Annotated in this window: 107 protein-coding genes; 60 read left to right on the top strand and 47 right to left on the bottom strand. The window is 43.9% G+C overall.

The window, feature by feature from the left end; translation table 11 throughout:
- The first annotated feature begins 279 nt into the window (after window positions 1-279).
- Window positions 280-408, top strand: a complete 129-nt coding sequence (locus GWO68_RS17945) for a hypothetical protein (RefSeq protein ID WP_262887487.1) — start codon at window positions 280-282, stop codon at window positions 406-408.
- 165 nt (window positions 409-573) lie between these two features.
- Here the strand turns inward: GWO68_RS17945 and pyrE are convergent, their stop codons facing one another.
- Window positions 574-1,212 (bottom strand): orotate phosphoribosyltransferase, encoded by a 639-nt coding sequence (pyrE, locus tag GWO68_RS10840; RefSeq protein WP_162346467.1) that lies wholly within the window; start codon window positions 1,210-1,212, stop codon window positions 574-576.
- 105 nt (window positions 1,213-1,317) lie between these two features.
- Here pyrE and GWO68_RS10835 point away from each other — a divergent pair, with 105 nt between their 5' ends.
- A complete protein-coding gene (locus GWO68_RS10835) occupies window positions 1,318-1,998 on the top strand; it encodes an NUDIX hydrolase (protein WP_162346466.1) in 681 nt (226 codons plus the stop codon).
- Here the strand turns inward: GWO68_RS10835 and coaD are convergent.
- The 3 genes from coaD to GWO68_RS10820 form a co-directional block, all read right to left on the bottom strand.
- The gene (gene coaD / locus GWO68_RS10830) at window positions 1,952-2,434 is read right to left on the bottom strand and encodes a pantetheine-phosphate adenylyltransferase (protein WP_162346465.1); all 483 of its coding nucleotides are present in this window, start codon (window positions 2,432-2,434) and stop codon (window positions 1,952-1,954) included. The two genes, GWO68_RS10835 and coaD, sit on opposite strands and share 47 nt — an antisense overlap.
- Before the next feature lie 114 nt (window positions 2,435-2,548).
- Window positions 2,549-3,436 (bottom strand): DUF3822 family protein, encoded by an 888-nt coding sequence (locus GWO68_RS10825; RefSeq protein ID WP_162346464.1) that lies wholly within the window; start codon window positions 3,434-3,436, stop codon window positions 2,549-2,551.
- 65 nt (window positions 3,437-3,501) lie between these two features.
- On the bottom strand, window positions 3,502-3,987 hold the full coding sequence (locus GWO68_RS10820; RefSeq protein WP_162346463.1) for an NUDIX domain-containing protein: 486 nt from the start codon (window positions 3,985-3,987) through the stop codon (window positions 3,502-3,504).
- Window positions 3,988-4,026: 39 nt separating this feature from the next.
- On the opposite strand from GWO68_RS10820, the gene GWO68_RS10815 reads away from it, so the two are divergent.
- From GWO68_RS10815 to GWO68_RS10805, 3 genes are all read left to right on the top strand, one after another.
- On the top strand, window positions 4,027-4,491 hold the full coding sequence (locus GWO68_RS10815) for a PaaI family thioesterase (protein WP_162346462.1): 465 nt from the start codon (window positions 4,027-4,029) through the stop codon (window positions 4,489-4,491).
- Between the two features lie 223 nt (window positions 4,492-4,714).
- Window positions 4,715-6,121 carry an ATP-dependent DNA helicase gene (locus GWO68_RS10810; protein WP_162346461.1) on the top strand — a complete coding sequence of 469 codons (1,407 nt, stop codon included), beginning with the start codon at window positions 4,715-4,717 and terminating at the stop codon, window positions 6,119-6,121.
- An 80-nt stretch (window positions 6,122-6,201) separates the two neighbouring features.
- Window positions 6,202-6,645 carry a DUF1573 domain-containing protein gene (locus tag GWO68_RS10805; RefSeq protein ID WP_162346460.1) on the top strand — a complete coding sequence of 148 codons (444 nt, stop codon included), beginning with the start codon at window positions 6,202-6,204 and terminating at the stop codon, window positions 6,643-6,645.
- 81 nt (window positions 6,646-6,726) lie between these two features.
- Here the strand turns inward: GWO68_RS10805 and GWO68_RS10800 are convergent, their stop codons facing one another.
- The 6 genes from GWO68_RS10800 to GWO68_RS10775 form a co-directional block, all read right to left on the bottom strand.
- On the bottom strand, window positions 6,727-7,104 hold the full coding sequence (locus tag GWO68_RS10800) for a DUF423 domain-containing protein (RefSeq protein ID WP_202923727.1): 378 nt from the start codon (window positions 7,102-7,104) through the stop codon (window positions 6,727-6,729).
- 15 nt (window positions 7,105-7,119) lie between these two features.
- The gene (locus GWO68_RS10795; protein WP_162346459.1) at window positions 7,120-7,572 is read right to left on the bottom strand and encodes a DUF2750 domain-containing protein; all 453 of its coding nucleotides are present in this window, start codon (window positions 7,570-7,572) and stop codon (window positions 7,120-7,122) included.
- Window positions 7,573-7,593: 21 nt separating this feature from the next.
- Window positions 7,594-8,280 carry a YggS family pyridoxal phosphate-dependent enzyme gene (locus tag GWO68_RS10790; RefSeq protein WP_162346458.1) on the bottom strand — a complete coding sequence of 229 codons (687 nt, stop codon included), beginning with the start codon at window positions 8,278-8,280 and terminating at the stop codon, window positions 7,594-7,596.
- Between the two features lie 273 nt (window positions 8,281-8,553).
- On the bottom strand, window positions 8,554-9,606 hold the full coding sequence (locus GWO68_RS10785; protein WP_162346457.1) for a vWA domain-containing protein: 1,053 nt from the start codon (window positions 9,604-9,606) through the stop codon (window positions 8,554-8,556).
- Window positions 9,548-10,501, bottom strand: coding sequence for a hypothetical protein (locus GWO68_RS10780; RefSeq protein ID WP_162346456.1), 954 nt, complete (start codon window positions 10,499-10,501; stop codon window positions 9,548-9,550). Before GWO68_RS10780 ends, GWO68_RS10785 begins: the two co-directional genes overlap by 59 nt.
- Window positions 10,494-11,375 carry a DUF58 domain-containing protein gene (locus GWO68_RS10775; protein WP_162346455.1) on the bottom strand — a complete coding sequence of 294 codons (882 nt, stop codon included), beginning with the start codon at window positions 11,373-11,375 and terminating at the stop codon, window positions 10,494-10,496. Before GWO68_RS10775 ends, GWO68_RS10780 begins: the two co-directional genes overlap by 8 nt.
- Window positions 11,376-11,434: 59 nt before the next feature.
- Here GWO68_RS10775 and GWO68_RS10770 point away from each other — a divergent pair, with 59 nt between their 5' ends.
- Complete coding sequence (locus tag GWO68_RS10770; protein WP_317164517.1) at window positions 11,435-11,926, top strand: DUF4296 domain-containing protein; 492 nt, start codon at window positions 11,435-11,437, stop codon at window positions 11,924-11,926.
- A gap of 6 nt (window positions 11,927-11,932) precedes the next feature.
- On the opposite strand, the gene GWO68_RS10765 is transcribed toward GWO68_RS10770, so the two are convergent.
- A complete protein-coding gene (locus GWO68_RS10765) occupies window positions 11,933-12,289 on the bottom strand; it encodes a tRNA-binding protein (protein WP_162346454.1) in 357 nt (118 codons plus the stop codon).
- Between the two features lie 221 nt (window positions 12,290-12,510).
- Between GWO68_RS10765 and GWO68_RS10760 the strand changes: the two genes are divergently transcribed.
- On the top strand, window positions 12,511-14,052 hold the full coding sequence (locus GWO68_RS10760) for an FAD-dependent oxidoreductase (protein ID WP_162346453.1): 1,542 nt from the start codon (window positions 12,511-12,513) through the stop codon (window positions 14,050-14,052).
- A gap of 373 nt (window positions 14,053-14,425) precedes the next feature.
- Here the strand turns inward: GWO68_RS10760 and GWO68_RS10755 are convergent, their stop codons facing one another.
- From GWO68_RS10755 to egtB, 5 genes are all read right to left on the bottom strand, one after another.
- Entirely contained in the window at window positions 14,426-14,983 is a 558-nt protein-coding gene (locus GWO68_RS10755) for a DUF922 domain-containing protein (protein ID WP_162346452.1), read from the bottom strand.
- Window positions 14,984-15,051: 68 nt separating this feature from the next.
- Window positions 15,052-16,395 carry an MATE family efflux transporter gene (locus GWO68_RS10750; protein ID WP_162346451.1) on the bottom strand — a complete coding sequence of 448 codons (1,344 nt, stop codon included), beginning with the start codon at window positions 16,393-16,395 and terminating at the stop codon, window positions 15,052-15,054.
- A gap of 77 nt (window positions 16,396-16,472) precedes the next feature.
- Entirely contained in the window at window positions 16,473-17,585 is a 1,113-nt protein-coding gene (locus tag GWO68_RS10745; protein ID WP_162346450.1) for a pyridoxal phosphate-dependent aminotransferase, read from the bottom strand.
- A 1-nt stretch (window position 17,586) separates the two neighbouring features.
- Complete coding sequence (gene egtD / locus GWO68_RS10740) at window positions 17,587-18,594, bottom strand: L-histidine N(alpha)-methyltransferase (RefSeq protein ID WP_162346449.1); 1,008 nt, start codon at window positions 18,592-18,594, stop codon at window positions 17,587-17,589.
- A 6-nt stretch (window positions 18,595-18,600) separates the two neighbouring features.
- Entirely contained in the window at window positions 18,601-19,866 is a 1,266-nt protein-coding gene (gene egtB, locus GWO68_RS10735; RefSeq protein WP_162346448.1) for an ergothioneine biosynthesis protein EgtB, read from the bottom strand.
- A gap of 117 nt (window positions 19,867-19,983) precedes the next feature.
- Here egtB and GWO68_RS10730 point away from each other — a divergent pair, with 117 nt between their 5' ends.
- The gene (locus GWO68_RS10730; RefSeq protein WP_317164516.1) at window positions 19,984-21,081 is read left to right on the top strand and encodes an o-succinylbenzoate synthase; all 1,098 of its coding nucleotides are present in this window, start codon (window positions 19,984-19,986) and stop codon (window positions 21,079-21,081) included.
- A gap of 1 nt (window position 21,082) precedes the next feature.
- On the opposite strand, the gene GWO68_RS10725 is transcribed toward GWO68_RS10730, so the two are convergent.
- Window positions 21,083-21,778, bottom strand: coding sequence for an SIR2 family NAD-dependent protein deacylase (locus GWO68_RS10725; protein ID WP_162346446.1), 696 nt, complete (start codon window positions 21,776-21,778; stop codon window positions 21,083-21,085).
- Window positions 21,779-22,134: 356 nt separating this feature from the next.
- Between GWO68_RS10725 and GWO68_RS10720 the strand changes: the two genes are divergently transcribed.
- Complete coding sequence (locus GWO68_RS10720; RefSeq protein WP_162346445.1) at window positions 22,135-22,380, top strand: hypothetical protein; 246 nt, start codon at window positions 22,135-22,137, stop codon at window positions 22,378-22,380.
- A gap of 224 nt (window positions 22,381-22,604) precedes the next feature.
- Here GWO68_RS10720 and GWO68_RS10715 read toward each other — a convergent pair whose 3' ends face one another.
- Window positions 22,605-23,483, bottom strand: a complete 879-nt coding sequence (locus tag GWO68_RS10715; protein WP_162346444.1) for an OmpA family protein — start codon at window positions 23,481-23,483, stop codon at window positions 22,605-22,607.
- A 152-nt stretch (window positions 23,484-23,635) separates the two neighbouring features.
- Window positions 23,636-24,352 carry a tetratricopeptide repeat protein gene (locus GWO68_RS10710; RefSeq protein ID WP_162346443.1) on the bottom strand — a complete coding sequence of 239 codons (717 nt, stop codon included), beginning with the start codon at window positions 24,350-24,352 and terminating at the stop codon, window positions 23,636-23,638.
- 187 nt (window positions 24,353-24,539) lie between these two features.
- On the opposite strand from GWO68_RS10710, the gene parS reads away from it, so the two are divergent.
- Together parS and GWO68_RS10700 are read left to right on the top strand one after the other, a co-directional pair.
- Window positions 24,540-24,959: a type II RES/Xre toxin-antitoxin system antitoxin gene (gene parS / locus GWO68_RS10705; RefSeq protein ID WP_162346442.1), complete on the top strand. Its 420-nt coding sequence runs from the start codon at window positions 24,540-24,542 to the stop codon at window positions 24,957-24,959.
- Window positions 24,956-25,417: an RES family NAD+ phosphorylase gene (locus tag GWO68_RS10700; protein WP_162346441.1), complete on the top strand. Its 462-nt coding sequence runs from the start codon at window positions 24,956-24,958 to the stop codon at window positions 25,415-25,417. Before parS ends, GWO68_RS10700 begins: the two co-directional genes overlap by 4 nt.
- 41 nt (window positions 25,418-25,458) lie before the next feature.
- Here GWO68_RS10700 and GWO68_RS10695 read toward each other — a convergent pair whose 3' ends face one another.
- The 8 genes from GWO68_RS10695 to GWO68_RS10660 form a co-directional block, all read right to left on the bottom strand.
- Window positions 25,459-26,835: an MBL fold metallo-hydrolase RNA specificity domain-containing protein gene (locus GWO68_RS10695; RefSeq protein WP_162346440.1), complete on the bottom strand. Its 1,377-nt coding sequence runs from the start codon at window positions 26,833-26,835 to the stop codon at window positions 25,459-25,461.
- 219 nt (window positions 26,836-27,054) lie between these two features.
- On the bottom strand, window positions 27,055-27,660 hold the full coding sequence (locus GWO68_RS10690; RefSeq protein WP_162346439.1) for a hypothetical protein: 606 nt from the start codon (window positions 27,658-27,660) through the stop codon (window positions 27,055-27,057).
- A gap of 240 nt (window positions 27,661-27,900) precedes the next feature.
- A complete protein-coding gene (locus GWO68_RS10685; protein WP_202923726.1) occupies window positions 27,901-28,293 on the bottom strand; it encodes a DUF983 domain-containing protein in 393 nt (130 codons plus the stop codon).
- A 98-nt stretch (window positions 28,294-28,391) separates the two neighbouring features.
- Window positions 28,392-29,270 (bottom strand): helix-turn-helix domain-containing protein, encoded by an 879-nt coding sequence (locus GWO68_RS10680; RefSeq protein WP_162346438.1) that lies wholly within the window; start codon window positions 29,268-29,270, stop codon window positions 28,392-28,394.
- 17 nt (window positions 29,271-29,287) lie between these two features.
- Window positions 29,288-32,188, bottom strand: a complete 2,901-nt coding sequence (locus GWO68_RS10675; RefSeq protein ID WP_162346437.1) for a PD-(D/E)XK nuclease family protein — start codon at window positions 32,186-32,188, stop codon at window positions 29,288-29,290.
- Between the two features lie 55 nt (window positions 32,189-32,243).
- A complete protein-coding gene (locus tag GWO68_RS10670) occupies window positions 32,244-32,672 on the bottom strand; it encodes a VOC family protein (RefSeq protein WP_162346436.1) in 429 nt (142 codons plus the stop codon).
- A 236-nt stretch (window positions 32,673-32,908) separates the two neighbouring features.
- Window positions 32,909-36,313 carry a UvrD-helicase domain-containing protein gene (locus GWO68_RS10665; RefSeq protein WP_235942022.1) on the bottom strand — a complete coding sequence of 1,135 codons (3,405 nt, stop codon included), beginning with the start codon at window positions 36,311-36,313 and terminating at the stop codon, window positions 32,909-32,911.
- A gap of 169 nt (window positions 36,314-36,482) precedes the next feature.
- Window positions 36,483-37,022 carry a hypothetical protein gene (locus GWO68_RS10660; protein WP_162346434.1) on the bottom strand — a complete coding sequence of 180 codons (540 nt, stop codon included), beginning with the start codon at window positions 37,020-37,022 and terminating at the stop codon, window positions 36,483-36,485.
- Window positions 37,023-37,650: 628 nt separating this feature from the next.
- Between GWO68_RS10660 and GWO68_RS10655 the strand changes: the two genes are divergently transcribed.
- The 4 genes from GWO68_RS10655 (at window position 37,651) to GWO68_RS10640 (ending at window position 41,691) form a co-directional block, all read left to right on the top strand.
- Window positions 37,651-39,510 carry a DEAD/DEAH box helicase gene (locus GWO68_RS10655; RefSeq protein WP_162346433.1) on the top strand — a complete coding sequence of 620 codons (1,860 nt, stop codon included), beginning with the start codon at window positions 37,651-37,653 and terminating at the stop codon, window positions 39,508-39,510.
- A 459-nt stretch (window positions 39,511-39,969) separates the two neighbouring features.
- Window positions 39,970-40,407, top strand: coding sequence for a DUF4279 domain-containing protein (locus GWO68_RS10650; RefSeq protein ID WP_162346432.1), 438 nt, complete (start codon window positions 39,970-39,972; stop codon window positions 40,405-40,407).
- A gap of 82 nt (window positions 40,408-40,489) precedes the next feature.
- On the top strand, window positions 40,490-41,074 hold the full coding sequence (locus GWO68_RS10645) for a DUF6252 family protein (RefSeq protein WP_162346431.1): 585 nt from the start codon (window positions 40,490-40,492) through the stop codon (window positions 41,072-41,074).
- Window positions 41,075-41,139: 65 nt separating this feature from the next.
- On the top strand, window positions 41,140-41,691 hold the full coding sequence (locus tag GWO68_RS10640) for a DUF1697 domain-containing protein (protein ID WP_162346430.1): 552 nt from the start codon (window positions 41,140-41,142) through the stop codon (window positions 41,689-41,691).
- 110 nt (window positions 41,692-41,801) lie between these two features.
- On the opposite strand, the gene GWO68_RS10635 is transcribed toward GWO68_RS10640, so the two are convergent.
- The 3 genes from GWO68_RS10635 to GWO68_RS10625 form a co-directional block, all read right to left on the bottom strand.
- The gene (locus GWO68_RS10635; protein ID WP_162346429.1) at window positions 41,802-42,257 is read right to left on the bottom strand and encodes a ferritin-like domain-containing protein; all 456 of its coding nucleotides are present in this window, start codon (window positions 42,255-42,257) and stop codon (window positions 41,802-41,804) included.
- A 68-nt stretch (window positions 42,258-42,325) separates the two neighbouring features.
- On the bottom strand, window positions 42,326-43,558 hold the full coding sequence (locus GWO68_RS10630) for a BaiN/RdsA family NAD(P)/FAD-dependent oxidoreductase (RefSeq protein WP_162346428.1): 1,233 nt from the start codon (window positions 43,556-43,558) through the stop codon (window positions 42,326-42,328).
- Window positions 43,559-43,643: 85 nt separating this feature from the next.
- Window positions 43,644-44,471: an SDR family oxidoreductase gene (locus tag GWO68_RS10625; protein ID WP_162346427.1), complete on the bottom strand. Its 828-nt coding sequence runs from the start codon at window positions 44,469-44,471 to the stop codon at window positions 43,644-43,646.
- 102 nt (window positions 44,472-44,573) lie between these two features.
- Here GWO68_RS10625 and GWO68_RS10620 point away from each other — a divergent pair, with 102 nt between their 5' ends.
- The gene (locus GWO68_RS10620; protein ID WP_162346426.1) at window positions 44,574-46,031 is read left to right on the top strand and encodes a phytoene desaturase family protein; all 1,458 of its coding nucleotides are present in this window, start codon (window positions 44,574-44,576) and stop codon (window positions 46,029-46,031) included.
- A 328-nt stretch (window positions 46,032-46,359) separates the two neighbouring features.
- Window positions 46,360-47,247, top strand: a complete 888-nt coding sequence (locus tag GWO68_RS10615; RefSeq protein ID WP_162346425.1) for a DNA/RNA non-specific endonuclease — start codon at window positions 46,360-46,362, stop codon at window positions 47,245-47,247.
- A 61-nt stretch (window positions 47,248-47,308) separates the two neighbouring features.
- On the opposite strand, the gene GWO68_RS10610 is transcribed toward GWO68_RS10615, so the two are convergent.
- Window positions 47,309-47,713 (bottom strand): nuclease A inhibitor family protein, encoded by a 405-nt coding sequence (locus GWO68_RS10610; protein WP_162346424.1) that lies wholly within the window; start codon window positions 47,711-47,713, stop codon window positions 47,309-47,311.
- Between the two features lie 122 nt (window positions 47,714-47,835).
- On the opposite strand from GWO68_RS10610, the gene GWO68_RS10605 reads away from it, so the two are divergent.
- Complete coding sequence (locus tag GWO68_RS10605) at window positions 47,836-48,711, top strand: SDR family oxidoreductase (RefSeq protein WP_202923725.1); 876 nt, start codon at window positions 47,836-47,838, stop codon at window positions 48,709-48,711.
- Between the two features lie 122 nt (window positions 48,712-48,833).
- Here GWO68_RS10605 and GWO68_RS10600 read toward each other — a convergent pair whose 3' ends face one another.
- Window positions 48,834-50,003 (bottom strand): acyltransferase family protein, encoded by a 1,170-nt coding sequence (locus GWO68_RS10600; RefSeq protein ID WP_162346423.1) that lies wholly within the window; start codon window positions 50,001-50,003, stop codon window positions 48,834-48,836.
- A gap of 280 nt (window positions 50,004-50,283) precedes the next feature.
- Here GWO68_RS10600 and GWO68_RS10595 point away from each other — a divergent pair, with 280 nt between their 5' ends.
- Window positions 50,284-51,426, top strand: coding sequence for a DEAD/DEAH box helicase (locus GWO68_RS10595; RefSeq protein WP_162346422.1), 1,143 nt, complete (start codon window positions 50,284-50,286; stop codon window positions 51,424-51,426).
- Between the two features lie 22 nt (window positions 51,427-51,448).
- Here GWO68_RS10595 and GWO68_RS10590 read toward each other — a convergent pair whose 3' ends face one another.
- The 3 genes from GWO68_RS10590 to GWO68_RS10580 form a co-directional block, all read right to left on the bottom strand.
- The gene (locus GWO68_RS10590; protein ID WP_317164514.1) at window positions 51,449-52,432 is read right to left on the bottom strand and encodes an alpha/beta fold hydrolase; all 984 of its coding nucleotides are present in this window, start codon (window positions 52,430-52,432) and stop codon (window positions 51,449-51,451) included.
- 144 nt (window positions 52,433-52,576) lie between these two features.
- Window positions 52,577-54,880: a S46 family peptidase gene (locus GWO68_RS10585; protein WP_162346421.1), complete on the bottom strand. Its 2,304-nt coding sequence runs from the start codon at window positions 54,878-54,880 to the stop codon at window positions 52,577-52,579.
- A gap of 266 nt (window positions 54,881-55,146) precedes the next feature.
- Window positions 55,147-55,596, bottom strand: coding sequence for a YkvA family protein (locus tag GWO68_RS10580; RefSeq protein ID WP_162346420.1), 450 nt, complete (start codon window positions 55,594-55,596; stop codon window positions 55,147-55,149).
- A 203-nt stretch (window positions 55,597-55,799) separates the two neighbouring features.
- On the opposite strand from GWO68_RS10580, the gene GWO68_RS10575 reads away from it, so the two are divergent.
- Both GWO68_RS10575 and GWO68_RS10570 read left to right on the top strand, forming a co-directional pair.
- Window positions 55,800-56,354 (top strand): SRPBCC family protein, encoded by a 555-nt coding sequence (locus GWO68_RS10575; RefSeq protein WP_162346419.1) that lies wholly within the window; start codon window positions 55,800-55,802, stop codon window positions 56,352-56,354.
- A gap of 4 nt (window positions 56,355-56,358) precedes the next feature.
- Entirely contained in the window at window positions 56,359-56,889 is a 531-nt protein-coding gene (locus GWO68_RS10570; protein WP_162346418.1) for a DinB family protein, read from the top strand.
- 178 nt (window positions 56,890-57,067) lie between these two features.
- Here the strand turns inward: GWO68_RS10570 and GWO68_RS10565 are convergent, their stop codons facing one another.
- Window positions 57,068-58,501, bottom strand: a complete 1,434-nt coding sequence (locus GWO68_RS10565) for a PhoH family protein (RefSeq protein ID WP_162346417.1) — start codon at window positions 58,499-58,501, stop codon at window positions 57,068-57,070.
- A gap of 289 nt (window positions 58,502-58,790) precedes the next feature.
- Between GWO68_RS10565 and GWO68_RS10560 the strand changes: the two genes are divergently transcribed.
- Window positions 58,791-59,270, top strand: a complete 480-nt coding sequence (locus tag GWO68_RS10560; RefSeq protein ID WP_162346416.1) for a toxin-antitoxin system YwqK family antitoxin — start codon at window positions 58,791-58,793, stop codon at window positions 59,268-59,270.
- Here GWO68_RS10560 and GWO68_RS10555 read toward each other — a convergent pair.
- Entirely contained in the window at window positions 59,267-59,914 is a 648-nt protein-coding gene (locus GWO68_RS10555; RefSeq protein WP_235942021.1) for an AlbA family DNA-binding domain-containing protein, read from the bottom strand. The two genes, GWO68_RS10560 and GWO68_RS10555, sit on opposite strands and share 4 nt — an antisense overlap.
- 106 nt (window positions 59,915-60,020) lie before the next feature.
- Window positions 60,021-60,398 (bottom strand): DUF3127 domain-containing protein, encoded by a 378-nt coding sequence (locus GWO68_RS10550; RefSeq protein ID WP_162346415.1) that lies wholly within the window; start codon window positions 60,396-60,398, stop codon window positions 60,021-60,023.
- A gap of 168 nt (window positions 60,399-60,566) precedes the next feature.
- Between GWO68_RS10550 and GWO68_RS10545 the strand changes: the two genes are divergently transcribed.
- The gene (locus tag GWO68_RS10545; protein WP_162346414.1) at window positions 60,567-61,526 is read left to right on the top strand and encodes an isoaspartyl peptidase/L-asparaginase family protein; all 960 of its coding nucleotides are present in this window, start codon (window positions 60,567-60,569) and stop codon (window positions 61,524-61,526) included.
- On the opposite strand, the gene GWO68_RS10540 is transcribed toward GWO68_RS10545, so the two are convergent.
- On the bottom strand, window positions 61,527-62,420 hold the full coding sequence (locus GWO68_RS10540) for a cyanophycinase (RefSeq protein ID WP_162346413.1): 894 nt from the start codon (window positions 62,418-62,420) through the stop codon (window positions 61,527-61,529).
- A 336-nt stretch (window positions 62,421-62,756) separates the two neighbouring features.
- Between GWO68_RS10540 and GWO68_RS10535 the strand changes: the two genes are divergently transcribed.
- Window positions 62,757-63,260, top strand: coding sequence for a YciE/YciF ferroxidase family protein (locus tag GWO68_RS10535; protein ID WP_162346412.1), 504 nt, complete (start codon window positions 62,757-62,759; stop codon window positions 63,258-63,260).
- Window positions 63,261-63,377: 117 nt separating this feature from the next.
- Here GWO68_RS10535 and GWO68_RS10530 read toward each other — a convergent pair whose 3' ends face one another.
- Complete coding sequence (locus tag GWO68_RS10530; RefSeq protein ID WP_162346411.1) at window positions 63,378-65,279, bottom strand: M1 family metallopeptidase; 1,902 nt, start codon at window positions 65,277-65,279, stop codon at window positions 63,378-63,380.
- A gap of 273 nt (window positions 65,280-65,552) precedes the next feature.
- On the opposite strand from GWO68_RS10530, the gene GWO68_RS10525 reads away from it, so the two are divergent.
- The 4 genes from GWO68_RS10525 to GWO68_RS10510 all read left to right on the top strand — a co-directional run bounded on the left by GWO68_RS10525 (window position 65,553) and on the right by GWO68_RS10510 (window position 69,737).
- Window positions 65,553-67,286: a L,D-transpeptidase family protein gene (locus tag GWO68_RS10525; protein ID WP_162346410.1), complete on the top strand. Its 1,734-nt coding sequence runs from the start codon at window positions 65,553-65,555 to the stop codon at window positions 67,284-67,286.
- 21 nt (window positions 67,287-67,307) lie between these two features.
- Window positions 67,308-67,838: a plastocyanin/azurin family copper-binding protein gene (locus tag GWO68_RS10520; protein WP_162346409.1), complete on the top strand. Its 531-nt coding sequence runs from the start codon at window positions 67,308-67,310 to the stop codon at window positions 67,836-67,838.
- 591 nt (window positions 67,839-68,429) lie between these two features.
- Window positions 68,430-68,864, top strand: coding sequence for a helix-turn-helix domain-containing protein (locus tag GWO68_RS10515; RefSeq protein WP_162346408.1), 435 nt, complete (start codon window positions 68,430-68,432; stop codon window positions 68,862-68,864).
- 165 nt (window positions 68,865-69,029) lie between these two features.
- Window positions 69,030-69,737: a Crp/Fnr family transcriptional regulator gene (locus GWO68_RS10510; protein WP_235942019.1), complete on the top strand. Its 708-nt coding sequence runs from the start codon at window positions 69,030-69,032 to the stop codon at window positions 69,735-69,737.
- Here the strand turns inward: GWO68_RS10510 and GWO68_RS17835 are convergent.
- A complete protein-coding gene (locus tag GWO68_RS17835; RefSeq protein WP_235942018.1) occupies window positions 69,734-69,871 on the bottom strand; it encodes a hypothetical protein in 138 nt (45 codons plus the stop codon). The two genes, GWO68_RS10510 and GWO68_RS17835, sit on opposite strands and share 4 nt — an antisense overlap.
- Window positions 69,872-70,087: 216 nt before the next feature.
- On the opposite strand from GWO68_RS17835, the gene GWO68_RS10505 reads away from it, so the two are divergent.
- From GWO68_RS10505 to GWO68_RS10455, 11 genes are all read left to right on the top strand, one after another.
- On the top strand, window positions 70,088-72,493 hold the full coding sequence (locus GWO68_RS10505; RefSeq protein ID WP_162346407.1) for a heavy metal translocating P-type ATPase: 2,406 nt from the start codon (window positions 70,088-70,090) through the stop codon (window positions 72,491-72,493).
- A 42-nt stretch (window positions 72,494-72,535) separates the two neighbouring features.
- Entirely contained in the window at window positions 72,536-72,721 is a 186-nt protein-coding gene (ccoS, locus tag GWO68_RS10500) for a cbb3-type cytochrome oxidase assembly protein CcoS (RefSeq protein ID WP_162346406.1), read from the top strand.
- Window positions 72,722-72,973: 252 nt separating this feature from the next.
- On the top strand, window positions 72,974-75,166 hold the full coding sequence (gene ccoN, locus GWO68_RS10495) for a cytochrome-c oxidase, cbb3-type subunit I (RefSeq protein ID WP_162346405.1): 2,193 nt from the start codon (window positions 72,974-72,976) through the stop codon (window positions 75,164-75,166).
- Between the two features lie 100 nt (window positions 75,167-75,266).
- Window positions 75,267-75,461, top strand: a complete 195-nt coding sequence (locus GWO68_RS10490) for a hypothetical protein (RefSeq protein ID WP_162346404.1) — start codon at window positions 75,267-75,269, stop codon at window positions 75,459-75,461.
- Complete coding sequence (locus GWO68_RS10485; RefSeq protein ID WP_162346403.1) at window positions 75,458-76,666, top strand: c-type cytochrome; 1,209 nt, start codon at window positions 75,458-75,460, stop codon at window positions 76,664-76,666. Before GWO68_RS10490 ends, GWO68_RS10485 begins: the two co-directional genes overlap by 4 nt.
- Before the next feature lie 269 nt (window positions 76,667-76,935).
- Window positions 76,936-78,339, top strand: coding sequence for a cytochrome c oxidase accessory protein CcoG (ccoG, locus tag GWO68_RS10480; RefSeq protein WP_162346402.1), 1,404 nt, complete (start codon window positions 76,936-76,938; stop codon window positions 78,337-78,339).
- 51 nt (window positions 78,340-78,390) lie between these two features.
- Complete coding sequence (locus GWO68_RS10475) at window positions 78,391-78,861, top strand: FixH family protein (protein ID WP_162346401.1); 471 nt, start codon at window positions 78,391-78,393, stop codon at window positions 78,859-78,861.
- A gap of 2 nt (window positions 78,862-78,863) precedes the next feature.
- Entirely contained in the window at window positions 78,864-79,595 is a 732-nt protein-coding gene (locus tag GWO68_RS10470; protein WP_162346400.1) for a sulfite exporter TauE/SafE family protein, read from the top strand.
- Window positions 79,596-79,754: 159 nt separating this feature from the next.
- Window positions 79,755-80,666, top strand: coding sequence for a universal stress protein (locus GWO68_RS10465; protein WP_162346399.1), 912 nt, complete (start codon window positions 79,755-79,757; stop codon window positions 80,664-80,666).
- 60 nt (window positions 80,667-80,726) lie between these two features.
- Window positions 80,727-81,092, top strand: a complete 366-nt coding sequence (locus tag GWO68_RS10460; protein WP_162346398.1) for a Crp/Fnr family transcriptional regulator — start codon at window positions 80,727-80,729, stop codon at window positions 81,090-81,092.
- Between the two features lie 106 nt (window positions 81,093-81,198).
- Window positions 81,199-82,023 (top strand): ion transporter, encoded by an 825-nt coding sequence (locus GWO68_RS10455; RefSeq protein ID WP_162346397.1) that lies wholly within the window; start codon window positions 81,199-81,201, stop codon window positions 82,021-82,023.
- A 29-nt stretch (window positions 82,024-82,052) separates the two neighbouring features.
- On the opposite strand, the gene GWO68_RS10450 is transcribed toward GWO68_RS10455, so the two are convergent.
- The 4 genes from GWO68_RS10450 to GWO68_RS10435 all read right to left on the bottom strand — a co-directional run bounded on the left by GWO68_RS10450 (window position 82,053) and on the right by GWO68_RS10435 (window position 90,405).
- Window positions 82,053-86,351, bottom strand: a complete 4,299-nt coding sequence (locus GWO68_RS10450) for a PAS domain S-box protein (protein WP_162346396.1) — start codon at window positions 86,349-86,351, stop codon at window positions 82,053-82,055.
- A gap of 259 nt (window positions 86,352-86,610) precedes the next feature.
- Window positions 86,611-87,969: a sigma-54-dependent transcriptional regulator gene (locus GWO68_RS10445; protein ID WP_162346395.1), complete on the bottom strand. Its 1,359-nt coding sequence runs from the start codon at window positions 87,967-87,969 to the stop codon at window positions 86,611-86,613.
- Window positions 87,970-88,226: 257 nt separating this feature from the next.
- On the bottom strand, window positions 88,227-89,006 hold the full coding sequence (locus GWO68_RS10440; protein ID WP_262887490.1) for a DUF1206 domain-containing protein: 780 nt from the start codon (window positions 89,004-89,006) through the stop codon (window positions 88,227-88,229).
- Window positions 89,007-89,115: 109 nt separating this feature from the next.
- A complete protein-coding gene (locus tag GWO68_RS10435; protein WP_162346393.1) occupies window positions 89,116-90,405 on the bottom strand; it encodes an acetyl-CoA hydrolase/transferase family protein in 1,290 nt (429 codons plus the stop codon).
- Between the two features lie 198 nt (window positions 90,406-90,603).
- On the opposite strand from GWO68_RS10435, the gene GWO68_RS10430 reads away from it, so the two are divergent.
- Window positions 90,604-91,191 (top strand): DUF4136 domain-containing protein, encoded by a 588-nt coding sequence (locus GWO68_RS10430; RefSeq protein ID WP_162346392.1) that lies wholly within the window; start codon window positions 90,604-90,606, stop codon window positions 91,189-91,191.
- Window positions 91,192-91,215: 24 nt separating this feature from the next.
- On the opposite strand, the gene GWO68_RS10425 is transcribed toward GWO68_RS10430, so the two are convergent.
- Window positions 91,216-93,210, bottom strand: a complete 1,995-nt coding sequence (locus tag GWO68_RS10425) for a cation:proton antiporter domain-containing protein (protein WP_162346391.1) — start codon at window positions 93,208-93,210, stop codon at window positions 91,216-91,218.
- Window positions 93,211-93,293: 83 nt separating this feature from the next.
- Window positions 93,294-93,950, bottom strand: coding sequence for an HD domain-containing protein (locus tag GWO68_RS10420; RefSeq protein ID WP_162346390.1), 657 nt, complete (start codon window positions 93,948-93,950; stop codon window positions 93,294-93,296).
- A gap of 291 nt (window positions 93,951-94,241) precedes the next feature.
- Here GWO68_RS10420 and GWO68_RS10415 point away from each other — a divergent pair, with 291 nt between their 5' ends.
- The 20 genes from GWO68_RS10415 to GWO68_RS17830 form a co-directional block, all read left to right on the top strand.
- Window positions 94,242-95,033, top strand: coding sequence for a DUF481 domain-containing protein (locus GWO68_RS10415; RefSeq protein ID WP_162346389.1), 792 nt, complete (start codon window positions 94,242-94,244; stop codon window positions 95,031-95,033).
- 133 nt (window positions 95,034-95,166) lie between these two features.
- A complete protein-coding gene (locus tag GWO68_RS10410) occupies window positions 95,167-95,949 on the top strand; it encodes a polysaccharide biosynthesis/export family protein (protein WP_162346388.1) in 783 nt (260 codons plus the stop codon).
- Between the two features lie 32 nt (window positions 95,950-95,981).
- Window positions 95,982-98,360, top strand: coding sequence for a GumC family protein (locus GWO68_RS10405; protein ID WP_162346387.1), 2,379 nt, complete (start codon window positions 95,982-95,984; stop codon window positions 98,358-98,360).
- A 125-nt stretch (window positions 98,361-98,485) separates the two neighbouring features.
- Entirely contained in the window at window positions 98,486-99,430 is a 945-nt protein-coding gene (gene fcl / locus GWO68_RS10400) for a GDP-L-fucose synthase (protein ID WP_162346386.1), read from the top strand.
- A gap of 108 nt (window positions 99,431-99,538) precedes the next feature.
- Window positions 99,539-100,651 (top strand): GDP-mannose 4,6-dehydratase, encoded by a 1,113-nt coding sequence (gene gmd / locus GWO68_RS10395; protein ID WP_162346385.1) that lies wholly within the window; start codon window positions 99,539-99,541, stop codon window positions 100,649-100,651.
- A 267-nt stretch (window positions 100,652-100,918) separates the two neighbouring features.
- Window positions 100,919-101,770 carry an ABC transporter permease gene (locus tag GWO68_RS10390; RefSeq protein WP_162346384.1) on the top strand — a complete coding sequence of 284 codons (852 nt, stop codon included), beginning with the start codon at window positions 100,919-100,921 and terminating at the stop codon, window positions 101,768-101,770.
- A gap of 4 nt (window positions 101,771-101,774) precedes the next feature.
- Complete coding sequence (locus tag GWO68_RS10385; RefSeq protein WP_162346383.1) at window positions 101,775-103,046, top strand: ABC transporter ATP-binding protein; 1,272 nt, start codon at window positions 101,775-101,777, stop codon at window positions 103,044-103,046.
- Complete coding sequence (locus GWO68_RS10380) at window positions 103,043-103,996, top strand: glycosyltransferase family 17 protein (protein ID WP_162346382.1); 954 nt, start codon at window positions 103,043-103,045, stop codon at window positions 103,994-103,996. The genes GWO68_RS10385 and GWO68_RS10380 overlap by 4 nt, the downstream gene beginning before the upstream one ends.
- Window positions 103,968-104,630 carry a class I SAM-dependent methyltransferase gene (locus GWO68_RS10375; protein ID WP_162346381.1) on the top strand — a complete coding sequence of 221 codons (663 nt, stop codon included), beginning with the start codon at window positions 103,968-103,970 and terminating at the stop codon, window positions 104,628-104,630. The genes GWO68_RS10380 and GWO68_RS10375 overlap by 29 nt, the downstream gene beginning before the upstream one ends.
- 13 nt (window positions 104,631-104,643) lie before the next feature.
- On the top strand, window positions 104,644-105,621 hold the full coding sequence (locus tag GWO68_RS10370) for a glycosyltransferase family 2 protein (protein WP_162346380.1): 978 nt from the start codon (window positions 104,644-104,646) through the stop codon (window positions 105,619-105,621).
- On the top strand, window positions 105,597-106,949 hold the full coding sequence (locus GWO68_RS10365) for a glycosyltransferase family 4 protein (protein WP_162346379.1): 1,353 nt from the start codon (window positions 105,597-105,599) through the stop codon (window positions 106,947-106,949). The genes GWO68_RS10370 and GWO68_RS10365 overlap by 25 nt, the downstream gene beginning before the upstream one ends.
- Window positions 106,946-107,974, top strand: a complete 1,029-nt coding sequence (locus GWO68_RS10360; RefSeq protein ID WP_162346378.1) for a hypothetical protein — start codon at window positions 106,946-106,948, stop codon at window positions 107,972-107,974. Before GWO68_RS10365 ends, GWO68_RS10360 begins: the two co-directional genes overlap by 4 nt.
- Window positions 107,975-107,978: 4 nt before the next feature.
- The gene (locus GWO68_RS10355; RefSeq protein ID WP_162346377.1) at window positions 107,979-109,217 is read left to right on the top strand and encodes a glycosyltransferase family 4 protein; all 1,239 of its coding nucleotides are present in this window, start codon (window positions 107,979-107,981) and stop codon (window positions 109,215-109,217) included.
- Window positions 109,207-110,076, top strand: a complete 870-nt coding sequence (locus GWO68_RS10350; protein ID WP_162346376.1) for a glycosyltransferase family 2 protein — start codon at window positions 109,207-109,209, stop codon at window positions 110,074-110,076. Before GWO68_RS10355 ends, GWO68_RS10350 begins: the two co-directional genes overlap by 11 nt.
- A gap of 88 nt (window positions 110,077-110,164) precedes the next feature.
- On the top strand, window positions 110,165-110,929 hold the full coding sequence (locus tag GWO68_RS10345; protein ID WP_162346375.1) for an acyltransferase: 765 nt from the start codon (window positions 110,165-110,167) through the stop codon (window positions 110,927-110,929).
- Between the two features lie 178 nt (window positions 110,930-111,107).
- A complete protein-coding gene (locus GWO68_RS10340; RefSeq protein WP_162346374.1) occupies window positions 111,108-112,121 on the top strand; it encodes a Gfo/Idh/MocA family protein in 1,014 nt (337 codons plus the stop codon).
- Window positions 112,118-112,579, top strand: a complete 462-nt coding sequence (locus GWO68_RS10335; protein ID WP_162346373.1) for an acyltransferase — start codon at window positions 112,118-112,120, stop codon at window positions 112,577-112,579. The genes GWO68_RS10340 and GWO68_RS10335 overlap by 4 nt, the downstream gene beginning before the upstream one ends.
- A gap of 2 nt (window positions 112,580-112,581) precedes the next feature.
- Window positions 112,582-113,700 (top strand): DegT/DnrJ/EryC1/StrS family aminotransferase, encoded by a 1,119-nt coding sequence (locus tag GWO68_RS10330; protein WP_162346372.1) that lies wholly within the window; start codon window positions 112,582-112,584, stop codon window positions 113,698-113,700.
- Window positions 113,687-114,841 (top strand): glycosyltransferase family protein, encoded by a 1,155-nt coding sequence (locus tag GWO68_RS10325; RefSeq protein ID WP_162346371.1) that lies wholly within the window; start codon window positions 113,687-113,689, stop codon window positions 114,839-114,841. Before GWO68_RS10330 ends, GWO68_RS10325 begins: the two co-directional genes overlap by 14 nt.
- A 296-nt stretch (window positions 114,842-115,137) precedes the next feature.
- The coding region (locus tag GWO68_RS17830) for a hypothetical protein (RefSeq protein ID WP_235942016.1) at window positions 115,138-115,343 on the top strand (206 nt) is incomplete at its 3' end.

The raw sequence follows: 115,343 nt of genomic DNA, 5'->3' as shown, positions 1-115,343 counted from the left end.
TACAAACACCCCTCTGCGCTCCCCTCAAGGGGAGAATTTGCTAGAACTTAACGGCCCTGCCCTTTGAAGGGGGCAGGGGGATGACTAACGCCAACTATGAAACTATAAATCTAACTATAGCTATAGCAGCAATTCCCGTCTTGAGAGGGGCAGATAAGTATTATAGTAATGGCTTAACACATCTTTCAACAAGATCCTTCCAGGATGACAAAAAAGTAGTAGATAAAACTCCCTCTCCTGTTTTTAGGAGAGGGTTGGGGAGAGGTAAAACAAGGGCAGTTGGATAACACGAACTATAGAACTATAGCCACCGCCTTTGCCTGTCCCTCGCGGGCCAGTTGCATCTGGAGATACAACACCATAGTTAGTCACGAGCGTGGACGCTCGCGCCAGCACTACGAACTATAAAGCTATAGTCATAAACTCCCTCTCCTGTTTTGGAGGTAGGTGACCCTCTTCAAAAGGAGAGGGTTGGGGTAAGGTAAACCCCGCCAATCCTGTAAATCCTGATTCAGAAAAAAAGGAGACAAAGCCTGAACCTCATCTCCTTTATTAGTCATTCCTGATAACTTATTAATTTCCCCACGTTTCTGGAGACTTTCGCCATTCAGCTAGGGCCGCCATCGCCGATTCCTGGATGTAACCGTTTGCAACGGCGGCTTCGGTTAGGGCACTATAGTTGCTCAGGCAGTGCAGGGTGATGCCTGCATTCTGGAAATTCTCATCGGCCTGGGCAAAGCCGTAGGTAAAGATGGCAACCATACCAACTACTTCGCCACCTGCTGCGCGCACAGCTTCAGCAGATTTTAACGAGCTGCCACCTGTCGAGATCAGGTCCTCCACCAGCACTACTTTCTGTCCCGGAATCAATTTGCCTTCAATCTGGTTTCCCATGCCATGTTTCTTAGGCTCAGGGCGTACGTACAGGAAAGGCATCTCAAGCAGGTCGGCTACAAGTGCACCCTGCGCTATACCTGCAGTGGCTACGCCGGCAATGGCTTCGGCTTCCGGGAAATGTTTTTTGATGGTTTCCGCTAGCTGTTGTTTTATAAAGCTGCGTATATGCGGAAAAGAAAGGGTAACACGGTTGTCGCAGTAAATGGGCGAGTTCCAGCCAGAGCTCCACTTAAAGGGCTTTTCTGGGCTTAACTTAACGGCTTCGGTTTCCAGCAGAAACGAAGCTACCTGGTGTGCTGTCGTCGTAGTATCCATGCGCCGAAATTACAGAATTATTTATCTTTTTTGGTCGCTGTATTTTCTATAAAATGATTTATTTCTTATTTGCGTAAAATTACGCTCAAACAGAGCACCTACTACATGAACGTTTTCATAAACGATATCCCGCTTATCTTAAAAAGATCGAACGAAAAGGTCTACCGCCACCATTACGACCTGGTGCTGGACGCCGACGACCATTTTACATCGAAAGACCTAGTGGGAGATGTGCTGATCAAGGATGCGGACATGATGCTGATTGACCGGTTGGTGCGCCTGATGGAGGTAAAAAAGCTGAAAAAGCTAAACTCATTAACACTGGTTACCAATAAAAAGAAGCGCCTGATCGATCACCTGAAAGATCAGTTCAAGATCGTAAAAGCGGCCGGTGGACTTGTGGTAAAAGACGAAAAGATTCTGATGATCTACCGCTTGGGTGTCTGGGATCTGCCAAAAGGTAAGCTGAACAAAAAAGAAGGAGCCAAAGAAGGCGCCCTGCGCGAAGTAGAGGAGGAGTGTAATATAAGTGTTGAGCTGGTAGAAAAGCTGCCTAAAACCTGGCACTCGTATGCTTTTAAGGGCAAGAAGATACTTAAGAAGACATCGTGGTACGTGATGAACTGCACCGATGACAGCCTGATGAAGCCTCAGGCCGAAGAGTTTATAGAAGAAGTACGCTGGATGACCCCGGAAGAAGCCCTGGAAGTGTTACCGAAGGCTTATACTTCTATTGCTTTTATTGTGCGCCACTACCTGCAATCGCTGAAGTCGGGAAAGGTATAAAGTCGGCTACATCGCCGCCAAACCGGTGAATTTCACGGATAATAGAGGAGCTGATAGCGGCCAATGGTGGCGAGGTGATCAGGAAAACTGTTTCGAGGTCGGTGTTTACGTGGCGGTTAGCCTGGGCAATGGTGTTTTCATACTCAAAGTCAGTGGTGTTACGCAGGCCACGTAATAAAAACCGGGCACTAACTTCGCGGGCGTATTCTGCTGTCAGGCCTTTGTAAGCTGCTACAGAAACTTTAGGCTCATCTTTAAACAAACCTTCAATGATCTCTACCATCTGCTCTACAGGTATGTAGCGCTGTTTGCTGCTGTTATTCCCGATGGCAATAATTATCTCATCAAACAACCGCGTACCACGCATCACCACATCCAGGTGTCCGTTTGTAAAAGGGTCGAAAGAGCCGGGGAAGAGAGCGATGCGTTTTGCCATTAGAATTTGAGTTGTAATTGAATTTATAGTTCACTTTTAATGCATTGTAATAGATTTCTCCTTACGTCGAAATGACAATTGAAAAGTACTTGTTCATCACTCTTTCTTAATTAATCATTCGCAAAGGTGTAAACTATAGAGCTCAAAGTAACGGTGCTCGAACAGGTCGTCGAATTTGTAGGAGTAGCCGATGTCTTGTGGTTTTTTGCCGAACTTAACCTGACGGATGTATTTCTGCATGATCGTGAACAACGTGGCGTCGTGTGTAATGTCGCCCCAAACGGTTATAGTTTCCTGCTCCGGGTTCATTTTCTGCTCCTGCATTACAAAGATGATGTAATAGATAAAGTCTTCAGGGCTTTGGTACTGGAAAATGTTGCAGAATTGCAGTCCATGTGCATCTACTACCAGTATAGTTACATAACTGCGCTCCACAAAAACATACATGCTACGGGCAGCGCTTCGGCCGGTCTGGTGCAATATACTTTTTATCAAAGAGCTGGTCTGGTGCACAAACTGTATAGTACGCTCCGGGAAAATCTCTTGTAATGTATCTTTAATTACACGCTCCACGGCAAAAATATTAACAGCTTCTAGGCTGCTATGGCGGTAAGAGAGTACATCGTCAAGTTGCGGGTTCAGGTTGCTGTGCAGGCGCAGGTAATCTTGCTGATGAGCCGGGTCGTATAGTGTTTCGGGTACCAGGGTAAAATGCTGGTTGCTTACGGCTACACGCACTGTTTTCCAGCTTTGCTCCTGCAACAGCGGGTTTTCGCGGGCAATAAGCTGCAGTTGTGCCGCTGCCTGTTCTGGCGTAAATACCGTTATCAGCTCATAATCTTCCAGCACTACAAACTTATTTCGCTCCACATCAGCTACAGCCAGTCGTATACTTTTCCGGGTGATGGAAACGTAAAGGTTACAGTTGCTGGCCGCAGAAAGCGCAAACGCTTCGTCCTGAATTTTGTGCGATAGCCGGAAGTTGGTGCTGGTCGTGTTCAAAGTATAAAGCTGGTGTAGTAGGGCCGATTAAAGGGCTATGCAAGTATAAAAAAAATATAGCATTTCTACTGCACGAAATGATGCGGCATGCTCATCAGGTCGTTGAAAGAATACAGGTGATGCAGGATGCTGTGTTTATCCGCCAACGGTATTTCCCTTACTTCGTGCTTGGTTTTCCAGGTTACTTCTTCTATCAGTTGCATCTCCGGGGTAGCTTCCGGGTCGGTGCCTTTGGCTATAGTTCCGCCAACGGTGTGCACTTCAAAAAACAGCTCAACGGCTTGCAACGGTGGCTTCAGAAATTCATTTACAAACAGGAACCGCACAACTTCTACTTCCAGGCCGGTCTCTTCCAGTACTTCGCGTTTCAGGCAATCGTCAATACTTTCGCCAACCTGCAAACCACCGCCCGGTGGCGCCCAGAATGCTTTGTTTTTTATAGTTGACTGGTGCCGGACCAGTAGTATTTTATCATCTTGTATGCAGATGCCGCACACCCGCACGCGAACTTTATCGGCGTAGGCAGCAGCATTTGGGTTTAAAACTGACATAGTTTGTTTAGGCGTGGTATTGGTGGTATTTTTGTAAATATGATTCAAACATTTAACCCCGATTTCGAAGCCGACATCCGCAAAAAACTGGAACGCCAGGAGTTCATGAAACTGATGGGCTTCGAAGTTACGAAAATTGAGGCAGGAAGAATAGAGGGCGAGCTAAAACTGGAGCAGCGCCACAAGCAACACAAAGGTTTTACGCACGGCGGCGTTATTGCCACCCTGGCCGATATAGTTGCCGGATTTGCTGCCGTCAGCCTTGTTCCCAAAGACCACCATGTAGTTACTGCCGAGATAAAGGTTTCTTACTTTCACCCGGGTGTAGGCGATAAATTGCTGGCCAAAGGCTACGTCATAAAACAGGGCCGAAAGCTCAATTTTTGCGAGGCCGAAGTGTACGTGGTAAAGGATGAAGCAGAACCATTGCTGATCGCAAAAGCTTCGACAAGTATGGCAACTATAACGCCCGAGGACCTAAAACTCAGAGAAAGTAAAAGTTAGAAATTTTGGAAGTTAAAAGGTTAGAAAGTTAAACTATAGCTATAGTATAAGTTGTTAGTTTATACATGGCGCAAACGGCTTCGTTCGTGTCAAACTATAATTGGCCACTAGCCCAGTTGAGTTACAAACTAAACACCATTATTTGACAGGGGTTGCAAACCCGCGCCAGCAAATGTTATTGAATCATTAATAATTCTTAATTCATCATTCATAATTATACACAATGCGTCCGGTAGAAGTACTGCGTCAGAATTTTCCGTTTGAGCCCACCGAGGACCAGGCGAAGTTGTTTGCCAAGCTGGATGAGTTTATACTTTCCAAATCCGAAGAGCGACAGGTGTTTATGCTGAAAGGGTATGCCGGTACTGGTAAAACTACGGTTGTTACCTCGCTGGTTAAAATCCTGAACAAGTTTGGATATAAGTATGTGCTATTAGCGCCAACGGGTCGTGCTGCCAAGGTAATGAGTACCTACAGCGGAAAGCAGGCGTTCACTATCCATAAAAAGATTTACCGGCAGACGGCTAATCCATATTCCGAAGGGCTTGCTTTTACGCGCATGCCTAACAAACTGGAAAACACCGTTTTTATAGTTGATGAGGCTTCCATGATCTCGGATGAAAGTGGCTTTGGCGAGAATGGTTTGCTCATGGACCTGATGAACTATGTGTTCGATAAAAAGAACAACAAACTTCTTTTAATAGGCGATACAGCTCAGTTACCGCCGGTTGGCCAGGCACTAAGCCCTTCATTAGACTCCGGTTACCTGAAACACAATTTCCGTTGCCAGGTGCAGGAAATAGAGTTGAAACAGGTTATGCGCCAGGCCGAAGCTTCGGGTATACTGATGAACGCAACACAACTGCGCTCGCAGTTAAACCTGGAACAACCAGATATTAAACTGTTTACCAAAGGCTGGAAAGATATTTTTAAGATGACCGGCGAGAAGCTGGAAGATGGCCTACGCTATGCTTATGATAAGTTTGGCGTGGAGAATGCAATCGTTATCTGTAGGTCTAACAAAGTGGCGAACATGTATAATCAGCACATCAGGCGCAGCATTTTCTTTACTGAAGATGAAATAGGGGTGGGTGATTACCTGATGATCGTGCGGAACAATTATTTCTGGCTACCAAAAGATTCGGAGATTGGTTTTATGGCTAACGGCGACTTTGTGGAAGTTACCAAGATCATAAAGTATGAAGACCTGTATGGTTTCCGGTTTGCAGATGTGCGCGTCAGGTTTGTAGATTACCCGGATGCAGAGGAATTGGAAACGAAGATAATGCTGGATACCCTGCATACGGATGCACCAGCTTTGCCAACAGACCAGAATAAGAAATTATATGATGCCGTTTTGCAGGATTATATGGATATACCGAATAAACGGGACCGTGCAAAGGAGCTAAAGAAGAATCCATATCTGAATGCATTGCAGGTGAAGTTTGCGTATGCCTTAACGTGCCATAAAGCGCAGGGCGGGCAATGGCAGGCGGTGTTTGTAGAGCAGGGTTACCTTAAAGACGATATGGTAAACCAGGAATTTGCACGATGGTTATACACTGCGTTAACCCGTTCATCAGAAGAATTATACCTGCTTAACTTTAACGCACAATTATTAGCCACTTAACGAACTAAAACATTATCTTGCTACGTTCTACAAACAAATTATCTACCTATACCGTAAGAAGCCAAATAATCCTTTATATCATGAAAAAAATTCTCCTATCGTTCGCAATTGCAGCAATAACTGCAGGTGGCGCTGTTGCACAGCAGCAGCCTAGAAAACAACCTACTGCTCCGCAGGCGCAAGCAAAAGCTGGCCCGGTTATCTCTTTCGAAGAAGCCGAGTACAATTTTGGTGATATTTCGCAGGGCGATGTAGTAGAGCATACGTTTAAGTTTAAAAACACTGGTACACAGCCGCTTGTAATTGATCGCATTGACGTTACGTGTGGTTGCACTACTCCAACCTGGACTAAAGAGCCAATCCTTCCTGGCAAATCGGGTACGGTAGTGGCTAAATTTAACAGTGCAGGCAAGCTGGGTAACCAGAAAAAAGCGATTACAGTACACTCTAATGCAGGCGAGCCTACCAGCGTGTACATCGTAACAAACATCAAAGAGAAGCAGACAGGCAGCGCTAAAAACTAAGACACCTTCTTTCTCTAATACAAAAGCCATCCGATCCGGATGGCTTTTGTTGTTTTAGAACCTTTACATTTTTGCTTATCGTTATAACGACTTCAGAATGGCATAGAACAGGGCACCCCAGCCAACTATAAGCGCCGTACCGCCAATGGGAGTAATAGCCCCAAGCCAGGTTATACCCGTTAAGCACAAGGTATAAAGCGAACCTGAAAAAATAAGTATTCCTATAAAGAAGCACCATGCCGCTACCTGCAACGCCGGACTTTCGACTTTAAATAACAACAGACCAACAGCCAATAACGCCAACGTGTGGTACATCTGGTACTTAACGGCAGTCTCAAAAGTATCTGTGCGGTTAGTGGCCTGTAACATGGGCCCCAACGCATGCGCACCAAAAGCCCCGATCATTACAGAAAGTGCCCCGAAAGCACTGGCTAAAAGAAGTATAGTTTTCTGAGTCATGAGTAATAGCTATAGTTATTCTTCGTCGCCTTCCAGGGCCTCGATCAGTTGCTCTTCAAACTCGCTTAGGCTATCGTACTGCTCAAAGGTTATGGTCTTTTCACACTGCTTCAGTTCCTGTACAACGTCTAAGGCAATATTTAACGGGTCAACTTCTTTGCCTTGCAGTTCCGGCGTCCAGTTGGCGCCAACAAGTAGTTCATCGCCATACATACCCACGCACCAGTTCTCCAGAAATTCAGCAACAGGCAGTGCCTCGGGCTGGTAATTGGCCCACTCATCAGCAGCACAGGCTTTAGCACTTTCAGCATCAGACCAGAAAAGTATCACTTCGGTATCTTCAAACTCGTTGGAGCTTGAAGTAGCCCAGATATCTCCTTCTGATAATCCCCATACCTGTTCGGTAGCCACTACCTGTTGTATAAACCTGCGATAGTTGGCTTCCTGGTTTGCGTTTTGCTCTTGCATTATCGTATATGTTAGTTTTTCTTACTTATTATAGTTTCGTGCGCCAAAGATACCACTTCCTACCCGAATCATGGTACTGCCTTCCTCCAAAGCCAGCTGCCAGTCCGATGTCATACCCATTGAGATGTCCTTAAAGTCAGGGTTGGCGAAGAAGAATGTCTCCTTTAATTGTTCAAAGTAGGAGTGCAGCTGCCGGAATTCGTTTCTTAATTTACCTTGATCATCGGTGTTGGTGGCAATGCCCATTACCCCCGTTATGCGGATATAGTGCATGTTCCGGTACTCGTCTGATTGAAGCAGCGCTACCGCTTCGTCGTAGGTCATGCCAAACTTGGTTTCTTCGTCGGCGATGGAGAGTTGCAGCATGCAGTTAATGGGTGTGGTACGGTTGCGTTGCTCCGCGCGCCTGTTAATTTCCATCAGCAGTTTAAGGCTGTCTACTGACTGTATGGTATCTACAAAATCAGAGATATACTTTACCTTGTTCGTTTGCAAGTGCCCGATCAGGTGCCACTCGATATCGTGGGGTAATAGTGCGTATTTATCCACCAGTTCCTGAACTTTGTTTTCGCCAAAAATGCGGTGGCCGGCATCATACGCTTCTTTTATGGTTTCAACGGGGTGGGTTTTGGTAACAGCTACCAGGCGCGCCGGTGTGTTTTTCAGCTGTTCATCAAAGTAGCGTATGTTATCTGCAATGTGGCTCATAGTTTTATATTTCGAATTGTTGAAGGCTAAATCTACAACATCAATCAACTATAGGTTTATAATTCTTAAAGTATAGTTTTATCGTTACTGTTTAACTTACCTTTAACCAAGATCCTTTCAGGATGACATAAAGGAAGTAATGCTGAGCGTTGAAAAGCGCAAAGTAAAGCTTCTCTACAACTTTTTAACTTAAACCTTTCTAACTTTCTAACTTTCTAACTTTCTAACTTTCTAACTCGTCCTTCTCTAACTCCTAAACTCTCTAACTACAACTTAGTCTTCCAATACATTTGTTACAAAGGTATTTTTCAGCAGCATCCAGCAAAGCAGCAGCAGTAGGGCCCACTTTAAGTATACCTGGTAATAATCCTTGGTATCCCGGAAGCGTTTTTCACTTACTTCTGTTTTCTCGAGGCGGTTTATACTTTTAAACACCTGTTGCAAGGCATCCTTGCTATCTGCCCTGAAAAACTGACCGTTACTAATTTCAGCTACGTCGCGCAGGCTGCTTTCGTCTAGTTTGGTATCTACAAAAAGGGTTTTCCCCTGATCGTCTACGGCATAAGGCACTTGTCCGTCTTTACCTATCCCTATGCTATAAAGTTTTATGTTAAAGCCTGTGGCCAGTTGGGCTGCCATTTGCGGATCCAGGCTACCGGCGGTGTTCTCGCCATCACTTATAAGTATAACCACTTTACTTTTGGCTTCTGAATCCCGCATACGGTTGGTAGCAACGGCCAGCGCGCTACCAATGGCCGTACCATCATTTTCGATCATCTTAAACCCAATGGAGTTTATACTTTCGCGCAGCAGCTGGTAGTCAGTAGTTAGCGGAGCAAGAGAATAGGCATCGCCGGCAAAAACCACCAAGCCTATTCGGTCTTGCACACGGCCATTTATAAAATCCAGGGCTACTTCTTTGGCGGCATCCAGGCGGTTTGGTTTTATATCCTGTAACTCCATAGAGCCCGACACATCCAGGGCAAGAATAATATCAATGCCTTCGGCGGTTTGCTCTACCTGCTCGTTTATGCGTTGCGGCCGGGCCAGTGCAACCAGAACCAGCATCACAAAAAGTATAAAAAGGAGATCAGGTATAAAGCGGAGCAGGCTGGTCCATTGCCATTGTAATTTGCCATCAAACATGGCCACGTTCAGCTTGTTGCGGGTATTCAGGGTAAACAGCCACTTCAGCAGAAACAACAGTGGTACCACCGGCAATGCATACAGCACCAACGGAAACACCCAGTCGAAACTTCGGAGCGTACTAAGACTGAACCATTCCAGGCTCAGCCAGTCCAGCATGTCGTCTGTTATTTTTAGCATTCTTAGTTATCTCTCGTCTGGCTTTATACCTGCTTTTGGCAAATTTGCGCAGCAGGAGCAGGGCTTCTTTGGTTTCGGTATCAGCTTCGGTTAGCAGGTTGCCGTAAATGGCTTTGTCGCAAAGGCGCAGGGCGGTGTTTACCTCGTCGTTGTTATCGTAAAATTCTACAATCTCTTTGGTTGTGAAAGAGTTAATAGCGCTTCGTTCCAGTTTGGTCAGGTAGTTTTTCCATAGCGAAACAGCTTTTTCCATACTTTGCGAAACACCTGTCTTTACAAAGCGGTCTACGTGTGCATTGTACCGGGAGGCAAAGTATAGGTGGTCTTTGCGCAGGCGGTATAGTTTATACTTTGTTTTTATAGTTTGCCCGAATATCAGCCAGATCAGACTAAAGAACAAACTACCCACCACTAACCATAACAGCAGCACAGGCCAGTTAAAGCGTTTTTCGACAGCAACCAACTCTGTTTCCGCTTTAAACTGCAAAGGCTCATTTACTTTTTGTACCAGTTCCTGAAGTATAACCCGGCTGCTGTCGCCGTTTACGCGCACGGTATCTTTGCCCTGCAACACAAGAACGGGCAGCATCAACGCTTGCAAAGCTTTTGTATCAAATGTCCGTAGGGTATAAACTGCGCTGTCTGTACTTATGCCGTTTTTAGTTACTGTCGGATAAAAGTCCTTACGTACCAGCTCGAAAGGGGAAAAGTTATAGTTAGTGCCCGGTAAAATCACTTCCAGTTTTTCGGGGTGGCGATGCACCAGCGTGTATGTAACCGGTATGCCTATTTTAACAGAGTCGGAACTGAACGCACCAACCGGGCGCAACACCTGTTGGGCCAAAGCCAAAACAGGCAACGTAAGTATAACTATAGTTGAAAGTAATTTACGCACTTCGTTTGGTTGTTTTATTGCGCAGCCTGAACAGGTTTACCAGTTGTGGCACATAGTCTTCGTTGGCTTGTATGGCCAGGTAGTTAGCCTGGTACCGGTGGCAGATGCGCATCAAATTTTCCTGGTTCTCTTTGTACTGCGCAAAATATTTTTTCTGAAATTCTTCTCCTGAGGTGTTCAGCCACACGGTTTTCCCGGTTTCTTTATCCAGCACGGGCACTATGCCCATACCCGGCATTTTACGTTCTCGCACATCTACCAAGTGTATCACTATAAGGTCGTGGCGGCGGGCCAGCATCTGCAGCTCTTTCTCATAGTTCACATCTATAAAGTCCGAAATCAGCAGGATAATGCTGCGGCGCTTTATGATATCGAGGGTTAATTTTATGCCTGCAGCCAGGTTGGTTTTTGCGGATTTTGGCTGTAGTTCCTGAAGCGCTTTAATAATGGTATAAGCCTGCTCAATGCCTTTGGCTGGTTTTATGTATTTCTCTTTCTGGTCTGAGATGCAGATAATACCGATCTGGCTCTGCTGTCGGGCTGCCGAAAGTGAGAGCACTCCACAGATCTCTTTGCCTACGTCTATTTTCTGCTGTTTACCTGTACCTATAGTTTGCGAAGCACTCACATCCAGCATCAGGAACACCGATTGCTCTTTTTCTTCGCGGTATGTTTTTACAAAAGTGCCGTGACCTTTGGCGCTTACATTCCAGTCTATAGCGCGCACGTCGTCGCCGTACTGATAAGCGCGCACGTCGTCAAATTCCAGCCCTGAGCCTTTAAACACAGAGTGGAAATCGCCTTGCATTTGAGTGGTAATTGCCTTTCTTATCCGGATCTCGTACTTTCGTAGCTTTTGAACAAGCTCATTCATACCCTTGTTGTCCTGGTGTGAGATTTTAAAATTAGGACATATTCCCGTAATTTACATCCGTGAAACGACTTTTCTATACACTTTTTTGCCTTGCCTTGCTTAGCTGTGAGCAGCAGGAAGTAGCTACTAAGCCAGCAGACATCATTCCGGAAACTAAAATGGTGCAGATACTGGCCGATGTGCATATCATGGAATCACTGATAGAATCCAATGTCAGCTTCCCGGATACGGCAGTGATGGTATATAACAAGGAACACAAAAACATCCTTAAAAAATATGGCGTTAGTAATGCGCAGTTTACCAAGTCGTATGGCTACTATGGCAAAAACCTGGAGCAAATGGACAGGCTCTACGAAATAGTGTTAGATACCTTAACAGCCCGCGAAGCAAAGTTGCTAACTAAAAAAGGAAGTGCACCTGTGGCAGAAGATACGCTGCAACGCAACATTCAGGTTGACACGAATGGAGTTCCTTCTCGTAAGGGCAGGAGGCTGGGCCGCCCAGGAGATGTGCTGATGAATGCGCCGCAGGAGGTTAAAGAAGATATGTAACCAGCTTTAGATAAGTTTACTGCCATTTGGTACTTTGGCAGCTGGCTGTGCAAGCACAATGTCTTTATTTTCGTCTTCAAAGCCGGTTACCAGCACTTCTGATATATATTTTCCGATCTGTTTTTTACCGAGGTTTACAACACACAGCACCTGTTTGCCAAGCAACATTTCGGGTGTATAATGTTTGGTTATCTGGGCGCTCGATCGTTTAATACCTAAAGGCCCCAGGTCTACGGCAAGTTTGTAGGCCGGCTTGCGTGCCTCCGGAAATTCGTTTACCTCTACTATAGTTCCTACCCGTATATCGGTTTGTTCAAATTGCTGCCAGGTTATCGTTTCCTGTGCGTTTTCAGGTGCGTACATAGTTGGTAAGTGTCGTTAAATTTCCTTTTTCCAAATATAGTATAAATGTTAAAACCTGCGGCATGCCTGTTGTGCTATGCAATGAGCGCTGTGGTTTACCCTGCCCAACTATAGCCAAAGCAACATAAGCATTTGCGCTTCGTACTCCTATGCAGTCTTATTAATGTAATATAAAGGGCAGTTTCAGCTGCTTATAGATCACGCGCCCACATCATTAAACTATGAAAAAAGAATCCGGAGCAAGCAAGTCTGTTTGGGTGGATGGTATTTCGATGCCTGTTACCCACGAGCTGCAAGATAATATAACCTGCGATGTATGTGTTGTAGGTGCTGGTATAGCTGGTTTAACTACGGCTTACCTGTTGGCTAAAGAAGGTCAGAAAGTGGTGATACTGGAAGCCAAAGATACCATTTGCAGCGGCGAAACCAGCCGTACCACTGCCCACTTGGCCAGCGCCCTCGATGATGGATTACCGGAGCTTATCAGGTTGTTTGGCGTAGATGGTACACGCTTGGCCGTGCAAAGCCACATGGCGGCAATAGATAAGATTGAAGCTATTATAAAAGATGAAAAAATAAGCTGCGACTTTAAACGCCTGGATGGCTACATGTTTGCCAACAGCGAGGAAGAGCAAGAGCAGCTGACCAAAGAACTGGAGGCAGCCCACCAGATTGGCTGGCGCGATGTAGTGTTGCGCAAAGCTGCCCCACTCGATACGCTAACCCACCTGCCTTGCCTGCAATTTCCTAACCAGGGCCGTTTTCATGTGCTAAAGTATCTGTCGAGTCTTGCTACGGTTTTGTTAGATAAGGATGTACGTATCTATACTTCGAGTAGGGCAGTTGAGTTCAGGCCGGGTGCTGTGGCTACAGTGGTAACCCAAAATGGACATACTGTTTCCGCTAACAGCCTGGTAGTGGCCAGCAACACACCCGTAAACGATATGGTCACCATGCACACCAAACAGGCGCCTTACCGCACCTATGTGGTCGGGGCAAAAGTTAGAAAAGGTACCGTACCCGATGCCCTTTACTGGGATATGAAAGACCCTTACCATTATGTCAGGATTCAGGAAGCAGGAAAAGAGGCTGGCGAAGATGCGGATGATTTGCTTATAGTTGGTGGCGAAGATCACAAGACCGGGCAGGATGACCAACCGGCCAAACATTTTCAGGAATTGGAGCACTGGATGCGTGAGAAGTTTCCGATGGCTGGTGATGTGGTATATCGTTGGTCGGGGCAGGTGTATGAGCCGGTTGATAGTCTTGCTTTTATAGGCCGTAATCCCGGAGACCCTGAAAATGTATACATCGTTACCGGAGATTCAGGCCACGGCATGACCCATGGAACTATAGCTGGTATACTGCTGACAGACCTGATTATGGGGCGCAAAAACGAATGGGCCACCATTTACGACCCGGCCCGTGTAAGCCTAAAAACAGCCGGAGAATTCCTGAAAGAAAACCTGAATGTAGCCGCACAATACAAAGAATACCTGACAGGTGGGGAAGTGGACGACCCAGCGCAGGTAATGCCGGGCACGGGTAAGATTATGCGCCGTGGCACTACCAAAATCGCTGTGTACTGTGACCAGGATGGTGTGCGCCACGAATGTTCTGCTATTTGCCCGCACATGGGCTGCGTTGTAAGCTGGAATAACGTAGAAAGCTCCTGGGACTGCCCATGCCATGGCTCACGGTTCGATGCATTTGGTAAAGTGATTACCGGCCCCGCCACACAGGACCTGGCACCGCCGAAGTAGTTTGGGAGTTTAAGAGTTTGGGAGTTAAAGAATTAAGAGGGACTCTGAATTTTCTAACTATAAAGTAAAAGAGCAACTATAGAGATCAGATCTATAGTTGCTCTTTCGATTTTGCAGAAGCCAACTTCCAAACTACTTAACTCCTAAACTATTTAACTAGCTCTCCGTGCCATTGTTGGTGTTTTCACCAACAATTCTATTAGCCAACTTTTTGTGCATGCTGGTGAAAACACACAGCAAGGCCATGAGATATTGGTTTTCAAAAACCTAAACAGCTTAACTATAGAAAACAGGTTTCTAGTTGCTCCTTCGATTTTAAAAGAAGTTAACTTTCTAACTCCCCAACTCCCAAACTCCTAAACTCCCCAACTTTCTAACTCCTAAACTTTTCCAGCTGCTGCAAGCGATGCGCTATAGTTTTAGCCCATTCAGCAGACACCCGGGCATCTAGGCCATGTTGCGAGGCCTCGTCGAATTTATCTTGTTCCGCTTTCCAGTCAGCAAAGGCGTTTTTTACGGTTTCAGATAGTTTAGAATTAGCCTCTGGGCAGGATGTGCCTAAGGTTACTAGTTTTTTGCGAAGCAGGCGGGCATGTACCTCTGTCAGGTCGAAGTGCAGTTGTTCGTGTTGCAGTAATTTTTCTGACATTTTATTTTTAGACCACGACTCAGTTGCCAGGAAAACACATTTAACACGGTAACTGAATTTGTTGGATGCACAGGTAGCATCTACAGCAAGGTTGGCGGCAGTTATGGCATGGTGGGGGTTAAGCGAATCAGGTTCGGCCTTAAAATCATCCCAGGTCAAGCGCCGCTCCGGCGACCAGGTTATTTGCCCTGAAACAGTGTTTTTGTCTTCTGAAACCGGAAGGGCAGCAGTTGGCCAAAGGTAGCCCAGCACCAACGACAGGAGAAAGTTGTAAAAGATCATCTTGGCTAAAAGATTTATACTTCCCGCTTAACAGCAATGCATACCGAATAGTGCCGGATAATTGTACTTTATGTTGTAACCAGTTGATTAGTAAGTTTCCGGAACCGGAAGAATAGCAATATGGCGGCAACAGATAAACCAACCAGCAGGCCTGCCCAAACCCCGTTTACGCCAAAACCAAGCTTAAACCCAAGCACATACCCCACTGGCAAACCGATTACCCAATATGCAATAAGCGAAATTACCCCCGGGATGCGCACATCTTCCAGGCCTCGCAAAGCGCCAAGCCCCACTACCTGCACACCATCCGATATCTGGAACAATGCTGCAATTATCAGCAGGGTAGAAGCGATCTGTATTACATCCTGGTCGTCGATGTAAAGCATCGGGATAAAGCGATTGGCGGCCACCATCAGTAGTCCGCTGGCCATCATAAAGAGGGCCCCCATAGCAAAGCTGCTATTACCTGCCATTTGCATACTTCTATAGTTGCCCAGGCCTTTTTGGTTGCCCACGCGTATAGTCGCGGCCGCTGCAATGCCACTGGCCATCATGTACGTTACCGAAGCCACATTTATCGCAATCTGGTGCGCGGCAAGCTGCTTGGTGCCCAGCCAACCGATCATGATAGCCGAAAAACTGAAAGCCCCCATCTCAAAGATCATCTGACCAGAAATAGGCAGGCCAAGTTTAAAAATGCGGTACATGTGGATGACGGACAGATGACGCAGGCGCAGGAAATGGCGGAAAATTTCGAAACGTTTGGCATACAGCACCCAGCCGGCCATCATAATAGCCATCACAACACGCGAAATAAACGTTGCCCAGGCCGCACCGATCATCCCCATTTCCGGGAAGCCCAGTTTACCCCAGATCAGCAGGTAGTTAAGTACGATATTTAGCAAATTGGCAACTATGGTGATGTACATCGACTGTTTGGTGAAAGATAAACCTTCGGCAAACTGTTTGAATGCCTGGAAGATCATGAGCGGCACCATAGAAAAGAACAGTACATTGATGTATGGCGTAGCCAGCTTTACAACCTCTGCTGGTTGGTTTAGGAACGAAATGTAAGGCGACGCAAAATAACCCGCCAGAAAAAGCAGGATGCCAAGTATAAAGTTCGAGATAAGGCCATTTAGAAGCAGCAGCGAGATGCGTGTATAGTTCTTACGGCCTTCGGCGGCGGCAATTAGCGGGGTTATGCTAAACGAAACACCCAGCCCAAACACCATGGTTATCATAAAGATGCTGTTGCCCAGCGATGCAGCTGCCAGTGGTACGGTTCCGATCTGGCCTACCATCAGACTATCGAACACGCTCACCAAAATGTGGCCCAACTGGCTGAGCACCACTGGGTAGGCAAGCGTGAAGTTTTTTGCAAAATGGTCTTTGTAGGCTTCCGTATTCATAGCATCTCCGTAAAGGAGTGCAAAATTAGCGCTTTTTACCGGAAGCTATACGTTAAACCGATTTATACTTTCCTAAACTATAGTTGTGGCTTTAATTGTAACAGCGCCTCTCTTAACCGAACCATGGCCTGCTCCAGAACAGGTTGCTCTACCGCAAACGACATGCGCACATGACCTACGCCTCCAAAGTTATCACCATTTACAACTACAAGATTATGTTGCTGTTGCAGGTAATTACATAAAGTTTCGGTTGAGTTTATAGTTGCGCCGGTCGGGGTTCTGGTTCCGATGTAGTGGCTCAGGTCCGGGAAGAAATAATAGGCTCCATCGGGGACGTAAAACGAAACATGGGGTATTGCCTCCAGGCCTTTTTGCATGAGTTGCCGGTTTTCCTGTAATACCTCCAGCATGGTGGCTATAGTTGCTTCCTGGGTCTGTAAAGTGGCCAGTGCAGCCTCCTGTATAAACATACTAACCCCGGAAAAGGTACTGCTCTGGAAATCTGTGCTTTGCTTTATAATCGCTTCAGGGCCCACCACAAACCCAATGCGCCACCCCGACATGGCAAAGTTTTTAGAGAAGCCGTTAACAACTATAATTCTTTCCTGCGGCCCCGGGCAGGCAAGGGCAGAAGTAAAAGGCTTGCCGTAAGTATCAAGGTCATAAATCTCATCACTGATCAGGTATAGGTTCGGGAAATCGTGCAGTAGCGTAACGATAGCTTCCAGTTCGGGTTTACTATAGATACGGCCGGTCGGGTTTGCCGGGTTAGTGAGTAACAGGATGCGGCTTTTCTCGGTAAGTGATTTTCGTATTGCTTCAGGATCTAACCTATAGTTTTGCGCTAAAGTAGTTTCTATAGTTACCAGTTTGCCTTTGCTGTATTTCAGCAGCTCATTAAACCCAAACCAGGCAGGTACAGGTACTACTACTTCATCGCCATCGCGCAATAAAACCGAGAACAGATTAAACAAGGCCTGTTTGGTGCCGGGCGTTACCAGTACCTGCTCAGGCTTTATGGCAATGCCTTGGGCTTGGTATCGGTTGGCAAGGGCATTGCGGAGATCAGCTGTTCCTTCGGCGGGGCCGTAGTAGGTTTTACCAGCGTGCAGGGCGGCAATGGCAGCGTTTATGGCAGGTTCGGGGCTTTTAAAATAACTTGCCCCGGAGGCCAGGTTCAGTTCGGTCATGTCAGGTTACAACGTATAAAACATCGGCAAAATAACAGTTTTTATCCTGAAATATATGCTGTATGTTAAAGCCGGCCTCGTTCCCTATCGTTTCGGCCTGTTGTAATGTAAATTTATAAGAGCTTTCGGTATGGATAGCTTCCCAGGCATGAAAGTGAAAAGTTTGTTCTGTTGCTTTTATAGTTACATTTTGATCCTGCTGGCTTATCAAAAAGCTTTTCATTACGCCTATCTGCGGGTCGTACAACGCAAAGTGCCTGAACTGGTCTGTTTCAAAATTGCCACCCAACTCACGGTTTATGCGGTGCAGCAGGTTTAAGTTAAAATCGGCGGTTACACCGGCAGCATCGTCGTAGGCTTTAAGTATGGTTTCGGGGGCTTTGCACTGGTCCATGCCAATTAACAGCATATCACCAGGTTGCATATGGGAGCGCACCTTCTGCAGAAAAGCACTACGTTCGTCCGGGTTAAAATTACCAATGTTTGACCCCAGGAACAGCAACACCTTCCGGCCTGGTTTATTTGTATCCAGCCACTCCAGGGCATCAAAATAATCGCCTACTACGGCATGCGCCTGTAACGCAGGTAATTCTGCCTGCAAATGCTCGCACAGTTCCGTCATAGCATCTCCCGAAATATCGACAGGCACATAATCAAAATCGGCTTGCTGCTGTAAGAGCTGTTTAAGTATGATTTTAGTTTTGGTAGCATCTCCGGCACCCAAGTCTATCAAATGAAAGTTGCCCTTTGCAGCCAATTGCTCCGCTATAGTTTGCTGGTGCGTGGTAAAAACCTCGTGTTCGCTGCGGGTAAGGTAATACTCAGGCAATTGCATAATCTTTTGAAACAAACGGCTGCCCTCGCCATCGTAAAAGTACCGAGACGATAACTGCTTTTGTTGCTGCGTTAAGCCTTTTTTCACATCATTTGCAAAGCGGGCAGTTATACTGTTTTTACTTTCCGGAGTGCTCAGGTCAGTTAGTTGTATGGTGCTTGTTGTTGGTGTCATGTAGTTTTATGTTGTAGCCAGCCTGATGCCTGTGAACTGCCAGCGTTTGTCCGGGTGAAAGAAGTTGCGGTAGGATGTTCGGATATGGTCAGAAGGCGTGGCACAGGAACCGCCGCGCAACACCATCTGGTTAATCATGAATTTACCATTATACTCGCCTAGCGCACCTGGGGCCATAGAGAAGCCAGGGTACGGATGATAAGCACTATAGGTCCATTCCCAAAGGTCGCCGTATAGTTGCTGTATTCCGTTTTGGTCCGGTTTGGCAGCTGTTGGTTCCAGTATACCGGTATCTGAAAAGTTACCATTTGCAGGTGGATAAGCCTGTGAGGCCGCTTCCCATTCAGATTCGGTTAGCAGGCGTTTACCGGCCCAGTTGGCGTAAGCATTTGCCTCGTAAAAACTGATATGGCTAACCGGCGCATTCAGGTCCAGGTCCTGCAAGCCGTGCAAACTATAACGCTGCCATCTGTTGTTCTGTTTAACCCAGTAAAGTGGTGATTGCCAATTAGATGTTTTGGCTAAGGTAAAGCCTTCGTCTAACCAAAATCTGAAGTCCGTATAGCCGCCAGCTTCCATAAATTCCAGGTATTCGGCGTTAGTAACCAGCCTGTTCATCACCTTAAAATCAGGTATTAACACCTCATGCACGCCCAGCTCATTGTCAAAGCAAAAGTCCGAACCCTGGCAGCCTATTTTATATATTCCGCCGGGCACTTCGTGGTAAGTAGCAGGTACATATTGCGTTTTTTCAGAAGTTGGGGCAGAACTATAAGCAGGTAATAGTGGGTTTGTGCTTAGAATGTATTTTATGTCGGTCAGGAGCAGTTCCTGGTGTTGTTGTTCGTGCTGCATACCTAATTCAAGTATAGGCAGCATCTCAGCAAGTATAGTTTCGTTAGGGTTCTCCAGTAAATTGCCCAGCTGCTCGTTCACATGGTTCCGGAAAGTATAAATTTCGCGCAGGGGTGGGCGGGTTAATGTACTGCGCTGGTCGCGTTGCACACGGTTGCCTACGCTATTGTAGTATGAGTTAAAAAGGTAACTATAGCTGGGATGAAAAACTTTATAGTTGGGCAGGTAAGGTTTCAGCACAAATTCTTCAAAAAACCAGGTAGTATGCGCCAGGTGCCATTTCGGGGGGCTCACATCTGTCATCGGCTGTACCACCGTATCTTCGGGTTCCAGCGGTTTACAGATAGTTTCTGTCTGAGTTCTGATTTTTTGTAACCTGCTCTGGAGCGATGCCAAACTGGTGCTTATGGTTTTCATAGGTTTGTTGGTCAGGGTGTTATAGTTGCTGGTCTGGTAAACTGAAAACCTGCACGCGCTTTAAAATGTTTATAGTTCTGCGGCTACTTACGATGAATCCGGTAGCTTTGGTTTACTTTGTATCATACACCAATCAGCAATACAATGGCGCTACAATGCTCTTTTATACCTTATACGCTCCATTTTAAGTTTGATGCCCGTACCTCCCGGGGTGCTATTACCCAGCACCAGGTATATTATATTAAACTCTGGGATGCTGCTGCCCCAACTATAGTTGGCATAGGAGAATGTGCGCCGCTGGCAGGCCTAAGCATCGATCATCGGCCGGATATGGAGCAGAAGCTGACAGAAGTTTGCAAACATATAAATGCTTTACAACCTGAAACTATAGAACTGCCTGCGTTAACACAACAACTGGATCTGCACGGGTGGCCAGCCTTACGATTTGCTTTAGAAACAGCGTGGTTTGATCTAGTAAATGGTGGGAACCGACTTATCTATAACAATGACTTTATTAGCGGTAAAACCGGCATACCCATAAACGGGCTGGTTTGGATGGGCGATAAAGAGTTTATGCAACAGCAAATTACCCAGAAACTTGCCCAGGGCTATAGTTGCCTGAAACTTAAAATCGGAGGCCTCGATTTTGCAACCGAACTGGCATTACTGGAACGCATCCGCGAAGCGGCATCTGAGCAGGAACTGACCATCCGGGTAGATGCCAATGGCGCTTTTACTCCGGACGAGGCGTTTAAAAAACTGGAGCGACTAGCCAGGTATCACATCCATAGCATAGAGCAACCCATAAAGCAAGGGCAGTGGCAGGCAATGGCCGAGTTATGCGCCTATAGCCCTGTGCCTATTGCCCTGGACGAAGAACTGATAGGAGTGCAGAATAGTGAAAGGCAGCAGAAGATGCTGGATACTATAAAACCGCAATACATTATACTTAAACCCACATTGGTTGGCGGCTTGGAGGCCAGTGCCGCCTGGATCACGCTTGCTGAAAACCGCAACATTGGCTGGTGGATGACCTCAGCACTGGAGTCCAACATAGGGCTGAATGCGATAAGCCAGTTTACAGCAAACTATAGTTTAACGATGCCACAAGGCCTGGGCACCGGGCAGCTATACCATAACAACATTCCATCGCCGTTACAAATAGAGCAGGGCCAGTTGTGGTATAAACCGGAGCAGGAGTGGAGTGAACTATAGGCTATAGATACGTTTCCAGCAGCAACTTTTTAACTTCCTCCATGCCGGTGCTGGCTTTGTCCTCAATCAGGTGCAGGTTGGGGCGTTTGCGTACGTTTGGCAATTTGGGGTCTACCACTATAACCGGCACATCCTCCGGTACAAGGTCCACTAGTCCGGCAGCGGGGTATACTACAAGCGAGGTACCTACCACCAGAAAAATATCAGCCTGCAAGGTTTCTTCCATTGCTTTTTCCATCATGGGCACAGGTTCGCCGAACCATACTATGTTTGGGCGTAGTTGTGAGCCGCGTTCGCATTTGTGGCCTTTGTTCAATTGCCATCCTTCTATGGGGTAAACCAGTTTCTCGTCTAGGGTGCTACGGCTCTCGAACAGTTTGCCATGCAGGTGCAACACGTTAGTAGATCCGGCGCGTTCGTGCAGGTCATCTACATTTTGGGTAATAATGCGCACTTCAAAATGCTTTTCAAGGTCAGCAAGTATCGTGTGGCCGGGGTTAGGTTTTACGGAATGGGCATTTTTACGACGTTGGTTATAGAACTCCAGTACCAGTTCGGGGTTTTTGCGCCAGCCCTGCGGCGAGGCTACTTCCATTACATCATACCCTTCCCAAAGCCCGTCGGCATCCCGAAACGTAGCAATTCCGCTTTCGGCACTTATGCCCGCGCCCGTTAGCACCACCAGTTTCTTTTTCATTTATAGTTAGTTAGTAAAGCAAAATACTATGTACGATGCCACATTTACAATTGGTTTAGCCCTACGCTGTTCGTGTATTTTTCTGGTAAAACTAAATTTTCGGGACATTGAAGCTGCTTAAACATAGTGAGTATTATATATACTGTGTTTAGAATGTTTGTAATTATTTTAATATGAATGCTTGCATATTTGAATACAGCCCTTTAAATTGCAGTATATCATTTTAATAAAATTATATAATTTTTAGGGCTTTCAGGGCCAGTTAAAAGTTAAGCTATGTGGGAATTATACTTGCATAAGATTGGTTTAAGCTGGCATACTTCTTGGTCTTATCGTTTAAACTTAACTTTTAGCTAATGTTAGATCTTCTTAATTTTGTTGCCCTTTCCGGTGTCTTCAATGTTTTGTTCTTCTGGTATGCCTCTACCAAAATGAAATCCAAGGCTGACCCTGTAAAAACGCTTGTAGTATCTTTTGTATTTTCTATACCACTTAGCTTTCTGCTGATAGGTGTTTATACTACCATGCTGATTTATGCTGCTAAAAGCGGTGCCAACGAAGATGCCATGTGGGAATACATGGAACAGGAAGAATTACAATAACAAAAGCTTAACTCACGCGCTCCTTACCTAAGTTAGTTTTATAAAAAATCTCAAAGCGACGACCAACCGGTTGTCGCTTTTTTGTTTACTGTATTTTTGCCTGAAATTAGGTTATCCGGTTTAAATAAGAGATAAAAAGATCTGCGTTTTTATGGCTATAGTTTAAAAACAAAACAGCCGGCTTTGTAAAAACCGGCTGTTGTAATCAGGTATACTTCAATTTATCAGGCAGACTCCAGAATCTGGAAGAGTTCATCCAGTTTAGGTGTAAGAATAATTTCGGTACGGCGGTTCTTTTGGCGTGCCTCTTTCGTCTTGGCAGTCTCGAGTGGCACATACAGCGAGCGACCAGATGGCGTAACGCGCTCCGGCGAAACCCCTGCATCGGTTAAGATCCGGGTAATCTCAGTTGCACGCAATACGCTCAGGTCCCAGTTGTCCTGCATGCCTACGGTGCCCTTAGCAACCGGTACATCATCGGTATGGCCTTCTACCACCACGTTCACATCCTGCTGTTCTTTCAGCACCTGCGCCAGTTTTTTAAGAGCATCTACGCCTTTCGGGTCCACTTTAGTAGAGCCGGAGTTAAACAGTAACTGCTCTGCCAACGATACATACACTTTGCCATTGCGCACATTCACAGTCAGGTCTTTATCGTTAAAGCCAAGTAAGGCATTGCTTACACGGGTACGCAGGTTTTTTACAGCTTTCTCTTTCTCATCCAGTATGCGCTGTAGTTCGGCCAGCTTCTGTTCACGGGCTTTCAGGTCGGCGTTCAGCTTATCTATCTGCGATTTGCTCATATTCAGGTTTTCGCCCAGCGTTTTCCCTTCTTTCAGGGCTTGCTGCAGGCTGGCCTGGTACTCAGCTTTCTGCTTTTCCAGTTCGGCACGTTCCTGTTCCAGTTGTGCTTTCTGTTGCTCCAGCGATGCTTTTTCACTTTCCAGGGTTTGCTTTTTCTGCTCTAGGTCTGCTTTGTCTACTTCCAGTGCGTTTTTGCGGCTCAGCAACTCTTCGTATTTCTTTTTAGAAACCACGCAACCAGACAACGACATACTTGCCAGCAGTATAAAAACCGAAGCGCGTACAAATTTCTTTTTCATATCATCAGAACTATAAATGGCTAAAAAGGTAACTCAACAAATATAGCAAATTATAGATAGTAAGGTGGCCGCAGACAAGGTTTTACCTGCATTTTTAAAATAAAAAAAGCGCTTGCAGGAGGCGCCTTTTCATATAAGAAGGTATAATATACTTATTCTGATTGATCGGGTGTGGTAGCGTTTTTGAAGAAGCCCTGCGGGTCGGGCATTTTCTCGGATAGCTGCAGTAAAAAACTATAGTCTACGGCTGCCATATTTAGCTCGCGGCCTTTGTGCAGGTATGTCCAGGCCTGGCTATAGTCGCAGTTAAAGTAGTTTACCTTTGACATCGTAAAATATGCAAACGCATTGGTAGCATCGGTTGCTATTGCTTTCTCTAAGTAAGTGGAAGCCTGTTTTAAGGTTTTTTTCTTAGGTTTCTGCTCGTACAGGCTAACATAACAAGTGCCAAGGTCGGAGTATAGCAATGAGCTTTTAGGGTTTAAGGCAAGTGCTTTCTCATAATATCCAACTGCTTCAGCAGGGTTACCCTTAGCCACTGTTACCAATCCAAATGCCCAGTAGGTATCGCTGTTGTCGGGGTTCAGGAGCCAGGCAAGGTTAAATCGGTACATGGCTGTGTCAGTTTGCCCTTCGTTCAGGTACTCCCAGCCGCGGTCCATAAAAAAGTTGCTGGCCTCTTTGCGCGTCGTAAAATTAGCGTCGCAGCTGCTCAGGAATTTCTGGTCGCGTAGTTGCTGCTCCTCTGTCTTGGCTGTTTTACCAAACATCGGAAGCACTTTCGGGTCTTGTGAGGTGGTTTGTTCCTGTGCAAATGTAAACGTTGCGGCCAGCAGGCAGGCAGCTACGGTACTCAATAATCTTTTCATAAACGGGGTTGGTAATTTGTGATCCGAAGCTATTAAAGCTCCTGCATTAAAAATAGAAGTTTATACTTGATTTAGCAAATACACCAAACCAGTGAGCAAGCTATAGTTACCGGCACGAAAAAAATAACTTTAGACAATTGGCGATATTATTCTGACAAGTTTCGTATATTTGATAAACGCATGACTTATGGCACACGCACTTACAACTCTAAACTATAGCCTGATCGATGACCGGGATATTTTTATGCTCATCAGCACGGTGCGCGAAGGTATAAAATATGCCTCATTCCAAACGATTGCCGATAAAAGCCCTTTTAGCCTGACCGAGTGGTCTAATTACCTGCACCTGTCTGAGCGTACTTTTCAGCGCTACAAAAAAGAGAAACGCACCTTTGACCCGCTGCACTCTGAAAAAATACTGGAGATAACGCTGGTGTATAATAAAGGCGTGGAAGTGTTTGGCGACCAGGCAAATTTTGATGCGTGGCTGGAGGCAAAAAACATTGCCCTTGGCGGCATTAAACCTAAGGAACTACTGGATAGCACCTTTGGTATTGGCATGCTGCGCGATGAACTGACTCGTATAGAGCACGGCGTACTGGCATGATCGTGTACCGGTTAAGCCGCGCAAGGTTTGCCAAAGACCTGTCGGGGAGAGGGGCTGAGCTGGCGGGTGGCCGCTGGAATAGCAAAGGCACTGCCATACTTTATACTTCAGATTCCATTGCGCTTTGTACCGTAGAGGTTGCCGTACACATGCCTCTCGGTATCGTTCCTTTCGATTATCAGCTTGTTCAGATTGAAATACCGGATGGTCTGGAAATTGAAAAGCTGCCCGAAACGATGCTTCCCGAAGACTGGAAATCTTTTCCGCACAGCAATGCTACACAGGTTATAGGGGATAAGTTTATAGCTGAGCAGCACGCGCCCATCATTAAAGTACCATCTGCGGCTGTGCAGGGCACGTTCAATTACCTCATCAACCCGCGCCACCCCGATTTTCAGAAAGTAACTATAGTTGGTATAACGCCATTTGAGTTTGATAAGCGCCTTTTTGTGAAATAATTATACCTGGCAAGCTGGCAGCAACCAACTATTGGTTATCGTTACAGATAATAGGTGTGGCCCATTTTGGCTATAGTTACCGGAAACTTAAGTTCGTCTTTTATTTTCATGCGTAAGGCTTCGCTGGCCTGTGCTTCGCCGTGGTTCAGAAACACCTGCAATGGCGCTTCTTTAAAATTACCCAACCACCAAAGCAAATCGGCCTGATCTGCGTGTGCCGACATAGAGCTGACCTGGCGTACTTCGGCTTTCACTTTATAGTAGTTGCCGTGTATCTTTATTTCGTCGGCACCGCTGCGCAGCAAATTGCCCCGCGTGCCCGGCGCCTGGAAACCAACCAGCAATACCGTGTTTTTAGGGTCCTCCAGCAGTTTTTCGAGGTAGTATAAAACGCGGCCACCTGTTACCATACCGCTGCCGGCAATCACTATTTTGGGGCCATGGGTTTCGAGCACACGCTGACTGTATTCCGATTTCCGGATAATGTGTACGTTGCGCATCATGGTCTCGCACTCGGCCTGGCTCAGGTTATGCCATTCGTGGTAGTGCAGGTATAGTTCCGATACATCAATGCCCATCGGCGTATCCAGGTAAACAGGCATGGGTGGTATACTGCGTTCGTCTCGTAAGGTGTTCAGTATCAGGAGTAGTTCCTGGGCTCGTTCTACAGCAAAACTCGGGATGATCAGCACGCCGCCTTTGTTATAGGTATGCGTTACAACTTCCTGTAGTTCCTGGTAAGGCGATACGTCGCTGTGCAGCCTGTCGCCGTAGGTTGACTCCATGATCACGTAATCGGTTTCGTGCAGGCGCATCGGTGGGTCCATGAGCAGTGGCTGACGCTGGCCGATATCACCTGAAAAAACAAAGTGCCGGCCCTGGCATTTTACCTCAACTATAGCCGACCCCAGGATATGCCCGCTGTTCCGGAAACAGAACTTAAAATCTTCGTTAATAATCACCCACTCGCTATAGTTGTGCGTCTCGAACAGCGGCATGGTGCAGGCTACATCATCAAGGTCGTAAAGCGGTTTGGCCGGCCGATGAATGGAATAACCACCCCGGTTGGCTTCTTCAGCATCTTCCATCTGTATACGTGCACTGTCGTTCAGGATGATCCTGGTAACATCGCGGGTAGGTTCGGTGGCGTAAATTGGCCCGTCGTATCCTCTTTTGGCAAGTACCGGCAAATAGCCGCAATGGTCCAGGTGGCCGTGGGTAAGTATAATTGCATCAAGGTCTGGAATGCTGAGGGGGGGCTTTTGCCAGTTTAAAAGGCGTAGCTCCTTAAGCCCCTGAAAAAGGCCGCAATCGATAAGCACCTGGTGGCGCTCTGTTTTTAGCAGTATTTTTGAACCGGTAACGGTGCCGGCACCACCCAAAAACTTAAGCTGAACGGGAGTTGATTCTGGTTGCATACGCAGCTTGCTGAGCTAAAAAGGATACCCGGAAGTTCAGGCCCGGACAATACCTGTACCTTAAAACCTGGCGCACCAAACCCTGCTAACTGCCTCAACTATAGAAGCGCCTTTAAATTACCATAACTTACAGAAAAGCCAGGAAATGAGCAACTGTTCGCTTAAGTGTTAGGTAATCTCTCCAAGAAGAAACTATAGTTATTAATGATGTAGCGAAGATCAGAAAGTGCGGCCACTGCCTGGCAGGTAGATTTGTAAGCCTAAACTTATCGACAAACCAGTGGAAGAATCATTGCTGACATCGATGTTCGCATTGCTGCGTATCAGGTTCAGCATGCCTTCCAGAGCAACGTTTGAGGCCACAAAATGCGCATAACCGGCACTAACGCCATATACTGCATCAAAAATGGCATCGCCTTCGCTGTCTTCCATAGAGCTACCTGCAAAACCAACTATAGCTTCGCCAAACCAGCGGTGCGTAGGGGCTGCGCCCTCCGGAAAATAGTAACGAATAAAAGGAGTTAGGCCGTAACGGAAATCTTCGCCGCCATCATACGCTATAAATCCTAACTGCACTTGTGCCCCGATGGCTGCATTATCGGATATAAAATAGCCTGCCCGCGGGTTGATGTCGAAGGTAAAAGTTTCGGATTTAAAGTTGTGGCCGATGTTGGCTATGCTGGCACCTACCAGCCAATTGCCTTTAGCTACGGCCTCGCCGGCAACAGCTGCTGTAGTTTGTGGTCTTGTTAACTGGTCATCTTGGGCCAGCGCGCTAAAGGAAAGTGTTGTAAAAAATAACAGAAGTGTAAAAACTGATTTCATAGCTTATAGTTTTAATGGTACAAAAATGCAGAGCAGGTTAACTATAAGTTTAACGTTTACAGGTAGTTATTGTTTAAACATTGTCTGTAGGAAGATAGTGAGAATTTGGTGTGAGAACCCGGATAAAGGTGGGGTATTGGCCTTGTACTTGAAATTGAAAAGAAGAAAATGGTATAAAAAACAACGGGGCCGCACCTCTGATCAGTATGCAAGCCCCGTGTTCGTCTTTAACTAAAATCTTTAGGCTATATGTGCTTTGCAGGGCCCTTTGTAGCGAATAAACAGATGAATCCAGATGCTGCGGGACAACCTGAAGTTGATAGGCAACAAGGCAACTACAGAAACGACCAGCGCCACGATCATCATGGATAAGGTTACTTCTTTAACTATAAAGCTCAGGGCTATCCAGACACCAATAAAAATGGCCGTACTAAACGCATAGCTCACAAACATGGCGCCATAATAATAGCCAGGCTCGGGCTCGAAATGCTGGCCGCAGCAGCTGCACTTCTCGTTCATTTGGGAAAACTTACGGAAATTATACAGCGTGCCTTCCGGAAACATGTCGCCTGTGTGGCAACGCGGGCATTTGGTGTTTACTATACTATAGAATGAAGAGTCTTTCCAGGCCATAACTATGTCATTTACTTATGCAAAGTTACCTGTCTGCTATAAGTTTTAACTGTACTGAAATGACGTTATACTGTACAAATTATACTTTAAAGAAAAGATTAACTATGGGTTTGCCTGAACTGCTCCGGCGTTTGGCCGGTATGTTTTTTAAAGAACCTGAAAAAGTACGCATTATCAAAATATCCTAGCCCAGCAGCAAGTTGGTTTATTGTTAAGTTAGAGTGTACCAGCAACCTTTTCGCTTCCAGGATAACCCTGTTCTGAATGAGTTCGGTAGTTGTTTTATCGTAAGCGCGCTTGCAGGTTTCGTTCAGTTGTTTTGCTGTAACATGCAGTTTGTCGGCGTAAAACAGTACCGGCTGGTGCTCTTTGTAATGCTGGTCGATCAGGCTGTTGAGCTTTGTTAGAAGAGGCAGTGAAGCCGTTGATTCGTGGGGAAGTTTGTGAGTGCTATGATATAAACGGGCAAGCTGTATGAGAATAATATCAAGGTAATCGCGTAGCAGATCGTCTTTTAAAAATTGCTGGGCCTGATGTTCCTGTTGCATCACGTTTATGCTCAGAAGTATAGTTGTCATGTCAGTAGCTTTAACCTGCAGGTAAGGCACGCGCAGTGCATGCTCGAAAAACGGAAAGCGCTGCAACTTCTGAAGCGGGAACCCGAGCAGGTAAAACTCTGCGGAAAAGAACAGAATGTAGCCATTGGTTTGTTCTGATAATTTCCAGCTATGCACCTGCCCTGGTGTAAGAAAAAAAACGGAGCCCGGCGCCACCAGGTATTCCTGGAAATCGATGGTATGTGTGCCCGAGCCTTTTGTAAAAAACACCAGGATGTACGCATTGTGCTTATGCGGTTTCTGTATAAAAAGATGATTCTGCAGATGTGATCTCAGGTCGCTCAGGTAAATATACTTATCCGGCTTCCGGGCAGCGCCAAAATCCTGTATCTCATAAATAGGCAATTGTTTGTCGGGCATATGCTTCGCTTACAAGGTTAACGTGCACAGATGCCTTTATACGGGCACCACTGACACACTTCCAGATCTTTCGTTTTCCGGATAGGCTCTGCCGGGTTCAGCATGTCCTGAACTATAGATCTCAGCAATTCTTCCGAAGCAACTATAAAATCCTTTGGCTGCCCATCTTCGCCCACAAAATTAAACTCCGACGACAGTACGTTTTCATCAATATTCCTAAATGATATAATGCCCGACTTTGCTGCTATAGTTGCCGGATCGAGTGGGTGGTTGCCAACTATAGTTTGGGGCGCTTCGCGGAGCTGGCGCTGCAGAATGTATTGGTATAGCCACAGTTGGCGCGGCTTATCAAAGTCTTTTGTTTTGGATGATGGAGCTCGCAGATCGTCGGTTTTTACACGTAGCTTGTTTGCTTCTACCTTCCCTGTTTTGTAGTCTATCACGCGCACTTCGTGGCCGGTCATGTCGATGCGGTCGGCTTTACCGGCAATGGTTACTTCCAGCAGTTCATCGTTTAGTTGCACCGGTAGTTTGGCTGTCAGCGAGTCTTCCAGGCGCAGGATGTAAAGCGGCAGTTCGCTGGAGTTTTTGAGTGTATTCAGGTATTTCTGCAACACTTCAATAGCCACTTTCAGCAACAGGTAATTCATGCCGCGCTCGGTAGTAGCACCGCGCGTGGTATGGTCGAAAGCCATTTTTACCTGCTTTGGCAGTTCCAACAGCATCTGGTCTATGCTCTCGGCAACTATAGGCTGCCCGCTTTGCTCATACGGTTTAAAGAAATCTTCCAGCACCTGGTGCACTACGGTACCAAACTGTGCCGAGTCTACCTGTTCTTCCACTTCATCCACTTCCTGCATTTTAGCTATCCTGCTGAAGTAATATTTAAGCGAACAGTTAATGTAGGTGTTGAGGCTGGAAGGGTAGAGGCCACGCTGCAAATCACGTTTTATCTGCTCCAGTGTAGCTGTGTCTTTTTCTATAACGATGTCTTCATCATAGGCCTTGGTATCTTTTTGCTCTACTATGGCTGTTAAGTCGCGGAACGTGATGTTGCTGTTGCGCAGCGCCAAGTCGTTTTGCAGTTGCAGTATAAACCGACTTTTTTCCCCGGAACCGTAGGTATCAGATGGCAGCACGTAGAGCAGGTTTACCCGTTTGGCACGCTGCAACAGGCGGTAAAAGTTGTAAGCCATTGCGCCTTCGGTTTCAGCATACGTCGGCAGGCCAAATTCCTTCAGCACATCATATGGCATCAGCGAGTTATGCTTTTTAGGAGCCGGCAGGGTGTTCTCGTTTACCGATAAAATGATCAGGTTTTCAAAGTCCAACGCACGCGTTTCGAGCATACCCATGATCTGCACATCCGAGATCGGCTCGCCACTGAATGGCAGGCGTTGCTGCGTTATCAGTTCGTACAAGAACTTCCGGAAACTGCGCACCGATATCTTCTGCTCGCGGCAATCGAAGATCGTATCCAGTCGCTTAACTATAGTATAGAAGGTGTAGAGATATTCGGTCTCGATGGTGTTATGGCCGTGTGTGTATACCTGGCGGAGCAACTCGATCAGGTCGTACATGGCCATTATAATATCATCGCAGTCGCGCCAGGTGCGGAACAGCGTTTCGAAAAGCGGGTGGTGCTTGCCCAACTCCAACAGTTCCTGCGCCGTTATCAGCACTTTGTTCTCCGAAACTATAGTGTCCAGTACCTGCTGTATCAGCCCATGAAATTCAGCCTGGTCAGCTTGCTCGTTCAGGTAGAGTTCGTAGCGGCGGATGAACGGGTGCGTGAGCAGCTTGCTAACCGATAAATGGTGGTACTGGTATACTTTGTAGCCCGTGTCCTGTAGTTGCGTTACCCCGGTCAGGTGCACATCGAACAGCAGATCCACCAGGTTGAACAGGGGAGTGCCCTTAAAGCTCAGGCCCATGGTTACGTTATAGTTTGGCACATCATCCGGAATAGAATGCAGCACGGGCAACAGCAACGTTTCGTCGGGTAAAACGATAGCTACCTGTGCGTGCTTGTCTTGTTCACGTATTTCCTGCAGCAGCTGCCCGGCCAGTTTGCCTTGCATGCTGGCGTTGGCCACACCAATTACATTTATCTTTTTCTCATCGGTCAGCAGCATGTTCTGTTGCCAGCGCCACTCCGGTAGTTTCCAGCCGTTTTTATACTTGCGCAGAAAGCTGCCCGCCCTGTTAGCGGTGTTCTCTTCCATGTAGAAATCATCACTGTCGAACAGTACTTCCGCCTTGTTGTGACGCAGCAGTGCTTTAATGATCTTTTCTTCGGATTTGGTCAGAGCATTCAGGCCGATAAAAATGAACTGGTGGCAGGTGGATTCCTGAACTATAGCATCTATCTCGTTCGCTACTTTCCGGAAAGCCATGCCCGTATAAGCCTGCTTGTTTTTATTCAGGTGCTTCTGCAGGTTATGGTAAGTCTTCTCGATATTCTCCCACAAGCTAAAGTATTTGCGCATGGCCGGCGACATGGTCCAGCCCAGGTTGCGGGGTTCCCAGCGCTCCAGCGCCTTTGCTTCGCTCAGGTAGTCGAACAGTTTTCTAGTTTCTACTAAGTTCTGGTCTATCCGGCTGAAATCGTCCAGTAGAGTGCCTGCCCAGGTAACAAACTGGTCGAAATCGAGCTTCGGGTCCTGCTCGCGCATCAGGTCGTATAGTTCGAGCTGCAGGTTAATCGGCTCCACCACATCCACCTTCGCCATTTTGCAAATAAAGTCTTCCATAGAAGATACTTCCGGTGACCAGATAGGCTCGGTAGCAGCCTGTGCCAGCGCATTTTTAAAGAAAAAGCTCGCCCTGCGCGATGGCAACACAATGCACAACTCGCTGATGTTCTCTTTATACTTCTCGTAAATGTATTTCGCGGTTAGCTCCAGGAAGGTCTGCACGGGCTTAATTTTGAATGACGGAATAATTGAATGAGTGATTGAGAATAGTTATCGCTTAGTGTATACTTTCGGTATTACCGCTGGCATCAAGTGGCATAAAAGGGTTATAAGCAATTTCCCATAAGTTATCATCCGGGTCAGCGATGTAGCTGCTATACCCGCCCCAGAAAACTTTTTCAGGTTGCTTGAGAACTGTTACCCCTTTAGCTTCCAGCGATGCAACCAGTTCATATACTTCTTTCTCAGAGCGAACATTATGCGCCAGCGAAAATCCCCTGAAGCCATTTCCATCTGCTGGAACACCAGCATCATCAGCTAATGATTCCTGGGGAAAAAGTGCCAGTTGTATGCCGTTTAGCTGAAAAAATACGATGCTCTCGTTGCTGGTTTCCAGCGGTTTCCAGCCAAAAGTATTGATATAGAAATCCCGTGAGCGCTGTAGGTTTTTTACGCCTAAAGTTATGAGTGTTATGCGTTGTTCCATGGTTTTACCTTCCCCTAACCCCTTCCTTTTATAGAGGACCCCTACCCCCAAAACAGGAAGGGGAACTGGAGTTATGTTTTATAGTTGTACTTTATTCTATTTGCTATTTAGTTTTTGCTGGCGCGGATCTGTGATCCGTGCCTTACTAATGGTGTCGGATTTGAAATCCGACTGGGCCAGAGGCCCAACTATAGTTCGACACGAGCGAAGACGCTCGCGCCAGGGGAATTGAGATGTCAAAATGCCAGTCCCAATTGCGCGGCGGGTTTATCGCCGTATTGCCATTCCTGTACTTCTTGTGTCTCGAAATAATAAAGCACGCACCTTACATTTTTGTAACCTAACTGCCGGAAACGCACGGCATAGTGGTCCAGGCGGTTGCGATGTTCGGGCTCGGGTGGCGGAGTTTTGAACTCGATTATAGTTACCGCTTCGCCATCAAACACAATGCGGTCTGGTTTGTAAAGGTACGCACGGGCATCCAGTACTTCTTTTTCCTGCTCAATCGCTACTCTGTCAGAGAAGTAGGGAGCTATTTTCGGGTGCTGCACAACTTCGGTTAACAGGCGGTGTAATTCCGGTTTGTCGCGCTCGCTGATGATGCCTTCGTAGCCCATCTGGCGCAGCACCTGATTTACTTCCGGTGCAAACGTAATGCGCGACAGAGCATAATGTAGTTTGCGGTTTACCTGGCGCTGTCGTTGCTGCGTGGCAAAATCGAATACGTTGTTGGCGTGCTGCTTAATCTTCAGGCGTTGTTCCCAGTCGGTTGTTACCAGGTGCTTCAGCTCAAACGTGTCTTCTTCTGAACTATAGTTTGTAGCTGTGGCCGCTTTGCCTTTTGCCAGTTGGTAACAGAATTTGCCCGGTTCCCATAGTTCTTTTTCCTTTAGATACTGATACAGCAAAGGGCTCACATTCTTAACTTGGCTATCCAGCTTCGGCATCTTTTCTTCCACTAACAGGTCTTTTGCGTTACCGATCAGGTATAGCCTGTCGATAGGGCGGGTAAGGGCCACGTAAAGCATGTTCAGATTTTCGATAAAGGTCTTCTCTATCTCTGTTTTGTATTGCTCGCCCAGTACGGTGCTTTCTAATTTAGAACCCACGTTTACAGCCACACTTCGGAGCTTCCCGGTATAAGTAACTTCTTCGGGCAACTGACTCCAAAGCAATGACCCACGTTTAGGCTCCGTGCTCCAGTCGGCATACGGAATAATGACAACCGGATAGGCAAGCCCTTTGGATTTGTGGATGCTGGTGATGGTAATGGCATTCCGGTTTTTGGGCGTGTTGATGCTCAGCTTTTCCTTCTGCACATCCCAGTAAGCCAGAAAGTTGTTGAGGTTGTTGCTATACTTTAAACTATACTCCAGAACAAGGTCCAGGAAACGGAAAATATATTCACATTCGTTATTATGGCCCAGCAAATTAAAGATGCGGATCAGGCGCTCGGTCAGCTCATAAATGGACAAGTTACCGGTGTTCTTTTCGTCCAGGGCAAAACCAAGTTCGCGAATGTAGCTATAGAAAACGGCTGCATCGGCATTATTTGCAATCTCAGCAATCTGCTGCGTTACTTTCACGTCCGGTACCTTCTCCAATGCTACCAAATGTATCAGGTACAAGGCTTCCGATTTAGCCAGCGCATCATTCGGCCGGTTAAATACCCGGAACAGCGCAATTACCAGGTTCACTACTTCGGCAAACTGAAGCGAGAGCGAATCCTGGGAGATGATGTCGTAACGGAGTTCTTTCAGGAAATTGGCGATCCGCTTGCTGTTCTGGTTGGTGCGGCAAAGGATAGCCATGTCGCGGAGTTGGTAACCTTCGTTCAGGGCATTTTCTACCAGGTGCTGCACCAGGTTTAGCATACTTTCATCGTAGCTTATTTCCTGCTCGTGCGTGTACTTCGGGTATAGTTCGTTGGTGCGGCTGCAGGTGTCCAGGTTATACTTTGTGTTGCTGTCGCCTTCGTAAGTAAATAGCACCTGTATATGGCCGCCGGTATTGTTCGGGTCCGGAATTTCCTGCGTAAAATCTTCGTCGTAAATAGACGTGAACATACCGAAGCCGCTGTGCACTTTGCTGGCAAACGTAAAAATGTCGTTGTTAAAGTTGATGATCTCGGCGCGGCTTCTATAGTTCTTTTTCAGGTTGGCCGGCTGCAGCACTTCATTGTTCAGCGTTTCGTAGCGCTCTTTTATGAGCTGGCTATGCCTGCGCTTCTCGTATAGTTTGGCCGTATCCATTTTATACAGGTGCAGGATCTGTTCCATCTCGCCGCCGCGCCATCTATAGATCGCCTGCTTCGCATCGCCTACCACCATGCTAAAATGTCCTGATGCCAGCGCATTCTCCACTAACGGCAACAGGTTGTTCCATTGCAGCACCGACGTATCCTGAAATTCATCGATCAGGATGTGGTTATACTTTTCGCCCAGTCGCTCATAAATAAACGGTACCGGCTCTTTCAGTACAATATCTACAATGCGCTTGTTAAACTCCGAAATGTGTACCGTGTTCTTGTCGCGCTTAATTTCCTGCAGGCATTTCTCCAGCTCGTTCAGCACAGATAGTTTGTACAGGTGCGGAACTATGGCATTTAGCAAAGTATAAATGCCGGCATATTTTTCTTTCCGCTCTTCCAGTTCCAGGTAATATTCCGAAAGCTGTCCTTTAATACTGTCGATCTGGTTAACTGTAAAGCTGTTCTTTTTAGCTGATGCGCTGTACCAGCTGTCGTTCTCTACCGTTTTGCGGGCGTTGCTGTTGCTATAGTTCAGATCTATAGTTTTGAGCCAGCGGTAGAAGTAACCGTAAATGCCGTTCTTGCCGTAGGAGAGGTCTGCCGCATCCAGGTTAGCTTGTTCAATTAAAGTCACTGCCTGGCTGGCAGGTTCAACTATAGCTTCCTCGATCTGTTTCCTGGTTTCGCGGAGCTCGCGCTGCACATCCCTGAAATCTTCCAAGGTCAGTTGCTGCAGGTCGGTAATGGCTTCGTATACCTGTTCGTTCAGCAGGTTGCGGGCAAAGTCGGCCAGTTCTTCGGTTAGTTTGCTCCAGCTTCGGCCTTCGCTGGCTTTTTCCAGTATAAACTGCTCCAGCGTTTCGGTAAGCAAATCGCCTTTCTCATTCTTTACCTTGTCCAGCAGCAGCGATACAGCCGTGTTTAGTAGTGTGTTCGAGTCCAGGTCTACTTCAAAGTTGTGCGGTATGTTCAGCTCTCGCGCAAAGGCCTGCACTATTTTATTTACAAAGCTGTCAATAGTACTTACACTAAAATCAGCATAGTTGTAAAGCACCTGCCTGAAAACCAAACCAGCTCTTCTTCTTACTTCTTCTTTATCCAGCGATGGGTCTGGGTAATCAACTTGTAGTTCTTTGGTTATTTCTTCCAGCAGGTTCTCGCTTTTCTGCTTTGCTTTTTCAGCTAAGATAACATCATTAAAGCCACGCAAAGCGCCCAGTATACGCTCCTTCATTTCGGCAGCGGCATCATTGGTAAACGTGATGGCCAGTATCGATCTATAGTAGTCCGGGTTAGGGGAGTGGAGCGCCAGTTTCAGGTATTCTTTGGTTAGCGCATAGGTTTTGCCCGAGCCCGCAGAAGAGGAGTATATTTTAAAGACAGATGCCATGGAAGTCTGAAGTATAGCCAGGGTTAAAGATACACTTTTGGCGGTCGCTTTGCCAGCATTTGCAAGCTTGTAACTAAAGTAAATGGCTATGTTACTGAACACAAAAGATATAAAATAGAAAGGCTGCCTGTAGGGGAGGCAGCCTTCTTAATCTATAGTATAGGTAGTTTTAAGCGAATACAGGTTCTTCTACACGTTCCTCGGCTGTTTTTGCAGGTATGGCAGTGTTAGCACATACATGGAACATGATGCGGGCCATCGAAAGTACATAATCTGACATGATGCAATGTTGCTGCTCCATGCCTACTAATACTTTGCTGCTTCCCAGGTTAAATTTGCTTAGCTCCAGTACCTCATCAAAGTTCTGACGCAGCATTTTCAATGCTTTAAAAGAGGGTTCGTTATAGTACATCGGGATAACCTGGCAAACGGCATAACTGCCTTTTGCGCGTTCAGCTTTTAACATCTGGCACAACGACTCGGTGTTTACCTTATCCAGGTCAGAAATAATTACAAAGAAAACGCTTTTGCGGTCAGAACTAGCTTTGCGGGCAGGTACACTACCTACCAGCATGTTACGGCTCACAGAAGAAGTGTGTGTAAAGGCATCATCCTTCAGAATTTTGTTGTGGATTTTAAAAGCCAGTGCACCAGAAGCAATTAGATTAAAGTCTTTGCCTTGAGTTGAAATTTTTGTAAAATGTAACATAAGTAGAGGACTAAGGGGTTTAAGGTTTTGTTTAATTGATTTTGCTGTGATTACTGCAGTTGTAGTGTTGCAGCACTAAACGCATTAGCTTCTGTTCAATAAGGCTTGTAGGTTTGGCGGTATAGGTGGTCCCGGGTTAAGGGTAATATTATGTTGGCATAAAAGTCAGGTTTGTGTCGTAAGTTTTGTATACTACGGACAGTGGTGTAAATATTTTCACTGAATGTTGCTATTGATGGTGAATCACACTGAATTTTGGGTGAATAGCCTAAATAACGGGATATAAATAAAAAGGTTATACCTATATGGTTTTAAAAGTAATAAAATATAGTAAAATAATTACATGTAAGACTTTGCTATAGTAGCTAATGTTTCAACTTTTAATATATAATTTTTAATATATAAAGCAGATGGTATTTAAATGCCGTATAGCCGGTGTTTTAAAAGCATTAGCAAATCCCGGAAATTAGCCGTACCTTTGCACCCGATTTGGAATAAGTCTGATTTACTGGTATAACTGGCAACGCCACAATTGGATAACCTTTATTGTTTTGTTTTAGGATACGTATCATAGGGATAATTAAAAACAGGCTGCTCCAGAGAGTTATATACAGTAATAAAAAATTAGATGAACAAAATCAGATTTGATGAGCTTCCACTTTCCCCGGAAGTTCAGCGAGCGATCGCAGACATGGGCTTCGAAGAGGCCTCCCCAATCCAGACAGAAGCAATTCCGGTAGTTTTAGAAGGTCGCGACATTATTGGCCAGGCACAGACTGGTACCGGTAAAACCGCTGCCTTTGGTATACCAACTATAGAAAGTATAGACGAACGCGATAAAAGCGTACAGGCACTTATACTTTGCCCAACCCGCGAACTGGCCATACAGGTTGCCGGCGAGATTCAGAAACTTATCAAGTATAAGCCAAACATCAGCATCGTGCCAATCTATGGTGGCCAGTCTTACGACCGCCAGTTGCGCGCCCTTAAGCAAGGTGTTCAGATCGTTATAGGTACGCCAGGCCGTGTAATGGACCACATTGAGCGCGGTACGCTTAAGCTGGACAAGATCAAGAAAATTATCCTGGACGAAGCGGACGAGATGCTGGACATGGGTTTCCGTGACGACATCGAGTTTGTGCTTAGCAAAATGCCGGAAGAGCGTCAGACCATCCTGTTCTCAGCTACTATGTCTAAGCCGATTATGGACCTTACCAAGCTTTACCAGAAAGATCCGGTATTAGTGAAAGTGGTGCATAAAGAGCTTACCGTTACTAACATAGACCAGGTATACTTTGAGGTGCGTAACAGCATGAAGCAGGAAGTGCTTTCGCGTGTGCTGGATATGTTTAACATGAAGTCGGTGGTGATCTTCTGCAATACCAAGCGTATGGTGGATGAACTGGTAACAAGCCTGCAAAGCCGCGGTTATTTAGCTGATGCCCTACATGGTGACCTTAACCAGAACCAGCGCTCTAATGTGATGGGCAAGTTCCGTAATGCACAACTTGAGATACTGGTAGCTACTGATGTTGCAGCCCGTGGCCTGGATGTGGAGAACGTGGAAGCCGTATTTAACTACGACCTGCCGCAGGACGAAGAAGCTTATGTGCACCGTATTGGCCGTACAGGCCGTGCAGGTAAATCAGGCAGAGCTTTTTCTTTTGTATCTGGTCGTTCGGATATGTACAAGCTGAAGGATATCATGCGCTATACAAAAGCCAATATTCAGCTACAGCAGGTACCTACTTACGAAGACGTAAACGAGCTGCGCACCAGCATGTTCCTGGATAAAGTGCGTGAAGTACTGGAAAAGGGCAACCTGACCAAGCACATCACAACGATAGAGAAACTGGTTAACGAAGATTATACTTCGCTTGAGGTAGCTGCGGCTTTATTAAAAATGAGCCTGAAAGAAGCTAAGGTGAAAGAGGCTGGTAAAGAAGCTGAAAAGGGCCTTGGTTTCTCTAAAGAAGGTTTTGACAGACTGTTCATCACGATCGGTAAAAAAGACCGCGTTCATCCGAAAGACCTCATCGATTTACTTTCAGCAAATGCTGATATCCCGGCATCTAAAGTAGGCGACATCGACCTGTACGACAAGTTCAGTTTTGTGGAAGTACCAACCGAATACACGGCTAATATACTAGAGAAAGTAGGTCGTATAGAGGTGGATGGCCGCATGGTAGTTGTTGAGAAATCTGACAAAAAAGGCGCTGGCAAAGAAGGCGGTGACCGCGAAGACCGTGGTGGCAGAGGCCGTTTTGGTGGTGGCGACAGAGACCGTGATCGTGGCGACCGTGGTGGTAGCCGATTTGGTGGCCCACGTGGTGGCGGAGACCGCGACCGTGGTGGCGACAGAGGTGGCAGCCGCTTTGGCGGTGGCGACCGTGACAGAGGCGGAGATCGTGGAGGTAGCCGTTTCGGTGGCGACCGCGACAGAGACCGTGGAGGTGAAAGCCGTGGCTTCCGCAGAAAAAGATTTTAATCAATCGTAACTTTCGCCTCTAGCAGGCGTATATATAATCATACAGCTTTAGAAGCCTAAAAACTTCATTAACTGTTAGAATAAGCCGACTTGAAACGTCGGCTTATTTGTTTTATAGGGTTTTTGAAATATTTTTCAGATTATTTTCTGCAAAGTATAACCTTGCTGCAAAGCGCCCCGTAAAAGGAGTATCATAAAAAGGTTGGAAGATTAACTGACTGCTTCTGCAGTTAGATATGAAAAGGGAAACATCAGACGGATGTTTCCCTTTTTGTTTTTATGGCTGTTTATACTTTTACATCCCCATCTATACTTCTTTAGGATAATTGTTATATTAGCTAAATATTATATCTTGTGTGATATAGTTTTAAAGTATAAACTATACTCTATACTCCATTCATAATGCAGATAGTGGGAGTAGGTACTCCTGCTATACTATAGTTGTATGGTATTAAAATTATGAATAAAACTCTCTCAAAATCCTATGTATATTTTGCTCTTCATGGTGATGACTTTGAACCGAATGAAGTCACCAAAGAACTTGGAATAGAACCAACAGACTCATGGAAAAAGGGAGATAAGGGGCAGTATATTGCTAATCAGAAATACGCTTGTTGGAAGTGGTCAACTGAAAAAGGAAAAGAAGCCATATTCATAGACAACCTTGTAGATGAAGTGGTAGAGAAACTGAGAGACAAAGTTGAGATTATCAACAAGCTCAAAGACAAGTACCAGTTATCTTCTGTACTTGAAATTGTGATGTACATTGATGTCAATCCAGAAGTGTCAACGCCAGCTTTAGGACATAACTTGAAAACTATAGAATTTCTTTATCAGACGCAGACTGTTACTGATGTAGATATTTATAGATACGATTCAGCAGAAACAGAAGAATAACAACCATACAACAAAGTATAGCAGTACTGCTGCGGCGATGCCTTGCAATCTGCTATACCAGCACGTTGGGTATAAGCAATAGATGCAAAAACTTGAACCACTACTATATGAAAACATTGACTTTACACTTTTTCTCCTGCTTATATTTCTTTCCTTTTCATGTAAGAAGTTACTTGTCAATCCGAAAGATAAGCTTCCTCCAGCTACACAGGTGGGTAAAAACACCTTTGGTTGTGTGATTAATAAGGAGCCATACATTGCAAGCGAGACAATTTTCGGGCATGTTTCACCTGTGAGGGCGACCTATTATCCATCAGGTAAGGAAACCCAAAAGGAAGCGTATTTAGTCATACAAGGTATAGATGCTCGCTATGATTTACCCATAGCAGGAGATTTAGGTATACAAATGGTTGGGGTGACTGGTGAAGGAACTTACCAGTTAATAAGTCAGAAATGTGAAGAATACTATAAATGTGACCACGTCTTCTATTTTAATAGCGATGATAACACAACTTACGAAGCTACCTCAGGTAAGTTAGTTATTACTAAGTTTGATAAGGTACAGCAAATAATTTCTGGAACATTCGAATTCGAAGCTGCGGCTAGCAATAATAGAAAGGTAAAAGTTACAGCAGGTCGCTTCGATATAAAGTATAGTGTTTACTGAAATCACACTTCGCTAATAGGCTCAAGCTTTACACTAAACATTAACAATCCAACTATAAACTCAGCATGCCGAGATACATTTCAATCTTGCGAGGCATCAATGTGAGCGGCCATCGCATGATCAAGATGAATGCTTTAAAAGAGCTTTGTTCCAGTCTTGGCTTCCAGAATGTACAAACCTACATCCAAAGCGGTAATATCGTTTATCAGCATAAAGAAGGAAGTACAAACGAACTAAGTCATACCCTGAAAACTGCAATTGAACAATCGTTTGGATTTGACGTACCGGTTATCACTTTCACCCTTGATGAGCTAACCAAAATTGTAAATGCAAATCCTTTTCTGAAAGACAGTTCTAACCAGGCTGAATACTTTCATGTAACGTTTTTGTCCGGTAAGCCTGAAGACTCAGCTTTTGAAGAAATAAAAGTTGGTGATTATAAAAATGACAAACTCGAACTTATTGGGGAGGCCATGTATTTATATTGCCCCGATAGCTATAGTAATTCGAAACTGACCAATAGTTTTTTTGAAAAGAAGCTAAAAGTATCGGCTACAACCCGCAACTGGAAAACAACTAATGAGTTACTTCGGATAGCGAACAGCATTACAGTTTAATGGCCCAAAGTAAATCTTTTGATTACATAAATTTTTACCAATAATATCATTAAGCGTTACCCACAAAAAAAGGAGCCTGAGCTCCTTTTGATATTTTAAAGTATAAAGATCTATACTTCGCCTCTTGCTTTATCGCGTAGCGCCCGGATATGGTCGTGAGCGTGTTTTACGTCTGCATACTGTTGCTCCACAATCTGCTTCAGGTTACCTGGCAGGTTGGCCTGGCGGGCTTCTTCAAACGCTTTAACGGCATAATCTTCGCCCCGCTCACATTCTTCCAGTATACGCTTTCTGTCTTTCGAGCTGATGGCCGATTTAATGTCGATCCAGATGCGGTGCACGGTTCCTTCCAGTGAGCTCGACTCGTCATCGGTTTTGCCCATCTTGTGTAACTCGGCCTGTAGCTCTGTGATCATGCTGTCGCGTTGCACGGCATATTTCAGAAACAGTTCCTTCAGGTCTTTGTCTTCCACATCTTCGGCGGCAGTTTTGTAACCTTTAGCGCCATCTTTACACCTTTCTATCAGGTGGTGTACCGTTGCGTATACTTCCTTATTGATTTCCATAGTTTTAAATATTTAGTGACTATATGCGATATTACTCATATCGGGAAAGGAAGGTTACTTTAGTACAACTATAGATGGCTAGCCATTGCTGTACCAGCCAGGTAGCCGGTCGTCCAGGCAGACTGGAAGTTAAAGCCACCGGTAATGCCATCAATATCCAGCACTTCGCCGGCAAAGTATAAGCCAGGGTGTAAGCGGCTTTCCATGGTTTTCATATTCACTTGGGCCAGGTCTATGCCGCCGCAGGTTACAAATTCTTCTTTAAACGTGGTCTTGCCTTTCACATCTACAGCCATCCGCAGCAAAGCCTCAACCAGCTTATTGGTGTTTTTAGCGGGCAGCTCAGCCCAGATTATATCTACCGGAATTTCAGCTATAGTTGCCAGTGCTTTCCAGAGGCGTTGCGGCAGGTTAAAAAGCGGGTTGCTGCTAACTACTTTTTTTGGATGCACCTGCCTGTAGTGCTGCAATTGTTCGCGCAGGCTTTCTTCGGTATAGGTTGGTATCCAGTTAATGAGAGCCGTGAAACTATAGTTTTGGTCATGAAAAATACGGGCGCCCCAGGCCGATAATTTAAGTACCGCCGGACCACTATAGCCCCAGTGCGTAATCAGTAAAGGACCTTCGTATTCCAGTTTCTGGCCGGCAATGCGCACTTTAGCCTGCGGCACCGATATGCCCATCAAATCCTTCAGCGGGTTGCCCGGCACATTAAATGTAAACAACGATGGCACCGGCTCCTGTATCGGGTGGCCCAGTTCGCGCAGCCAGTCGTAGCCTGTCGTTTTAGGGTTACCGCCTGTGCATACCAGCACTTTATCAGCCTTAATTTCGGAACCGTTGCTTAACCTAAGTATGAACTGAGCTGTAGTTGTATCGGTAGTGATGGCTGTTACCCCAACACCGGTTTTTATAGTTACACCTGCTTTACGGGCCTGCTGTAACAGGCAATCAGCTATCGTTTGCGACGAGTCTGTAACCGGGAACATGCGGCCATCGGCCTCAGTCTTCAGCTTAACGCCGCGCTGCTCAAACCACGTCACAGTTTCTCGGGCACCAAATGCTTTAAAAGCCTCTTTCAGGTGTTTGGCTCCACGAGGGTAATGCTGTGCCAATGGCCCGGGCAAAAAACAGTTATGGGTTACATTACAACGGCCGCCACCCGATACCAATACTTTAGCCAGCAATTTGCTTGTCTTTTCTAACAGTATAACTTCTGCAGTAGGGTTAGCTTCCGCACAGGTAATCGCACCAAAAAAACCAGCTGCCCCGCCGCCAATTACTACAATTCTAGATCTCATTGTTAGTTGTTAGTAGTTGATTGTAGTTCAGGTTGACAGATTTTAACAATCAGCAAGCAATAACCAGAAATCAGACACAAAGATACTAAAAGAACTGTATGGGGTTTGGGTGATGAAACAGGTAAGGCAGGTCTTCTTTCAGTTTCTGGTTGCTGATAAGCTTAAAGTTGGTTTTATCCATTACCTGGAAAGTGGGCGGTTCCAGGCCCAGGGCCAGCGCAGCGGCCGGGTAAAAATCTTTCCGCATGGGATGTTCATCGGCACAGGCATTGTACACCTGGCCCCATTTTTCCTGTTCTATAATGCGGGTAAGTATAGCGATGCAGTCTTCCCGGTGGATGAGGTTAACCGGGGCATCGCCGTTGGCTACACCTGTTTTGCCAGCCATAAACCGGCCCGGGCTGCGGTCTTCGCCTACCAAGCCGGCAAACCGAACTATAGTTGTCAGCCATTCTTCCCGCTCCCTGAATAGGTTTTCGGCCTGCAGCAAGGTATAGCCGGGGTCAGTTGGTTTGGTTAGGGCTGTATCTTCTTCAGTTACCATGCGGTTCAGGTCGTTGTAAACGGAGGTAGATGATGCGAACAGTACCTTTTTAACCGGGGCATCGAGCAGGGCTTTCAGTAGTAGCTGTAGTTGCTGCAGGTAACCAGCCCCATTGTCAGCGCGCAGCCTTGGCGGGATGTTAAGCACCAGGCAGTCAGCTTCTAAAAAATCAGCAAGTACAGCTTCATCTACTTGGCCCGGTTGCAGATCGATAAGAGAAGGAATGATGCCTTTCTGGGCCAACAGGTCGAGCTTGGCAGGGGAGGTGGTAGAACCTTTCACGGTTTTGCCTGCTTTAACCAATGCTTCGGCCAGCGGTAGTCCTAACCAACCACAACCTAATATACTAATGTCAGCCTTCGGGCTCATGCGTTGTTTTTATAGTTTATAACAAAAGTACCAGCATCCTGTTACAGCTTCCGGAAGCTATAGTTGCCGGGCAATGTAATATGAAAGCAAATTAACACATAAATGCTGTATGATGTTATAGTTATTGGCTCGGGCTTTGGCTCGCTTACCGCTGCTGCCTTGCTATGCAAGCATGGGTTAAACGTTTGTATACTGGAGCAGGCTAAATACCCGGGCGGCTGTGCTACCTCGTACAAACGCAAAGGCTATTGGTTCGAAACAGGTGCTACTACACTGGTTGGCTTAGACGAATATATGCCGCTACGTTATTTGCTTGATGAAACCGGTATCCGAATTCCTGGCCTCCGTAAACTGGAAGTACCCTTGCAGGTACATTTGCCAAATGGATCTATAGTTACCCGCTACCAGGACCTGAACCAGTGGATAAGCGAAGCGGAGCGTGTATTTGGCAACTATAACCAGCGTGCATTCTGGGAGCATTGTTATAAGGTAAGCAAGAAGGTCTGGCAGGTATCGTTGCGGCAGCGCAGTTTCCCCTTCTCTACTGTCAGCGATCTTTGGCAGGCGGCCAGGGCATTCCGGCCGGGGCAGGCAGCATTATTACCTGCCGCATTTCAAACGATAGAAGACCTGTTAAGGCACTATAACCTGCAGCACAATAAGCTGTTTGTGGATTTTGTGAATGAACAGTTGCTGATAACGGCCCAGAATTATATGGGAGAAGTAAATGTGCTATTCGGAGCCACGGCTTTATGCTACACCCTTTACAGCAACTATTATATAGATGGCGGATTGATAAACTTGGTGCAGCCGGTGGTTGATTTTTGCAAAGCCAAAGGTGCAACCATACACTATGGCCAGGAAGTAACAGGTATTATACCTACTACCAGCGGCTACAGGGTTACAACTACTAAAACTAACTATAGTTCGCGCTTTATCATTAGCGGCATACCTTTAAACAACACCATGGCGCTTTATAACGATGAAAAGGTGCGTAGCCGCCTGCAGCGATACATCCTGCCATCGGAGAAACTGAACGGGGCTTTTACTATGAGTCTGGTCTTAAAAAAGCATGAAAACAGAGAAGTGCTCCATCATCAGGTACATATACCTGGCGGGTTGCCGGTTACGGGTAGCAAAAGCATTTTTATCAGTTTCAGTCACGCTTCGGATAACGAGCGTTCGCCGGAAGGTGAGGAGGTAGCCAGCCTCAGTACACATCTACCAAACCCCGGAAATACTTATGTCGATAATAAACACCTTATAGAAAAGGCTATACTAAACAGACTGGCGGAGGAAGGGCTTGTGCTGCCACAGGATATCATCAGTTATCAGTCTGCCACGCCGGGCGCCTGGACTTTCTGGACTAAAAGAGCATTTGGGGCCGTTGGCGGATATCCGCAGTATAAAAGCCTGAAACCCTGGCAAATGAAAGATGCCCGCCTCGACCATAAAGGTGCTTATGTTTGCGGCGATACCGTTTACCCCGGCCAGGGAATTGTAGGTGTATGCTTAAGCGGCATTATAACTACTCAAAAACTTCTCCGGGACCATTTCTAAAGCTTTTTAAGCCTTCCATTACTATTTTGCGAGAAGAGCATTATAGTATAGTTAGTGATATAATATTCTTGCACATTTCAAGAAGGCCTAAGCAGAAAATACCAGTTTTGTAATATTGGTGTTGTAACACAATTGTGTTGGAAGAGGTCAATGTTAAAACATGTGTTTGTGCTTGAGGATCAGGTAACTATAGTCAGTTAAACTATAGGGGTAGGGGCGTAGCACAATTAAAAGAAGTTTCTCAAATATTTAGAAAATTTAATATTAAAGTAGGTTACAATTCATACGTAACTGCCATCTTTAAATATTAATCAACCTAAATATTTAAATGAAAAAATCTTTACACCGCGTATTGTATCTCGCCTTAGCGGGCCTGATGCTTGTGTCCTGCTCAAAGGACGATGTGCAACCAGATTCGAATATCAGAGACCTGGGCACGATTGCAAAAGTAGTCAACGCTACTGCTACCAAAGATAATAACATGGCAATGGGTAACCCGAGCGGTGCCGGAACCAGTTATTCTAATTACCTCATTAACAAAGCCCAGTATTCGATGTCGTATAACAGCTACAGAGGTACACCAAACTGGGTTAGCTGGCACTTGAGCAGTGCCTGGGTAGGCAGCACACCACGCCAGGACGATTTCCGTGCTGACAACTCGTTACCTACTGCTTTTTACCGCGTAACTCCCGCTGACTACACCGGCAGCGGCTTCGATCGCGGACATAATTGCCCGTCAGCTGACAGAACTCTGACCGTTACTGATAACTCGGCCACGTTCCTGATGAGCAACATGATTCCGCAGGCTCCTACCAACAACCAGCAAACCTGGGCCAACCTCGAAAATTACTGCCGTACCCTTATTAACCAGGGCAACGAACTATACATTATTATGGGGCAGTATGGCATTGGCGGTACCGGTAGTGCTGGTTATAAAGAAACATTGGCAGGCGGTAAAGTTACGGTACCTAACCGCATTTGGAAGGTTATAGTTGTGTTGCCGAACGGCACCGGCGATGCGGCCCGCGTAACCACCAGCACGCGCGTAATTGCCATCGATACGCCTAACTCCACATCTATCAGCAGCAGTTGGGGAACTTACCGCACTACTGTAGATGCGATCGAAGCAAAAATGGGCTACAACCTGCTTTCAAATGTATCCTCTACAGTACAGACAACTATAGAAGCGCGTGTGGATACAGGCCCGACACAATAATTACAGATCCAGTTACAAGCAAAACAGCCCGGTTACCTATAGTTGCCGGGCTGTTTTCTTTTCAGGTCTCTACCACTACTGTTCTTAAGCCGGCAATGTCGCCATCCGGGGTTTTGCCTAGAATATAAGCGGTTATACTTATCTCGTCGGCTTTATACACTTTCACATCCTGTAGCAATGCTTCCAGTTTTTGCTGCAGTTGGGTAAAGCGGTCTGCCTGTTGCTTTCGTTCCGGGCCGTCTTCGGGATATACCCGCGTCATGTTCCTGAAAAAGTAGGTCAGTTCTTCTGTTTTTATCTCAGAGCCACTCGATTTGCCAGCCAACGATGCTACTGTATCCTTATTCAGGGGCAGGTTTTGTGTGTTCTCGAAGTAATAGAACTCAAAAGGGCTGTCGGTTTCACTCAGCATGAGCAGGCCATCGTAAAATGGCTTCAATTCATTTTCTAATTCTTCTTTGTTCATAGTTTAAGTGTAGATTTCAAAAAGTCATACATTTTCAGCAATTACCAGTAAGGTTACTTATATTTAACAAGCACCTTAGGTGCAGCTATTATACGAAGCTTCTAAAACTTAAACCAAAATAAATGATGAAGGCAGAACCAATGCTGAAAGATGGTGCCCTGCAAGGCAAGACCATGATCGTAACCGGTGGCGGCACCGGACTTGGCCGCTCTATGGTTAAATATTTTCTGGAACTTGGCGCAAACGTAGTGATCTGTAGCCGCAAACTGGATGTATTGGAGAAAACTGCCAACGAACTGATGCAGGAAACCGGCGGACACGTGTTGCCTATAGCCTGCGATGTGCGCAAGTATAACGAGATTGAAGCCATGCTGCAGGCTACCCTGGATAAGTTTGGTAAAGTAGATGTGCTGTTAAACAACGCGGCCGGCAACTTTGTAAGCCCCACCGAGCGCCTGAGTCATAAAGCCTTTGATGTAATAACCGACATTGTATTGAAAGGAAGCTATAACTGTACACTGGCCCTGGGTAAGCACTGGATAGAGCAAAAGCAACCGGCAACTATACTTAACATTGTCACGACCTACGCCTGGACAGGCTCTGGCTATGTGGTGCCCTCGGCGTGTGCCAAAGCCGGCGTGCTGGCCATGACGCGCTCGCTGGCATCGGAGTGGGCAAAGTACGGCATCCGCTCCAATGCTATTGCCCCGGGTCCGTTCCCAACCGAAGGTGCCTGGACACGCCTGTTCCCGAAACAACTTGCCGATAAACTAGACCCGGTAAAGCGCATACCGGTTGGCCGTTTCGGTGAGCACCAGGAGCTGGCAAACTTAGCCGCCTACCTTGTTTCTGATTATGCGGCTTTTGTGAATGGCGAAGTGGTAACGATAGATGGCGGCGAGTGGCTATATGGAGCCGGCGAATTTAATGCGTTTGATTTGATACCTCAGGAAATGTGGGACGCTATGGAAAAGCAGATGCGCGGCAAAGGGCAATAAGCACCCAGCTATAGTTTGCTTATGGTAACAGAAAAGCAGCGGCACGCAACCGCTGCTTTTGTTTTTTCAAGGGCTATAGTTCTATAGTGTTTATTCTTTGCTATAGTCAAGTATACAGGTACTCAGACATTCTCATTTAGCAGTGCATTAACCTGTGGCTGTGGGTGTGTTTTTGAACCTGTTACTGGTACTGATACGGATAAGGGCTTTGCCAGGTCGCGGTAGCCGGTTAAGCTATGGAAGAGTGCCGGAGCATACTGCCTTACCACCCGCGACACAAGTATAGCCAGCAAAATAGTAAGTATAGGCGCCAGCAAATATACCAGCAGCACCGTGGCCTGTTGCTGCACCGGTATAAACAGGAGCAGTCCTTTTTTTATGAAAGACAACAACGGCTCATGAAAGGTATAGATAAAGAACGGAGATACCGAAGTGGTAAGCCATTTCCTGCTGTCGAAACCTGTTGCATCAATGTAGCTGCTTACGGTAAGCCAGATAGCAAAAATACCTACCAGTATGGCCAGTTTGTGCAACAACATCAGCAGCATCGTGTTGGGGTAATTTATGAAATTGAGCTGCGTTCTGAAAAGTACCATTCCAAGCCAGTTTACCAGCGGTATCTGGAAAGGTATTTTGGTAAGTTTTACGTTCAGGCTTTCGGGCAGCTTTGCCAGGTAACAGCCTACCGCAAAAAAGAACAACGAACCAGATGTAAAGATAATGAAGTCAAGATCCAGCACCCAGCAAATCAGCAGTGGTACTAAAAACAGCAATTTCAGGTATCGCACCAGCAACCATACTACCGGGCATAACAGCACGAGCATCATCAGGTCTCTCATAAACCATAGTTGGTAAGGAATGGGCTCTATAAACAAGGTTATAACCCACTGTCTGAACGACATATCGCTTATAATATGGTGTGTAAAATGAGGCTTCAGAAATGGTATGAGCTGTAGTACAAAGTATAAAACAATGCCGTAAACCGACCAGAGCAGGAAAGGGATAAGCATGGTTTGGATGCGTTTGCGGTACTTGTAGGTTATTACAGCTGTTGTTAGCTTAAAGCGCGCAAACAGCAGAAAACCTGAGATAATAAAGAACAACGGGGAGGCAACCCGAGCTACCCCCTGAGAAATAAAGTCCTGGAAAAAGCTGTTGTAGTTTTTATGCATGGCCATTGCACCGGCATACCCGTTCAGGTCAAAAGTATAGGCATGCACAAACACCACCATAATCATGGCAATCAGTGATAACAACCTGAGTTTAAGTTTAAGCCATTCGTCTGAGATCACACTTCGCAGTTTAAAAGTTGATAGGAATAAAAGGAGAAAATATAAGGATTTGCTTATATACGAAAAGCTTCTATGAAGGATATGAATTTTATTGACAAAGTCGCTTTACCTGTTATAGTTTGCTTTTTATTTCCAACAACTATAGCTTTTCAATAAACCTATCGTTTCGGTAAAGGGCTTTTGCAGTGCAGCGTGGTTTGTAAATATTCGGGTAGGGGCACTCAGAACCGTACAGACGTCGTATCTTTGCGCGTATACATCAATAAACCAGAACGTAAACATGTCATTTTCTGCGCTCGGCCTCTCTCCATCGCTACTTAAAGCTGTAAAAGAACAAGGCTATACTTCGGCTTATCCTATTCAGCAGCAAGCTATACCTGTTGTTTTGCAGGGGAAGGATGTATTGGGTATTGCGCAGACCGGGTCTGGTAAAACGGCTGGTTTTGCCTTGCCTATATTGCAGTTACTGGAGAAGAAAGCTGAAACTAAAAACCGGTTTGTAAAAGTGCTGGTGCTGGTGCCTACCCGCGAACTGGCAGTGCAGGTAGAAGAAACCTTTTATAACCTGAGCATCCATCTACCACAAAAAGTAAAATCGTTGGCTGTGTATGGCGGCGTTTCTATTAACCCGCAAATGATGAAGCTGCGCGGAACCGATGTGCTGATTGCCACACCCGGCCGTTTGCTTGACCTGGTAGGGCAAAATGCGGTAAAGTTATCGGGAGTGGAGGTACTGGTTTTGGATGAGGCTGATAAAATGCTGAACCTGGGCTTTAAGGAAGAGATGGACCGTATTTTTGACTTACTGCCAGCCCGACGACAGAACCTGCTGTTTTCGGCTACGCTGGTCGGCGACGTAGAAACTATAGTTGCCACTCAGCTACATAATCCTGTAACTATAAAAGTAGAAACCGAAACGAGTGTCCCCGATCTGATTGACCAGGTGGCGTACCAAGTTGCAGCCGAAAAGAAAGGACCTTTTCTGCGCTACCTCATCAACCACGAAAACATGCAGCAGGTACTTGTCTTTGCTTCCTCTATCCGGACGGCAGATAATATTGTGGGCAAGCTGAAGAAAAACGGTATTGAGGCCGCTGCCCTGCATGGCGACAAAAGCCAGGGAGCCCGCACCGAAGCTTTAAAACAGTTTAAGGCCGGTAAAGTACGCGTACTGGTGGCTACCGACCTTGCCTCGCGCGGCATCGATATCAAGTTTCTGCCTTATGTTATAAACTATGAATTGCCACGCTCCCCAAAAGATTACGTACACCGTATTGGCCGCACCGGTCGCGCCGAAGCATCCGGAAAAGCCATTTCTTTAATTACACCCGAAGACGCGCATCACTTCAAGATCATCCAGAAAAAAATGGGTAAGCAGGTAACTAAACTCCCGACAGATGAACTTGATTTGCAGGGGATGTAAGTTTAAGTAAGCTTTGATATAGTTATTTGCTTGATACAAAGGTTTTTACATCGGAAGCAAAGCGCTGGGGTTCTTCTATATCGGGGAAGTGGGCGCTGTTATGGTACAAGTTAAGGCTGCTGTTTGGTAATACCTGTTTCAGGGCAAGACCGGTGTGTAGCCCGCCGTTTTTATCGTAAATACCGCTTATCAGTAAAGTTGGCGTCTGTAACCCGTTAGCCTTTTGTACTAGGTCGGCTTTGTTGTGCTGGATGTATACTTTCGCCATGAGGCCGGTGTTCTTTAGTTTGCTTTCCTGCCATAGTTGCCTGTTTAGGCGGGCTTTCTCCTGGCTCACAAACAGAAATTTATCTACTATAGCAGTATTTGCCAGGTTCCAGACGTTGCCATACTTTACCTGCAAGGTAGTGGTGTCCTTTAGTACCTTTTCGATACCTGACCTGAGTGAGCTGTCGCCGATAGCGTAGAAGCCCTGTATCTGTACCAGCATATTTGCCGGCGATAACTCAGCAGGGGAGGACAGAATTAGTTTTTCGGTATGGGTGGGGTGGGCAATTGCATAGCGCAGCGAAAGCTCAGCACCAAAAGAGTAACCCAGCAGGGATATTTTCTCAGTGCCCAGCGAGTCTCTCAACGCATCCAGGTCGCTGATCAGGGTTTGCATGGCATAGTCAGTGGGGTCTTGCGGGGCATCGCTGCGGCCGCAACCGCGCTGTTCGTAGTAAACTATAGTTGCAGCTTTTTCAAGCTCCGGTCCGGCTGTTCGCTCAAAGGTATAGTTGTTGCCACCCGGGCCGCCATGCACAATTACAAGTGGGGTGGTGTGGTGCTCGCTTCCGGCTATTTTAACCCAATGCCTTACGCCGTTTAAAGTATAGTAGTGCTCACCGTCCTGTAATTTGGCAGTATTAGCTTTTACAGTACTTTTACTTTGTGGCTTTGTACAAGCCAGCAGCACTAAAAGAATCAGGAAACTATAGACATATTTCATGGGGAGGTGTTTCACTAAGGTTTGATCTTGTATAGCATTTTACGAATATAAATATAAACTATAGATTTTCTTTTATCCTAGTAGATTTAAATACTGTACAAAAAAAGCCCCACCTATACTTTAGGCGGGGCTTTTAGTAACTATAAACTATAGTTGTGCTTAGTTAACTTCAGCAGCTTCTTTTTTCTTCTTTTTTGCAGCCTTCTCCAGTTTGCGTTTCTCTTTTTTAGAAAGCTCTTTTGTAGAAGAAGCAGATTTACGGCTATCTACCTGTGGCAGGCCAGATGTGTTATCGGTTACCAGCGTCATCTCTTTTACAAGGTGACCGGCACCGGCAAATTTGTCAATGATGAACAGCACATAACGGGCATCAACGGCAATGTTGCGCACTTGGTCCGGGTTATAAGCGATGTCGCTCATGGTGCCTTCCCAGTTACGGTCAAAGTTAGTACCTATCAGCTGGCCGTTAGCGTTTATAACCGGCGAACCGGAGTTACCACCTGTCGTATGGTTCGATGCGATGAAGGCAACGGGCATTTCACCGTTTAGGCCATACTGGCCGTAGTCTTTTTTCTCATATAGGTCGCGCAGTTTTTCCGGTATCACGTAATCTTCTACGCCGGTCATAGCTGCTTTTTCCATAATGCCTTCCAGGGTAGTGTAGTAGTTGTAAGTTACGCCATCCAGCGGCTCGTAAGGCTCTACTTTACCATAAGCTACACGCAGGGTAGAGTTAGCATCCGGGTAAAACTTCTTGTCCTGCTGCATGGCACGCAGGCCTGTCATGTACGTTCTGTACAACAGGTTCAGGTTGTCGTTTACCGAAGTATAGGTTGGCAATACCTGTGTTTTATAGTGCGTGTCAATTGCGTTGGCAAGTGCAAAGGCCGGGTCGTTTTTAAGCGCATTTGTTTTACCAGCTTTCACATCAGCCAGCAGCTTTTTAGCACCAGCTTCAGAGGTCAGGTTTGATTTGCTGTATACTTCTTCGGCCATTTTAGTGAAGTCGCCTTTATACTTGTTACCTGCTGCTCTTACTGCTTCCGGAAGTAATTTTTTGTCCAGGTCGTTGTAATAAAGGCCCATCAGCGCAGCAAACACCTTTTTATCAGTTGGCGCATTGTAATCTTTAAAGAAACCGGCAGCACCGCGCTCTAATTTTTCAGCTTCTGCTGTAATTTCAGCCTGTGGCGCTTTGCTGTCTATTAGTTGCTGTAGTTTAGCGTAACCTGTAGCATAGCGAATCAACTCAATACCGTTAGCAGCTTCCATAATGTAGTCACGCGAAATTGTGATGCCATCCAGTGCTTTATAGTTCTTGTCAAACTCAGCCATCAGGTTACCATAGTGTTGCTTACGATTTGGGTCAGCATTTACCCAGTTTACGAACTGGCTTTCCAGTTGCTGCTTTTTCTCGATGGCATTGGCCTTGCGCAGGCCGCGGTTCTCACCAATCCATTTCTTCCAGTAGTTAGCAATACTGGCATACTTGGCTGCATACTGAATACGCACCGCATCCGAAGCTTTCATGTCCTTATCCAGGATCTGTAATTTGGTATCGCGTATCTTGATCTTGGCTGGGTTAGATACTTCGTATACTTCCTTAATGGCATGCGACGTCAGGTACTCGTTGGTACGACCCGGGAAGCCGAACACCAGCGTAAAGTCATTCTCTTTTACGCCGCTTAATGAAATAGGCAGGTGGTGCTTTGGCTTGTATGGTTTGTTGTTTGGCGAGTATTCGGCGGGCTCGTTGTTAGGGCCGGCATAAATACGGAACAGCGAGAAGTCGCCGGTATGGCGTGGCCACATCCAGTTATCCGTATCACCACCAAACTTACCGATCGATGACGGCGGAGCACCTACTAAACGCACATCTTTATACGTTTCTGTGATGTACATGTAATACTCGTTGCCATAAAAATATGGCTTTATAACGGCATCGTAATGCGTGCCGGCCGTAGAAGCCTGGCGTACCTTGGCGATATTTTTCTGGATGATGGCTTCACGTTCCGCTTCGGTTTTAGCGGCATCAGCGCCGGCTAAGATCTGTTTGGTCACGTCTTCCATGCGCACAATAAAAGTGGCAGTAAGGCCCGGGTTTGGCAGTTCCTGCTTTTTATCCATGGCCCAGAAGCCTTTGGTCAGGTAGTCGTTTTCTACGGTGCTGTGCTGTTGTACCTGCCCGTAACCGCAGTGGTGGTTAGTTAGCAAAAGACCTTCCGATGAGATCATTTCGCCGGTACAGAAGCCACCAAACGATACGATGGCATCTTTCAGGCTCGATTGGTTTACACTATAAATGTCTTCGGCAGAGAGCTTCAGGCCCTTCTTCTGCATATCAGACTCGTTTAGCTGTTTTAAAAGCATAGGTAGCCACATGCCTTCGTCGGGGCGGGCAGCGCTTATACCTATACTTAACCAGGCAGCAGCTATAAATGCAAAAATGCGTTTGCTGATCATGAGTGAATGTATAGTTTTGAAAAGTTTGATTGCCTGAAATTAGTCTAAAGTTGGGAAGAATGGAAGTTTGGGAGTTAAAGAAGTATGAGTTTAAGAGTTATAGAGGAAAGAGGTGGGAAAGTTAGAAAGTGATAATTGGTACTAGGGAAGAGTAGTAAGAAAGCGTTAGTGGGTAAGAGTTGGTGAAGTTAATTACACTATAAATATAAAGGCCACTACATTCTTGTACCGGCCTTTATACTTCTCTAACTCCCAAACTCTCTAACTCATAAACTACCTAAGGTTGGCTCTGCGGTACGGCCTTCTTCCCAGGCCCTGAAATTGGTGATCTCTTTCTGGAAAGCATCTATAAACCAGGCCATTAAACTAATGTCGTCCATTAAGCCTAAAATAGGTATAAAATCAGGGATAAGGTCGATAGGGGAAATAAAGTAGAGCAGTACACCAACACCAACCAGTAACGACCGGTTCGAAACAGCACGGTAGCTACCATTGGCATAGGCTCTCACTAACCGGATAAAGGTCTGCATGATCTCTTTTATCTGGGTAAATCCGCTTTCAGAGCTGTTGGTGTCTATTAATTTGGTATAGGCATTAGATAGGACCATGGCCAGTTTGGCAGGTTTGCCTAATACGCCGCCAGCTTTCCCCAGAAACTTTCGGAATAGGGCATGCTGCGACAAACGCAGTCCTTTTTGTATTAAATCCTGTAACATTGTTTTCTATAGTTTGTGTTTGTTGCCTTACTGTACGGATTTATAGTTTTAAAAGCTGCTTTTAATGGTTTTGGCAGGTATCTTTAATAACTGTAAAATATATATGCCTTTGCTATTGACTTGCACTAGCTACTTGGTTTAACTTAGAGAATAAAATCAGATAATAGTACAACAAACTAACGCTTACTTTCTAAGACCTTTTTATGAAGCTATTGTATGGTATAGCCGCGGTGCTGGTGGTGCTGGCGGCCGGTTTGTTTGGATATGCTACATTACTGCCTAAACAGGCATTCGTAAAACAAACGATTCTAGTTAACGCATCGCCTGAACAGGTTTTCCCGTTTATAAACAACCCCACCAACTGGAAACGCTGGTGCGCCTGGAACAAAACTTACGACCCAAGCCTGATTTATATGTATGGTGGCCCGGTAAGCGGAGTTGGGGCCAGGCAAAACTGGAACGGCGATAAAACCGGAAACTGGCACATGGTTTTTACAGAAAGCACCGATAACAACAGCCTTGTTTACGAACTTAAACAGGCTGACCAGGCCACAAAATCTACCGGAAGTTTTACGTTAGAAAAAGCAGACAACGGCACATTGGTTACCTGGCAGCAAACCACCCCGCTGCAGGACAACATACTGGAACTATACAAAGGTGCTTACCAAAACTATAAAACTGAAAAGCAGATACGGGAAGGCTTAACCAACCTGCAGGCACTTATTCAGGACACGAAAAACACGACCGCAAAAAAATAAAACTATGGCTTTAACCATTAAGAAACCATCTGATACCGAATTCCCGGTTTCGTACCTGCCCTATGTGAGCCAGGTACCCGAAAACAAGGAAGTGCTCGATATTTTAGAACAGCAGGTTACCGAACTACAACAGTTGTTGGCAACTATAGATGATGCCCGTGCCGAAGAGGCCTACGCCGAAGGCAAATGGACTATAAAAGAACTGGTACAGCACATGATCGATTCGGAACGTGTTTTTGCTTACCGGGCACTTTGCTTTGCACGCGGCGAACAGGCCTCGCTGCCAGGTTTTGATGAGAACCTATATGCCGAAAACTCAATGGCTAACGACAGGCAGTTAAAGGATATTTTGGACGAGTATGAACTGGTAAGAAAGTCAAACCTATGCTTGTTCCGCAGTTTTGAAACAGCAGTGTTGGACAACGTGGGTACAGCCAATAACAAGCACATCACACTTCGTGGCCTAATTTACGTTATAGCCGGCCACGAGCGCCACCACCTCAACATCCTGAAGGAGCGTTACCTGAAACAGTAAGAACAACTATAAGTGAAACTATAACACAAAAGCCGCAGCTAACTATAGCTGCGGCTTTTTTAGTGAAAAGATACTATCAACTCTACAAGACACTGTGAGGTCATTTGTAGAAGAAATCAGAATGTACTGCTTCTCTATATTTCTAACTCTCTAACTCTCTAACTCTCTAACTCCTAAACTATAACAGTTCATTTGCCAGGTTTGCAAGTTCAGACCTTTCACCTTTCATAAGTGTTACGTGTGCATAAAGCGGGTGATTTTTAGCACGATCAATCAGGTAAGATAAACCATTGCTTTGCGAGTCGAGGTAAGGAGTGTCTATCTGGTAGATATCTCCGGTAAAAATTATCTTAGTGTTTTCGCCGGCTCTGGAGATGATCGTTTTAACCTCATGCGGAGTCAGGTTCTGGGCTTCATCCACTATAAAAATAATGTTTGATAAACTACGGCCCCGGATGTAAGCCAGCGGCGTGATCATAAGTTTTTCCAGCTCCACCATGTCACGTATTTTCTGAAACTCTTTGCTGTTCTCCGCAAACTGGTTCTGTATGTACTTCAGGTTATCCCAAAGGGGCTCCATATACGGGTTCAGTTTCGATTTTATGTCGCCGGGCAGGTATCCGATGTCTTTGTTGCTGAGTGGCACTACGGGGCGTGCCAGGTAGATCTGTTTATAGTCGCGGCGCTGCTCCAGGGCGCTTGCCAGTGCCAGCAATGTTTTACCTGTACCAGCCACACCTTGTATAGAAACCAGTTTTATATTCGGGTTAAGCAAGGCGTGCAGGGCAAAGGTTTGTTCGGCGTTGCGGGGTTTAATGCCAAAAGCGTTTTGCTTATCTACTCTTTCCAGCAGTTTCTCTGAAGCGTTATAATAGGTAAGGATCGAGTTTTTAAAGCTCTTTAAAATAAAAAAGTGGTTATCGGCAGGAGGGGAAGGCATTACTTTTTCTACTTCACTCACGCCTTTTTCATACAGGTCGTTAATGATGTTGGCCGGTACATTTTCCAGGGTGTCGTTGCCGGTATAAAGGCCTGCCACATCCTGTATCTTGCCGGTTTCATAATCTTCCGATATCAGGTTCAGTGCCCTGGCTTTCAGGCGCAGGTTAATATCCTTTGTTACAAGCACCACTTTGCGGTCGGGTTGTTCCTGCTGTATTTGCAGCGCCGAGTTAAGTATGCGGTGGTCGTTTTTATCGCCAAATACTTTTACGGCATCCAGAGTGGTACTCTCGTTCATAATCACCCTGAAATTGCCTTTGGTCTTACCATTCAGCGGTAGCCACTCCTGTAGCTTATGCTCGGCAGACAGCTTATCTATAAACCGGATAAACTCCCTGGCCTCGAAGTTCTTGATGTCGTTACCTTTTTTAAAATTGTCCAGTTCTTCGAGCACCGTTATAGGTATGGCCACGTCATGCTCCTGGAAATTCTGGATAGCGCTGTGGTCGTAAAGGATAACGGAGGTATCGAGCACAAAAACCTTGCGTTCAGTGTCTTTTAATTTACCGTTGGTGGCAGGTTTGGGTACACGTACACTGCTGGTAACTTTCGGTTTTGTATCGGTTTTGGTGTTTTTATTTTTCGAGGGCGTTTCGTTTGCTTTTGGCATAGGTTGCTCTTGGTTAAGGGTGAAAACCAATATTGCTGCACACGTTGGCAGCAAGTGTATAGCTCCGGGATGCTGAAGGTGAGCTATTAGCTGGTTGTACGTTAAAGCAGGGCAGGAGGTAATGCCTTTTATAGCCTTTTTGCTATAGTTTGATCATTTAATTTTTCAGTAACTATAATTGGATTTACAGGTAATTGACCATGAGGGTGTTAGCAAATGAAGATACTTGTGTGGTTAAGTAAAATTTTATACCTTTTACAATTGCTGCATCCTATACAACTATAAAACTATGAGAAAACATATACGTCGGGCGCTATTTGTATTGTCACTGTCGGTATTGCCCCTGGCAGGCTTTTCGCAGGTAGCAGTGCCATTTAAAATAAAACGCTGGTATCTGCCTTTCCAGGTAAATAAGTTTGATAAGAATAAAGAGTACCATGGCCGCTGGAAGATCTATATAAATGACGACAAAGACCTGATCCGGAACGGACGCTTTAGACATGGCAAAGAAGTAGGAACCTGGCGCTATTATTACCCAAGTGGTGGCCTGTACATGAAAGAGAAGTATACCCGGAACTCTCCGGTAATACAGGTGTGGCGCTACCACGAAAACGGAAACCTGTCAAAATCCGGCTCAGCCAAACTATACCGCGATGCTACTATGGCGCATTATTACTGGGACGGAGACTGGCAGGTATACGACGAGCAGGGCAACTTTATCAAAACCGAAACTTATCTGAAAGGAAATTTACTCAGGTACAAAGACTAGCTCAGGGTATAATAATCCTCCTTTTCTTTATCGTGCAGGCGCAGGTAGCCGTGTAGCACCAGCTTAACCAGTATGCGGTAAGCCCGCCTTTCAGATAGGTTAGCGGCTTTCATGTATTGTTTAAGTGTTAGCCGGGGTTGGGTCTGCAATAATTCCAGAGCAGCGTTTTCGTGCCGGTCCAGGGGGATGCGCTCGTATTGGGGTTGTTCGTGTTGCAGCACTTTGTTTACCATTTTGCTGGTTTGCACGCTGGTGTCTTTTACGCGTACATAACCGCGCCAGTCGTCTTCTTTTACTTTGGCAAAATGGGGTTTATGCGGGCTCTCCGGTATAGTTACTTTTAAAACCGTATGGTGGTCTGCTTCCAGTTCCTGGTAGGTTAGCGTTACCGGTGGGTCGCAGTAAAAGGTGGCAGCCAGGTGCAGGGTATGTTTTTCTTCTTCAGGGTCTACGCCGCAAATAAAGCCGTTGTCTTTTACACCTATAAGTATAACCCCGCCGCGGGTGTTGGCAAACGACACCAGGGTACGTGCAATTTTTTCGGGTTGGGTAACGCGTTGTTTAAAATCAACCTGGTCGTTTTCGCCCTGCCATATCAGGCGCTGCAGTTCATCCATGGGTGTAAACTTGGGAGTTTTTGGCATAGCTATAGTTGCGGGTAGTGTACTGTATACTTACGCGAAAGGTTAAAAAGCAGTAAGCATAAAAAAAGCGGGCTTTCGGCCCGCTTTCCTGTTATAGTTGGTTCCCTTAGAAAGGAAGATCGTTATCTGCATCAGATGAGTAGAAAGTAGGAGCCTGCGCCTGTGCTGGTGCAGATGCAGGAGCGCCACCAAAGTTACCACCGCCGTTCGCTGCTTCAAGTCTCCAGGCCTGCAGGTTTGTAAAGTATAAGGTCTCACCGTTTTTCACAAAAGGCTTGCCTGATAAGTTAAAGGAAACCTTTACTTCCTGTCCTTTCTGGAACTGGTCAAGCAGGCTGCATTTATCCTGCGTTAGCTGGAACTTAGCGTACTGGGTATAAGAACCATCCGGAATCTCGAGTACGAACTCGCGCTTTCTGAACTTATCGCTAACCTGGTTTTCCGCGAAAATTTCGTGCAGTTTGCCTTGGATATCAAATGACATAATTTCTGTATTTTTATTTTAGTAACTAAAAACAAAGGTACTAAATTCCGGTGTGATTTAAGTGTTTTTCTGGTGAGTAAATGTACTTTTTTTGCAAACTATAGCCTTGCCCGAACTGTGACCTGATTGCACCGTAAACCAAGAAGAATTAAATTAAAACAAACTATAATGGGTAATTTTTCTATTGCCATCCATGGTGGGGCTGGTACTATTACGCCGGCTTCGATGACCCCAGCGCTGGAAGACAAGTATAAATCAGCGCTTCATTTTGCATTGGAGCGAGGTACCAAAATACTGGCGGCAGGCGGCAAGGCTCTGGATGCCGTGCAGCAAACCGTAGAGGCCCTGGAGGATACGCCATTATTTAATGCTGGCAAAGGCTCTGTGTTTACAAAACATGGCATGCACGAGATGGATGCTGCCATTATGTGTGGCAAAACACTGCAGGCGGGTGCGGTAGCCGGTGTTTACAGTATACGTAACCCCATAGGGCTGGCAAGAGCTATACTGGAGTATTCAGACCATGTGTTTATGAGCGGATATGGTGCCGAAGAGTTTGCCCGGAAACAAAACCTGGCTTTCGCCCCGGAAGAATATTTCTTTGATCCGCTGCGCTACAAACAATGGAGCGAAGTGCGGGACTCGGATGTGTTTATGCTGGACCACACGGCCGGCGACCATAAATTCGGGACTGTTGGAGCTGTAGCCATGGACCAGGAAGGTAACCTGGCTGCTGCTACCTCCACAGGCGGCATGACCAATAAAAATTATAACCGTATTGGCGATACCCCGGTTATCGGGGCCGGTACATATGCCAACAACCACAGCTGCGCAATTTCCTGCACCGGCCATGGCGAGTTTTTTCTGCGGGCTGTGGTAGCCTATGATGTTTCGTGTTTGATGGAGTATAAAGGACTGACGCTGCAGGAAGCCTGTGAGAAGGTAGTAATGGATAAACTGGTGCGGTTTGGCGGGGAAGGCGGACTTATAGCCGTAGACGGATCAGGGAACATTGCCATGCCGTTTAATTCCGAAGGCATGTATCGGGCATGCAAGGTTAGTAATAAGCCAGCTATAGTTGCCATCTATAAAGAGGAAACCAAACTCGTCAACTCAGACCAACTATAGTTAGCGTTGGGTAGCCTGCAGCACGCTTTGCTGCAGCGCTTCTTCATCTTTGTAAAACGACCGGGTGCTGATATCATAAATATTGCCTTTGGCCAGTACGTGCATCTGTAAGCCCTCTATGGAGATGGGGCGGCCCGGTGCCACATGGTGCACGTTGGTATACCCTACATCGTGCCCGTCAATAATTACGACCAGGTTAGAGCCAATTGTTTCAATCAGGTCGCCCTCTGTAATCAGCACGCCGGTATCTTCGCCCAGGCCAATTCCTATCGTTTTAGGGTGCATGGCAACAGCTTCTATCAATCGGCCAAACCTCCCTCGTATCACAAAATGCGAGTCTATGATAACTCCCTCTATAAACCCAAGTCCATGTGAGATTTTAACAGAGTCCCGTAACAGCGAATCTGAAATGTTTCCGCCTTTGATCATGATCTTAGACATGGCCATAGCCCCGGCACTGGTTCCGGCTACTACAAAAGGTTCTTCGTAGTAACGCTTCCGGATTATCTCTAAAAATTCTGTTCCTCCAAAAATTTGCGTTAACCGCGATTGGTTGCCACCGCTCATCATAATACCATCAGCTCTCCGGATCCGCTCCAGGTATTCCGGTAGCAGGGCATCTTCATCGGTTTTAATGTGCATCAGGCGTGCATTCTCTATACCTAAAATACCGAAAGCACTCATGTAGCGTTCGCCTACTTCTTCAGGAATAAGCGAGGCGGTGGTAATAACTTCTATGTGTGGTTGCTCTACCGGTATTTCTTTTAAAAACCGCTTCAGAATGCCTAGTTCAAAAAAATCAAGGTAATACTTTTTCTTAGACTTAGGGTTAGGGTAAGTGCCTTTGTCCTCGTTTCCACCAACTGCTATAAGTTTTCCTTTAGGTTTTTCCACGCGTTGTATTCTTTTAATCTTTTTAACTGCAATGTTAGGGTTCCGGTTGCCTGTTCTATACCAGCAAAGTGCCCGATAACTATCAAACAGTACCGTTCCTATACTTTTTCGTTGCAAAAAGCGGGCTAAAAAATTGTATGCCTTTTGAGGACTAGCTGATTATAGTATACGCACGTATGATAATATATATAATGTTATATGCTGTATACTTAAATGTAGTTAATTGGGCTGTTTCACTAAATAAAATTACAATTACGCTAACCCTCCGGTCAGACCCGCGTATAGTATTCCGACAAGCTCGCAAGAGTATTGTATGACGCTAAACCTTTCCAAGCTATGAAACTTAACAACTTAGAGGATCTGCTGATCCACGAATTGAAAGACATTTACAGTGCTGAACACCAGATTACCAAAGCACTGCCAAAAATGATTAAAGCTGCTGCATCTAAAGATCTGGTAGCTGCATTTGAAGAACACCTGGAAGTAACCAAAAACCAGATAAAACGCCTCGATAATGTTTTTAAAATGATGGGGCAGAAAGCTGATTCGGAACATTGCAAGGCAATGGAAGGCATTATAAAAGAAGCTGAATCGATGATGGAGGAACGCGCTGATAAAAGCGTGATGGATGCAGCCCTGATTGCCAGTGCACAACGCGTAGAACATTACGAAATTGCAGCTTATGGCACGGTTTGTACCTATGCCAAGCAATTAGGTATGAAAGATGTGGAAGCCGAACTGGGCGCTACCCTGGATGAAGAAAAGAAAGCAGACCAGATGCTGACCATGGTGGCTGAAAGAAGCATTAACCTGAAAGCTGAACATAAAGGCACCAGATAAAAACATAAAACTCTGTAGTTTCGCCGGGCTCCCCAAGCAGGTCAGAATGCAACAGAGTACTCATAAAGAAGCCCGACCGTAACTGGTCGGGCTTCTTCTTTTAGCTATAGTTTATAATTAATTTTTCAGCAATTCGTCTAACGTAACAGTAGATACAGCATGGTAGTTAGGTCGCGCTTTGGCATAAATGTCCAGCGCTTTCTTTTTACCTTCCGGGGTTGCTACCAGCGCTTTATATATCGGTACCAGGAACTTGCGCCGTCCAACATTGGTCAGGAAGGTTTCAAGAGCTTTGTCGGCGGTTATATAGTTGTTGTTGATGGCATGTATGAACCAGGCGGCCAGCACTTCGGAGTTACCAGAGTTGGTAAAGTTAAAGGCTTTGTCCAGGTCCTGCATCTGTTTTTCGGTCATTTGATCAGGCAGCATGCGTATAAAGTGCAGCCATTCGTGGCTCGACCAGTCCTTCGTAGTTAATTGGGCTGCAGGCTTTCCATTTTTCCAGGCCTTATAAGCTGCTTCTACCTGCGCAAATCGTTCCGATGTTGGTTTTACATGGCCTTCCGGTAAACCGGCAGTATACACCCATCCTTCAATATTAATTTTCTCGGCCAGTTCAGCATCCCCTTTTATCAGTTCTGTTCGCAAAAAGTCCAGGAACTTATCGGTTGTAGTGCTCTGGAAAGCAAACGTGTTAAAGTATTTATTCACGAATGCATCAAACTTTTCGCGGCCAACAGCCATTTCGATGTGGCGCAGAAACAGGTTTCCTTTTTCGTAGGCAATATCGGTCAGTCCTTCGTCCGGGTCGCGACCTTCCAGGTCCAGCTTCAGGCGGGTGTCTTCACTTTCTGTTCCCAGTTCTTCCAGGGTATTGGTCAGGTCCTGGTAACCTAAAACGGCCAGCATATCAGCATACGATTTACCATACAGCTCTTCCATAATGCGGCGCTCAAAGTATACGGTAAAGCCTTCGTTGAGCCAGAAATCGTTCCAGGTGGCATTGGTTACCAGGTTACCGCTCCAGCTATGGGCCAGTTCGTGGGCAATTAAACTGGTAAGCGAGCGGTCTTTTGCCAGTACAGTTGGCGTTACAAAGGTCAAGCGTGGGTTTTCCATGCCACCAAACGGGAACGACGGAGGTAGCACCAGCAGGTCGTAGCGGTCCCATCTATACTTGCCATAGATCTTTTCGGCAGCCACCAGCATTTTATCCATTTCGGCAAACTCGTAGGCTGCTTCATCTATAGTGGCAGGCTCAGCATAAATTCCGGTATGTGGCCCAACTTCCCTAAAAGTTAGGTCACCTACTGACAGCGCCATCAGGTAAGACGGTATGCGTTGCTCCATTCTGAAAGTATAGATGCCTGAACCGTTCTTTTGGACAGGGTTTTCGGCGCTCATTACGGCCAGTAGTTCTTTTGGCACCTGTACGTTGGCGTTGTAGGTAATGCGTATGCCCGGGCTGTCCTGGATCGGGATCCAGGTGCGGGCAAGTATAGCCTGCGACTGTGTAAACAGGAACGGGTATTTTTTTCCGGCTGTCTGCTGTGGGTTCAGCCATTGCAGGGCAGCGGCATCCGGGGAGGTTTTATACTGTATCGTTACGCGCTTTGTATCCGGTTTTATAGTTACGTACAGCGGCTGGCCTAAAAATTTATCTGATTCGCCTAAACGGAAAGCGGTTTCTTCTTTGCCATCGCCGAGGTACACTTTCTCTATTTGCAGGCCGCGCGTGTCAAATATTATTTCGTTGCCTTTGGCCAGGTTCTCGATGTCGTAACTGGCGGTACCGCTTATCGTTTTAGAGTCAAAATTAACGGCAATGTCCAGGTTCAGGTGGCGGGCCACAGCTTTGGTAGGTTCGGCATAGCTGTGCACGTCTTCTGAAAGCTGTTCCTGGGCCTTTTGTGCAGTTGTCATAGTTTCGGAGTTAGTTGGGATTTGTGTTGTACAGGCGGTTAAGTGCAGGCTTCCGGCCATACCTAACCCAAGTAAATATTTCTGATAAGGCTTCATACGTAGGTGGTTACTTTATCGGGTAAGTTAATGATTTCAGGAATACCATAAAAACGGTACCAAAAGGGTAAAACTATAGTATAGCCTGTCATAAACTATAGTTTGAGCCAGACCATGATGCTGGATAAGGCTTATAACTTTTTATTTAAAGTTGGAGTACATAAAGCTAAATCATACTCCTTTCAATTAAAACATTCTATTTAATTGTATTTAACATAGATTGTTGTTGAACTATATAAACTGCGACTTAATACTGCACCAAATTAACAGCACATGAACCCTTATACTTATAAATCAAAAATACTATACCTGTTTGCAGTGCTTTTGCTCATGTCATTTACGGCCTGCAACAAATCCGGTGGCAATGGCAAAAAAGTAGGCGATTTACTCGGAATCAAAGATCTTCCGCAGGCTACTACAGATAGCTTATACATTAAAAATTATATCAGCAAGGTGCCGCAGTTTAAAGAGCATGCCGACCTGATGTACCTGTTTTACGGTGACCGTGATTATGCGCTCGGTTGGTTCCGGGACAATGAACTGGTGCCCGAAGCAAAGAAGTTTCTGGCAACTATAGACAATGCTACAAAAGAGGGCCTAGACCCGAAAAAGTATAAGCTGGTAGATTTTAATTCCCTCTTTAAAAAGTACGAGGCCATGGATGGACAGGACTCGGCACGACTGGAACTGCAGCAGCAAATAGATGTAGGGTTAACGGCGTCTTACTTCAACTATGCTTCTGACTTTTACCGTGGCCGCGTAAACCCCGGCGAGGTAGGCTCTATTGACTGGAACGTTAAGAAGAACAAGATAAAGCTGCATAAGGCGCTGGAGACTATACTGCAGGAACGCGAAAGCACTTACCCGTACTACGAATTTGAAGCTCTGCATAAAGGGTATATAGACCTACGCAACACCCTGCAAAAATACAGAGCCCTGCAGGAAAAAGGAGGCTGGGTGAAAGTGGACATCGGGAAAGCAAAAGCCCTGCAGAAAGGCGACACCGCTGCAGCCGTGGTACAGTTACGTAAACGCCTTAACCCGGAAGCACCGATTAATGTGAATGACCCTAAAATGCGCCTGTTTGATGATGCTCTGGTAGCCCAGGTAAAAGATTTTCAGCGGTTACATGGCCTGGACCAGGATGGTAAAGTAGGAGGTAACACACTGCGCATGATGAACGTGCCTGTCGATGACCGCATTCAGCAAATAATGATGAACATGGAGCGCTGGCGCTGGATACCAAAGCGATTGGTGCCTAAAAGCCTGGATCAGAAATATATCTGGGTAAACATACCGGAGTACAAACTATACATTTACGAAGACCCGGAAAACGACCCGGAGGCAGAACGCGCTTATAAAAAGACCTTCGAAATGAAGGTTATAGTTGGTAAAGAACTGAACTCTACGCCAATCTTCAGCGATAAGATGGAGTTTATAGTGCTGGCCCCTTACTGGAATGTGCCTAACAGTATTGTAGAAAAAGAGATTAAGCCTGCCATGCTGCGCAACATGGGCTACCTCGAGAGCCAGGATATGGAGATTGTAACCAAAGAAAAAGATCCTAAACCAATTTCCGCCTCAAGTATAGACTGGAGCAGCGTAACCGAGAAGAACTTCCCGTACATGGTACGTCAGCGGCCGGGGCCTAAAAATTCGCTTGGTTCGCTGAAGTTCCTGTTTCCAAACTCGTATAACGTATACCTACACGACACCCCGGCGGATGCATTGTTTAACCAGACACAGCGTGGTTTCAGCCATGGTTGCGTTCGACTGGAAAAACCTGTAGAACTTGCCAAATTGCTGTTAAAAGACATGCCGGAATGGGACGATCAGCGTATCCGGGAGACGATAGCAACCGGTGAGGAAGAATGGATAACGCTTCCTAAAAAAGTACAGGTGTACCTGGTATACTTTACCAGTTGGGTAGACGAAAATGGCGATGTCCATTTCAGGGATGATATTTACGGGCACGATAAAAAACTGGCCAGAGAGTATTTTGGCTAAGCCATACTATGAAAGTATAACATGAAACTACCGGCATCTATAGCATCTATTGCACTGGCATGTCTGCTGGCTGCCTGTAACAATACAGCGCAGCCAGAGGTAGCCAGCGAGGAAGCTCGTGTAGCAGATACGGCAGTTGCCCAGCAGGAACAGAAGCAGGATACTACCCTGCAGCCGGTAGTGGAGCTTATACTACGGGCAACCGGCGACACACCCGAAGACATGGCATTTGACCAGGACACACTGGAAGTAGAAAAAGATGCCTTTATAAAACTTTCGTTGGTAAATGAAGGAACCGGCATGACCATGATCCATAATTTTGTGCTGGTAACAGGAGGGAAGTATAAAGAAGCAGCTATAACAGGGGAGAACCTTGGGGCTACTGAAAACTATATTCCTAAGAGTAACTATGTGGTGGCATCTACACCTCTGGCACTTCCGGGCCAAACAGTTATTCAGGAATTTAATGCGCCCCCACCCGGCACCTACGATTTTGTCTGTACCTATCCTGAGCACTGGCCCCGCATGCATGGCAAGCTCATCGTAAAGTAAGGTATAACTATTGAAATTTAACTTCACCGCTTAGTGGTAAAAGCCACTAAGCGGTGAAGTTTTTTTATACCATTTATCTTACAGGGTTATTGCCATAATGCAAAATCAAACAATAAGGGATTGATGTTATTTAAAACGATCTTGAAGTTAGCTTTATTAAAATTGTAAACGATAGTATCTGATGGTTGAAACTCAGTTTAGGTAAGGCAGCGTAACTGGTTATAATTAAGTTATTTGCCCTATTGTGGATAACTCGTTTTATCCACAATAGGGCATTTTGCTAAATGACAATGTGGCAGAGCATTAATAGCAACTATAAGCTCACATTCAATTAGTTAAATAGCAGTTGAATAGATGTGAAACTATAGAAGTGCTTTATGGTAGCTGAATTAAGTCAATTTACAAATGTATATACAAATGTAAACTATAGTTGTTAAGTTGATGAAGGAGTTTTATAATACACAGTTAATTAGTGAATTATGTTAGTTATGATAACTATTCGTTTAATTGATTGTCCAGCATTTATAAACACGTTTTTGCAATTGAAATAGCAGTATGTTACATTTGTGATAGAAGTGTAAACAGGCTTATATGGTAGACAGAATCAGGCAATTGATAGAATTTACAGGGCTTTCTGTTTCTCAGTTTGCTGATGGTATTGATGTGCCACGCGCCATTCTGAGCCATATATTGGGAGGACGTAATAAACCCAGCCTGGATGTGATGCTCAAAGTAATAGCTGCCTACAGAAATATTAACCCGGACTGGTTGCTGCTCGGAGAAGGGGATATGCTAATAAAAGTAGCAACAGTTACAACCCAACCTGACTCATCAAACCCAACGGAAACTATAGTTGCCAAAAACCCGGAACCGGTAGCTAATATTGCCGCTGATATTGCAAAAGTGCAAAATGAATTGTTGTCTGAAAGCAATGGTTTGGAAGCAATGCCAACTGGAAAACAAGTAAAGCAGATCGTATTTTTTTATACCGATAATACGTTCTCCATTTTCGAACCCGGTTCATGATGAACTGTCCTTTTACCGAAGCAAACTATAGTTCGTGTTGGTTGTATTACAGGCTGTACTTTAAATACTAGTTTAGGCTGCCGGAACATTTATAAAAAAAAGGCTGTTCCTCCCCTTAGGATATATTGTGCTAATGCTTACTTTTACAGCACTATTCAAAATCATATGATGAAATTCTCAGCGCCAGACTGTATGAACTGCACTTCCCGGAAGCACTCGCTGCTGGGCTGCTGTAAAGGCAATGAGTTAGAAGATGTAACTGCTACTAAATCTTGCTTTACCTTTAAAAAAGGCCAGGTTATCTTTCATGAAGGTACGCGCCCTTCAGGTTTGCATTGCATAAATTCGGGTAAAGTAAAGGTTACCAAAATGGGCAGCGATGGCAAAGAACAGATTATTCGCTTGGCTAAACCCGGCGATGTGGTAGGTTACAGGGCCCTTATGGCTGATACCAATTACTCGGCTTCGGCGGTTGCCCTGGATGATGCTGTAGTTTGCTTTATTCCGAAATCTCAGTTCCTGGACCTGATAGCGACGAACAATGAGTTCTCTAGTGGCTTGATGAAACTGTTTTCGCGGGCTTTGGGTGAAGCAGAGGAGCGCATGGTGCAGATGGCCTATAAGCCGGTTCGTGAGCGCTTGGCTGAAGCCTTATTATTATTACAAAAAACGTATCAGCAGCAGAACGGAGAAGATAATTTTACGATCTCAATTTCCCGTGAGGACCTGGCATCTATAGTTGGTACAGCAAAAGAAACAACCATACGCCTGTTATCTGACTTTAAAGACGAGCAGATTATCACCACAAAAGGCAGCAGCATTACCATACTTGACCCGGAAAGATTGTTTAAGATCTGCCACCTTTACGATTAAGGATGGCTCCAGGCATAAAAACAAAAGGCAGGCTCAATAAAGCCTGCCTTTTCTGTTTCAGTATGTTTCACCATACCTTGTTCACCTTTACTAAAATTTAAAACAAAACACCTTTCTGCTCTAATGGCCTGCATTAAGTATAAACCTGTACTATAGCGGCCTGCTAACTATTTAGAACTATCGTTCCAATCTGCTGCTTCGCTATCTTATTTCAGCAGCGTTAACAGTACAAATGTCTATCAGTTTATAGTATTAATCAGTGATATCAATCACCCCTTAAAATGACACTCGTCATCATTTAAGGAGGAGCGGCATTCTACCTTTGCAAAAGACCATAAATAGAAATTGAGATGGAAGCCGCACTCCAAACCAATGTTCAGACATGCTACCACTGCGGGGATTCCTGCGTGGACGAATTGATTATTGCTGACGATAAAGCATTCTGCTGCACCGGCTGCAAAACTGTTTACGAACTTTTAGAAGAGAACAACCTCTGCAACTACTATAACCTGGAAGAAAATCCGGGTATATCTGGCAAAAAGTCCGTTTCAGAGGCTCGCTTTGCATACCTAGACGATGCCGGTGTAGAAGCTCAACTCATTCGTTTTAAGGATGATAACATCTGCAAGATTACGTTTTATACACCGCAGATGCACTGCAGCTCTTGTATCTGGTTGCTCGAGAACCTGTTTAAGTTAAATCCGGGAATTTCAGAATCAACAGTAAACTTCCTGCGCAAAGAAGTATCGCTGACCTATTTTCATCAGAAAACGAACCTGCGCGAGGTGGTTACGCTACTGGCCCGCATCGGCTACGAACCTGAAATTACGCTGGCCGATACGGACGGCAAAAAGACAAGCAAGCCAAACCGCGCCATCATCTATAAGTTAGGAGTCGCTGCCTTCAGTTTTGGTAATGTAATGCTGCTGGCCTTCCCGGATTACCTGGCCGTAACCGAAGGGTTGCAACGTACTTTTGGATCTTTCTTTGGTTACCTGAGCTTTCTGCTGGCAATCCCGGTTTTTGTTTATAGTGCACGGGGTTTCTTTACATCAGCCCTAGAAGGTATAAAGCAGCGCATGGTTAACATCGATCTGCCCATTGCTACTGGTTTGCTGGCTTTGTTTTTAGTGAGCATTTATCAGGTTACTACCGGTACCGGCCCAGGCTACTTCGATTCGTTCACCGGCCTGGTGTTCTTTATGCTGATCGGTAAATATTTCCAGCAAAAGACTTACGATACCCTTTCTTTCGACAGGGATTATACTTCTTACTTCCCGGTATCGGTAACCGTGCTTAAAGAGAATGGTGAGGAAGAAGCTGTAGCTGTGCGTAACCTGAAAGTGGGAGACCGCATCCGTATCCGTAACCAGGAGCTTATACCTGCCGATGCCATCCTGCTACGTGGCCAGGCCATGATCGACTATAGTTTTGTGAGTGGCGAATCGGAGCCTGTTGAGAAGGTAATGGGCGAAGTGATCTATGCCGGTGGTCGCCAGGTTGGCGAAAGTATAGAACTGGAAGTAGTAAAAGAAGTATCGCAGGGCTACTTGACCCAACTATGGAACGACAGTGTATTCTCTAAAAACGAGGAGCAAAGTGTTAGTACGTATGCCAACATTGCTGGCAAATGGTTCATCATCATTACGCTTATAGTGGCTGCAGGCGCGCTCATATACTGGGTACCGCGTGATATGGACATGGCCATGAAAGCCTTTATATCAGTGCTGATCATTGCCTGCCCTTGTGCGCTGTCGCTGGCTACACCTTTTGTGCATGGCCACACCTTGCGCATTTTCGGCAAGAACAAATTTTACCTTAAAAACACAGCAGTAGTAGAAACACTGGCTAAAATAGATACCGTAGTTTTTGATAAGACCGGTACGCTGACCGAGCCGAGTGCCGCAGAGCTAAACTATAGTGGTAAAGCACTTACGGCAGCAGAAGAGCAAAGCATCAGGTCTGTTCTCAGCCACTCTACACACCCGCTTAGCCAACGCATTTTTCAGAGCCTTAAAGGTGAAACGATAGCTGTGCAGAACTTTCAGGAGTTTACTGGGAAAGGGCTGGTTGGTGAAGTAAATGGGGCTATAGTTCGGGTCGGATCTGCTTCATATATAGGTGTTAATGTAAATGCAGTTAAAGATACACTTAAAACATCGGTGTATGTCTCAGTAAACGGTGTGATACTTGGCTACTATACGTTTTACAATGTTTACCGCCAGGGACTGAAAGACATACTGAAAGACCTGAGCGATAAAAAACTGGCTGTACTGTCCGGGGACAATAACCACGAGGAAGCAAGGCTGAAAGAGCTATTGGGCAGGAAAGCCGAACTGAATTTTAGCCAGAGCCCGGTGCAGAAACTGGAATACATACAGCAGCTTAAGAATCAGCACCACCAGGTAATGATGGTGGGCGATGGCCTGAATGATGCCGGCGCCCTGCGACAGAGCGATGCAGGTATTGCGCTCACAAACAGCATTACCAACTTCTCACCATCCTGCGATGCTATCCTGGATGCTACAGCTTTCGACAAGCTTAGCAAGTTTCTGAAGTTCTCCAAAACCACTATGACAATTATACTGGCCACCTTCGCTGTGTCGCTGGTTTATAACGTGATCGGGTTAACGCTGGCTGTGCAGGGGCTTTTCTCACCTATAGTTTCGGCTATACTTATGCCTATCAGCTCACTCAGCGTGATCGTGTTTGCAACTATAGCAGTAAACATTGCCGCGAAACGGGCAGGCCTTTGATCAAATTACTAATTCATAATTATTAATTAATAATTAAATAAAATGTACATCATCTTTTTAATGATCGCGGTGAGTGTAACGGTGGCAGGGGCTTTTCTGGGAGCTTTCCTGTGGGCAGTGCGCTCAGGCCAGTACGACGACGACTATACGCCGGCAGTACGCATGCTCTTCGATAACGAGGTACCTGCAAAGAGCAGTAAGAAACCGAAAGGAGAAAGCGCTGCTTAGCAATTTATTCTAAAAATAGAGAGCTGGTTGAGGCTAATGAATACTGCAACATATAGCAGAGAAGAATAATTCTGTATTCTCTCTAACTCCTCAACTCTTACTTCTCTAACTGTCTTGGCTGATATCAATCATTAACCGGAATGATATTAATCATCTTTTTCCGGGGTTCACTTCCGGAAATTTGTAGCCATAGTTCATAAAACTATAAATCAAAACAAATACAACACTTAAACAAAACGGAGGACACCGCACATGTCAACTAATGTAGCTGAAGTCTTAGAAAATGCGCCTGACAGGGTTGTACCAAAGGGTACGGACCGGGGAGTGACCGACACGTTCTTTTATGATAATAAGATCGTTCGGGATTTTGGTATAGCCACCGTGTTCTGGGGCATTGCCGGTATGCTGATCGGGGTGATCATCGCCTTCCAGCTGGCAAACCCTGACATGAACATGGGTACACAGTATACCACTTTTGGTCGCGTAAGACCGTTGCACACCAATGCGGTGATCTTTGCCTTTGTGGGTAATGCCATCTTTATGGGTGTTTATTACTCGCTGCAGCGCCTTTGCAAAACCCGTATGTATTCCGATCTGCTCAGCAAGATCAACTTCTGGGGCTGGCAGCTGATTATCGTTTCTGCCGTTATCACGCTTCCGCTGGGTATGACAACCTCAAAAGAGTATGCCGAGCTGGAGTGGCCGATTGACATTGCAATTACGCTGATCTGGGTTGTATTTGGCTGGAACATGTTTGGTACACTTGCCAGGCGTCGCGAAAAGCACATGTACGTTGCCATCTGGTTCTACATCGCCACCTTCCTGACAGTAGCCGTGCTACACATCGTAAACTCTTATGAAATGCCGGTTAACCTGTTCAAGAGCTACTCTGGTTATGCAGGTGTGCAGGATGCGCTGGTACAGTGGTGGTATGGCCACAATGCGGTTGCGTTCTTCTTAACAACGCCGTTCCTGGGCCTGATGTACTACTTCCTGCCTAAAGCTGCTAACCGTCCGGTTTACTCTTACAGATTATCCATTATCCACTTCTGGTCGCTGATCTTCATCTATATCTGGGCTGGTCCGCACCACTTACTTTATACGTCGCTGCCAGACTGGGCACAGTCACTGGGTGTGGTTTTCTCTGTAATGCTGCTTGCTCCGAGCTGGGGTGGTATGATCAACGGTTTGCTTACACTGCGTGGCGCCTGGGATAAAGTACGCGAAGAGCCTATCCTGAAGTTTATGGTGGTTGCCATCACAGCTTACGGTATGGCTACCTTCGAAGGCCCAATGCTTTCTTTAAAGAACGTAAATGCTATTGCGCACTTTACTGACTGGATTGTAGCACACGTACACGTAGGTGCCCTTGGCTGGAACGGCTTTCTGACTTTTGCCATGCTATACTGGTTGTTCCCACGTCTTTACAAAACTCAACTATACTCTAAGAAACTTGCTAATGCACACTTCTGGTTAGGTACGCTGGGTATACTTTTCTATGCGATACCAATGTACTGGGCAGGCTTTACCCAAGGCTTAATGTGGAAACAGTTCACAGCAGAAGGTACGCTACAGTACTCTAACTTCCTGGAGACTGTATTGCAAATTGTGCCAATGTACTACATGCGTGGTATTGGTGGTGTGCTATACCTGAGTGGCGTGTTCCTGATGGTGTACAACCTGGTTAAAACAGTTAAGTCTGGTACGCTGGAGGCTAATGAAAGAACTGAAGCGCCGGTAATTGTACCAACTGTATCAAACAACGCAGGTCACTGGCACTCCTGGATTGAGAAGCGTCCTACACAAATGGCAATTTTCGCTACAGTAGCTATACTTATCGGTGGTCTGGTTGAGTTTATACCTGCCTTCGTTATCAAGTCTAATGTGCCAACTATAGCCAGTGTAAAACCTTATACTTCGCTGGAACTGCAGGGTCGTGACCTGTACATTAAAGAGGGTTGCGTTAACTGCCACACACAAATGGTTCGTCCTTTCAGATCAGAAACAGAGCGTTACGGCGAATACTCTAAAGCTGGTGAATTTGTGTATGATCACAACTTCCTGTGGGGTTCTAAACGTACCGGTCCGGATCTGCACAGAGTGGGGGGTAAGTATCCTAACTCATGGCACTACCACCACATGATGGACCCAACATCTATGTCGCCAGGCTCTATTATGCCATCTTACCCTTGGCTGTTTGAGCAGGAAATAAACCAGAGCACCACACAGGATAAACTGCGTGTGCTGAAGCAACTGGGCGTGCCTTACGAGGATGACTACATCGCTAATTCTAACGAAGAGTTGATGAAGCAGGCAAAAGGCATCTCAGCTGACCTTGCCAAAGAAGGAATAGAAGTGAAGCCTGAGAAGGAAATTGTAGCCCTGATCGCTTACCTGCAACGTCTGGGTACAGACATTAAAGTGAAAACGGAGGAAGTTAAATAGACCAATGGCACCGTGGCAAAAGGCAAAAGAAAGAAGTCCTGGAGATAAGAAGTCTTTTGTCCTTTGTCACGGAATCTTGAAGTCATAAAAGTATAAGAAAATGTATAAGAATGTTTTGCAAGCCATAGACGGCATCGAAATATATCCGCTTATCTCGTTCAGCATCTTCTTTGTGTTTTTCCTGGGCCTGGTAGTGTATGTAGCCCTGATGGATAAAAAGTATGCACAAACGATGAGCGCCATTGCATGCGAAGATGAAAGCCAAGACACCACTTTTGATAGCGTAAGACAATGATCTCTGTAAAGAAAATACTAGGTAAAAGCAGCTTAGCCCTGGTGGCTGGTTTGCTTCTGATCGGCACGCCAGCGGTACAAGCGCAGGATGCTGTAGCGGGTAAAGCCATATTTGAAGGTAACTGTACTGCCTGCCATAGTATAGATGCTGATGTGGTTGGCCCGGCTCTTAAAGATGCGCACAAACGTCGCGGCGAAGAGTGGCTGGTGAAGTTCATTAAAAACTCGCAGGAACTGGTGCAAGCCGGTGACAAAGATGCCGTGGCCCTGTTCGAGAAATTTAATAAAGTGCCGATGCCGGCTTTTGGTACATCCTTGTCTGATGATGATATCAAAAATGTAATTGCCTTTATACAACAGGAAAGTGAAAAACCAGCTGCCGTAGCCGAAGCGCCAGCCACAGCGGCCACCGACTCTACAGCTACAGCAGCTACTGCCGAAACACAGGATGTCGCCTTTATGGACCTGCCGCCAGTGTTGCACTTTACATTTGCCCTGGCAGCAATCATCATACTGCTAATGGTGCTGGTAGTTGTGCTAATGTTCCGTCTGTTCATCCCGATGATGGGAGATACCATTTACGAGGAGGAGTTTCGTAATTCGTTTGCTGGTCGGGTATACTTCCTGCTGCGTGGCGATGCAACGCTTGTAACGGGTAAAGATAAAAATGAGATCCATTCGCACCACGACTTTGATGGTATACAGGAATATGATAATGACCTACCGCCTTGGTGGAAGATGATGTTCTATGTAAGTATTGTTTTTGCTGTCGGGTATATGCTGCACTACCATGTGTTTAAGACAGGATCGTTACAGGCTGAAGAGTATGAAATGGAAATGGAACAGGCCGCTTTAATTGCAGCTGCCACCCCAGACGACCCGAATGCCGTAACAGACTACAAACCATTGACAGATGCAACAGCACTGGAGTCCGGTAAAAAGATTTTCAGTACGAACTGCGCTGCATGCCACGGCCCGGAAGGACAAGGTACAGTGGGACCTAATTTAACGGATGAGTACTGGCTGCACGGTGGTGATGTGAATGAGGTGTTTAAGACGGTAAAGTATGGCGTGCCAGCCAAAGGCATGGTACCATGGCAGGGCAAACTAACCAAAGATCAGATCCTGGAGGTATCCAGCTACATCCTGAGCTTAAAAGGATCTAACCCCGCTAATGCCAAAGAACCGCAGGGCGAAAAAGAGTAGCGTATAATTTTTGAAAACGAGATGAGAGTTGCAGGTGCTAAACTATAGTGCCTGCAACTTTTATTTTGTACCTGCTCTAACTATAGCTCTTCAGTGGGCAACTATAGTACCTATAACTGACCACAATCACCTCATTCTATGACGTAGGTCATCTTTTTGGGAGGTCCAATTAAGGAAATTTGCAACAGTAGATTTTACGATTTCAGAGTACCGATTTTATACTTTCATTTAATCAGGCAGGACTAATCTCCGCACAAATTACCACTGCCATGGCAACTAAAATAAAACCAACCGATGAATTTCGGGACCACATCTCGACAGTAGATGAACAGGGTAAACGCGTTTGGGTGTACCCGCGCAAGCCGAAAGGTAAACTATACAACTATCGCAAATATGTCAGCTATTTACTGCTGGCCTTGTTATTTGCTGGTCCGTTTATAAAGGTAAATGGCTTGCCGCTGCTCATGTTTAATATTATAGAGCGAAAGTTTGTTATTTTCGGGGTGCTGTTCTGGCCCCAGGACTTTTTTATACTTGTTATTGCATTCCTCACGCTGGTCGTGTTCATCATCCTTTTTACGGTGGTGTACGGGCGTATTTTCTGCGGCTGGGTTTGCCCGCAAACTATTTTCCTGGAGATGGTATTCCGCAGAATAGAATATGCCATTGAAGGAGACTATACCAAACAGAAAGCGCTGGATAAGATGCCCTGGAATGCAGAAAAGATCCTTAAAAAGGGTTCTAAAACTGCTATTTTCCTGCTAATCTCGTTCGTTATCTCTAACCTGTTTCTGGCTTATGTAATTGGCATAGACGAACTGCAGAAAGTTGTTACCGAAGGGCCTTTTAACCACATGATCGGTTTCGGGTCGTTGCTGGCATTTACGGGTGTGTTTTACTGGGTATTTGCTTCTTTCCGGGAGCAGGTTTGTACTATAGTTTGTCCGTATGGCCGTTTGCAGGGTGTAATGCAGGATAAAAAAACCGTGGTAGTGGCTTATGACTATGGTCGAGGCGAACCGCGCGGCAAACTCAGAAAAGGGCAGGAGCGCACCGAAGGCGATTGTATAGATTGTAACCAGTGCGTGCAGGTATGTCCGACAGGTATAGATATCCGTAACGGCGCGCAGCAATTAGAGTGCATTAACTGTACTGCCTGTATTGATGCCTGCAACGACATCATGCGCATGATCGATAAGCCGGAAGGTTTGATCCGTTATGAGTCTGAAGAAGCGATTGAGAAAGGAACCAAATGGACGTTCTTCACTAACCGGGTAATGGGCTACACGGCGGTGCTGGCTATATTGCTGACCGCACTTACCACCTTATTGCTAACCCGCGACGAGGCCGAAGCCACTATACTGCGCACCCCGGGACAACTCTATCAGAAAACAGAGCAGGGGCATATTAAGAACCTGTACAACATTTCTGTTATCAATAAAACCAACCACGACATGCCGCTTACCCTAAAGCTGCTGGACAAGGAAGGAACTATAAAAGTAGTAGGAAACGAGCTTGTACTTCCGGCACAAGGCATTGTGGAAGCAGTTTTCTTTGCAGAGATAGCGAAGCAGGACCTGACAGGCATGAACTCCGAAATAGAGATAGGAGTGTACAATGGCAACGAGCTGATCACGAAAACCGATACTAAGTTTTTAGGGCCAGCCAACTAAGTCAGTAAGTTAAAACGTGTCTTTACCGGACATACTATAGAGATTATACAGATGAGATCATCAGATAAAAATAAAAGCTTTACACTTTGGCCTTACATGATTATAGTGGCGATGGTGTGTTTTATGGCCTACATTGCCATGTTTGTGTACAAAGCCATGAACCAGGATGTGGACCTGGTAAGCAAAGATTATTACGAGCAGGAAATTAAGTACCAGGACCAGATTGAAAAGGTAAAACGCACGCAGGCCTTAGGCGATGTGATGCTGAACTATAACCAAGAAGCAAAATCTATACTGCTGCAACTGCCTGCTACTTATAAAGAAAAAAGCCTGGCTGGTACCATTACGCTTTTCCGGCCGTCTGACGATGCGATGGATAAGAAGTTACCGTTGCAGTTAGGCCGCGACCAGAGCCAGTTGCTGGAAGTACAAGACCTGGAAAGCGGCGTATGGAAAGTGCGCGTGGACTTCAGCGATGGCAAAGAGGCATATTATTCAGAAAAAACCATTCAAATAAAATAGCCATGATCTGGGCAGGTTTTATTTTCGGGTTAGTAGGTAGTTTCCATTGTGTCGGGATGTGCGGCCCTATAGCAATGGCGCTACCCTTTGTCGGGAGCACCGGCTGGCGATACTATGCCGGCCGGCTCCTGTACAATAGCGGGCGTATAGTTACTTACGCTTTGCTTGGTGCTTTGGCTGGCGTATTCGGCGAGTCATTGCAAATGGCTGGGTTGCAGCAAACAGTATCTATCGTTTCTGGTATACTTATACTTCTATTGTTGGTTTTACCGGCTGCTGTTAAAGGTAAGTCTGCCAGTGTTTTAGGTGCCGATAAACTGATGGCCTGGGTAAGACGAAAACTGGGATATTATTTCCAGAAAAACTCGTTGGGTTCGTTGTTTATGGTTGGCCTGCTAAACGGCTTACTTCCTTGTGGTTTTGTATACATTGCCCTTGCCGGAGCTATAAGCGCGCCGGGCGTAGGAGGGGCCATGCTGTACATGGCTTTATTTGGCTTAGGCACATTCCCGCTGATGTTTATAGTTTCTTTATCCGGCAAACTCATCAGCTTAAAAATGCGTGGTATGTTTAACAGGGCAGTGCCTTATATTGGCATGACGCTGGCAATACTATTTATAGTTCGTGGCCTTGGTTTGGGCATACCGTATCTTAGTCCAAAGGTTATCGAAACCCAGGCGCATAAAACCGAAATGAGTTGCTGCAGTAAACCTGCCGTAGCAAGAGCAAAATAAACTATAAGCTGTAAGCCAACCTTACAGCTTATTTTTTTTAGAAGGTAACTATAGTTTACCCTATTCTAAACTGACATAAGTCATTTCCGTCAGTGACCATACTCACTGCATAGCCATAGCCTTACCTATAACTTTACGCTATACAAAACAGGGGAAACTATGGAAACAAATCAGGTAAAGCGGATACTGGTACCAATCAATTTTGATGAGGTAAGCGAAAAACTGCTGAAATACGCAGGTCATCTGGCAAAAGCTTTAGACGCAGAAGTGTTATTGGTACATGCCACCCAGTCCACCGATCTCACATTTACGCAACAGAACAGGCTGATTCAGGCACTTCGTACATTTGGCGAGCGGGTACTTTTACGGCACCATGAGACAGGGACAGGTTTTACCCGGTTTGAATGTCTTGTTAGGCCAGGTACGCTTCGTAACTGTATAAAAACTATAGTTCAGGATTACTACGTGGATATGGTGGTGATGGAAGCCTGCCCGGTGCCGGAAGGGGAGCAGCAGCTAGCCAACCACGCATCAGCTATAATGGAACTGCTGAGTTGCCCGGTACTGACTTTGCCTCTGCAAGTGCAATTTCAGAAATTAAACCACCTCGTTTTTGCTACAGATTTTACCGACCGAGATGTAAGTGTGCTGAAGCGCATTGCAGATTTTGTGAAGCAGGTAAATGCGCAACTAACTATGGTACAGCTGTATAGTGCCGCTGAACGTAATGCACGTGCAAAAATAAAGATGGCCATGCGCGAAGTACAGCTGTTGCTGGAAGGGTACGATGTAACCTATAAATTACTGGAAGAAGAGGACATGCTGGAGGGTATCAGTGATTTTGCTGAGCAGCAGGAGGCCGACTTACTTATACTGGCAACCCAGGACAATTACCTGATGCAGCGGCTTTTCAGTAACACATATGTAAAAACTCAGGCATACCATACCCAGATTCCGCTGGTTACTTTCAGGCAAGTTAAAAGCAAACCCTGTTCTGGTTGCTGCGATAACTGCAGAAGCAAACAAGCAGCTCAGCCGGAATTTAACAAGGAATTAGTCCTTGTAAATTAGTAACAATTATTTTTGCTTCGGCCATATACGTTATTTTTGCAGACATTTTATAACCCGATTATGTTATTCAGGAAGATGATTGAGGAGGGACAGGTTAAAGGAAACCATACGTTGGTTGCGCCCGATACCTGTTTGTTTGCAGCTGGCAACCCTAACCAGGAGTTATATTACCTGATAAGTGGTAGCGCACAAGTAACCCCGGTTGGTGGGCTGCCACGCACCGTACAGGCCGGTACACTGCTGGGTTTACCAGACCTGATGCATGAAACCTATAGTCAGACAGTAGTTGTAAAAGAGCCGGCTACGGTTATCTGTATTTCGAAGGAAGAGTTACAGCAAATGTTGCAGGTAGATGCCACCTTACGTTTATACCTGATACAGCAAATGAGCAAACATGCCATGCTTACTGCCGCCTCTTACGAATAAGTAATTTTTTTTAAGTATAAACGTATAGCCGCTGCCCATCAGCGGCTATACGTTTATATGGCGATATCTGCATCTACAACATTGCTTCGCCCCGTATAAGCCCAATATGAAAAAGGATATCCTGTCGAACAGAAGGAAGTTGCACAGCATCGTTTTTGAATCCGAAACGACCGCGGGAAAGACATTCGACATCATCCTGCTCATTCTTATCCTCGCTAGTGTCATCATCGTATCGCTTGAAACAGTAACCTACCTCCGCAGAGCGTATCTACCGCTTTTTCAAAAACTGGAATGGGCTTTTACTATACTGTTTACCTTAGAGTACCTGCTCCGGATCTATAGTTCTCCCAGGCCTTTAAAGTATATATTCTCCTTTTTCGGCCTCGTAGACCTGTTTTCTATTATCCCGACCTATTTAAGCCTTTTTGTAATTGGTGCCCAGTATTTCCTGATAGTGAGAGTGTTAAGGCTGCTAAGGATAGCCCGTATTTTTAAGCTCACGCATTTTATAAACGAAGGGAAAGTGCTGACCCGGGCACTGCAGGCAAGTTTTACCAAAATAGCTGTTTTTCTGGGTACAGTTCTGCTACTTGTGGTAATAATTGGGTCTATGATGTTTGTAATTGAAGGGGCAGCAAGCGGATTTACAAGTATACCTAAAAGTATTTACTGGACTATAGTTACCCTGACTACCGTAGGCTACGGAGACATTGCCCCGCAAACACCGCTTGGCCAGATACTAGCCAGTTGCGTTATGATTATGGGCTACGGTATTATTGCAGTGCCCACCGGTATCGTTACCGTAGAAATGACCCGCTCCGAAAAGCAACTGACCAATTCGGAGGTTTGTCCCAATTGCCAGTTGGTAGGGCATGTGCCCGGTGCTAAATACTGTTACAATTGCGGCTACCTCTTAAATGAATCTGCCTGACAAATACTTATAGTTCTAGTTAAAGTAATTTACTTAATATCAACGGCTATCTCTTTAATTACCTGGTTTATATGATCCGAAGTAAAGTTGACCAATTCCTTAGCTTTTGTCGGGTTGGTAACACAAGCTTCCTGATCTTCCAGTTCTCTCACTACCTGCTTTAGCTGTGTAATCCGTAAGGTATCTATCGTAGATTTAAGCTTATGAGCTGCCGCACTTACGCCTTCCCAATCCTCGGCCTGGGCGCAAGTTTGCAAGGTAGCTATAGTTTGAGGTGCAGTTTGAATGAACAGGTGTATCGTACGGTTTATAAATTCCTGGTTACCGCGTCCAAGCTTCTGTAGCATTTCAAGGTCGTAAAGTGGTGTTGCAGGTTGCGCTGGTTTATCTTCTGCTATAGTTGTCTTTTGTTTAGGTTTGATTTTGTGTGGCAGTAACGTAGCCAACTTTATATAGAGGGTTTCTTCCTCAAACGGTTTCGAGATATAGTCATTCATGCCAACGCTCAGGTACTTTTCTGCATCTCCTTTAAAGGCATTGGCTGTAAGCGCTATGATAGGTACACGGGCAATTTCCTGGTTAGCGTTAGCGCGTAAATGTAAGGTGGCATCAATCCCGCTCATTTCAGGCATCTGTATATCCATCAGTATAATATCATACTTACCGGTTTCTGCCATAGTTACAGCTTCCTGACCATTCTGAGCTACATCTACCTTAAACTGCCAGCCTTCCAGTATCGATTTGGCCAGGAAGATATTAATCTCGTTATCTTCGGCAACAAGCACATGCAATGGCTCCAGGCTGTCAAAATCAACCGCTGTTTTGGTAGTTTCTGATTGTTGGTTTTGAGCTGCTTTGGGGTAAGTAAGTATAAATTTAAATGTACTGCCTTTTCCTTCTTCACTTTCTGCCCAAATACGGCCGCCCTGCATTTCTACCAGGTTTTTACAGATGCTAAGCCCTAGTCCGGAGCCGCCATACTTACGGGTTATGCTGGAATAAGCCTGGGTAAAGCCTTCAAATATAATGTCCTTTTTACCTTCCGGTATACCTATGCCCGTATCAGATATAGCAAACTCAACGGTCAGTTCCTGCTCATCTTCATGCAGCACCTGGCAATGCAGCAGCACACTTCCTTCGTCTGTAAATTTAATAGCATTGTTCAGCAGGTTTAGCAATACCTGGTTCAGGCGGTAGGGGTCTCCGATAACAACCGGGCAGTTAACGTGCTCATTTTCCATCCGGTAAGCGATCTCTTTTTCCTCGGCCTTATAGTTCAGCGTATTGAACGTGTTTATAACAGCATCGCCAAGGTTAAACGGTATCTGCTCAAGGTCAAGCTTTCCGGCTTCAATTTTGGCTACATCCAGTATGTCGTTTATCACAACCAGCAGGTTCTCCGCTGACTGCTTGATAATTTTAAGGTAGTTATTTTGCGATGCATCGAGGTTGGTTTTCTGGAGCAGGCCGGCCATCCCTAAAATACCATTCATTGGGGTGCGTATCTCGTGGCTCATGTTAGCCAGAAAATTCTCTTTTACCTTTGCAGACTCTTCAGCAGCTTCTTTGGCATTTTTTAACTCTTTTTCTGTTTGCAATCGGTCCGTTATGTCCTGTGCCAGGCCTATAATGTAGGGCTCCAATCCGGGCTCCTCCACTTTATAGTTCTGGTAGTAAAGGTATCGTTCCTGTTGTTCTTTGTTCAGGATGCATAACACGCCCTCAACATTGTTCGAATCCTTAAATTTATTGATATAGCTACTGAAGTTTTCGCGGTGGGCTTCCGGGAAGAACGTCTTAAGGTCTTTGCCCAGCATTTCCTGCTCTGTATAGCCAAGTGTATTAACCAGATACGGGTTTACCGACAGCACTTTGCCTTGCATGTCGTGGGCGCAAATGTAGGCCTGGCTATAGTTTATCAGGTCTCTGTATTTTTTTTCGCTGCGAGCCAGGGCCTCGGCATTTTTTCGGCGCAAGGTTATATCACGGGCCGAAGACTGTATCTTGATCACATTTCCGTCGCTATCAAAAACAGGCTTCAGGTTCGTTTCTGCCCAAACTATACTTCCGTCTTTTTTAACCAGGCGGTGCTCTACGTTTGTGTTGGCCTTGTATTCCAGCACATCTTTAAACCCTTTCCGCAGGTTTTCATAATCATCAGGGTGAATCAGGCGCTGTGGTTTACTCCCAATAATTTCGGTTACCGCATAGCCTAGCATTTCTTCCGCGGCTTTTGAAATAAAAATATAGCGCCCGCTAAGTTCATGCAGGCTGATCACATCTTTAGAGTTATCAGATAGTAAGCGGTACAGTTCTTCGCTTTCTTCTAACTGTTTGCTTGCCAGGCGCTGTACCGTTATATCAGTAGAGATGCCAAGCACATTAACCTGCCCGTCGCTGGTAATTAAAGGCCGTTTGGTAGTTTTAAACCATAGCACTTCGCCATTTGGTTTTGTAAAACACTGTTCCGACACTACCTCCCGACGTTGCTCAATCACGATTCTGTCGTCATGGGTAAAGGTCTCAACCTCTTCGGTATTATTTGCAACAGTAATCGGGCTTACATTCAGTAATTCCTCAATGGGCTTGCCATAAAGGTTAGCTACTTCCTGGTTTACCAGTTTAAATTCACCATTCTGGTTTTTTACATAGATCAAACTCGGGCTGGAATCCATCACCGACCGGATAAATTCGTTTTGTTCCTTAGCCGCCTGTGTGGCTTTGCGTTCTTCTGTAGTATCCCGTATAATAGCCAGCACCTCGGTTGAGCTATACTTTATAATACGGCCCTCATAATAGTGTTTTCCGCTTTCCAGTTCCAGTTCGTATTCGGTGCGTTCAGGCTCACCGGTGCTTATCACCTTGCGCACGAGGGTCAGAATGTTTTCACATATTTCTTTGGGCAGCAGGTCTTGCATGTGGGCACCAATAACCCTGGCTTTAGGAACCAGTAAATGTTCCTGCTCCACGTTTTTCATGTCGAGGTATATGCCGTCCTCGTTTATGATGAACATGAGGTCAGGTATGGCTGCCAGTATAGCACGGTTCTTGGCTTCGCTTTTAACAATTTCCTGCTGGGCGTGCTTCAGGTCTGTTATATTCAGGCCATGCCCGATGATCATCTGTAGATCACCTTGCGCATCTACTACGGGGTTTAGTTTTCGGATATGGTACGATGCCTCGCCTTCCTTATTGATGATTTCCTCTTCAAAGGCAACAAACTTTTTGCTTGTATGCGCCAGGTGCAGGTGATGCGACCGGTTTGCAATACGCTCGAAAGGTACGTTGCGGTAGGTACAATATTCCTCATTTGTTTTCCCGATAATCCACTGGCGCAACGCCGGGTCCGAGACAGCAACCGGGTTTACAAAAATGTATTGCAGCTGGTTGTTATAAACGGCTATATCAGAAGGGATATGATTAAGTATAGCTTCGTAAAACTCCTTTTGCTCCACTAAAGCCTTATTCTTATTCCGGAGCTGGGTTACATCTTCGGCAGAGCCAATTACCTGCACCACCTGGCCGTTATCCTTGCGCTTAAAAATACTTTCGCGGCAGAGCAGGTTTATTGTTTCGCCGTGCTTGTTCCGTACCAGATACTCAATTTGCCGTATCTCACCATCCAGTGCCTGCGGCATGTTGTACAAGTGATGGTACATTTTAGGCAACTCTTCGGGCAGCAACAGCGACATAAACACATGGCCGTCCATTGCTTCAATGTCCTGTTTGGTGTAGCCCAGTACGGCCTCAATCTGTTCGTTCAGGTAAATGCTACGGTCCTGTTCCAGGTCGTAGATGTAAATGATGTTGGGTATGGTATGCGCGATGTTTCGAACAAAGTTCTGGCTTTCCTGTAGTGCCTGCTCGGCCTGTTTGCGTTCGGTAATATCGTTCAGGTAAATATTTACATAGCCTTTGTCGGAGAGGGGCACTATAAATAAAAGGTAATATTTACCAAGCAGGTGTGTTTCCAGGGTGACAGGTTTGCCAGCGCGCCAGGCGGTAGTAGCTTTTTTAAAGAACAAGCGTTTTAAGCCCAGTTTTCGAGAAGCCGGTATTTTGCCGAATAATTGTCGGCCAGCAGCATTCACAAATAATATATCGCCCTGCTGGTCAACCCGTATGATCGGATCTGGGTATTCTGCCTGCAGTTCGGGTTGGGATGTTGTTGTTGCAGCCGTGCCGGGCAAATGTAATGTTATGAGCTTTTGCTTCAGGGCATCTATTTCGGCGTCTTTTTGTTTGGCCAAACTTTCCGCTTCCTGCCGCGCCATACGCTCATTTTCCAACAACTTCAGCAGGGTTGCCGCATCCTGTAAAACTTCCATCTTCGCACTATTTGGATACAAAAATACGGATTTTAAACTGCCAATCTTTACATTTGTTTAAATAGCTGCTGTTTTATTTTTAGGGTTGTGTTGCCTTTAAGAAGAAGTAAGCAAGTTAGTGACTATAGTTGCTTATGGTCAGGTATTTAACTTGCTAACTATAACCAGGAACTTACTGGTAAACTATAGATTTAAATAAGCCGATAGCTGAAGTATAGAAATAGGTAAATTGCTATATGAGGACCCAGCGGTAAAGAGGCTATTTTACTTTTAACTCGTTGCTCTGGATCATGCGGTAGATTGTGGATTTACCAATGTCCAGTTTATCGGCTACCAGCAGGACGTTGCTGTCATATTTATCCAGGAAATACTGAATAATGCGGGTTGTATAGTTTTTCAGCGTCTGTTCTTTAGCCAGGAAATCTTTATCGGTATTGTTTGCCGAAAAATTAATGTCCTGCTCCTGAATCATTTCTTCGTCGGCCAGTACCATAGCCAGTTCCACCAGCGCCCGAAGTTCGCGCACATTGCCCGGGAACGAATAGGAGAGTAGTTTTTCCTGTGCTCCGGCTGATAGGTTTTTGCGCGGCATGCCGTTTTCTTTCGCAAAAGCATCCATAAAGTGACGCGCAAGTACCAGTATATCGCTGCGGCGCTCGCGCAAAGGCGGTAAATTAATTGGTAAGCCTAACAGGCGGTAATACAAATCCTCCCTGAAGTGGCCTTTTTTTACTTCTTCGGCCAGGTTTTTATGGGTAGCAACTATAATCCGTACATCCACCGGAACTATAGAATTGCCGCCAACTCTTGTAATTTCTTTTTCCTGAAGTACGCGTAATAATTTGGCCTGCAGGCTTATATCCAGTTCGCCAATTTCATCCAGAAAAATGGTCCCTTTATTGGCTTCTTCAAACTTTCCGATCCGGCGGGCAGTGGCGCCTGTAAAAGCTCCTTTTTCGTGTCCGAATAGCTCACTTTCAATCAGTTCTTTGGGGATGGCGGCCACGTTTACGGCCACATACGGTTGTTTTTTACGGGTTGAATTATAGTGGATGGCTTTGGCTACCAGTTCTTTTCCGGTTCCGGTTTCGCCGGTTATAGAAACGATGATATTGGTTTTGGTGGCTTTATCCATCAGCGAGAACACTTTTTTAATTGCCTCGCTGTTACCAATGATCACTTTGCCAAAGTCGTATTTCTGGCCTATTTCTTCGCGCAGGTGGTTTATTTCCTCGCGCAACGACAGGTTTTCGCGTACTTTATTAATAGTGTTCCAGAGTCGTTCCGGGGTTTCTTCGTCTTTAACAATGTAATCGTAAGCACCCTGTTTCAGCAACGCCACGGCGGTGGCTATATCTTCCTGCCCCGAAATAATAATGACCTGTATATCCGGGTTGCGTTCTTTTACCAGTTTCAGTACCTCGGCGCCGTTTTTATCGGGTAGCGAATAATCTACCGTAACCACGTCGGGCTTCTCGTGCAGGCTGGCAAAAAAGTCTTTTGCCGAATGGAATTTCCTGATGTCATAATCCGGGTTAAGCGAAAGATGATACTCCAGCAACTCGCTGTACCACACATCATCATCCAGAATGAAGATCTTGAAAGGGGTGTTCTTCATGTATTATTTACACACAGGTATACTTGCTAGCCAAAGATACTACACAAAAGTATTCGTCAAAAATTATTATGCAGACTGCTTTGCTTTAAGCTATCGTTTTAGGGTTTAAGAATAACACATTGCTGAACAAGGAATTGCAAACTATAGCATGCAGGTTATACTTTAATTGTTTAAAAAACAATATCTGGGTAAACTATAGTTGGCTTGCGTAACTATAGTTTACTATGTCGGTTAAGTATGAAAACTAAAGCTGGTTGCTAACCTACATTGATAACCTGGTAACGGGCACGCATAAACATAAAGATGCCGTAAAATAACAGCCCAATTGCCACAGCACCAAGCATGTACGATCCATACGACGAGCTCTCGAGAAACGCAAAGGCACTGCCGCTTCCGCCTGCTTCGTTCGGGTTTGCATGCAACGCAGCTCTCAGGAAAAAGTAGGCAATGATTAACCATACAATACCGCGGGCAATGTAGCCAATTTTACCTGCCCTGATCATCATGGCTTCTGCTTCGTGTTTTAGGCCGGCGCTTTGCACATGCTTTTTATACTTATCGGATAAGGCCAGGTAAATCTGGTGCAAGCCTGCAAGTGCCGTACCTACTGCAACTATACCAACCAGCCACTGCCCGAAAGGTTGCTGCAACAGTTCTTTAGCCACTGTTTCGCGGGAGTCGCCATTACCACCGCCACCATTTCCTAACACAAGCTTTGCGGCATAAAAGGCAAGTGCACCATACACAAAACCACTAAAGGCATACCGTATGCGTACCCCGATTCCTTTAGGATTGTCGCCTTTGTTTTCGGTATCTTTAAAAGCCTGCAGAAAGCGCCACACAGTATAACATAGCAACCCGATGGCAACTATAGCCAGCAGCACTCTGCCAAAATTCTGTTCCAGTATAAACTGAAAAACACCTGACTTGTCGGAGCTTTGCTCTGATTTGCCCCCTAATTCAAAAGCAGCCATAAAGGCTAGAATGCCAACTAAGCAGTAGACTATGCCTTTTGCTGTTAGCCCGAACCGGGCCATATTTTTTACCCACGCAGGTGGGGGAGTGGGAACGTGTTGTGCTATATCCATCGCGTATATATTCTGATTTTTTTAGCATACACGTAAACCCGGAATTTATGTTTGCTGCTTACAGGTTTTTAAAGCGCAGCATGGCTTCCTGGGTCAGGCGCTCGCGGTGGTCGGGGTGCGCAATGTCAATGAGTGCTTTGGCCCGCTGACGCAGGTTTTTACCATACAAATACGCTACGCCATATTCGGTAACTACATAATGTACGTGTGCTCGCGTGGTAACTACGCCACCACCCGGGTTCAGGAAAGGCGTAATGCGCGAAACTCCCTTGTGCGTAACAGATGGCAATGCAATAATTGGTTTCCCGCCTTTTGACAGTGCCGCTCCCCGTATAAAGTCCATCTGCCCGCCAACCCCTGAGAACTGGTAAGTACCAATAGAGTCAGAAACAACCTGCCCGGTAAGGTCTATTTCGATAGCACTGTTGATGGCTGTAACTTTATTGTTGGTTTTAATGATGGACACGTCATTTGCCACATCTGTACTGAGCATGGTAATCAGGGGGTTATCATCCACATAATTGTAAAGCGAGCGGTTACCGGCTATAAAGGCTGTGGCTATACGACCGGGTAAAAACTTTTTGTGTTCGTTTGTGATAACGCCGTTCTCGATAAGTGGTAAAATGCCGTTTGAGAACATTTCGGTATGGATGCCCAGGCCTTTGTGGTTTGTAAGGCTCCTTAGCACGGCATCTGGTATAGCACCGATACCCATTTGCAGGGTGGCTTTATCTTCTACCAGTTCTGCTACGTTGCGGCCTATGGCTTCTTCGGTTGCGGTAATGCGCCCACTATAATCTACTTCCGGCAATGCCTCATTTACTTCTACCAGCGCATCAAACCTCCTGATATGGATAAGTGCATCGCCGTGGGTACGGGGCATTTGCGGGTTTACCTGGGCAATTACATGTTTGGCTCGTTTTACGGCTTCACGGGCAATATCTACGGATACGCCCAGCGAGCAGTAACCATGCCTGTCTGGTGGCGACACATGAACTATAGCTACATCCAGCGGCATAATGCCCAACCGGAACAACTGCGGTATCTCACTTAAAAAGATAGGCACATAATCGCCGCGGCCGCTATTTACAGCATCACGCACATTGGCCGAAACAAACAGGGAGTTTATATAAAAAGAGCCAGCGTATTTTTCTTCGGCACAGGGCATTTCTCCAAAGGTGCTAATGCTTACCAGTTCCACATCGCGTAGTTCATCGGCGCGTTCGGCCAGTTTGCGTATCATGTATTGCGGTGTGGCTGCGCTGCCGTGTAAAAAAACTCTGTCGCCTGATTTAATAATCGATAACGCTGCTTCGGCGGTAGTGTATGTAGGTGTAGTTGGTGCCATATTTTCGGGATTACTTTCCAGAACTATACTTTATAGTGATGTTTGTAGTTTTATTTATTGCGTGCAAGCTATACCCTTGCATTAATTTTTAAAATGATAATCATCACCAATCCGAATTGATTGTTAAATTGACACCGATTTACGCAGATATTAACTATAGCTACCCGTATCTGCGTAACAGGCATAAAGTATACACCTATGAAAAAATATTTCCCGCTGCTCTTTTTGTGCTTGCTGTTGCTTAGCAGTTGCGTAACAAGCTCTATATCGTCTAAACCAAACAGCGTATCGGCAGAAGGAGCGAACACCACCGCCATTAAGACCTATGCCTGGTACCAGGACCAGCCTGAAGCCCCCATCGCCTACGACGAAGGTTATACCGCTGCGCTAAACCAGCACTTACGCAAAGCGATAGAAGAACAAATGCAGACAAAAGGATTTACGAAAGCTACCAATGGTAACCCTGACGTTTTAGTGGCCTATGATGTAAGTGTATCGGTGCCAGTAGAAAAAGATGTACCGGGTAGTTTTAGTGATGGCTTTGGCTATAGTTACGCCTACATGTCGGGGTACCGCTATATTTACGGGCACGAAGCATTGCCTGGTTACCGGGCCGTAGACCTGTATAAAAGCGGAACCCTGATTATAGACCTGATAAAACCGGCGACAGACGAAATTGTGTGGAGAGGATGGGCTGAAGGTGCGATCTCTAATTTTAAAGCCAACTATAGTTCTGTTAAAAATGAGGTAGCAAAAGTATTAGCTCCGTTAAAAAGCAGGAAATAATCGATAACTATAGTTGCGGCTGCTTTACTCTTCTTTCAGGTAATTGCCAAACCGGTACACATCATCCGGTTTACCTACTACATAAATCACGTCACCTTTTTTTATGACCGTGTGTGCATTTATATCCAGTATAGTTTGCCTTTCGCGTTTTATAGCGACGAGTGTAATATTAAACCGACCGCGCAGGTTAGCATCTGCCAGTGCTTTTTCAACTATAGAGCTATCGGAGGTATAAACGCGTAGGCTAGCTACTTCAATGTCGGGCAAGTCGTGCGACAGGTTTGTGATGGCGTTGCCACTGCCGGGTAAGCTTCGCAGCATATCATAGTTATCAGAGCGTATCAGTTGTGTGAAGTGCTCAATTTCATCGCGCGGCATCAGGTACTTGGATAGCACCCGGGTAAATATTTCAATAGACGTTTCAAATTCTTCCGGTATTACTTCATCAGCGCCAATCCTGAAGTTTTCATTCATTTCCTCAACAAAACGGGTCCGGACTATGATATGCACTTTGGCACTAACCTGGCGCACGGCTGCAATAATTCGCTTGGTCGCATCCGGGTCTGAGATGGCAATAACCACCACACGCGCTTTGTGTACATTTACATGCGACAGGATCATGGTATGTACCGCATCCCCAAAAAGTATAGGTTCGCCACGGTGCCGCTCTTTTTTAACGGTTACGGCATTCATTTCTATAATTGTATAGGGGATTTTTGCGAAGCGTGCAGCTTTGGCCACATTGCGGCCGTTTATGCCAAACCCTATAATTACAATATGGTCTTCCAGTTCGGGTAGTTCCTCGGATGGGGTATGGCTATAGTTCTCAAAAGGTATAGGTTCTGATTTGCCCAGTAATTTAAGACTGATAAAGGAAGCCATGCGGCGCGAGTGCTGTATAGCAAATGGCGTTAAGGCCATCGTGAGTAACGAAACCGACAGGAAGTACTGGTAAGTAACAGGAGTGAGCAACCCATAAGATAGCCCCGTTTTGGAAAGTATGAAGGCAAATTCACCAACCTGAAACAGGGCGATACCGGCAAGTATAGCTGTGCGAAGCGGGTACTGCAACAGGCGAGCTGCTACCGTAGCCACCAGTGTATTGATCAGGAAGGTACCCAAGGTAAAGAGCAAAACCAGGGGCAGGTGCGTGAGCAGAAACGACATATCGAGTAACATGCCGATCGAGACAAAGAAAAAACTGGTAAAGATCTCGCGAAATGGTAAAATATTACTTGTTGCCTGGTGACTATATTCTGATTCTGAAATGATAAGCCCGGCCATAAACGCGCCAAGCGCCAGCGACAGCCCCAAACTGGATGTTAGCCAGGCCACCATAAAGCAAATGGCTACAATAGAAAGTATAAACAGTTCTTTGCTTTTAGTTTGAGCCACTAAGTATAGCAGCCGCGGTACCAGGTATCGGGCACTAATTAATACCACAACTATAACCAGCAAGCCTTTTAAAAACATTAACAGCAGCTGGAAACCGATGTTATCTGCTTTACCGGTTAGTAGCGGTGTAAGCAGCATCATGGGCACAACCACAATATCCTGGAAAATAAGTATAGCCAGCACAATTTTACCATGCGGACTGTTAAATTCCCCGTTATCCTGTAGGAGTTTAAGCACTATAGCAGTGCTGCTGAGCGAAATCAGAAAGCCAATAAAGATAGATTGCCCCAGCGAATAATTGAGCAAGAGCATAACTGCAGTTGCCAGCAGTATAGAGCCCAGCACCTGGGTGGTGCCACCAATAAAAATGGTCCGTTTTATGAGAGCCAGCTTGCGCAGCGAGAATTCCATACCGATAATGAAAAGCAGCATGATAACGCCGATCTCCGCCAGTATCTCAATGTTGTGGATGTTGTCAACCAGGCTTAACCCATGCGGACCGGCAATAACTCCCGTAATTAAAAAGCCGAGTATAGTGGGCAACCTGAACCGCTGAAACGATAAAATTACCACCACGGCCAACCCGAGTATGATCACAACATCATCAAGTACCGGTATTTCCATAGTGGTGTATAGTTACAGCAGAGTTATAGTTTAGTTGGTGTACGGGAAAAAAGAAAACAAATTAAACAGGAGCATAGCAGGCATTACCTTTCACCACCCCATTCTGCGAAAAATTGTTCCAGGTAAGTCTCCATGTACCCGTGTCGTTGTTCGGCCATTGTTTTGGCTGTTTGGGTATGCATACGGTCTTTGAGAAGCAAAAGCTTCTCGTAAAAATGATTTATAGTTGGAGCAGTGCTGTTTTTGTAAGCTTCAAAGGTATCGTGTAATTCAGGCTTGATATCCGGGTTATATAGCTCACGGTTTTTGTGACCTCCGTAAGCAAACGTTCGGGCTATACCTATCGCGCCAATGGCATCCAGGCGGTCAGCATCCTGCACAATCTCGCCTTCTATGCTGCTCATTTCTGAAGTGGTACCGGCTCCTTTAAAAGATAACTCCTTAATTATAGTACAGACAGTTTCTATAGTTTCATCGGGTACTTTCAGTGATTGGAGCCATGCTGCAGCCATGCGCGGGCCAACTGTTTCGTCTCCGTTATGGAATTTGTGGTCGCCAATGTCATGTAACAGAGCGGCCAGTTCAACTATAAAAAGCTGTGCCGTTTCAGTGGCGGCAATCGTTTTGGCATTGTTCCAAACACGTAGTATATGCCACCAATCGTGGCCTGAACCTTCGCCGGTAAGCATTTTCTGAACGTAGGCTGCTGTTTGAGTTATGATTTGTTCCTGTGTAAGCATGGCTTATAATCTTACCCAAAACTGCTGATTTATAGATAAACCTACAAGTTTTAGTGATATCGTAGACAAGGTGGTTCTAGAGTGGCATGATTTACAGCCTGATACATTTTTGCTGCTGTCAATTCCAGTGCAAAATTTATAGTTGCTTTTGGTGATTTCTGATTTATGCTGTAGACTTGAAGGATGTTTGCCATTTCACTCAATTCAATTCCCAAAGTAATAAGGTTTTCTGCCCCAGATACACTTCACCGATGCATAAGGGTTAGTTTAATGCTGTTGGTGCCGTACTTTATGAGCTGTTTGTTCACTATAGTTCAGGCCAATGCACAAATACTTAACATAGAACGTGCCCGCATAGAACAGGATTCAGCTAATTACATGACCGGAAAAGCAGGGCTCAATTTTTCGATGTTTAACCGTAATGCCGGTAAGAATAACCCAAATAACTTTCTGCAATTAACATTTAACAGTGATGTGGCGTATATTTCTGCCAGACACAGTTACCTGCTGTTAAACTACTATAATTACCTGCTTATAAATTACGACAACAAAGAGCAACGCAATACGATTGCCAGTAATGGGTATGCCCATTTTCGGGTTAACTTATACCGCCAGCGCCGGCTATCTTATGAGTTGTTCACCCAACTCCAGTCAGACAGGGCCCGCGGCCTGGAATTGCGTACCCTGGCAGGAGCAGGAGTGAGGTATGCTATACTTCGTAAACCCAAAACCAACCTATACGTTGGCAGCGGCGTTATGCACGAGTATGAAAAATGGCAGTCGCCGGACGAAACGGAAGGGATAATTGAATCGAGTTTGCCTAAGCTTACCAACTATATCAGCAACAAAGCAGTTATAAACGACCACGTTACAACAGAGGCAATTGTTTATTTCCAGACAGGTTATGATACTAAAATTGATTCTTTTCGTAACCGTGTCAGCGGCGACATGAACCTTTTATTTAAACTTAATAGTACTTTGTCTTTCCGGACTGGGTTTAATTGTACTTTCGAGGATAAACCAATAGTACCTGTAACCAGGTTTGTGTATGCTATAACCAACGGTATACAGGTTAATTTTTAGTTTTTGCTATATAATTCCTTTATGATACATTAATTGGAAGAGATTTTTTAGTAATTTCACCAATTAGAATAACTATAAGCAGCTATAAAAGCGCTAACTCAAACTTAAACCTATAGTGTAGAAGCACTTTAAAATGCGAAACACCCTTTCTATACTTTTCGTGCTGCTGGGCGTACTACTGTTCGCGTCTTGTGTGCCCCAAAAAAGATTAGTTCTGCTACAGGATAAGCCCGATCCAAAAGATCAGTCCAAAGCAGATGAGCTTTTGAAAACATTTAACCTGCAACGCCCGGTTTATACCTTGAAGCCCGGCGATGTGCTTTCTTTAAAGGTACAGACCACCACACCAACCGAGTATAACTTTTTAGGCCAGGCAACTACAGCTACCACTACTTCCGATCCCGTATTAGAAGGTTATACTTTGGATACAGAAGGAAATATACTGATCCCGACAGTAGGAAAAGTAAACTTGCAAGGACTAACATTAGCTGAAGCGCGCCTTAAAGTAACAGAAGCCCTTAAGCCGTACCTCACCGACCCAACCGTAAATATGCGTTTCCTGACATTTCGTTTTTCTGTTATAGGGGAGGTGTCAAAGCAAGGCCAGTTTACGACCTACCAGGATGACATAAACTTGATGGAGGCTATTGCTAATGCCGGTGGTTTTACTGCTTATGCTAATCGGGGGCAAATTAAATTAGTGCGCTACGAAGCAGGTAAAGCAAAACTATATACCTTCAGTTTATTGGATGACAAAACTATCGCACAGGCCAATTTTTACCTGCAACCTAATGATATGATCGTAGTCGACCCGCTACCGGCTAAGAACATCAGGGAGAATTTAATTGCCAATGTAAGCTTGACATTGTCAGTTGTTTCGGCAATTGTACTCATTGTTAATCAGTTGGTTAGATAAAATATTATAAGCAGCCTAAGCTACTATTTCACTTGGAAAATAAAGTAAATCCTCAGGATGCAGGTTTTGATATTCAGAAGCTACTTGCAAAAGCTTTGCAGTATTGGTATTGGATATTAGCATCTGTTTTGATTGCAATTTCGATTGCTTTTTTGATAAATAGGTACACCATTCCATTATATGAAGTGAAATCCTCTGTAATGGTGGTTAAACCTGTAGATCAGGGAGCTTCTGCAGCTGCATTATTGTATGGAGCTGACGTATTTCAGGGTTCACAGGAGCTTTCCAATGAGTCAATCCTGATAAAAACAAAGGCTTTGGTAAAACAAACGCTTCAAAAGTTAGACTTTGATGTAACACATTACCAACAAGGGAATATCAAACTATCGGAAGCGTATAAGGGCGCTTCACCTTTCTCCGTAACTTTTGATTCCTCTTCAATAAATATTCCCTATGGTGTTCTCTTTAGATTTATACCATTAGATAATAATAAATATGAGCTACAGACGGAGGATCTAGCCTGGAATAATCAGTTTAGTGCTAAACAGTTTCTATCCGGATCTACATATACTGTAAATGGTTTTACCTTTACAGCTATTATAAAGAACAATATTCCAACAGAGGAACCAAACGAGTTATTATTCAGAATTAATCAGCCTGAAGAATTAGCTAATTATTATGCGTCTGCATTAAATGTATCAGAAATGCCTGGCGGCGCTTCTGCTCTTGTTTTAAAACTTTCGGGTACTACACCTGAAAAGGAAAAAGATTTTCTTAATGCTCACATGCAAACGTATGTTGAGCATAATCTTAATATTAAAAATACAAATGCAATTAATACGCTCAGTTTTATTGATGAGCAACTACAACAAATAAGTGATTCCCTTTACTTTATTGAAAGCAGGCTGGAGACCTTTAAAAAAGATAACTCAAGGCTGAGTCTAAGTAGTGAAGGAGGTAAGATTGCCGGAAATATTCAGGATCTTGAAAAGGAAAAGGCAGTTCTACTGGTTAATGACAGATATTATAATTACTTAAAACGGTATTTAAGGAACGATTCAAAAGAAGAAAATATAGTTGTTCCTTCAAACTTTGGAATAAATGACCCCGTTCTCAACCAACTGATCGGGGAATTTGTTAAAATCCAGTCTGATATTGAAGTTTTAAGGAAGAATGAGAACCAGGCCAATCCCATTTTGTCAAATGAATTAAAATTAAAACAGCGGCAATTAGCAGAACTGAGGTCAAATCTTCTTGAAAATATAAGAAGTATAGAATCAGCAAATAATATTGCTTTAAATGAATTAAACAAGCGTATTTCAGATGCTTCCGGGCAATTACAAAAATTACCAACTGCTGAAAGAAAATTAATTAACATCCAGCGTTTATATAGCCTCAGCGAAAACCTGTATGTTTTTCTAATGGAAAAACGTGCAGAAGCAGGTATAGCTAAAGCTGCCAATACGTCTGATGTTACTATCTTAACCGAAGCGCAGGTTTCTGCTCAGATTGCTCCAACAAGTTCTAAAAACTATACTACAGCGTTGCTGTTAGGCCTGGCTATTCCGCTGGCATTCATATTTGGAAAAGACTTTTTTAATAATAAAATCAGTACTGTTGAAGATATTAAAAAATTTACTGCTCTCCCTGTACTCGGGATGGTGGGACATAACAAAAAAGGTAGTTCCAGCCTGATCGATCAAAGCCCTAAATCTGCATTAGCCGAAGCTTTCCGTACAGTTAGGTCCAATTTGCGCTTTATGTTAAATGCGGATAATGAGAGCGGCAAGATATTCGTTATTACTTCTTCTATCAGTGGTGAAGGCAAAACTTTTTCAGCAAAAAACTTGGCGTATATTTTCGCAATCTCCGGGGAGCGTACTTTGCTCATTAATGCAGATATGCGTAAGCCAAATAATAACACGGATTATGGTGTTACCAGCAGGGTTGGTTTAAGTAATTTTTTAGCTGGCTTTGCTGGTTTAGATGAAATAATCCATCAGACCATCCAGGAGCATTTATCTATTCTACCTTCCGGAGATATACCTCCGAACCCATCAGAATTACTATTGAATAAGCGAATGGATGAACTGCTTCTAAAACTCCGGCAAGAGTTCGATTATATTATTATTGATACGCCGCCCGTTGGTATACTATCCGATGGCTTAGAGTTAATGCAACAGGCTGATGCTAATATTTATATGGTGCGTCAGAATTACACGTTAAAGTCATTCTTAACCAATATTCAGCAGCAATACGTGTCAGGGAAGATCCAGAATACAGCCATTCTGTTTAACGATGTTGATTATCGTAAATTAAATTACGGGTATGGCTACGGCTATGGCTACGGTTATGGATACTATGCTGATGATATGGAACATCAGCCTTGGTGGAAACGGTTTAGATTTTAAATTATATTTTTGATACCACCAATTTGCCTTATTCACCGTAAGGAGAAACCAAAAAGAGCAAGTATCATACAATTTTCAATATTTCTTAATTTACTTCTTTAGCAAGTAACATTATCATCCTTAATATGGAAAAAAACGCAAAGATCTACCTAGCCGGTCACAGGGGCATGGTAGGTTCGGCTATCTGCCGAAAACTACAGGCAAATGGCTATACAAATCTGTTAACTAAAACATCATCTGAACTAGATTTAAGAGACCAGAATGCAGTAGCTTCTTTTTTTGCGGACGAAAAACCTGATTATGTTTTTCTGGCCGCTGCAAAAGTAGGAGGCATTCATGCAAATAATACTTACCGTGCCGATTTCCTGTATGATAACCTGATGATTGAAGCCAATATCATTCATTCAGCGTACATAAATCAGGTTAAAAAGCTTATGTTCCTGGGTTCATCCTGCATTTATCCTAAGTTAGCTCCGCAGCCTCTTAAAGAAGACTATTTGTTAACCGGTCCCCTGGAACAAACCAATGAACCTTATGCCATAGCCAAGATTGCAGGCATAAAACTGTGTGAGGCTTACCGTGACCAATATGGTTGTAATTTTATAAGTGTAATGCCTACTAACTTATATGGTTACAATGATAACTATGATCTGAATAACTCTCATGTGTTACCGGCCCTGATCCGTAAGTTCCATGATGCCAAAGAATGCGGTGCGAAAGAAGTAGTTGTCTGGGGAACAGGCACTCCTAAGCGTGAGTTTCTGTTTGCAGATGACCTAGCAGAAGCATGCCTTTACCTGATGGAGCACTACAATGAAAAAGAGTTAGTTAACATAGGTACAGGGGAGGATATCTCTATAAAAGACCTGGCACTACTAGTAAAAGAAGTTACCGGTTTTGCGGGTGAACTGGTTTTCGATACCTCCAAGCCGGATGGCACACCCCGTAAATTAATGGACGTAAGCAAGTTACATAACACAGGGTTTAAGCATAAAGTTGACCTGCATGAGGGTGTACAACTCGCTTACCAGGACTTTAAAGAAAAGCATGCAACACACGAAATCCTTTAATTCAATAAAGTATTGTATTAAATATAATTTAAGTATAAAACCTTTACCTTAAGTATAAGTATAGAGCATCTTAGATATACTTATCCCTATTTTACATAATCAAATATAATGAAGACAGCCCTTATAACCGGTGTAACCGGACAAGACGGAGCATATTTAGCCGAATTATTATTAAGCAAAGGATATAAAGTTCACGGCTTAAAACGTCGTAGCTCTATGTTTAACACTGATCGTATCGATCACTTGTACCAGGACCCGCACGAAAAGAATATAAACTTTAAACTGCATTACGGTGACCTGACCGATTCAACCAACATCATCCGCATTATTCAGGAAACACAGCCTGATGAGATCTATAACCTTGCAGCCATGAGTCATGTGAAGGTAAGTTTCGATACGCCTGAGTACACTGCAAATGCTGACGGAATAGGAACACTAAGAATCCTGGAAGCAATCAGGATATTAGGCTTAACCGAGAAAACGAGAATTTACCAGGCATCTACGTCTGAACTTTATGGCCTGGTGCAGGCTGTTCCTCAGTCCGAGACAACGCCTTTCTACCCGCGTTCTCCATATGCCGTAGCTAAACTGTATGCTTACTGGATAACTGTAAACTATAGAGAAGCTTATAATATGTTTGCCTGCAACGGTATTCTGTTCAACCACGAATCACCGCTAAGAGGCGAGACTTTTGTAACACGTAAAATAACAAGAGCCGCATCCCGTATTGCCCTTAAACTACAGGACAAACTATACCTTGGTAACATGGATGCCAAACGCGACTGGGGCCATGCTAAAGATTATGTGGAAGCCATGTGGCGCATTCTGCAGCAGGACATACCAGAGGACTTTGTTATTGCAACAGGCGTAACAACGACCGTACGCGATTTCGTGAAAATGTCGTTTGCTGAAGTTGGCATCGAAATTGAGTATAAAGGCGAAGGTATTGACGAAAAAGGCTATGTTGCTGCCTGCAATAACCCAGAGTACCAACTGGAGATTGGTAAGGAAGTTGTTTGTGTAGACCCTAATTATTTCAGACCAACTGAAGTGGAGCTTCTAATTGGTGATGCAACAAAGTCTAAGACCAAACTGGGCTGGGAACCAAAATACGACCTTGCTGCCCTGGTAAAAGACATGATGCAGGCCGACATGGAGCTCTTTAAGCGTGATACGTACCTGATGGAAGGCGGCCACCGCGTGCTTAACTACCACGAGTAATCAGGTATATACACCTCTTTGCATCTTTAAGACCTGTAAGCGTTTTAATTTGCATTTAATATAATTATACAAATCCACCTTTACCTTTCCATCTGTTGGGAGTTACGCTAAACTGTACAATTCCCCTCCTGGGAGGGGTAGGGGTGGGTTTTCTGCTTATAATAGCGCAAATGATTTGTGCGTTACATTACTAATTACCCAAAAGGAATGATTAAATTTATACTCATTTTAGGGTAATTTTAACGAAACCGAATACCACCTTTTTTGATGAAAGAACAAGACGAAGACTGGACCCTGGTCATAAAGCCAAGCTCAGGTCTTTTTGATTTACAACTAAAGGAAGTCTGGCGCTACCGGGATTTGTTACAGATGTTTGTACGTCGCGATTTTGTAGCGGTTTACAAGCAAACCATTCTGGGGCCGATCTGGTTTTTCCTGCAGCCGCTTTTTACAACAATTACCTTCACGATCGTTTTTGGTAACATAGCTGGTATCTCCACCGACGGTATACCCGGACCATTGTTTTATATGGCGGGTATAGTTGGCTGGAATTACTTTTCTGAATGTCTTACTACAACTTCCAATACATTCATCCAGAATGCCAATATTTTTGGTAAGGTATATTTCCCAAGGCTGATCATACCCTTATCTATAGTAGTATCTAACCTGCTGAAGTTTGGCGTACAGTTTATCTTGTTCCTGGCATTGCTGTCCTATTTCATGTTTACTGGTGCAGATGTGCAACCAACCTGGGCAATGGTGCTGGTGCCTTTCCTGATCATCCTTATGGCGGCTTTAGGTTTAGGGTTTGGCATGCTGATTTCCGCCATGACCACCAAGTATCGCGACCTCAAATTCCTGATAACATTCGGTGTGCAGTTGGCTATGTATGCCTCTCCTGTAATTTATCCGCTTTCAACGCTTCCTGAAAAATATAAGCCTTTTATTTTAGCCAACCCTATGACAAGCATCATCGAAACTTTCCGTTATGCTTTTGTTGGAGAGGGTTCTTTTAACTGGATGTATTTAGGGTATTCTACTTTATTTGCTTTCGTTGTGTTAGCACTAGGTATTGTAGTGTTTAATAAAGTAGAGAAATCATTTATGGATACAGTTTAACCTTATGAGCGATACTGTTATTAAAGTAGAGAACCTGTCAAAGCAATACAGGTTAGGAGAGTTAGGTACAGGTACTATCTCTCATGATTTGAACCGTTGGTGGCATAAAGTGCGTGGTAAGGAAGACCCATACCTTAAAATTGGTGAAGTAAACGACAGATCTACTAAAGCTATAAGTAAGTATACTTGGGCACTTCGCGATATTAACTTTGAAGTTAAACAGGGGGAGGTATTAGGTATAATAGGGAAAAATGGCGCTGGTAAATCAACACTTCTTAAACTACTATCAAGAGTTACTGCACCAACTACAGGAACAATCAAAGCAAAAGGCCGTATTGCTTCACTTTTAGAGGTAGGTACTGGTTTTCATGAAGATCTGACAGGACGTGAAAACATATTTTTAAATGGAGCTATTTTGGGTATGACCAAATCTGAGATACGCACTAAGTTTGATGAGATAGTAGCTTTTTCTGGTACAGAGCGGTATATTGACACACCTGTAAAGCGTTATTCTTCTGGTATGCGAGTAAGACTTGCATTTGCAGTAGCAGCACATCTTGATCCTGAGATTTTGATTGTTGATGAGGTATTAGCTGTAGGTGATACTGAGTTTCAGAAAAAGGCTATTGGTAAGATGCAGGATGTAAGTACTAAAGAAGGTCGTACTGTTTTATTTGTTAGCCATAATATGGCCGCTATTTATCAATTATGCAATAAAGGTTTACTATTAAGTAACGGTCAATCCATATCAGAAGGTCCTATTGAACAAGTTTTAGATCATTATACTACTCTAACAAGTACTATGGTTTTGGAGAGCCAAATAAAGGGTAATTTAAATATTGAATTATTAAATATTGAATTATATACTAATTATACTAATAAATCTTCAAATGAATTTTTAATAGGATATCCCGCAGAATTTAAGTTAAAAATCCAAGCAAATCATTCAGCTCAAAATATAGAGATAGGGATTAACTTCAAGAATAATTTTGGAGAACTAATAAGTCATATCACTAGCCTAGATTCAGGTAGGACATTTTCTTTAAATGAGGGTGAGGTTATAGAAATGGTATTTAATTTGACAAGTATTGATTTTAGCCCTGGACTTTATTGGATTGATGTATTTATAATGGATAATGGAATTCTTCTCCATGGAATACATGATATTTTGTCTTTTTCTGTGTTGAACTCTAATAAGGTTAAAAGGCCAGGTGGTTTTCCTCAACATGTTAAATTATTTACTGAAGCAAACTGGAATATAATTTCTTTAACATGATATACGATTGTTTTATTTTTAATTCTGAGTTAGATCTTCTTGAATTGAGATTAAATTTCTTAGAAAACCATGTAGATTATTTTGTTCTAGTTGAATCCAAAAGAACACTTTCTGGCAATTCTAAACCACTTTTCTTTTATGAAAATAGAAGTAGATTTAATAAGTTTAAAGATAAGATAATTTATTTAGAAGCACCTCTAATGCCCAACTTACCTAGCTGGGAATATGAATATTTTCAAAGAAATTATATAAAAGAAGGTTTAAAAGAATGTCACCCTAATGATATAATATTTTTGTCTGATGTTGACGAAATTTTGAACCTGCCTACAATTTTAAGAGATGCTTGTTTTAAATTACCAATATTGATTGAGCTTCCTGTTTATTATTATTTTATTAATTTGAAATCAAACTGTAGTTATAAAGTTAACTTAGCTGCAAACTATAGAGACATTAAAAATATACCCATTGGCGACCGCAAAAGTTATTACAAATCAATAACTCAAACTGTTCTATGTACTTCTGATTGCAAAACAGGTTGGCATTTTAGTTATTTGTTTGGTTTTAATTTAGATAAGTTTATCGAAAAAATAGAATCTTTTTCACATCAAGAATTTAATAATTTATATTATCTGGATAAATCAAGGATATTAAGGTGTATTCAAAACGGTATAGATTTATATGAAAGATATGAGATAAATTATTCGTTTAAATCCAGTGAGGATTACGCTGAATTAAAACCTTTCATTCTAACTTCTGAATTAAATAATTTGGTATTTAGGCCAAGTTTATTTACTAGATTTAATCCCATAAATATAATTTTCAGGTTTAGGATAAAAACATTACCGCTCATTAGAAATATACCTTATACTTTAAATAAAATGTTATTAAACATACTTAAAGTAAACTTAAATAAAATGAAATATGGAATTAAAAGAGGAATATATAAATAAACCAGAATCATATTATTCTCATAAAAGGGTAGAATTATATCCTTTTATACCAGAAGGAATTAACAGAAGTGTTGATATAGGCTGCTCTAATGGTTCTTTTAGTTATAACATTAAGAATGTATTTAATATTGAAGAAGTATGGGGAGTTGAGCCAAATTATTTTTCAGCAAATGAAGCTAAGAGTAAACTATTTAAAGTAATCAATTCAGGAATAGAAGAAGCGATAAATGAATTACCAAAATGCTATTTTGACTGTGTTTTTTTTAATGATGTGCTCGAACATCTTATAGATCCAGAATGCATTTTAAAAAAGATAAAAGAAAACATTACAAAAGACGGGTTCATCTTTTGTTCAATTCCAAATATTTTACATTTTACTACATTATATTCTGTAGTGATAAATAAAGATTGGAAATATGAAAATGAGGGTATATTAGATAAAACCCACCTCCGGTTTTTTACTAAAAAAAGTATAATTAGAATGTTTGAGGAATGTGGGTATAAAGTCATAACTATTAATGGTATAAATCCTCACATGAATTCTAAATTACGAATTTTAAATTTCCTAACTGCGAATAGGTATGAGGAGATGAAATATTTACAATTTGCAATTTTGGCTACACCAATTATATAAAAAATAGAAGGTTTTGAAAGATCTTGCGATTGTTATTCCAGCTTATAAAGCTAAGTATTTGCATGATTGTTTAAATTCTATATCAGAGCAAACATGTAAAAATTTTACTGTCTATATAGGTGATGATAATAGCCCGGAAAATTTAAAGTCTATTGTAGATGGTTTTAATAATAGAATTGATTTAATATATTATAAGTTCGAGGAAAATTTAGGAAGTTATTCTTTAGTAAAGCATTGGGCTAGATCTATAAGTTTAACAATCGGAGAGAAATGGCTATGGTTATTTTCTGATGATGACTTAATGAGTAAAAACTGCGTTGAAAGTTTTTATAATTCATTAGTTACAAATCCAGATAGTAATTTATTCCGTTTTAATCTGAGAAAGATAGATAAAGATGGTAGAGAGATTGGGGAATTAATTCATTATACTGATGAAACAGGTTGGGAATATGCCTCAGCTTATGTTGCAGGTAAAAGGTTCTCAACTGTAGTTGAATATATATTCTCAAAATCTACTTATAACAACTGCAATGGTTTTGTAGAATTCCCGGCAGCTTGGGGAAGTGATATAGCTTCTTGGATTAATTTTTCAAAAGAAAGCAAGATCGTTACAATCCCAAATGGTCAGATTTATTGGCGATTAAGTGGTACAAACATTTCATCTAATTCTGGTTTTTTTAGAAATGAGAAATTTCAGGCTGATTATTTATTTGCATTATGGCTAAATAGTATTTCACAGAAATATTCTTTGTCTTTTAAAGTTACGAATTGGTATTTGAATAGACTGAGATTATCAGAAATGAGATTATCGCTGATTAAATCTTTAACTCACTCATTTAAGCTTGCAACAGGTTTTAAACAAAATCTTTTACTTATATTCCTTTACACTTATTTTTTCAAGAATTCAATAGGTATAAAAGTTAGATTAAGAATTGATAAAATCTTATACCCTAATTCTATGACTACATGCCTAAAGAAATTTTATTTATAACTCCTGATCCACCTGTTCCACCAAGTGGGGGGGGCAGGAGATCTTATCACCTTCTAAAAGCGGCTGCTAAGGCAGGTATTGTTGACTTAGTTGTTTTGTGGCGTTTATCCTCTGAGGCGAAGTCACTTTTAAATAACTTTGTACGTAATATTTTACATGTAAAGCAAAACCAATACGGTACTAAGAAAACAATATTAAGAAAGATTGCAACATTAGTCGGTATCTTATTGCCCTTAATCTTGTCCGATTATGAATTTAATTATCTTATAAATTATGTATTTGTAAAAGAGAAGCTTACTCATAGAGCTATTAGTTTTTGGTTAATAAATTGGTATCGATTATTAATTAAGCTTAGCTTAATTAATACTGTTTTGCCAGCCAGAAGCTATGAACGCTATTTAAATTTTCAACTTATCAAGCCTGAACTTCAAAAGTTAGTTAATTCAAAAACTTATGATTTAGTAATTATAGACTTCTCTTACATAGGGTCTCTTGTATTTCCTGTTATAAAAAATATTCCTTTTAAGATTGTCAATACACATAATATTGAAAGCCAGTTTTATAAGCAACTGCTATCAGAAAGTGACATTCATTCACAAAAATATAGGCATAAGCTTAATCTGGATTTAATGAAGCAGGTAGAAATTGAAACTATAAACAATGCTGATTTAGTTTTTACTTGCTCTTTAATAGATAAAAAAAAGTTTTTAGAATTAGCTAGCAATGCAAATATAAAAGTAGTCCCTAATGGAGTTGATATTAATTTTTTCAAAGCAGTTTCGTTATCAAAAGATGATGTTGTTGATAAGATAATTCTATTTACTGGTGATATGGGTTATAAGCCTAATATTGATGCTGTTATTTATTTTGCTAGGCAAATACTTCCAGATTTACTTTTACAAATACCCAGTATTTGTTTTGTGATAGCAGGCAGAAATGCAGCAAGCACTACAAAGTATATAAATTTAAATCTACCTGTAAAAATAATTGATTCTCCGGAAGACATGAGACCTGTTTACAACAGTGCTGATTTATGTGTTGTACCTCTAAGATATGGCAGCGGCACTAGGCTTAAAATATTGGAAGCTTGGGCTATGAACAAAGCGGTTGTGAGCACTACTATAGGAGCTGAAGGTTTGGATGTTAATGTTTCAAACATCACTTTGGCTGATACTCCTGAAGAATTTATTAATGCTTGTTTAGCAGTTCTATCTGATAAAGAATTAAAAGTTAAATTAGGTTCAGAAGGTCGTAAGACTATAGAAACTTCTTATAACTGGAAGCAAATTGAAAGTGATGTTAAAACTATGTTGCAAGAAATTAAATGAAAGTTGCAATAGTAACACGAAATGGTAATAATAGTCCGAAAGTATTAGCTTTAAGTCTTCAGTTTATGTTTTCAAAACTGAATGTAACAGCCGATATTTTAGAAATTTTTGACACGTTTGCTAGAGCCTTTCCACTTTTGTCTGAAACCAGGAATAAAGCTAAATTACACTTTAAACTTTATGAAAAGGTTTCTAATTTATTAAGGGACTATCGCAATTTTTCAAAATTAGGGGAATATAATTTAATCGTTTTTTGTGAGTGTACACCAAACGGTTTTTGGAGGAATTATTATAACATAGAGCATTTAAAAAAACTATATCCTGAAATGCCGTTAGCATTTTATGAGGTTTATTATTTAGGAAACGCTCCTACACAAATTGTAAAACTTACACAAAATAATGACCATAGTATTGAAAGGTATGACTGGCACTTTGCAGTTTCTGATGTAACAGAGATCAAAAGTAATCCAGATAATTCTTGGAGCAAAATTGGGTTAGATATTACATATACAGGATTAAGTCCCGTTATTAAAAATGAATTTATTGTAATCGTAGATTTTGAGCAATCAGGGTACAAAAAATTAAGACAAGCACAACTTGATTTACTTCATAAACTTAATATTAAATATATCTCTTTAGAGAGTAGGTACGAAATCCAGGAAATAAGAGAGATTTATAAACAAGGTGTAATATTATTATTGCAATCTCCTGAGGCATTCGGATTGCCAATAGCAGAATGTCTGGCCACTGGCTGTATGGTAGCCACACCAACAAGCGCTTGGCCCATGGCATGGCGAAAAGGTGAGAATTTGCAACCTGGTGGTGAAGGCGAGTTGCCGGATTGCTTTATTGTGTACAAAGATATACATGGGCTTGAGAATCAACTTTTTCGTCTTAAAAACAATTACGATCCTGTTGAAACGCCAAAAAATGTTTTTAACACGTTCTATAATCATTACCCTTATTTTTACGAAGGGGATCTTGATGCACTATCAAAATCATTAAAAGCCATTCTTAACAATTAAGTCTGTGGCTAAAATTTTACATATCATACCTTATCGAAACTTATACCCGCCTCAAAATGGAGGGGCTTTGCGTTGTTTTAATTTGCTTAAAGCTTTAGCTGCAGAACATGAAGTTGATGTAATAGTATTTCAACCAAAGGTGGAGTTTATTAAATCAGGTCCATTTTATTTACCCGAAAATGTAACCATTTATAATCCCATTAATAACGAGCCAAGCAGTTTACTTCATAGATTTATTCCTGACCGTATAGCTGATGCTATTGTTTACAGATACTTAGTACGTTCTTTAAAAGGGCCTGCTGATAAAACGCTACTAAAAATATACTCCATCCTAAGTCAATTATTAGATTCTAAGAATTATGACGTTATAATTTTCGAGCATTTACAAAGTATGATGGCAGCCAAATACATTAAAAAGAAGTTCCCGCATGCTAAACTTATATTAGATGCTCATAATGTTGACCATATACTATTGGCAAAAGAAGCTGAAACAAAAAAGCAGAGTGAGCTAATGTTACGTGTTATTAGAAGAACAAAGAAAATTGAAAGTTCGCTTAATGATTTTATTCATGCTTTTGTTGCCTGCAGTAGCAAAGATGAACAAATATTGAAGAATATCAATATGAAGGGTTCATTAAAGAGTACGGTCGTTCCTAATGGAGTTGATTTAGATCTAAAACCTTATCTTGATATTAAGAAGCTTGGTAATGGTATCATTTTTTGTGGCCACTTAGATACTGTGGCTAATCGCGAGGGTTTACTATGGTTTTGTAATAGCGTTCTTCCTTTGGTTATAGAACAAAGACCTGATGCATATTTAACAGTAGTTGGACAGGGTAACGAAAGCAAAGCATTTGACACCTTAAAAAGTAAGGACGGTATTGTTTTTACTGGGCGTGTAGATAGTGTAGTGCCATATTATTATGAGAATAATGTTGCAGTTGCCCCACTCACATTAGGTAGTGGTACACGTCTTAAAATTTTAGAAGCAATGTCATTGGGAAATCCTGTAGTATCAACTACCATAGGTGCCGAAGGCGTTGATTACCCGACAGGCACTATACTACTAGCAGATGAGCCAATTAAGTTTGCTGGTGCTATTTTAAAATTGTTGGAAGATGCATCACTTGCTGAAAAACAAAGAAAATTGGCAAGAGCGTTTGTAGAAGATAGTTTTTCCTGGAACAAGATTGGAGATAAAATGAATCACTTTTTAAAAAGCTTAGCAACAAATGAAAAATAATGATCCGTTGATAAGTGTTTTAATGACATCTTATAATCGTGAAAAATATATTGCTAAATCAATTGAAAGTATATTTGCTTCAACATATACTAACTGGGAACTAATAATACTGGATGATTTCTCTAAAGATCGGACTTTTGAAATAGCTTTAGAATATTCAGTTAAGGATTCTCGAATAAAAGCTTACCGCAACAAAGTAAATCTAGGCCAATTTAGAAACCGGAATGAGATAGTAAAGTATTCGAAAGGAGAATATCTTAAATACCTTGATTCTGATGACTTACTGTATCCTTATGGTTTAGAGCAGCTAGTTTACTATATGGAACAGTTTCCTGAAGCAGGTTATGGATTATGTTCTATAAAGCAGGATGATCAACTAATATATCCTTACCAATTAACCCCGGAACAATCTTACAAAGCTCATTATTTGCAGGGTAGAGGTATATTTAATAAAGCACCTTTATCTTCCATATTCAGGCGTAAAGCATTTACTGATATCTGTGGCTTTCCACACGAAGCAGTTTCTGGAGACTTTGCTATGTGGAATCACATTGCTTGCTATTATCCTGTTGTTTTGATGCCAGAGGGTATTGTATGGTATAGAGCACATGAAGAGCAGGAAATGCAGAAAACAAGAGATAATTATTTAGTGGAATTTGAATACCTTAAAGTTGCTGAATATTATTTAAAGTCTAATTATTGCCCGCTTTCTGAGTATGATAGGTTAACCTGTTTAAAAAACAATTATAAACAGCAAAAGAAGTTTATTATCAGTAAAACATTGCGGAATGGTTTTTTTGCCGGATTTAATTTAATTGAACATTATAATACTGAGGCGAAAATTAATTCAGCCTTTTAATTACACAGGAGTTGAACGACAATTTAGAAAACACCGATTATATTAATCTTTCATTCAGGACAAAAGTTTCTTAGTTACAAACTTTAATATGTTTCAAATTGCAGCTTTATTAATAAAGTATTTTGTCTTGAAAATAGCAAAGAATTTACAATGGCTTTTCTTATTAAACAAGACTATCCGGGGTAAAAATCTAAAACTTAGTTTCCCCTTTATAATTGAAGGTAAAGGAAAACTAAGTTTGGGAAATAATTCTAAGATTGGTAGTAATGTAAAATTTGGCATTGGGAAAGGAAGTAAATTTGAAATTAGTGAGAGTACTACAGTTGAAAATGGGGTAGCCATAGCTTTAGCTGATAATTCTTCTTTTTTTATAGGAAAGTTCTGTCAAATAGGGCAAAATAGCAGACTATATATACATTCTGATTGGGAAGTCCATTCTTATGCTAAAATCGCTTCAGCATGCTCAATATTTGCTCGTGAACCGCATACAAAAGGTAAATTAGTGATTGGGCAAGGCTCAAATATTGGAGATGCTTCTACTATTGATGTGTCTGACAATGTAATTATAGGAAAAGAAGTTGCACTAGGTCCAAGTTGTATCATCTATACCCATGATCATGATTACAAAACTGAATCTAACGCAGCTTGGAACGGCCCATTAAAATTAGGGAAAGTACTAATCGAAGATGGTGCTTGGATTGGTTCTAGGGTGATTATACTACCTGGTGTCAAAATAGGAAAGCGTGCAATTGTTGCAGCAGGCTCTGTTGTTACAAAGGATATTCCAGATGGCAGTTTATATGGTGGGATTCCCGCAAAATGTATTAAAGAAAATTATTATAAACAGGAGTAAATTTTGATAGCTTTATCCTTATACTGAATCAAACCTATATTTAGAAAACTTTTGGTTAATTTAATCTTATATTTTACAACTTGTCAAATATTATATTGCTCTATCTACTGAAATTTTAATAGATATAATTGGTTATCAATTATAATAAAGCTATTCTATATAAATATAACTAATTAAAATGAAAATTCGCTTTGCCATAATTGGTTGTGGTCGTATTGCCCGGCGTCATGCCGAACACATACAAAATAACGGAAAGCTTGTAGCAGTTTGTGATACAGATAATGCGAAATCGGAAGGGTTAGGCGCTCAGTTTCAGGCCGCTTCATATAGCTCGGCTGATGAAATGTTACAAGCTCAACAAAATAATATTGATGTAGTAGCAGTATGCAGCCCAAATGGTTTACATGCACAACATACCATACAGGCTTTGCGGGCAGGATGCCATGTGTTGTGTGAAAAGCCAATGGCTATAAACGTACACGATTGTGGTGAGATGATTAAAGAGGCGGAACGTGCAAATAAGCGGCTCTTCATTGTTAAACAGAACAGGTATAACCCACCTGTAGCTGCTGTAAAACATGTAATAGATGAAGGCCGCCTTGGCAGGATCTATAGCGTACAATTAAACTGTTTCTGGAACCGGAACGAGGCTTATTACGCCAATTCCTGGAAGGGGACTAATCAGCTTGACGGCGGCACTTTATATACACAGTTCAGTCATTTTATAGACTTATTGTACTGGATGGTAGGCGATGTAAAACAGGTACAAGCTTTTACCGGCAATTTCGGACATCAGGGTATTATTGAGTTTGAAGATAATGGGGTAGTAGCTTTACAGTTTTACAATGGCGTGATCGGAACTATAAATTATTCGGTAAACAGCTATGGCAAAAACATGGAAGGTTCCCTTACCATTTTCGGGGAGAAAGGTACAGTAAAAATTGGAGGCCAGTACCTGAATGAACTGGAGTACCAGCAGATAGAAAACTACGAAATTAAAGACCTGCCTGCCGGAAATCCTCCTAATAGTTATGGACAATATTTTGGCTCTATGTCGAACCATGATAAGGTTTATGCCAATGTGGTAGATGTGCTTTCTAATGGCGGTATTATAGCCACCAACGGCTTTGAGGGCTTAAAAACTGTTGAGATAATTGATAAAATATATACCCAGGCTATAAACTTAAAATGAGTTATATCAAAAAGGAAGTTTGTGTTAGAGATGTAACTTTCGGGAAAGATGTTACAATTGTAGAGCCTGTAAATATTTATGGTTGCACCATTGGAGACAATACTTTTATAGGACCATTTGTAGAGATACAAAAGGATGTAACCATAGGAAATAATTGCCGCATTCAATCACATAGTTTTATCTGTGAGCTTGTTACTGTAGGTAATGATTGTTTTGTATCCCATGGGGCTATGTTTATAAATGATTTGTTTGCTGGTGGCGGTCCCGCAAGAGGGAACAAAGCCTTATGGAAAAATACTGTAGTTGGTAATAATGTATCTATAGGTACAAATGCCACCATACTTCCAGTAACAATATGCGACGATGTAGTGATCGGGGCCGGTGCAGTTGTTACAAAGGATATAACAAAGCCTGGTATATATGCAGGAAACCCTGCCCGTTTAATTAAACTTTTATAAACATGAATGTACCTTTTGTAGATCTGCATGCGCAGTACCTGACCATAAAACCTGAAATTGATTTTGCTATTGAAAATGTTATCCGCGAAACAGCTTTTATTGGCGGTAAATATGTAAAGTCGTTTGAAAATGCCTTTGCAGAGGCTTACGGCGTAAAGAATTGTATAAGCGTGGCAAATGGTACAGATGCCATTTACATAGCCTTGAGGATGCTTGGAGTAGAACCCGGCGACGAAGTAATTACGGTAGCTAACAGTTGGATATCTACTTCTGAAACTATATCGCAGGCTGGTGCTACTCCTGTTTTTATAGACATTGACCCGGTACATTATACTATAAACCCTGACCTGATAAGAGATAAAATTACTGCGCGCACCAAGGCAATAATTCCGGTACACCTCCACGGGCAGATGGCAGATATTATTGCTATACAAGCTATTTGTGAAGAATACGGGTTATTTTTGATAGAAGATTGCGCACAGTCTCATTTTTCAGCTTTTGAGGGTAAATATGCAGGCACCTTCGGAGATGCTGCTACTTTTAGCTTTTACCCGGGTAAGAACCTGGGAGCTTACGGTGATGCCGGTTGTATACTAACCAATAATGATGCCCTTGCCGAAAAATGTCGTATGTATGCCAACCATGGTGCCCTGAAAAAACATCATCATTTAATGGAAGGTATTAACAGCAGGCTGGATGGAATGCAGGCAGCCATACTGGAAACTAAACTTAAGCATATACATTCCTGGACGCGCAAGCGTATTGATAAAGCTTCCCTGTATTCTAAACTTTTAGAGGATTTGCCAGGCATTAACCTTCCAACAGTAAGGCCGGAAACAGAGCACAGCTTTCATATATATGCTATCCGTACAAACTACCGTGATGAACTAAAGGAATACCTGGCGGAAAAAGGTATTGAAACAGCGATACATTACCCGACAGCATTACCTTTGTTGCCTGCATATGATCACCTTGCGTACAAGCCTGAAGATATACCGGTTGCATCTTGTTACCAGCATGAGCTTTTATCGTTGCCTTTGTATCCGGAGTTGACAGAAGAGCAACAAATGTATGTTACAGATGCGGTAAAGGAATTTATGCTTACAAATGCTGCGAAATAAAACCATACTGCTTATATCGCCTCAGCCCTGGGGCGATATATTCGTATCTAAACACCATTATGCAGTTGAGCTTGCAAGCAGGGGCAACAAGGTGATATTTCTTAATCCCCCTAATGCGAATGCCCCTGTGTCTTTTAACTTATTAGATGTTGCGGCAAATATTCAGGTACTTACTTTCAGACCCTTCTTCAATATCTCATGGCGTTTTAAATTCAGACCTGTTTTTGATTTGCTTATGAGATGGCAGGTGAATAAGGTAATGAATTTTTTAGATCACATTATTGATGTAGTCTGGTGTTTTGATCCTAATATCTATAGCGATCTTAACTGGTTTGGCGCTAAGTATAATATATTCCACCCTGTAGATCCAATTGTTTATCATTATCAAGTTAAACCTGGTAATTCTGCGGATATTATTTTCTCGGTTTCTGAAAAAATACTCTCTGCTTATAAAGGGCTAACAACGCCAGCGTATTTTATTAACCATGGTGTAAGCGAAGTTTTTGCAAAATTGGCAAAACACAACCTTACTATTTTACAAAGCGGAAACTATAAGATAAAGCAAAACCAGCCAATTAAGGTAGGGTATGTTGGAAACCTGCTCAGGTCCGAGGTTGACAGGCCTTTGCTTTTACACTTAATTGAGAAACACAAAGATGTAGAGTTTAACCTTTGGGGGCCTTATACTTTTAACAATAATAACCTTGCAGGAGCTAATACTAACGATACTGTTTTATTTATTGATAAACTGAAGAATGCGCCTAATGTAATACTCCATGGCAAAGTTACTGGCAGCGATCTGGCTACGCAGATCAGCAACATGGATGTTTTTCTGTTACTATATAACCTGGCTCATGGCACATCTGACAGGTCAAACTCGCATAAGATTCTGGAGTATCTAAGTACTGGTAAAGTAATAGTATCTTATAAGATAGATACTTACTTAAACTATAGACACTTATTAGCCTTTGCAGATGAAGACACTCAGGAAAGCTTTAGCGCTAAATTTGAGGAGGTGATTACAAGTTTAGATTTTTGGAATAAAGCTGAATTACAAGAGCAAAGGGTGGGGTTTGTTTTACATAATCGTTATACAGACCAGCTCGATAGAATTTGTAGAGTTGTATTAAATAAGAATTAGTTGTCTTAAAAATCAATTACATGTCATCAGAAAGCTTAGATTTAACAAGGGGGGATTACTCTTTTTCTGAAAAATAAATGATATGCTTCACACTCAAACATAGGTTTTTGTGATGTTTGATTTAAAAGATTTTACTCACTATTGTAGTTAGAGAAAAGCTTTACTTTTAGTTATTGAATTAGTGAAGTAAGAAATCTAAACTTAATATAAAATCCTTATGGTAATAATTGCTTTTATAGTTTATCACCATATACAATATTTTTGTCCACAATATCTATGATTAGCAAATTCACCTAATGAAGATTGATAAAATTCTTATAATTGGTTCTTTTGGACAAGGAGCGCTTGAAAACTTTTATAGCGAATCATTTAAATTATTGAGGATACAAGTTTTCAAATATGATATTCAGACCCCATTTAGAAGATATTTAGGAACTTCTATTTTAAATAAAGTAGCCTACAGGTTAGGATTTTCTAATAAGTTCCTTGATAATATAAATGA

The organism is Pontibacter fetidus, from assembly GCF_010119545.1.
GTDB classification, from domain to species: Bacteria; Bacteroidota; Bacteroidia; order Cytophagales; family Hymenobacteraceae; genus Pontibacter; species Pontibacter fetidus.
This window is presented reverse-complemented; position numbering and strand designations above follow the sequence as displayed.

Coding starts and splice junctions, on each gene's coding strand:
- pyrE (WP_162346467.1), bottom strand. CDS start 1,212: ATGGATACTACGACGACAGCACACCAGGTAGCTTCGTTTCTGCTGGAA.
- GWO68_RS10835 (WP_162346466.1), top strand. CDS start 1,318: ATGAACGTTTTCATAAACGATATCCCGCTTATCTTAAAAAGATCGAAC.
- coaD (WP_162346465.1), bottom strand. CDS start 2,434: ATGGCAAAACGCATCGCTCTCTTCCCCGGCTCTTTCGACCCTTTTACA.
- GWO68_RS10820 (WP_162346463.1), bottom strand. CDS start 3,987: ATGTCAGTTTTAAACCCAAATGCTGCTGCCTACGCCGATAAAGTTCGC.
- GWO68_RS10815 (WP_162346462.1), top strand. CDS start 4,027: ATGATTCAAACATTTAACCCCGATTTCGAAGCCGACATCCGCAAAAAA.
- GWO68_RS10810 (WP_162346461.1), top strand. CDS start 4,715: ATGCGTCCGGTAGAAGTACTGCGTCAGAATTTTCCGTTTGAGCCCACC.
- GWO68_RS10805 (WP_162346460.1), top strand. CDS start 6,202: ATGAAAAAAATTCTCCTATCGTTCGCAATTGCAGCAATAACTGCAGGT.
- GWO68_RS10800 (WP_202923727.1), bottom strand. CDS start 7,104: ATGACTCAGAAAACTATACTTCTTTTAGCCAGTGCTTTCGGGGCACTT.
- GWO68_RS10795 (WP_162346459.1), bottom strand. CDS start 7,572: ATGCAAGAGCAAAACGCAAACCAGGAAGCCAACTATCGCAGGTTTATA.
- GWO68_RS10790 (WP_162346458.1), bottom strand. CDS start 8,280: ATGAGCCACATTGCAGATAACATACGCTACTTTGATGAACAGCTGAAA.
- GWO68_RS10785 (WP_162346457.1), bottom strand. CDS start 9,606: ATGCTAAAAATAACAGACGACATGCTGGACTGGCTGAGCCTGGAATGG.
- GWO68_RS10775 (WP_162346455.1), bottom strand. CDS start 11,375: ATGAATGAGCTTGTTCAAAAGCTACGAAAGTACGAGATCCGGATAAGA.
- GWO68_RS10765 (WP_162346454.1), bottom strand. CDS start 12,289: ATGTACGCACCTGAAAACGCACAGGAAACGATAACCTGGCAGCAATTT.
- GWO68_RS10760 (WP_162346453.1), top strand. CDS start 12,511: ATGAAAAAAGAATCCGGAGCAAGCAAGTCTGTTTGGGTGGATGGTATT.
- GWO68_RS10755 (WP_162346452.1), bottom strand. CDS start 14,983: ATGATCTTTTACAACTTTCTCCTGTCGTTGGTGCTGGGCTACCTTTGG.
- GWO68_RS10750 (WP_162346451.1), bottom strand. CDS start 16,395: ATGAATACGGAAGCCTACAAAGACCATTTTGCAAAAAACTTCACGCTT.
- GWO68_RS10745 (WP_162346450.1), bottom strand. CDS start 17,585: ATGACCGAACTGAACCTGGCCTCCGGGGCAAGTTATTTTAAAAGCCCC.
- egtD (WP_162346449.1), bottom strand. CDS start 18,594: ATGACACCAACAACAAGCACCATACAACTAACTGACCTGAGCACTCCG.
- egtB (WP_162346448.1), bottom strand. CDS start 19,866: ATGAAAACCATAAGCACCAGTTTGGCATCGCTCCAGAGCAGGTTACAA.
- GWO68_RS10725 (WP_162346446.1), bottom strand. CDS start 21,778: ATGAAAAAGAAACTGGTGGTGCTAACGGGCGCGGGCATAAGTGCCGAA.
- GWO68_RS10720 (WP_162346445.1), top strand. CDS start 22,135: ATGTTAGATCTTCTTAATTTTGTTGCCCTTTCCGGTGTCTTCAATGTT.
- GWO68_RS10715 (WP_162346444.1), bottom strand. CDS start 23,483: ATGAAAAAGAAATTTGTACGCGCTTCGGTTTTTATACTGCTGGCAAGT.
- GWO68_RS10710 (WP_162346443.1), bottom strand. CDS start 24,352: ATGAAAAGATTATTGAGTACCGTAGCTGCCTGCCTGCTGGCCGCAACG.
- parS (WP_162346442.1), top strand. CDS start 24,540: ATGGCACACGCACTTACAACTCTAAACTATAGCCTGATCGATGACCGG.
- GWO68_RS10700 (WP_162346441.1), top strand. CDS start 24,956: ATGATCGTGTACCGGTTAAGCCGCGCAAGGTTTGCCAAAGACCTGTCG.
- GWO68_RS10695 (WP_162346440.1), bottom strand. CDS start 26,835: ATGCAACCAGAATCAACTCCCGTTCAGCTTAAGTTTTTGGGTGGTGCC.
- GWO68_RS10690 (WP_162346439.1), bottom strand. CDS start 27,660: ATGAAATCAGTTTTTACACTTCTGTTATTTTTTACAACACTTTCCTTT.
- GWO68_RS10685 (WP_202923726.1), bottom strand. CDS start 28,293: ATGGCCTGGAAAGACTCTTCATTCTATAGTATAGTAAACACCAAATGC.
- GWO68_RS10680 (WP_162346438.1), bottom strand. CDS start 29,270: ATGCCCGACAAACAATTGCCTATTTATGAGATACAGGATTTTGGCGCT.
- GWO68_RS10670 (WP_162346436.1), bottom strand. CDS start 32,672: ATGGAACAACGCATAACACTCATAACTTTAGGCGTAAAAAACCTACAG.
- GWO68_RS10665 (WP_235942022.1), bottom strand. CDS start 36,313: ATGGCATCTGTCTTTAAAATATACTCCTCTTCTGCGGGCTCGGGCAAA.
- GWO68_RS10660 (WP_162346434.1), bottom strand. CDS start 37,022: ATGTTACATTTTACAAAAATTTCAACTCAAGGCAAAGACTTTAATCTA.
- GWO68_RS10655 (WP_162346433.1), top strand. CDS start 37,651: ATGAACAAAATCAGATTTGATGAGCTTCCACTTTCCCCGGAAGTTCAG.
- GWO68_RS10650 (WP_162346432.1), top strand. CDS start 39,970: ATGAATAAAACTCTCTCAAAATCCTATGTATATTTTGCTCTTCATGGT.
- GWO68_RS10645 (WP_162346431.1), top strand. CDS start 40,490: ATGCAAAAACTTGAACCACTACTATATGAAAACATTGACTTTACACTT.
- GWO68_RS10640 (WP_162346430.1), top strand. CDS start 41,140: ATGCCGAGATACATTTCAATCTTGCGAGGCATCAATGTGAGCGGCCAT.
- GWO68_RS10635 (WP_162346429.1), bottom strand. CDS start 42,257: ATGGAAATCAATAAGGAAGTATACGCAACGGTACACCACCTGATAGAA.
- GWO68_RS10630 (WP_162346428.1), bottom strand. CDS start 43,558: ATGAGATCTAGAATTGTAGTAATTGGCGGCGGGGCAGCTGGTTTTTTT.
- GWO68_RS10625 (WP_162346427.1), bottom strand. CDS start 44,471: ATGAGCCCGAAGGCTGACATTAGTATATTAGGTTGTGGTTGGTTAGGA.
- GWO68_RS10620 (WP_162346426.1), top strand. CDS start 44,574: ATGCTGTATGATGTTATAGTTATTGGCTCGGGCTTTGGCTCGCTTACC.
- GWO68_RS10615 (WP_162346425.1), top strand. CDS start 46,360: ATGAAAAAATCTTTACACCGCGTATTGTATCTCGCCTTAGCGGGCCTG.
- GWO68_RS10610 (WP_162346424.1), bottom strand. CDS start 47,713: ATGAACAAAGAAGAATTAGAAAATGAATTGAAGCCATTTTACGATGGC.
- GWO68_RS10605 (WP_202923725.1), top strand. CDS start 47,836: ATGATGAAGGCAGAACCAATGCTGAAAGATGGTGCCCTGCAAGGCAAG.
- GWO68_RS10595 (WP_162346422.1), top strand. CDS start 50,284: ATGTCATTTTCTGCGCTCGGCCTCTCTCCATCGCTACTTAAAGCTGTA.
- GWO68_RS10585 (WP_162346421.1), bottom strand. CDS start 54,880: ATGATCAGCAAACGCATTTTTGCATTTATAGCTGCTGCCTGGTTAAGT.
- GWO68_RS10580 (WP_162346420.1), bottom strand. CDS start 55,596: ATGTTACAGGATTTAATACAAAAAGGACTGCGTTTGTCGCAGCATGCC.
- GWO68_RS10575 (WP_162346419.1), top strand. CDS start 55,800: ATGAAGCTATTGTATGGTATAGCCGCGGTGCTGGTGGTGCTGGCGGCC.
- GWO68_RS10570 (WP_162346418.1), top strand. CDS start 56,359: ATGGCTTTAACCATTAAGAAACCATCTGATACCGAATTCCCGGTTTCG.
- GWO68_RS10565 (WP_162346417.1), bottom strand. CDS start 58,501: ATGCCAAAAGCAAACGAAACGCCCTCGAAAAATAAAAACACCAAAACC.
- GWO68_RS10560 (WP_162346416.1), top strand. CDS start 58,791: ATGAGAAAACATATACGTCGGGCGCTATTTGTATTGTCACTGTCGGTA.
- GWO68_RS10555 (WP_235942021.1), bottom strand. CDS start 59,914: ATGCCAAAAACTCCCAAGTTTACACCCATGGATGAACTGCAGCGCCTG.
- GWO68_RS10550 (WP_162346415.1), bottom strand. CDS start 60,398: ATGTCATTTGATATCCAAGGCAAACTGCACGAAATTTTCGCGGAAAAC.
- GWO68_RS10545 (WP_162346414.1), top strand. CDS start 60,567: ATGGGTAATTTTTCTATTGCCATCCATGGTGGGGCTGGTACTATTACG.
- GWO68_RS10535 (WP_162346412.1), top strand. CDS start 62,757: ATGAAACTTAACAACTTAGAGGATCTGCTGATCCACGAATTGAAAGAC.
- GWO68_RS10530 (WP_162346411.1), bottom strand. CDS start 65,279: ATGAAGCCTTATCAGAAATATTTACTTGGGTTAGGTATGGCCGGAAGC.
- GWO68_RS10525 (WP_162346410.1), top strand. CDS start 65,553: ATGAACCCTTATACTTATAAATCAAAAATACTATACCTGTTTGCAGTG.
- GWO68_RS10520 (WP_162346409.1), top strand. CDS start 67,308: ATGAAACTACCGGCATCTATAGCATCTATTGCACTGGCATGTCTGCTG.
- GWO68_RS10515 (WP_162346408.1), top strand. CDS start 68,430: ATGGTAGACAGAATCAGGCAATTGATAGAATTTACAGGGCTTTCTGTT.
- GWO68_RS10510 (WP_235942019.1), top strand. CDS start 69,030: ATGATGAAATTCTCAGCGCCAGACTGTATGAACTGCACTTCCCGGAAG.
- GWO68_RS17835 (WP_235942018.1), bottom strand. CDS start 69,871: ATGCAGGCCATTAGAGCAGAAAGGTGTTTTGTTTTAAATTTTAGTAAA.
- GWO68_RS10505 (WP_162346407.1), top strand. CDS start 70,088: ATGGAAGCCGCACTCCAAACCAATGTTCAGACATGCTACCACTGCGGG.
- ccoS (WP_162346406.1), top strand. CDS start 72,536: ATGTACATCATCTTTTTAATGATCGCGGTGAGTGTAACGGTGGCAGGG.
- ccoN (WP_162346405.1), top strand. CDS start 72,974: ATGTCAACTAATGTAGCTGAAGTCTTAGAAAATGCGCCTGACAGGGTT.
- GWO68_RS10490 (WP_162346404.1), top strand. CDS start 75,267: ATGTATAAGAATGTTTTGCAAGCCATAGACGGCATCGAAATATATCCG.
- GWO68_RS10485 (WP_162346403.1), top strand. CDS start 75,458: ATGATCTCTGTAAAGAAAATACTAGGTAAAAGCAGCTTAGCCCTGGTG.
- ccoG (WP_162346402.1), top strand. CDS start 76,936: ATGGCAACTAAAATAAAACCAACCGATGAATTTCGGGACCACATCTCG.
- GWO68_RS10475 (WP_162346401.1), top strand. CDS start 78,391: ATGAGATCATCAGATAAAAATAAAAGCTTTACACTTTGGCCTTACATG.
- GWO68_RS10470 (WP_162346400.1), top strand. CDS start 78,864: ATGATCTGGGCAGGTTTTATTTTCGGGTTAGTAGGTAGTTTCCATTGT.
- GWO68_RS10465 (WP_162346399.1), top strand. CDS start 79,755: ATGGAAACAAATCAGGTAAAGCGGATACTGGTACCAATCAATTTTGAT.
- GWO68_RS10460 (WP_162346398.1), top strand. CDS start 80,727: ATGTTATTCAGGAAGATGATTGAGGAGGGACAGGTTAAAGGAAACCAT.
- GWO68_RS10455 (WP_162346397.1), top strand. CDS start 81,199: ATGAAAAAGGATATCCTGTCGAACAGAAGGAAGTTGCACAGCATCGTT.
- GWO68_RS10450 (WP_162346396.1), bottom strand. CDS start 86,351: ATGGAAGTTTTACAGGATGCGGCAACCCTGCTGAAGTTGTTGGAAAAT.
- GWO68_RS10445 (WP_162346395.1), bottom strand. CDS start 87,969: ATGAAGAACACCCCTTTCAAGATCTTCATTCTGGATGATGATGTGTGG.
- GWO68_RS10440 (WP_262887490.1), bottom strand. CDS start 89,006: ATGGCCCGGTTCGGGCTAACAGCAAAAGGCATAGTCTACTGCTTAGTT.
- GWO68_RS10435 (WP_162346393.1), bottom strand. CDS start 90,405: ATGGCACCAACTACACCTACATACACTACCGCCGAAGCAGCGTTATCG.
- GWO68_RS10430 (WP_162346392.1), top strand. CDS start 90,604: ATGAAAAAATATTTCCCGCTGCTCTTTTTGTGCTTGCTGTTGCTTAGC.
- GWO68_RS10425 (WP_162346391.1), bottom strand. CDS start 93,210: ATGGAAATACCGGTACTTGATGATGTTGTGATCATACTCGGGTTGGCC.
- GWO68_RS10420 (WP_162346390.1), bottom strand. CDS start 93,950: ATGCTTACACAGGAACAAATCATAACTCAAACAGCAGCCTACGTTCAG.
- GWO68_RS10415 (WP_162346389.1), top strand. CDS start 94,242: ATGAGCTGTTTGTTCACTATAGTTCAGGCCAATGCACAAATACTTAAC.
- GWO68_RS10410 (WP_162346388.1), top strand. CDS start 95,167: ATGCGAAACACCCTTTCTATACTTTTCGTGCTGCTGGGCGTACTACTG.
- fcl (WP_162346386.1), top strand. CDS start 98,486: ATGGAAAAAAACGCAAAGATCTACCTAGCCGGTCACAGGGGCATGGTA.
- gmd (WP_162346385.1), top strand. CDS start 99,539: ATGAAGACAGCCCTTATAACCGGTGTAACCGGACAAGACGGAGCATAT.
- GWO68_RS10390 (WP_162346384.1), top strand. CDS start 100,919: ATGAAAGAACAAGACGAAGACTGGACCCTGGTCATAAAGCCAAGCTCA.
- GWO68_RS10385 (WP_162346383.1), top strand. CDS start 101,775: ATGAGCGATACTGTTATTAAAGTAGAGAACCTGTCAAAGCAATACAGG.
- GWO68_RS10380 (WP_162346382.1), top strand. CDS start 103,043: ATGATATACGATTGTTTTATTTTTAATTCTGAGTTAGATCTTCTTGAA.
- GWO68_RS10375 (WP_162346381.1), top strand. CDS start 103,968: ATGGAATTAAAAGAGGAATATATAAATAAACCAGAATCATATTATTCT.
- GWO68_RS10365 (WP_162346379.1), top strand. CDS start 105,597: ATGCCTAAAGAAATTTTATTTATAACTCCTGATCCACCTGTTCCACCA.
- GWO68_RS10360 (WP_162346378.1), top strand. CDS start 106,946: ATGAAAGTTGCAATAGTAACACGAAATGGTAATAATAGTCCGAAAGTA.
- GWO68_RS10350 (WP_162346376.1), top strand. CDS start 109,207: ATGAAAAATAATGATCCGTTGATAAGTGTTTTAATGACATCTTATAAT.
- GWO68_RS10345 (WP_162346375.1), top strand. CDS start 110,165: ATGTTTCAAATTGCAGCTTTATTAATAAAGTATTTTGTCTTGAAAATA.
- GWO68_RS10340 (WP_162346374.1), top strand. CDS start 111,108: ATGAAAATTCGCTTTGCCATAATTGGTTGTGGTCGTATTGCCCGGCGT.
- GWO68_RS10335 (WP_162346373.1), top strand. CDS start 112,118: ATGAGTTATATCAAAAAGGAAGTTTGTGTTAGAGATGTAACTTTCGGG.
- GWO68_RS10330 (WP_162346372.1), top strand. CDS start 112,582: ATGAATGTACCTTTTGTAGATCTGCATGCGCAGTACCTGACCATAAAA.
- GWO68_RS10325 (WP_162346371.1), top strand. CDS start 113,687: ATGCTGCGAAATAAAACCATACTGCTTATATCGCCTCAGCCCTGGGGC.